The sequence below is a fragment of the Stenotrophomonas sp. IS26 genome (genome assembly GCF_054188265.1).
In genome coordinates this window covers 1-82371 of the sequence record NZ_JBSZJV010000016.1, presented here as the reverse complement: position 1 = coordinate 82371, position 82371 = coordinate 1, and the positions used below count along the sequence as shown (strand labels likewise).

Here is an 82371-nt window from a genome sequence, read left to right as displayed (position 1 = left end):
CGCCACGTCCAGCAGTGACTCGATGGTCAGCGTGCCGCCGGTCTTTACATCGATGCGGTCGGCCGTCGCGGTGGCACCGCGCAAGGTGGTGTCACCCTCGGCCTTGAGCGAGATGTTCTGGCCGGTGAGGGTGGCGTTCTGCCAGGTGGTGCTGTTCGCGTTGGACTTGCTGCTGCCCACGCTCGCTTCGGCGTACACGTACACGCCGGTCTGCGCGCCTACCGCGACACCCACGCCCACTTCAGCACCCGCATTGCTGCTCTTGCTGCGGTCGGCAAGCTGCGCTTTACCGGCTTCCAGCAGGATGTCGCGCGCCGAATCCAGGCTCACCGTGTTGCCCGCGCTCAGGTTGCCCTGCACCACATGGATGTCACCGCTGGTGCTGGTCAGGTTGAGGTTGCCACCTGCCTGAAGCGTGGAGCCCTGCGAGACCACGCTGCTGCTGTCCGCACTGCTGTTGGCGGTCTTGAAGCCGATACCGGCTTCGGCATTGAACAATGCACCGCTGCCACCGGCACCGGTCGCGTTGGCGATCGCGCTGGCCGCCTGGTACGCATTGGCGGCCGCTGCCATGTTCTGCATGGACGACAGGCGACCGTCGGACTGTCTGGCCGCATCCACGTTGTTGATGAGGTCGATGAAGGGCGACTTCACCCGCGCGAACACGCCGATCTTCAGATCGTCATCGCGCTGCGAGGAGTGCCCGACCTCGTCGGCGGTGAGCAGTTCGATCTGCGCGGCGGTGATGTTGATGTCCTTGGCCGACACCACGTTGCTGGCAATCTGGCTGTAGGTGCCGCCGGCGCTCAGGTTGACGTTGCCGCCCAGGCTGCCGATATTGCTGGCCACCTGCGATACCTGCGCACTGTCATCGTCATGCTCCTGACGGTGCCAGCCGGAGAACTTCTCGGTGTCGGAGATCTGCACCGTGCCGATCGCCTTGCTCTGCGAGGTGTTGGTGTTGCCCACCGTGTCCTGGCCACTGCGGATGGTCAGGTCGCCCGCGGCGTGGATGTTCACGTCCTTCTCGGCCACGATGTTGGCGGCTGTGAGACGGATATCCCCCTCACTGGTCGCCATGCGCACCCCACCGCCCACCGACAGCTGGGTACCGGTGATGGTGTCGCTGCTGCCGCTGCCTTCACTGCGCGAATTGTTGGTGCCGAACGGCAGGCCACTGGTGTTGTTGGCGATGCCCCAGCCCTTGCCGCTGCTCTGGCTGGTGCTGGATTCGGTGTTGTGGGCGACATCGAACACGATGTCCTTGGTGGCCAGCAGCAGGGCATCGCCCTCGGCCGCCATCTGCGCGCCCTGGCTGTAGATCGAGCCGCCGTTGGCGATCAGGGTGAGGTCGCCGCCCGCACTGAGCTGGCTTACCCGTGCATCACTGCTGGAGTGACTCTCGTTGCTGTTGGAGCGCTGGCTGCCCGCGGTGATCACCGTGGAGGTGGTGGCCGCCCGCAGGCCGGAGGCGGCGCCTTCGGCATTGCGGGTGATCTTGCCCATGGTGGAGCCACTGTCGGCCATGCCGTCGGTGGTGGAATCGCGGGCGCTGCGGTAGGCCTTGGTGGGATCGTAGGTCACCCCCACCGAGAGGCCACTGGATTTGCTGGAGGCGCTGCTCTGCGTCTCCAGCGTGTCCTGCCGCGCGATCAGGTTGATGTCCTTGCCGGCCAGGGTGAGGTTGTTGCCGGCGGCGACATCGGAGGCGGCGATGGTCAGCTGGTTGCCGGCATTGATCAGCACGTTGCCGTCCATCGAGCCCACGGCCGAGGCCACCTGGGTGGTGGACTGGGTGGCGCTGTCATTGTTGCTGCGCGAGCTGCTGTACCCCACCGACGCCACGCCGTTGCCGAAGCCGCCGGTGATGCCGGATTTCTTCTGGCTGAAGCTGCTGGCCTCGCTGTAGGTGTCCTGCGCCGATTCGATGGTGATGTTGTTGGCCGCGGCGATGCGCAGGTCGTTGTCCGCAAGCACGGTGGAGCCGGTGATGGTCACATCGTTGCCGGCGATCATGTCCACCGTCTTGCCACCGATGGTGCTGCCCACCGCATAGCTGGCCGAGCTCTGGTCATGGGTAGTGGTGGTGGTGCTGGACAGCGTCTTCTTCTTGCGGGTGGTTTCGTCCACCACCAGATCGTGGGTTTCCTGCGCGGTGGTCAGCGCCAGGTTGCGCCCGGCCGAGAGCAGCACGCCGCCGTCGCTGCTGTCCACCGTGGTGGCCTGCAGAGTGAGGTCGCGGCCGGCCTGCAGGGCAACGCCTTCGCCACCGCTGAGCTGGTTGCCCAGCACCCAGCCATCGGCGGCACTGACTTCGCGCGAGCCGTTCTTGCTCTTGGCACCGCTGTCGAAGGTGCGCGTGTCCACCACGGCAACGCTGTTGATATCGCGCCCTGCCTGGGCCACCAGTGCATTGGCGGCCGAGACGTTGGCGGCGGTCAGGTTCAGATCGTTGCCGGCCTTGAGCACCACATCGCCGGCACCGCGGATGGTGGTGCCGATGTTGATCGACTGGCTCTGACTGTTGAAGTTGCGGGCGTCATGGGTGAGCGAAACGCTGCTCTGCTCGGCCACCGAGGTGAGGCTGAGGTCGCCACCGGCCACGATCGCGGTCAGGCCGTCGGTACCGGCGTTGGCCAGCTGTGCGGCCCGCAGCTCCACGTTGCCACCGGCGTTGACGCTGAGCACGCCGGCGCCGTCCTTGTTGGTCACGTACAGCCCGGCTACGCGGTCCAGCGTGGTGGTCTGCTGCACCAGCAGGTCGCCGTTGTCGCGCCACTCGCGCGTGGTCGAGGCCACGGTGATGTTGCCACCGGCCTTGAGCCCCAGTGCATCGGTGGCGGTGACCGTGCTGCCGATGATGTCGATGTCGTGGGTGGCCTGCAGGCCGACCTGCTGGCCGCTGATCTGCCCACCGCTGACGTTGCGGATGTTGCCGGCATCGATGCTCACCAGCTGGCGCCCGGCGATGGCGCCGCTGTTGACCAGGTCGCCGCGCAACTTGATGTCGATGTCGGCACCGGCCAGCAGCGCGCCGTTGGTATCCAGATCGCCCGGCATCACCCGCAGGTACACCTGCGGCACCAGCGCGCGCACGGTGGTGCCGTCGGCCAGGGTGACGTCCTGCTCCACCAGCCAGACGATGTCGCTGGTGAGACGGGCCATCTGCTCGGCGGTCAGCGCCACGCCGGGGCGCAGGCCCCACGCACTGGCGACGGTGGCACCGGCCTCCAGCAGCGCGCGGTACTGGTCTTCGTCGCTGGCATGGCCATCGAGGAAGCGGCGGCCGGTGAGTTCGCCGATCTGTTCGCGCACCAGCTTCTGTTCGTAGAAACCGTCACCCAGGCGCTTCTGCGTCTGCGAGGGCTCATAGCCGGCGCGCTGCAGCAGGTAGTCCGAGCTGAGCCAGCTGCGGTAGCTGGCAAAGCGCGGGTCGGTTTCCACAAGGTAGCTGCCGCGGTTGGCATCCACGTTGAACAGGCTGGCGCTGGGTGCACTGGCATTGGGCGTGGTGGTGACCACCACGTGCGGGTCATTGCCGGCGGCGGCGACGGCCTGCTTGTTGGCCAGTGCGGCATTGCCACCGCTGCCGGCGTGGCTACCGGCCTGCACGGCCCCCGGGCCGGTGGCCGTGGCCTGTGCTGCCTGCCCGGCCACGATGTCCTGCACGGTGCCCGTGCCCGGGCCCGCCGAGCCGACCTGGCTTGGCCCCTGCGCGTTGGCGGCATCGGCCAGCTGGCCGCTGGTACGGTCGGCACCCTGCAGGCCCTGGCCTGCCGCGCCCTGTGCGGCACCGGCCGCAGACGGTCCTTGGGCGTGCGCGCCATCGGCGATATGGCCACCGGCGTGCCCCGGCCCCTGTGCCGCACTGCCGGTTTGACCGTGCGCCGCGCCGGCCGCCGTCGGCCCCTGTGCGTTCACCGGGCCGGCGCCCTGGCCGCTGCTCTGCCCTGGTCCCTGCACCGCGCCTGCGCCCGGGCCGACCGAGCCTGCGCCCGGCCCACCAGTGTTGAGGTTGGCCATGCTGTCGCCATCGCGCACGTTCGGCGCGTCACGGCCGGTGTTCTCGTTGCGCAGGTTGCCGACATCGATGCTCAGCTTGCCGCCGGCGGTGATGCCCGCACCGAGCACGCCGAGCTGCTCGGAGATCGGCGCGGCATTCCACTGGCTGCGCGAGCCGCCATAGGTGATGGAGACATTGCTGAAGCTATGTGTGCGGAACAGCGTCTTGGCGGTGTTGATGATCGAGGATTCACCCACGTTCAACCCGACCACGGCCAGGTTGCCACCGGCGGCGATGCTGGCGTACTCGTTGCGCAATGCATCGGTGGCGATGCGCATGTGGCCACCGGCATTGATCACCGCATCGGCACCGGCGGAGACCACCACGTCTTCGGTGGTGGTACGGGTGGCGACGCGGGTCTTCTCGTTGCCACTGGTGTTGCTGGTGTGGCGCTGCATGTTGATCAGCATCGCCTCCGGATTGTCGTAGTCCGGGTAGGTGATCAACTGCACGCAGGTGGTGGTGCAGGTGCCGTAGGCGTTGTTGTAGGCCAGGGTGTCCGAGTCGTAACGGAACTGCCGGTTTCCCGGCGGCATCAAGGAGAGATCGCGGAACGGATCTTCGGCCCCGGCGCCCAGCTGGTCCGGATTGTTGCGGCTGTCCGCACGGCTGACGTAGTAGATGACCACCGTGCCATCCTGCGCGGGCAGGCGCGAGCGCTCGCCGCGCTCGCCGTCCAGGCCACCGCGCGCGAAGTAGTAGGCGCTGGTGCTGGCCGTCAGCCGGACCACCGCGCGGCGGATCTGCTGGCCGTCGGGCGTGATGTACGCGGTGTCTTCCAGGATGTCGGCCGGATTGAGGTAATAGACCTCGTAGGGCTGGAAGTTGGAGGTGTCGCGCAGATTCCCGGCGGTGTTGTTGCCGTTCTTGAACCAACCCGGCTGGGTGAGCGTGACCGGCCCATGCTGGATGGTCTGCTGCTGCACCACCACGTTTTCGCGGATGTTGTTCACCGCCAGCGCGGACATGTCCAGGTTGCCGGCGATCTCGATGGTGGAGCTGAGGTTGTCGATGCGCTGCGCGCTGCCCACGGCCGTCAGCCCGTTGAGCGCCCCGCCGATGGCCGCATCGCCATCGCTGAAGATGAGGCTTTGGCCGCGGTTGTTCAGCACGCCCACGCCGAGGTCCAGACGCTGGCGTGCGGCGATGGTGGCCGAACGCTGGGCGCCGCCCACGTTTTCGGCCAGGTTGTTGATGGTGCCGGCCTGGATGGCGATGTGGTCGCCGTAGATGCGGCCGGTGCCGATGTTGTTCAGCGTGCCGGCGTCGATGTGGGTGATGCGCCCGTCCAACAGGCCGCGGTTGAGCAGCTCACCGCTGGCCACCAGCCGGGTCAGGCCGACGCTGCTGATCTCGCCGGAAGCGGCGTTGTGGATGTTGCCGGCGCTGATGTTCACCCCGGCGCCCTGCAGCTTGCCCAGGTTGTCCAGGTTGCCCTGGATGGCGAGGGTGAGCGTGCCGTTGGCGGCGAGTTCGCCGGTGTTGGTGTGGCTCTGGCCCAGCTCCAGGGTCATGTCACCTTGCGAGAGCAGCTTGCCGTCACCGGTGATCTCACGCGTGCGCACGATCTGGTTGCTGCCGGCCACCAGGGAACCGCCGGCGTTGGCGATGCTGTCGGCGCGGATGTCAGAGGTTTCAGACGCGGATATCTGGCCGCCGGTGTTGTTCAGCTGCCCGGCCACCTGCACCACCAGGGTGTCGGCCAGGATCTGGCCCTGCTGGTTGTCCAGGCTGCCGGTGCCCAGCTGCAGGTGCTTGCCCTGCAAGCCCAGTGCCGGGCCAGTGGGCGCACTCAGGGTGTATCGGTTATCGATGTTGCCCGCCTGCAGGGCGAGCGTGCCACCGGCGGCCACCAGGCCCCCGCGGTTGTCCAGCGCGCCGGGCAGGACGATGTCCGCATTGCGACCCACCGTGATCTTGCCGCCGGCGTTGGCCACCGATTGCGCACGCAGGGTCAGGTCGGTTGCGCCCACCAGCGCGCCGCCGGCGGTGTTGTCGACGCTGCTGGCATTGACGGTGATCGCGCCCTGGCCGAATACCGCACCGGCGCGGTTGTCGAACGCACCGCTGTGGATCTCCAGCGTACCGCTGCTGTTGATGCCGTTGCCGTTGGCGTTCGCATTGATCAGCGCCTGGCCGGCCGTGTTGATGTGCAGGTTGCCGGCGGACTGCAGCAGCCCACCACTGTTGTCCAGCAGGCCGGTGCGCAGCGCGGCGCCGCCGGTGAGGCTGGCCACGGTGCCTGCGCGGTTATCCAGGGTGTAGCCGCGCGTATCCAGATCCACCGTGCCGGCGATGATCCGGCCGCTGTGGTTGTCGATGCCGTTGCTGGTCGCGCGCAGATCGGTACCGGCCTGGATCAGGCCGGCGGTGTTGCGTACCTGCGTGGCCGACTCGAGCTGCAATGCGGCGCCGGCGGCCAGGGTGCCCGCTTCATTGTTGAGGGACTGCGTGGTGATGTGCGCGTTGCCACCCGACGACACCGTACCCTGCGCGCTGTTGTCGAGCAGGCCATCGACGGTGACCGTCAGGGTGGAGCTGCCATCGCTGTGCAGGGTGCCACCGCGGTTGTCCACGCTGGCCGCGGTGACCGTGGCGTTGCCGGTGGTCAGGATGCGACCGCTGCGGTTCTCCAGTGCACCGCCGAGGGACAGCTGATTGCTCCCCGCCCCGGCCGCCTGCACGGTGCCCTGGTTGTTGAGCAGCTGCGCGGCGCGCAGATCCAGCGTGCCATTGCTGGCGAGGGTGCCGGCGGTGTTGTCCAGCCGGCCGCGCACGTTCAGCGCCAGCACGTCGGTGCCGGTGGCGGTGAGCGTGCCGCCTGCGGTGACCAGTTCCCCGGTCTCGATACGGATGCGCTGCGCGGCGGTAGTGCCATCGCGCAGGTCGGTGTTCTCACCGATCAGCGCCAGGCTGCCATTGCTGAGCAGCTTGCCGCCTTGGCCGTTGAGGGTGTGAGCGTTGATCGCCAGCGTGCCGGTGCCCGCCTGCTGCACGGTGCCGCCGGCATTGCCGAGGGTGGCCGCGGTGATCTGCAGGTCGCCATTGCTGGCCAACGTGCCGCCGTTGCCATTGTCGAGCACGCCGCTGACGTCCAGGCTGCTGGCCTGCCCGCCCGTGGCCAGCACGGTGCCGCCCTGGTTGTTGAAGGACTCGGCCTGGACGGTCAGCTGGGTTGCGTTGAGGGTGGCACCGCGGTGGTCCACCGCACCGGCCTGCAGCGCCAGTGCGCCTGCGCTGACGATGGTGCCCTTCGCGCCGTCGAGCTGGCCGACCGTCAGGGTCAGCGACTGGGTGCCGCCGTGGCTGAGGGTGCCTTCCTCATTGATCAGGCGCGCGGCATCGATCTGCAGCTGGCGGCCATTGCTGGCCACATCGCCGCGGGTGTTGTCGAACGTGCCGAGCACGTTGATGCGGGTATCGCCGGCGCCGGCCGCGCTCAGCGTGCCGTCGATATTGGACAGCGAACCGGCCGTGATCTGCTGGGCGCCATTGGCGGCGATGGTGCCGCCGTTGTTGGTGAGCGCCCTGTCCACCTGCAGGGTCATGGCCTGCGTGCCAGTGGAGGTGAGCGTGCCCTTGCTGGTGTCCAGGCTGCCCGCGGTCACCGTGACCTGACGCGCGCCGGTGGTGGCGCCACTGAGATCGAGCGTATCGCCCTTCAGTTGCAGTGCCCCGTTGCCGACGATGCGGCCACCCGCACCGTGCAGGTCGGTCACCTCGATGGCGAGCGTGCCTTCACCGGCGTGCTCGATGCTGCCGGTCTGGTTGTCCAGGGTGGCGGCGGTGAGGTGCGCATCGCCGCCGCTGGCGATGACACCCTGGCCGCTGTTGTCCAGCCGCCCGTCCACGCCGATGGTCAACGCCCCGCCGGTCTGCAGGGTACCGCCGCGGTTGTCTACGCTGGCCGCACCGATGACGGTCGCGCCGGTGGCGAGAATGCGCCCGCCGCGATTCTCCAGCGCCTGGCCAAGCTGCAGCTGGTTGCTGCCCGCGCCAGCCGCCTGCAGCGTGCCCTGGTTGTTGATGAGGGTGGCCGCGCGCAGATCCACCGTGCCATTGCTGGCCAAGGTGCCGCCGGTGTTGTCCAGGCGGTTGCGCACGTTCAGCGCCAGCGGCCCCGTGCCGGTGGCGACGAGGTTGCCGCCGGCGGTGGTCAGGTCACCGGTGTCGATGCGGATCTGCTGCGCCGAGGTGGTGCCGTTGCGCAGATCGGTGGTGTCGCCGCTGAGCGCCAGCGCGCCATTGCTGACCAGCGTACCGCCGTGGCCATTGAGGGTCGCGGCGGTGATGCTCAGCGTGCCGGTGCCGGCCTGCTGCACGGTGCCGCCGGCGTTGCCGAGGGTGGCCGCGGTGATCTGCAGGTCGCCATTGCTGGCCAGGGTACCGTCGTCGCCGTTGTCCAACGTGCCATCCACCCGCACCGTGTTGGCCTGGGTGCCGGTGGAGAGCACGGTGCCGCCGCGGTTGTCGAGGGCGGTCGCAATGATGTCCAGCTGGCCGGCGCTGAGGGTGGCGTCGCGGTGATCGATCGCGTCCGCGCGCAGGGTCAGTGTGCCGGCGGTGGCGATGCTGCCCTTCTGGCCCTGCAGGCTGCCGGTCTGCAGGGTGAGGCCATTCTGGCCCGCATGGTGGATGCGGCCGGTGTCATTGACCAGGCTGCCGGTCTGCACCGTCAGGGCGCCGCCGTTGCTGGCCAACGTGCCGCGGGTGTTGTCGAACTGGCCGACCACCTCGATGTGGGTATCTGCGGTCCCGGCCGAACTCAGCGTACCGGCAACGTTGGACAGCGTACCGGTGTTGATCTGCTGCGCACCGTTGGCGGCGATGGTGCCGCCATCGTTGCCCAACGCGTCGCGCACCTGCAGGACCATGGTCTGCTCGCCGGTGCTGCTGAGCGTGCCACCGGCGTTGTCCAGGCGGCCGGCGGTCACCGTGACCTGGCGTGCTGCGGTGGTACCACCGCGGATATCCAGTGCTTCGCCCTGCAGGGTCAACGCGCCGTTGCTGATGATGCGGCCACCGGCGCCCTGCAGCGTGCCGGTATCGATCTGCAGCTGGCCCTCGCCGGCCTGTTCGATGCTGCCGCTGCGGTTGTCCAGCGTGCCCGCGCGCAGCTGCGCATCGCCGCCACTGGCGATCAGGCCGGTGTTGCTGTTGTCCAGCAGGCCATCCACGCCCACGCTCAGGTCGGTGGTGCTGTGGACCGTGCCGCCCTGGTTGTCCAGGCTGGCCGCGGTGACGTCGAGATCGCCGCTGGTGAGGATCTTGCCACCGCGGTTCTGCAGCGCCTGGCCGATGCTCAGCTGGCTCGCGGCGGTCCCTGCGGCCTGCAGGTTGCCACCGGTGTTGAGCAGCGTGGAGGCGCGCAGACCCAGCGCACCATTGGTCGCCACGGTGCCGCCGGTGTTGTCCAGCCGGTCGCGGGCCTGCAGTACCAGTGCATCGGTGCTGGTGGCGGTGAGCGTGCCGCCAGCAGTGGTGAGATCGCCGGTGTCGATGCGGATGCGCTGGGCCGAGGTGGTGCCAGCGCGCAGGTCGGTGGTGTCGCCCTGCACGTGCAGCGTGCCGTTGCTGAGCAGGGTGCCGCCCGCACCGTTGAGGGTGGCGGCGTTGATCGCCAGCAGGCCATTGCCGGCCTGCTGCACGGTACCGCCGGCATTGCCGAGCAGGGCTGCGTTGAGGGTCAGGTCGCCATTGCTGGCGATCAGGCCGTCGTCACCGTTGTCCAGGGCGCCGGCCACGTCGATGTGGTTGGCCTGGGTGCCCGTGGCCACGAGTTGCCCGCCGCGGTTGTCGAACGCCTGTGCCGCCAGCGCGATCTGCGTGGCCTGCAGGGTCGCGCCGCGGTGGTCCACCTCGCCCGCGGTGAGCGTGAGGCCGCCGGCGGTGACGATGTGGCCGTCCTGGCCCAGCAACTGCCCGGTGCTCAGGGTCAGCCCCTGGGTGCCGGCATGGCTGAGGGTGCCGTCGATGTTGCGCAGGCTGCCCGATGCCACCTCCAGTGCAGCGGCGTTGCTGGCGATCACGCCCTTGCTGTTGTCCAGCTGACCGGTCACGTGGATCTGGCTGTTGCCGGTGCCAGCCGAGCTCAACGTGCCACCCCGGTTGGACAGCGCGCCGGCCTCGATGCGCTGGGCACCGTTGGCGGCGATCGTGCCGGTATCGTTGGTCAGCTGCTCGCGCACCTGCAGGTGCATGTCCGCCGTGCCGGTGGCGCTGAGCGTGCCACCGGTGTTGTCCAGGCTGCCGGCCTGCACGGTGATCTGCGTGGCGCCCACTGCACCATCGCGCAGGTCCAGCGTTTCGCCCTGCAGGTGCAGCGCATCGGCCGCGACCAGGGTGCCATCGGCATTGCGCAGCACCTCGGCCTCGATCCGCAGATCGCCATTGCCGGAGATCGCGCCGCCGGTATTGTCCAGCAGCTGGGCCACGCGCACCTGCGAGGCGGCCTCGCCAGCGGCGATGAGCTTGCCGTGGTCATTGATGAAGCGGCCGGCGTTGATGTCCACCGCGCCGTTGCTGCCGAGGGTGCCGCCACTGTTGTCCAGCAGGGTGCGTGCCTGCACCTGCAGTGCCTGGGTGCCCAGTGCGCTGAGCTGACCACCGGCGGTGATCAGGCGCTCGCTGTCGATGCGGATCTGCTGTGCCGAGGTGGTGCCATTGCGCAGATCCAGCGTGTCGCCCTGCAGGTCGAGCGCGCCGTTGCTGAGCAGCGTGCCGGCGTGGCCGTTGAGCGTGTCCACCTTGATGGCCAGGGTGCCGGTGCCGGCCTGCTGGATCGTGCCGCCGGCGTTGCCGAGGGTGTTGGCGCTGATGGATAGATCGCCATTGCTGGCCAGGGTGCCGCCATCGCCGTTGTCCAGCGTGCCGGTGACCTGCAGCGTGTTGACGGCGGTGCCGGTGGCGATGATGCTGCCACCGCGGTTGTCCAGCGACTGCGCGGTGATGTCCAGCTGCTCGGCGGCCACGGACGCGCCGCGATGGTCGACGGCTCCGGCGCTGAGCTCCAGCGCACCGGCGGTGCCGATGCGGCCACGCTGACCGTCCAGCCGGCCGGTGGTGATGGACAGCCCGTTCTGACCGGCATGGCTGATCGTGCCATCGGCATTGACCAGGGCACCTGCCTGCAGCTGCAGTGCGCCTGCATTGCTGGCCACGGTGCCACCGGTGTTGTCCAGCGTGCCGGCCACGATCAGGCGGGTATCGGCGGTGCCGGCCGCGTTCAGCGCGCCGGCCCGGTTGGACAGCGCGCCCGCCTCGATCTGCTGCGCGCCGTTGGCGGTCAGGGTGCCGCCGTCATTGACCAGGCTGCCACGGATGCGCAGCTGCATGGCCTGCTCGCCCAGCGAGAGCAGGGTGCCGCCGGTGTTGTCCAGCGCGCCGGCACGGATGTCGACCTCGCGGCCGCGGGTCGTGGCCTTGTGCAGGTCCACTGTCTGCGCCTGCAACTGCAGCAGGCCGTTGCTGGCGATGTTGCCTTCGCCGCCGCTCAGGGTGGCCGTGGTGATCTGCAGCGCGCCGTTGCCGGCATGATCGATGCTGCCGCCGCCATTGAGCAGACGGCCGGCATCAATGCGCAGGTCGCCATTGCTGGAGAGCGTGCCGCCCTGGTTGTGCAGGGCCTCGCTGGCGTGCAGCGTGGTCTGCCCGGTGCCCGCGGCGATCAGCTTGCCGCCGGTGTTGATCAAGGTGGTGCTGTCGATGGCCAGCGCGCCGTTGCTGCCCAGCGTGCCCCCGGTGTTGTCCAGGGTGCGGCCCACCTGCAGGTCCAGTACCTCGGTGCCGGCCGAGGTGAGCGTGCCACCGGCAGTGATCAGATCGCCGGTGGTGATCACGATGCGCTGCGCGGAGGTGGTGCCATCGCGCAGGTTGGTGGTGTCGCCCTGTACCACCAGGCTGCCATTGCTGAGCACGGTGCCGCCCTGGCCCTGCAGGTTGACCGCATCGATACGCAGGCTGCCGGTGCCGGCCTGCTGCACGGTGCCGCCGGCATTGCCCAACTGCGCTGCGGTGATCTGCAGATCGCCATTGCTGGCCAGGGTGCCGCCATCGCCGTTGTCCAGCGTGCCCTGCACGGTGAGCGTGCTGGCCCGCTGCCCGGTGGACAGCACCCGCCCGCCGCGGTTGTCGACGTCGCCGGCGGTCAGGCTCACCTGGTTGGCGATCAACTGCGCCTTGCGGTGGTCGGCACTGCCCAGCTGCAGGGCGATGTCGCCGGCGGTGGCGATGGTGCCCTGCACACCGTCCAGGCGATCAGCGCGCAGCTGCAGCCCGTGGCTGCCCGCATGGCTGAGGCTGCCGCGGGTGTTGATCAGATGGCCCAGGTCCAGGCCGAAGGTGGTGGCGTTGCTGGCCAGGCTGCCGTCGCTGTTGTCCAGCGTGCCGATGGACCAGGTGGTGGCCGCGCTGCCACCGTGCGCGAGGGTGCCGCCGCGGTTGAACAGCGACTGTGCCTGCAGCTGGAAGGTCTGCGCCAGCGCCAGGTGGCCGCCGCTGTTGTCCAGCGTCTGCACCTGGGCCGAGGCCGCTCCCTGCACCTCCAGCCGGCCGTCGACATTGCGCAGCGCTTCGCCCTGCACCTGCAGGGTCTGTACCCCCAGCGTGCCACGGCTGTTGTCCAGGCTGTTGCGGGCGCTCAGCTGGAGGATGCCGGTGGCATCGATGGCACCGCCGTCGTTGTCCAGCGAGGTGGCGATGTTGAGCGTGCCTGCCGCCAGCGGGGCGGTGGGCGTGGGCGGCGTGGTACCGCCGGTGCCGCCCTGGCCCGGCGTGGGCGTGCCGGTGCCGGGCGTACCGCCGCTGCCGGGCTGTCCGGTAGTGCCGCCGCCGGTTTCCTGCCCCGGCGAGGTGCTGGCCACCGTGCCGATCCGGCCCTGCTCGTTGCTGATGTCCGCGCCGCTCAACTGCAGCGTCTGGCTGCCCACCTGCTCGATACTGCCGCCGCGGTTGCGCAGCGCATCGGCGTTCACCTCGATGCGGCGGGCATTGAGGGTGCCGCCGCTGTTGTCCAGATCGGCGGGCGTCTGCACGCGCAGTTCGCGCTCGGCGCTGAGCGTGCCCGCATTGGCCACGCCGCCGGCGGCGGTGATCCGGGTGTCCTGCTGCGCGTGCAGCGCACCGGTGTTCTCCAGCCGGCCATCGGCGGTGACCACCAGTTCGCCGGCCTGCGCGCCGATCTTGCCGGCGTTGCTCATGCCGACGCCATGCTCGTTGCCGACCAGCCAGATGCGGTTGGCATACATGCCCCCGAGCGCGCCGACATCCAGCGCGAAGGCCGGCGCACCGCCGGTGGGGACCTGGGCGGTCACGCTGCTGTGGTCGGCACTGACCACGTTGGTGCCCAGGCTGGCCTGCAGCTGGTTGGCCCAGATACCGGCGTTGACCTGCAGCGAGCGGGTGATGATGTCGGTGTAGTCGGTCAGGCTGGCATCCAGGCCCGCACCGGACACGCGGATCGCGCCGCCCTGGACCCGGTAGCCTTCCAGCGCGCCGTTGTTGAGGATGGGCGTGCCGGTGGTCAGGGTGACCCGGCTCGCATTGAGGAAGCCGGCGCCATCGATCTGGATGCCGGCCGGGTTGGCGATGACCACCTGGGCCCGGGCCCCGGCCACTTCGACATACCCGTTGAGATGGCTGGGGTTGCTGCCGTTGACCTCATTGAGGATGACGCGCGCGGTGCCGGTGGCCAGCCAGGGATTGCCCTGCACCCAGCCACCGATCTGCGTCTGCACGTCCGTGCGCGAATTGTTGAGGATGACGCCCTGGCGGCCGACATCGAGCTGCTGGTACTGGTTGCGCGAGACACCGGCCGCGCTGGGCGTGGTGATGTTGACCTGCGGCGTGCCGTTGGCCGAGGTCACCACCGTGGGCCGCTGCTGGGCCGGTGCGCCGGGGTCGGCGATGATGCGGCCGGCATCGGGCACCTGCTGCGCCGACAGCGGCTGCACCAGGCCCACCCAGCCGAGCACCAGCCACAGCGCGAAGCTCATCGGCCGCAGCGTGGCCATCGTGTTGCCGCCGCGCGCATCGCAGCCCCCGCGGGGTGCGGTCACCAGTTCGGAGGCGACCTGCATGACACCCAGGGTACGGTTGAAAACCAGGCGATAGACTCGATTCACGGCGTTGCTTCCTTTCAATGCGGTGTGGGGTCGCGCGCCGCAGCGGCGCGCAGGGCCGTACAGCTGGCGTCAGAACGAGACGCCGAGGTTCATGCCAAACGTGGTGTAGGCGGTCTGGAAGCCATCGGGCTTGTGCAGCGGGCTGCCGACGAAGCCTTCCCATTGCACGTGTCGCGAGCCGCCACGCAGGCCCAGCGCCATGCCGGTGAGGCGGTCGCCGAGCAGCCACTCGGTCGAGGGGCCGCCCACCTGGCCATGGTCCACGGCCACGAAGCTTTCGACACCGCCGCCCATGGCGACGGCCAGCTCATTGCGCAGCAGCCAGCCGCGCTCACCGGTGAGCGAGAGCTCCCCGTCGAAGCCGCGCACGGTGTAGCGGCCGCCGATGGAGAAGCGGTCCTGCGGCACCAGCCGCGAACGGTTCCACTGCGCGCGCCAGCTGCCGGTGTAGCGCAGTGCCTGGCGGCCCCATTGCATCGGCACGGTGAGCTGCGCATCGGCGGTCACCACCTTGCCGCGCGCGGTGCCTTCGCCAAAGCCCTCTTCTGGTGCCTGCAGCGCGTTGAACGCCCCGGTGCCGCGGCGGTAGGCCAGGTTCGCATCCAGCGTGGCCTTGCCGATGAAGTGGCGGTGCGCCATCCCCAGCTCCCACCCGGCCATGCGCCGGCGCTGCACGAGGATCTCGGTGTCGTCGATGAAGTTGTCCGATTCGCGGTACCAGCCGCGCGCATGCATGCTGGTCTTGGCATGCGCATTGCGGAACAGCATGCGGGTCAGGCGCAGCTCGGCATTGCGGCTGGAGCCGCTGTACTCATAGCTCTCGTAGGCACCGGCCACGGTCTGCTGGTAGTCGTATTCGCTGGCGTTGGCACCCAGCAGCCACCCACCCAGCGGCACGCTGTAGTGCGTGGACCAGCTGTCGGTGCCGCGGTCGCTGCCGTTGAACACGGATTTGCCCGCATTGAAGTAAAACAGGTCGCTCAGCCCGGCCAAGTTGTCCAGCGACAGCGTGGCGCCGGCCTGAAGCTTGCCGGTGGACTGGCTGCCGGCGTCATCCAGGGTCAGGCTCACGCGCACCGGTGTGCGCTGCGCCCAGCTGATGACCAGGTCGCTTTCACCGGGCTTGTCCTGTGCGCCCTCCTTCGGTGGGGCGATCTGGATGTCGACTGCGGCGGTCGGCACGCGCTGCAGGTTCTCCAGCGCCTGTTCGATATCGCGCAGGTTGAGCACATCGCCCGGGCCCACCGCCAACGCATTCCACAGGGCGGGCGTACGCCCTTCCTCGCTGGCGAAGCGGACGGCGTTGATGCGACCCGGCACCACGGTGAGGGTCAGCGTGCCGGTCTTCAGGTCCTGCGGTGCGGCCAGGATGCGGGTGGTCACATAGCCCCGCGCGATGATCGCGTTCTGCATGCGCTTGATCACGATGTCCACGCCGCCGGTGCCCAGGCAACGGCCGGTGGCCGGATCGTCGCTCGGATCAGCCGCGCGCAGTGACCAGCGGAAGCGATCGGCCAGCTCCCCCTCCAGCACGATGCGCTGGATCGGGAAGCACGGCGATTCGGCAGCCGGCAGGCGACCCACCGCCTCTTCCGGCGCGGCCTGGAGGCGCACGTCCGGTGTGGTCTCCTGCTGTTCACGCAGGGCCCGCTCGCGTTCCTGCTGGCGCAGCAGTTCCTGATCCGGTGGGGCAACCTGCGCGCACACGGCGGCCGGCAGGCAGCCCATGGCCACTGCAACACCCACAGTCAGTCGCCAGCGCAGCGCACGGCTGCGTTCATTACGTCCCTGTTGCACGATTACGCTCTTCCTTGGAAAGAATCCGGGCCAGCCGACGCGATGGCCGCTGGCGCGCGCACTGTAAGCCAATCGGGCCGCCGGAAACAGGGTTGGAAATGACCGTTGGTCGGATCGTGTGTGAAAACGCGCGTGTGAAAGCGTGACGCCGGTCAGGGCATGTGGGCTTATGGGCCGCCCACAAAAAAGCCGGCGACCCGAAGGCCGCCGGCGAAGGTGAAGCAGCTCTCTCTCGTTTCTAATGCGGCATCGCGCGGCTCAGGCCTCGTAGGCCGATTCGCCGTGCGAGGTGACGTCCAGGCCGGTGCGCTCGGCTTCTTCGGTGACGCGCAGGCCGAACACCATGCGCACCACCAGCAGGATCAGCACGGTGGCCACGGCACACCAGACGATGGTGAAGCCGACGCTGACCAGCTGCACCCAGACCTGGTGGCCGATGTCCAGATCGGCCTTGGTGCCGCCCAGCGATTGCGCACTGAACACACCGGTGAGCAGTGCCCCGACGATGCCGCCGATGCCGTGCACACCGAACACGTCGGCGGTGTCATCGACCTTGAGCAGGCGCTTGAGACCGGTGACGCCCCAGACGCAGACCACGCCGGCGACCAGGCCGATCACGATCGCGCCCAGCGGGCCCACGGTGCCGCAGGCCGGGGTGATGCCGACCAGGCCGGCCACGGCGCCGGAGGCAGCGCCCAGCGCGGACGGCTTGCCCTTGCTGACTGCTTCGACCAGGGTCCAGCCCAGCACCGCAGCAGCGGTGGCGAGGATGGTGTTGATGAAGGCCAGCGAGGCGACGGTGTCGGCGGCGGCGGCCGAGCCGGCGTTGAAGCCGAACCAGCCCACCCACAGCAGCATCGCGCCGATGTAGGTGAACGGCACGTTGTGCGGCTTCAGTGCGGTCTGGCCGTAGCCGATGCGCTTGCCGACGAAGTACGCGCCCACCAGGCCAGCCACGCCGGCATTGATGTGGACCACGGTGCCACCGGCGAAATCGATCGCGCCCATCTCACCGAGATAGCCGCCGCCCCACACGATGTGCGCCATCGGGATGTAGCTCAGGGTGAACCACAGGGCCGAGAACAGCAGCACGGCCTTGAACTTGATGCGCTCGGCGAACGCACCGACGATCAGGGCGGTGGTGATGCCGGCGAAGGTCGACTGGAAGGCGACGAACAGATAATCCGGCAGGCCGGCGATCGGCGTGTTGCCGACGGTGTCCGGGCCGAAGCCCTTGAGGAAGGCGAACTGGGTGAACGAGCCGAAGAAGGCGTTGCCTTCACTGAACACCGCGCTGTAGCCATAGGCCACCCACAGCATCAGCACCAGCGAGAACACCACCAGGATCTGGCTGAGGATGGACAGCACGTTCTTGGAGCGGACCAGGCCGCCGTAGAACAGGGCCAGGCCCGGCACCACCATCAGCAGCACCAGCAGGGTGGAGGTGAGCATCCAGGCGACATCGCCGTGATCGAACGTGGCGGCGGACGCTTCTGCAACCGGCGCGGCGGTGGCCCCGGGCGTGGCCGGCAGCGGCTCGACCGCGACCGTCTCCGAGGGTACCGGCGTGACCTGCGCCTGGGCGTGCGCGCTGCTGGAGAAGGCACCAACGGCCAACGCGCTGAGCAACATCATCAGGCACACGGCATGGAACCGGGCTTGCCACCCGGTGAACAAAGAGGTCTTCATTGTGGGCTCCGAGTGGGGTTAGAGCGCGTCAGCGCCGATTTCGCCGGTGCGGATGCGGACGACCTGTTCGACCGCGGTGACAAAGATCTTGCCGTCGCCGATCTTGCCGGTGCCGGCTGCGGTCTGGATGGCCTCGACCACGGCCTCCAGGCGATCGTCGGTCACGACGGTCTCGATCTTGATCTTCGGCAGGAAATCCACGACGTACTCCGCGCCGCGATACAACTCGGTGTGGCCCTTCTGGCGCCCGAAGCCTTTGACTTCGGTCACGGTGATGCCCGACACGCCAGCGTCGGAGAGGGCCTCGCGGACCTCGTCGAGCTTGAACGGCCGGATGATGGCGGAGATCAATTTCATGCGCATATCCCGATGGTGGATGGAACCGGCCCGCGTGGGGCCGATGTCAGGTCAACCGGCGGCCACTTGCACATGGCCGCCGGTCGTTGCGCCGAACGTTGCATGGGCCACGCCGATGCCGACGCCCGAAGGGCGACGCCAGCGGTGACGCGGGAGGGAGGAAGGGCCCATGACGCGTCCGGTCTCTCTTGCCCCTGGTGGTGCAGCGGACCAACGGTCCGCTCTACGACGTGCTTTGCCGGCTCCCCAGCCGCCAAGGCGGCGACGATGACGAAGGGTGGGAGGGAAATCCTTCGTCATCGTCACCTGTTGCTCAGTTCGCGTAGTACATCTGGTACTCAAGCGGATGGGTCGCCGCGCGGAACTTGGTGACTTCCTGCATCTTCAGCGCGATGTAGCCATCGATGAAGTCGTCGCTCATCACGCCACCGGCCTTGAGGAACTCGCGGTCCTTGTCCAGCGCTTCCAGGGCCTGGTCCAGCGAGGAGCAGACCTGCGGGATCAGCTTCTCTTCTTCCGGCGGCAGGTCGTACAGATCCTTGTCGCTCGGGGCGCCCGGGTCGATCTGGTTCTTGATGCCGTCCAGGCCGGCCATCATCAGCACGGTGAAGGTCAGGTAGCCGGACTGGATCGGATCGGGGAAGCGCATTTCGATGCGGCGCGCCTTCGGGTTGGACACCCACGGAATGCGGCACGAGGCGGAGCGGTTGCGGGCCGAGTAGGCCAGCATCACCGGGGCTTCAAAGCCCGGCACCAGGCGCTTGTAGCTGTTGGTGCCGGAGTTGGCGAAGGCATTGATCGCCTTGGCGTGCTTGAAGATGCCGCCGATGTACCACAGCGCCAGCTGGCTCAGGCCGCCGTAGCCGTCACCGGAGAACAGGTTGGTGCCGCCCTTGGAGAGCGACTGGTGCACGTGCATGCCGCTGCCGTTGTCGCCGACCAGCGGCTTGGGCATGAAGGTGGCGGTCTTGCCGTTGCGGTGGGCGACGTTCTTGATGACGTGCTTCATGCGCAGCAGTTCATCGGCCTTCTGCACCAGGGTGCTGAACTTGGTGCCGATCTCGCACTGGCCGGCAGTGGCCACTTCATGATGCTGCACTTCCACTTCGATGCCGACCTGTTCCAGCGTCTTGCACATTTCCGCACGCAGGTCGTGCAGCGAATCGGTCGGCGGGACCGGGAAGTAGCCGCCCTTCACGGCAGGACGGTAGCCGCTGTTGGCGCCATCGTACTTGTCACCGGTGCTCCAGGCCGCTTCTTCGGAATCGATCTTGAAGAAGGTGTGGCCCATGTCGTTGGCGAAGCGGACCGAATCGAAGATGAAGAACTCCGGCTCCGGGCCGAAGAAGGCCTGCTCGGCGATGCCGGAGGACTTCAGGTAGGCCTCGGCACGCTTGGCGATGCCGCGCGGGCAGCGGCCGTACGGCTGCATGGTGGCCGGATCGAGGATGTCGCAGCTGATGACCAGGGTCGGGTCGGCGTAGAACGGATCGATGTAGGCGCTGGACGGATCCGGCAGCAGCACCATGTCCGACTCGTTGATGCCCTTCCAGCCGGCGATCGAACTGCCATCGAACATCTTGCCTTCTTCAAACAGCGACGGCTCCACGATGCTGACCGGGAAGGTGACGTGCTGCTCGATACCACGCATATCGACGAAACGCAGGTCGATGAACTCGATCTGGTTGTCCTTGATCAGCTTCTCAACATTTTCCACGGACATCGGTGAAACCTCAGATGGGTGATTGCGTATGTAGATACAGCAAACCCCGTGCCAACTTTTCCGCGTTCACAAATCCTTGATTTCACTGGGCGGGCGCGCCTCGCGGCGCGTGCGCGAACGCACCAAAGCAGTGCAAACGCTGCACCATGCACACCTTTGGTGCGATGCGGGATGCACTATGCTTTACGCCCACGGGCCGTCGACAGGCGACGTTGGCCACAGCGTCCGGCTGTCGCCGCTGCCCGATTCCACCCCTGCGCGAGCTCCAGTACCGCCGATGTCCGACCTGCTCTCCGCCCTCCTTCTGGGCATTCTTGAAGGCCTCACCGAATTCCTGCCGATCTCCAGCACCGGCCACCTGCTGATCGCCCAGCACTGGCTGGGCGCACGCTCAGACTTCTTCAACATCATCATCCAGGCCGGCGCGATCCTGGCGATCACGCTGGTGTTCCGGCAGCGGCTGTGGACCCTGGCCACCGGCCTGCATGAACGCGCCAACCGCGATTACGTGCTCAAGCTGGGGACTGCCTTCCTGGTGACCGCCGTGGTGGGCCTGCCGGTCCGCCTGGCCGGCTGGGAGCTGCCGGAGACGGTCACCCCGGTGGCCTGGGCGCTGATCATCGGTGGCCTCTGGATGCTCCTGGTGGAGGCCTACACCGCGCGCCTGCCCGAGCGCGATGAGGTGACCTGGAAGGTCGCCATCCTGGTGGGCGTGGCGCAGGTGGTGGCCGGTGTGTTCCCGGGCACCTCGCGTTCGGCGGCGGCGATCTTCATCGCGATGCTGTTCGGCCTGAGCCGCCGCGCGAAGGCCACCGAGTTCGTGTTCCTGGTGGGCATCCCGACCATGTTCGCCGCCAGCGGCTATGCCTTCCTGGAACTGGCCAAGGACGGCAAGCTTGCCAGCGAGAACTGGACCGATGTGGGCGTGGCCTTCCTTGCCGCGGTCGTCACCGGCTTCATCGTAGTGAAGTGGTTGCTGGGCTACATCAAGTCGCACCGGTTCACGGCGTTCGCGGTTTACCGCATCGCGCTGGGCGCGGCATTGCTGCTCTGGTTGCCGGCTGGCAACTGAACGGCCCGGCGCCGGCACAACCCCGTTGTGGATGCGCCGGCGTTTTTCCCCAGGTTCCCAAGGAGATGTACATGAAACGCACCCTGATGCTGATGCTGCCGCTGGCCCTGATGGCCGCCTGCAGCAACCCCTCCACCGCCCCGGCCGGCCGCGATGACCTCGCCCCGGCACCGACCGCCGCCGCCGACCAGGCCGCCGTGGCCCGTCTGGACATGCAGCGCCTTCAGGGCAGCCATTGGCGCCTGGATTCGGCCACCGATGCCAGCGGCAAGCGCATCGATGCGCTGTTCGCCCGCGCCGACACGCCGGTCACGCTGGATTTCAAGGATGACCGCATCGCGATCAGCAACACCTGCAACCGCATGGGCGGCGGCTACACGCTGGCCGATGGTTCGCTGACCCTCTCGCCGATGGCCTCGACCATGATGGCCTGCACGGACAAGAACCTGATGGCGCTGGACCAGGCCGTCAGCAGCCGCCTGGAAGGCGCGCTCAAGACCGAACTGGGCGATGCCGGCCAGCTGACCCTGCGCACCACCAAGGGCGATGTGCTGGTGTTCACCCCGGAGCCGACCGCGGAAACCCGCTACGGCGGCGAAGGCGAAACGGTGTTCCTGGAAGTGGCCGCGCAGACCAAGCCGTGCCCGCACCCGATGATCCGCGACAAGCAGTGCCTGCAGACCCGCGAGATCCGCTACGACGCCAACGGCATCAAGCAGGGCGAGCCGGGGGAGTGGCAGAACTTCTACGACGTCATCGAGGGCTACACCCACGAAGACGGCGTGCGCAACGTGGTGCGCGTGAAGCGTTACACGATCGCCAACCCGCCGGCCGATGCCTCGTCCAACACCTACGTGCTGGACATGGTGGTCGAGTCCGCGAACGAGAAGAAATAGGAAAGCAGAAGGGCGGCCACGGGCCGCCCTTCTTCATCATGTCGTGCCGGGCAATGCCCGGTTCCCGATCACGTCGTACCGGTCAGAGGTCGGAATCTACCGGGGCGCGCGCCGACCCATGGTCGGCACCTCACCTCAGGCCAGCGCCGGATTCAACGTGTAGGTGCCATGCAGCGAGGCTTCGGCCAGCACGTGCCCGTGCATCGCATGCAGCACATCCGCGGCGGTGAACGGCGTGGGCAGCGCCAGCTGCGCCACGTCCAGCGCGAACACACGGAAGAAATAGCGGTGCACGCGCTCGTCGTTGAACGGCGGGTAGGGGCCGTCATAACCCAGGTACTGGCCGGCCATGTCCGGAGTGCCGGCAAACCAGCCGGTGAAATCGTTCAGGCCCTGACGGCTGCCTGCCGGGCCCGCCGGCTGGGTCTTGCCCCCCACGGTGAATCCATCGCTGCAGCTGCCCGCGGCGAGCTCGCGCACGTCGGCAGGGATATCGGCCATCGCCCAGTGCGCGAAGTGCGCACGCGGCTGATCGCGTGGCACCGTGCGATCCTGGCGGCCGACCGTCTCCGGCACGGTCGGCACATCCGGGTCGATGCACAACAGCGCGAACGAACGGGTACCGGCCGGCACGTCGTGCCAGGCCAGCTGCGGGTTGCGGTTGGGCGCGAAGCCCTCGGCAGTGCCGGCCGCGAACGTGGCGGCGATCGGCTGGCCGTTGGTGATGCTGTCACTGCTCAGATGCATACCGGTCTCCTCACGCTTCCGGGTAGCCCAGGCGCACTGCGACCGAGGTCAGCAGCGCGAAGGCCGGGCCCATTTCATCGCGGTAATCGCGCCAGTGGCCCGGGGCCATGCGGGCCGGGCCAAGCGTGGGTGCCGGCGGGAAACGCATGCCGAACTGGGCGCCGAGGTACTCGGCCATCGCCTGCGGATCGTTGCCGATGTCGTCGATCTTCAACAGCGCGTGCGGGTACAGGTTCTGCTCGTGCAGGGTGGCAACCTGGGCCAGCGAACGCGCCAGCCATTCGGCCGCTTCGTGCACCGAGGTCACCGCGAGCGGTGCCGGGGCGCTGAAGGCGATCCACTCCAGCAGCATGTCGCGCGGGTCACGCAGCACGATGATCAGGCGGCCCTCCGGCAGCTGCGGGCGCAGCGCCCACAGCAGTGCGTTGTCCCACCACAGCAGCCAGTCGATCACCGCGCCGTCGGCGATGCCTCGGGCCGGCAACTGACTGCGCCATTGCTCCACCAGCGCTTCCGGGGTGAGCTTGCCGGTCGAGAGTTCCTGCAGCGTGTGGTAGCGCTGGAAGGGATCATTGGGCGGCGTGGGCCCGAAACGGTCACCGCGCATCACCGGGCTGGCGGCTGCCATCGCGGCGACCACCCGCTCCACCCCGGCGCCCGGTGCCCCCCAGATGAACAGCGGGGCGACGGCATTGTCCTCAGCCACCGGCGCCAGCTCCGGCCAGCTCAGCGGGGCTTTGGCCTGCGGCGGCAGCGGCAGGCGCTGGGGTGCCTCGGCCGCATGCAGGTCCACCCACGTCCGCAGCGCATCGTGGTACTGGCCGGCACGGTCCTGGACGGACCCCAGCCACGCGCGCAGCCCGGCCTTCGCTTCTTCAGGTGCGTTGTCATGCAGCGCCTGCACGCGCGCAATGGCGGCGGCCGGGTCGCGTGCGAGCAGGCCATCGACCAGTCGCACTTCGCCCGATGCCCGGCCCGGCTCCAGCGCGACGATGCGCTCGGCCACGGCTTCGGCCGCGTCTTCTTCGTTGTTCATGTCGTGCAGGCGCAGGCGCGTCTCCAGCGCCGGCAGATGCTCGGGCATGGCCTGCAGCCAGCGCTCGCCGATGGCGACCGCTTCCGGGCCCCCCACGGGCTCGACCGTGAGGCGCGCCATCCACAGATCATGGATGGCCGGGTGATCAGCCAAGGCCGCATCCAGCGTCTCCCGTGCCTGCTGTTCGCGGCCCAGGCGCTGCCAGGCCATCAGCAGCATCTGCAGCGTGTGGCGATCGGACGGCCACTGCGCCAGCACCGGCAACAGGTGCTCAAGCGCCTGCAACGGCTGACCGGCCTGCAGTTCGAGCTCCCCGGCCAGACGGCGCATGGCCGGGGTGTCGCCACCGGGCGCAGCCAGCACCTGGTGCATCATGTCCGACGCGCTTTCCAGGTTGCCTTGGCGCAGCGCGAGCTGGACCACCAGCCCCTGCAGGGCGGTGGTCGCCGGATTCAGGGCAAGCACACGGCGGAAGGCCTGTTCGGCGAAGGCCAACATGTCTTTGCCAAGGTAGGCGAAGCCGAGCGCATACAACACACGCGCGTCATCGGGCAGCGCCTGGCTGGCTGCCGAGAGCTGGGCCAGCGCGCGATCCACCTCGCCACGGCGCAGCGCGACCATGCCCGACAGCGCGGCCAGTTCCGGATGATCGTCGTCCACGCGCAGCGCCAGCCGGGTCAGTCGATCGGCTTCATCCACGTCGTTGCGGGCCAGCGCCAGATGCGCCTGCATCACGTACGCGGACAGTTCATTGGGGTTGAGTTCGGCCGTGCGGTCCAGCGCCGAGCCGGCCGCATCGAACTGGCGCAGGGCCAGCAGCAGGCCTGCCTGCTGCAGATGCAGGTCGGAATTGTCCGGCGCCAGCGTCAGCGCCTGCTGCAGGCTGGCCAGTGCGTCATCGAACTGGCCCTGCTGCTGCAGCGACAGCGACAACCAGCGGTGCGCCTGCGGCTGCTCCGGCTCGGCCGTGGTCCATTCGCGCGCCAGCTGCACGGCATCGTCCACCGCATTGCGGCGCAGGGCTTGGAGAATCTGGTCTTGCATGACGGTCCGAACTCGAGGGCAAACCCCGATTGTAGCGGGGCCGGACGGCCAGAACGCCCGGTCAGGCGGGCGTATTGGCCTCGATCCGCAACCGCTGGGCTACCCAGCGCTCGGAGAAGCCATCGCCGCGCCAGTTCTCCAGGAAGCCGCAGTGGCCGCCCCAGGGGGCGATTTCCAGGTGGGCATGGGCCGGCAGGCGCCAGCCGTTGAAGGTGGCGAACGGGATCACCGGATCGTCCTGGGCCATCAGGATGTCGGCCGGCACCTGCAACCCGGCCAGGCGATCACCCGCGATGGAGTAGCCATCGAAGTAGGCCTGCAGCGAGCCGAACTCGGTGTGGTGCTCGACCAGCCAGGCGGTCAGCGCGCGGATGTCCAGCTTGAGCACACGGTCGTCCCAGTCGCTCAGCTCGGGAAACAGATCGCGCTTGCGGCGCAGCGAGCCAGCCCATTTACGCCGGAAGTACCAGTCGTACATTGCCGGGCCGTTCTCGATGCTTTCCATCGTGATCGCCGGGTCCAGCACCGGGCAGACCGAGGCCACGCGGCGCAGCGGCACGCCGGCCGAGGGCGCACGCAGTGCCAGGCGGAGCACGAAGTTGCCGCCCAGCGAATAGCCGGCCGCGACCAGGGGCAGCTCGGGCCAGCGCCGGGCGATATCCCCGGCAGCCTGCACCACTTCATCGATGCGGTTGGAGTGGAAGATGCCGGGGTTGAGATGGTGGGTGTTGCCGTGGTCGCGGAAGTTCAGCCGCACCACGTCGTAGCCCTCTTCCAGCAGCCGCGCGGCGGTCATGCGCATGTAGCTGGATTCGGCACTGCCTTCCCAGCCATGCAGCAGCAACGCCATGCCGATCGGCTGGCGCCCCTGGATATAGCTATGCCAGCCCTGCAGGCGGACGCCTTCGCCGCCATCGAGAATGAGTTCGTCGGTGTGCGCGCCGGTGGCCGCAAGCAGTGCAAGGCCGCGCTGCATGCGCATCCGGCTGGAGCTGAGCATCGACTGCAGGTGCGGATTGCGCAGCCAACGCGGGGGATGATAGTCGGCAGCAGTCAACATGGGCGCGAGCCTGCTCCCGGCCGCGACGCTGGCGTGTGAAGGAACACCACCGCTTACTCGGCGGACATGGCCGCCAGGATGCGCGCACGCGAGGTTTCTGCGATGCGGCGACGGCCTTCCAGATCGTGGGTATCAATGGGCGCGAGGAAGTGGACCTCGGCCCGCCGTGCCGGCTCTCCCAGCAGACGCAGGAAGTTGGCGAAGAAACTCTCTTTCGGGCCGAACGCAACAATGGTCTGCGCGTCACCGCGCCAGCCATAGCGCAGCGCGACCGGCTGGATCGGGACCTGGGTCTCGACCGCGGCCTGGAAGATGCGCGCATGGAACGGGCCGACTTCATGGCCACCGCGGGTGCGCCCTTCGGGGAACACGCCGACCGCCTTGCCTTCGCGCAGGCGCACGACCATTTCCTGCATCACGCCACCCAGCGATTCGGTGCTGCCACGCTGGTGGAAAATGGTCTGCCCGCGCGCGGCCAGCCAACCGACCACCGGCCAGCCGGCGATCTCCTGCTTGGCCACGAAGCCCATCATCCGCTGGCTGTGCAGCATCGAGATATCGACCCAGCTGACATGGTTGGCCACGAACAGCACCGCACCCGGCAGCGGCGTGCCGATCCGGTGCAGGCGAAAGCCGAAGATCCACATCAGGCCGGCCGACCAGGCGTTCACCGCCGCATGTTCGAACGTCCGTTCGCCCACGCGCACGCGCCCCCACGGCGGCAGCATGGCGATCAGCAGCATCGGCAGGAACAGCAACAGGTGGACCAGCAGCAGCGGTACGCGGTACAGGTAACGGCACACACGCGCCACGCCGCCACGTGAGGCCGGAGTGGGGGAATTCATCCGCGAACGATACCCGAGCGCCGCAGGCTCTGCCAGCGGAATCCGGACAAATCGATGGCGTGCGCAAGCCAGCCGCCGCAAGCCGTCAAGCCAACGGCCACCGGCGGCACAACGGCCGTCCCCACATGCGCCGGCGCACTGTGGTGGGCCACGCAACACAGCATCCGTGCCATGCGCGCGATCAGCCCGGGCGCACGGCGGGCACCACCGCCAGGGTCAACCGCGAGGTGCAGACCAGCTTGCCGGCCTCGTCCTCGATGCGGATGTCCCAGACCTGGGTGCTGCGCCCGACATGCACCGCACGCGCGGTGCCGGTGACGGTGCCGGCGCGCACGGCGCGGATGTGGTTGGCGTTGATTTCCAGCCCCACGCAGACCTGCTGCGTGGTATCCACGCACAGATTGCCGGCGCTGCTGCCGAGGGTTTCCGCCAGCACCACCGAGGCGCCACCGTGCAGGATGCCGTACGGCTGGCGGGTGCGTTCGTCGACCGGCATGGTCGCGCTGATCCAGTCCTCGCCGGCGGCGGTGAACGCGATGCCCAGGTGCTCGATGAGCGTGTTGCGGCTGAGCGCGTTGAGCGCTTCGATGGACACCGCGTCGCGGAATACCTGGGACATGCAGCTTCTCCGTGGGGTTGCAGACTTACAGGATCGGGACCAGCCCGGCGCCGAAGGCGGTGAGCATGCGCACCAGCAGCCACTTCGGCCCGACATTCACTTCGGGGAAGTCACCGACGGCGACATAACAGGTGTGGAAGGCCGGGTCCTGCCGCTTGAGCGGAGCCGGGCACGCGGGCCCGGGCTGGAATTCGTAATCAGTGGCGTAGCGCCACGGCCAGAAATCGAGCACCGGCAACGCCTCGGAGGCCTTGCCGACGCTGTAGTTCAGGCCGGACAGCACCGGCGGCTTGGCACGCGGCGCGACCACCCAGGAGTTCTGCGGGTGGATGTCGCGCAGGATGCTCTGCGCCAGCGCCTCGGCGAACACCGGGTCATCGATGATCACCGCCCCTTCGGTGTTGTAGTTCTCACTGCGCGGATCGAAGTTGTGCGTGCCGACCACGCCGATGCGGCGGTCCACCACCATCGACTTGGCGTGCAGGCCCATGCGCGCGCCCTTGCGGGTGACCGGCAGCGGCTTGTTGACCGCCTTGGTGCCCAGGAACGAGGGCCGGGTTTCGGCACGCAGCACGCGGCGCTCGACTTCGCTGCCATCGGTACTGCGGCGGCGACCGCTGGCGCTGTTGCGATCGGCACTCCCTCGACGCGGGCCGCTGCTGGCACGGTTGTCGGCGCTGCCGCGCGCATTGCTGCCGGCCGCGCTGCCACCGAGCAGGCTGCTGCGCTTGCCCTGCGACGGCGGCACCTCGCTCCCCAGCGGTGCGGGCAGCAGATTGCGGTAATCCACCGGCGCATCCAGCGGGAATGGCTTGAACTCGTAGATGTTGAAGCCGAGCTCGCGCAGGTTGCGGCGTTTGTACTTGTAGGACAGCGCGTAGACGATCGGGTTGTCGGTGGCGGCCAGGCTGTTGGTCGAGACCACCACCCGCGGCGCCTGCTCGCGCTTGCGCAGGGTGCGGAACAGCTGCTGCGCCGGCTTGGACAGGACCAGATAGGGGGTCTGCAGCAGCACTTCGGACTGCGCGCTGGCGATCAACGCATCCAGTTGCGGCTCGGTCACGTGCTGGCCGTTGGCCGGCTGGCTGGCGCGTTCGCGGCGATGTTTGCGTGGCAGGTCCGCGACGTACTGCACCGAGGCCACCGGCAGGGCGGTGTCCACGAAGGTACGCCGCACGAACTCCGGATCGTTGGCTTCTTCGCTGACCCGCTCGACCCGCTCCGGCCGCCGGAAGTCGGCCGGCGGCATGGCCGGTACGCCCTGGCGGAGCAATGTTCGCCCCACATCGTTGAGACGCTCGGCCGGCACGCTGCGCGGCGCGCGCCAGAAGGCATCGAAGTTGGCGGCCATCTCGCGCACCTCCGGGCCGGCCACGATCACGTCGCGGTCGCGGAAGTTGTATTCACTGTCCCAGTCGTAATAGTCGTCCTGGTAATTGCGCCCACCGACCACGCCCAACGCATCGTCGACCACCAGCAGCTTGTTGTGCATGCGCTGGTTGAAGCGGCGGAAGCAGCAGACCACGCTGGCGGCGTAGTCGAAGTAGTTCAGGCGTGCCTTGCCGAAGGTCGGGTTGTAGACCCGCAGCGAAAAATTTGCATGGCTGCCGGACAGGGCGCCGAGAATCTCCAGATCGGAGATCGCCGAGAGCTGGTCGATCAGCACCCGCACCTTGACCCCGCGGCGGGCGGCCGCCTGCAGTTCGTCCAGCACCAGCCGGGCGCTGTCGTCCTTGTCGAAGATGTAGGTCTGCAGGTCGATGCTGCGGGTGGCGCTGCGGATCAGGTTCAACCGCGCGACCAGCGAGACCTCGCCTTCGTCCAGGAGGGTCGCATAGTGGCGCGGCTGGCCGGCGTGGGATTCGGCGAACGCACGGCCACCGAGGGCGCGAAGCGGCGAATCCAGCGCACAGCGATCCGGCTGGTCGCAGTCGACCACGGTCGAGCGCGCCTGCACGGCGATGCCGGCCGCGCGGTCACGCTCGGCATTGGACAGCGAGGCACAGCCGCTGCCCAGCAACAGCGTTGCCAGCACCAACAGACGCAGCAATGGGTTCACGGTTTCGGCGCCTCGCTCAGACGCGCACGCAATACAAAGGTCACTCGATCACTCAGGGCTAACTGCCAGCTGTCCATTCCATACCGGCCACGTTGGACGGTACCGCGGCTGACCACATCGCAATCATACCCGGCCCGGGCACAGGCCGGCGGCTCGACCCGCAGGATCTCCGGGTGGCTGACCCCGCGCAGGATCAGCCGGCCCTGGATGCTGCCGCCCTTGTCCACCACCTCCGGCCAGTAGGGCAGTGAATCGAACTCGACCACCGGGTAGCGCGCCGAGTCGAAGAACTCCTCGCCGCGCATCCAGCCGGTGTAGCGGGGTTTGCCGGGGATTTCCACGTAACGGGTGAACATCCGCAGGTGCACCTGGTGGCGACCGTCGGAGAGCACCTCGATGTTGCCTTCAAAGCGCGGGAACACGCCTTCGATGCGCTGTCCCAGCCGCGTGCGGATCTCAAACCCGAAGCGCGAGCTGGCCGTATCGAAGGCCAGTGCATGGCTGGTCGGAGCCGGTACCGACGACGGCGGGGCGGCATGCACCGCCCCTGCCATCAACAGCAGCCCGAACCACGTCGCACGGACTGCCCACACTGCTTACGGCCACCAGAAGGCGGTCAGGCTGGCCACGCCAGGCTCGATGGCGGCCTCACGGTCGAAGGCCAGTACCGCGATCCCGCCCGGCGGCATGCCGCGGTAGTCGCTGCTGGTGCCCTCGCTCATCAGGGCCACCAGTTGCTCCAGGCCGGGGTTATGGCCCACCACCAGCAGGCGGTCCACATCGCGGCGCGCATCGATCAACCCCATCAGCGTGCCGGGGGTGGCCTCGTAGACGGCGTCCTCCAGCCGCTTCTCGACGAAGCCGGTGATGCCCAGGACGGCTTCCAGGGTTTCGCGGGTCCGCCGCGACGGCGAGCAGAGCACGCAGTCCGGCAGCAGATTGTTTTCCTTGAGCCAGCGGCCGGCGGCCTCGGCTTCGGCCAGACCGACCGGCGACAGCGGGCGGTCCAGATCGGCCTGGCCGGTGCTGGCGGTTTCAGCATGGGCGTGACGCAGCAGTATCAGTTCTCGCATGGGATCTCTCGTGTCAGGCTTTCTTCAGCCACTTCAACAGCGGCTCCCAGTCATTCTGGTGCTCGCGCACCTGGGCCGAGCGGTAGTCGAACAGACTCCGTCCGAGCCCGACCATCACCACATAGCTTTGGCTGTCGCGCAACTGCGCGACGACCTCATACGGCCAATCGGCCAACATCTGTATCGCCTGTTGCGAGGTCTGCGTCCAGGGTTTGGTGCGGTTGAGCACCAACCCGACCGGCAGGCTGCGGTTGTGGACGCGGGGCACGCGCGACAGGCTGTTGAGGAAGCCGACGATGGCTTCGATATCCAGCGCGGAGGGCAGCACGGGGACCACCACCGCATCGGCAACATCAAGGAAATGCGGAATATCGTCGGCCATCGCACCGGCCGGAGCATCGATGATGACCTCGTCGGTGCCCTCGGGAACCAGTCGTTCCCAGCTCTTTTTGCGATACACGTCGATCGGCAGCACGGCGCTTTCCAGAACCGAGCGGCGTTGCGCCCAGCGGGTGCTGGAGCCCTGGGGATCGGCATCGGCCAGGACGGTCCGTTTGCCTTCCAATGCCGAATGCGCCGCCAGGTGGGTGGCGACGGTGGTCTTGCCCACCCCGCCCTTGGAACCGGCCACCAGGATCGTCTTCATGCAAGCCTCGCTTCCGGGGAACGTTCCCGCAGCCTACACCGGCGCCTGTGACGGAGATAGTCGCAGCGCTGAACCAGAACCGACGGCCACGGCTTTGCTATCGTGGATGGTTCCAATGGACTGACCGCCAGCATGAGCGAACTACAGGACCTGAGCGCGCTGATCCGCGCCAACACCCCGCTGATCATCATCGAGACCCAGGATGAGGGCCGGGTGGTGGAGCTGTTCCGCCAGACCCTGATGCATGTCTGGCGGGCCCTGCACCGCTGGTCGATCACCGAGGGCCTGCGCCGGATCGACATGGACCGCGAGGACGACCCGGTCGGCCCGCCCGATGCCAGTTCGGCCCTGCAGATGATCCGCCAGGCCGAGCAGCGCGGTATCTATCTGCTGCTCGATTTCCACCCCTACCTGGGCTATGCCAGCCACCAGCGCGCCCTGCGCGACCTGATCCAGCGGCGGCACTGCGAGGCCCACGTGCTGGTGCTGGTCGGGGCCAAGGTCGAGCTGCCGGCCGAGCTGGAAGCGCTGGCCACCCGCTTCAACCCGCGCCTGCCCGACCTCAACGCGCTGCTGAAGATGCTGCGCGAGGAAGCCGAAGCCTATGCCCGCGAGAACGGCGGGCGGCGCGTGGAGGTGGACAACGAGGCGGTCCAGAAGATCCTGCACAACCTGCGCGGGCTGAGCCTGGTCGACGCGCGCCGGATCGCCCGGCAGCTGATCTTCGCCGATGGCGCGCTCAGCCAGGACGACCTGCCACAGCTGGCCCGGCTCAAGTTCGAGTTGCTCAACCGCGCCGGCCACCTGCACTACGAGTACGACACCACCCGCTTTGCCGATGTGGCGGGCGCCAACCGGCTCAAGCGCTGGGTCAACCAGCGCCGGCCGGTGTTCCTGGGCGGCGCGGGCCCGGCCGGCCTGGACCCGCCCAAGGGCATGCTGCTGCTCGGCGTGCAGGGCTGCGGCAAATCAATGCTGGCCAAGGCAACGGCGGCCGGTTTCGGCGTACCGCTGCTGCGGTTGGACTTCGGCAGCCTGTACGACAAGTACCACGGCGAGACCGAGAAGAACCTGCGCGACGCGCTCGCCTCGGCCGAGCAGCTGGCCCCCTGCGTGCTGTGGATCGACGAGATCGAGAAAGGCCTGGCCAGTGGCGGCGAAGATGGCGGCGTGTCGCGCCGGGTGCTCGGCCACCTGCTGACCTGGCTGGCCGAGCGCAAGAGCACGGTATTCATCGTCGCCACCGCCAACCAGGTGCATGAACTGCCGGCCGAGCTGCTGCGCAAGGGCCGTTTCGACGAGATCTTCTTCGTCGATCTGCCCGACGCCAACACCCGGGTCGAACTGCTGCGCCTGCATCTGGGCAAGCGCCAGCTCAATGCCGACGACTTCGCACTGCCCGCGCTGGCGGCCGCGGCGGATGGCTTCTCCGGTGCGGAGATCGAACAGGCGGTGGTGTCGGGGCTGTACGCCGCGCATGCCGAATCGCGTGTGCTGGATACCGAACTGTTGATGCAGGAGATCCGCGGCAGCCGGCCGCTATCGGTGCTGATGGCCGAACAGGTCACTGCGCTGCGCGAGTGGGCACGGGGGCGCACCGTCAGCGCGGACGTGTGACGCCGGGGCGCTACGCCGGCAGGTGCTGCAAGACCCACACCCACGCCGGCAGCGTCACCAGCGACAGCAGGATGCCGTAGCCAACCAGCGCGGCGGCCAGGCGCGGGGCCAGGCGATGGGACATCGCCAGTGCGGCGGCGGTGATCATGGTCGGCATCGCCGACTCCAGCACATTGGCCTGCAGCATCGTGCCGTGCAGGCCGAACGCCCAGGAGATCGGCAGCGCCAGTGCCGGCATCACCAGCAGCTTCAGCAGCAACCCGATGCCCAGTGGCCTGAGCTCATCCAGTGGCAGGCGCAGCTGGATGGAGAAACCCACCGCCAGCATCACCAGCGGCAGCATCGCATCGGCCAGCTGCTTCAGCCCGGTGCCGATCCAGCCCGGTGGCTGCTCAGGCATCAGGGTCAACGCGAACAGCAACGCCCACAGCGGCGGGAACTTCGCGATCCGCAGCAGGATCTGTGCGGCGGTAGGCGGGGTGTCGCCGCTGTAGCGCGCGATCACATACAAGCCGAACGTGGACAGCAGCACAAAGGTGCCGAACTGGTCATAGACCACCGCATAGGGCAGCGCGTGATCACCGAGCAGCGCGCGCACCATCGGGTAGCCGATGAAACTGGAATTGGCCAGCGCCACGCAGATCAACAGCACCGCATGCACGTCGCGGGCGAAGCCGAAGACGCGCGTAGCCAGGCTCACCGCGGCGAGCGTACACAGCATCAACAGCCACGGCGTGGCGACCAGCCCGATCAGGCTGATATCCAGATGCAGCCGTGGGACGTAGATCAGCACCGCCGCCGGCAGGCAGACGTACAGCACGATGCGGTTGAGCACATCGGCAGTGTTGTCCGGCAGCGTGCGCAGACGCGAGAACAGCATGCCCAGGCCGAGCATGGTCAGGATGAGAGCGAATGCATCGAACGCCATCGCGACAGCCTAGCCGATCCGGCAGTGGCCGCCGCCCCGACCATGGTCGAAACGGGAGGGTACGGCGGCCCCGCCAAGGGGCAGGCCCGTATGTGCGGGCCCGCCCGACCCGATCACGGCCAGGCGGGCGGCTTCTCCGCCCACGCCCGCTGGATCTCGGCCAGCGTACTGCGTTCGCTGTCGCGCCAGCCCGGCAGCAGTTCGGCATAGCGATCCGTTCCGCTCCACTGCTGTGGCTCGGTGCGCACGGCTGCGGCATACCACTGCACGGCTTCGGCCTTGCGGCCCAGCGTCCACAGGGCCAGTGCGAAGGTGGGCGGCACCCACCCGGGATTCCCACGCAGCGTGTTCTGGGCCGCCGTCCACTGGGCCAGTGCGGCGTCGGTCTCTCCGAGGCGGAACAGGTCCCAGCCATAGTTCCAACGCACGGAACGGCCCAGCACCGAACTGGCCGACGCGGTCGTGGCGGCCTGTTCGTAAAGACTGCGCCCCAGTTCCGGCCGGCCCTGCGCGATCGCTACGCCCGCCAGCTGCACGGTGGCCTCCAGCGTCTTGCGGCCGCGCTCGCGGTGTTTCATCAATTGGTCGACTAGATCCCCACCCTCTCCCTGCACCACCACCATCGGGGCGGCGGCCAGGTCATTGTCGAAGTAGAACTCCTGCACCGCCGGCAGCGATTGCGCCGACACGTTGAACACACAAGCCCCCATGGCCAGCATCACGCCGGCCAGCATCTGTCTTGCAACTGCCATGCAAACTCCCCCAGGTTGTCACAACAACCTCCCCTCCTGATCCTAACCGCAGCGCACGCCCGGCACCAAGCGCGGCCGACCAACGGTCGGATCTACCCGGCGCGCCGCCAGACCCGCAGGCGGTTGTTGGCCGGCATCGCCACGTCCTCGGCCAGCTGCAGGCCCACCCCGGCCGCCAGTGCATCCACCGCTTCGGCATCGCGGATGCCCGAGGCCGGATCGCGCGCCTTCAGCCACGCATCGAACTGGCGATTGCTGTCGCTGCTGTAGGCACCGTGGGCGTTGAACGGGCCGTAGACGCACAGCACGGCGTCCGCGGCCATCACGGCAGGCAACCCGGCGAACAACGCCTGCACGTGCGCCCAGCTCATGATGTGCAGGGTATTGGCGCTGAACACCGCATCGAAGGCCAATGGCGCCGCCGGCAGCGGGCCCAGCCCGGGCGTGGGCGACAGCGCCGCCTGCAGCGGCCACGGCGCCGGCGTATTGGGCAGGCCGGCCGCCTGCAGCCGCTCGGCGATGCCGGGCAGGTGGTCCGGATGGTCGCTGGCCTGCCACTGCAGGTGCGGCAGGGCCGCTGCGAAGTCCTCGGCGTGCTGGCCGGTGCCGCTGCCGATCTCCAGCACCCGGTGGCGGGCGGCGAGGTGGCGCTGCAGCACCGCCAGGATCGGCGCGCGGTTGCGGTCGCAGGCCTCGGACCAGCGTATCTGGCTCATCGGAATGTCACATCGGCAGGGAATCGATGTCCATCCAACCATGACCGCAGTCACTTGTGCCACTACGCGATGCCACCGAAAGTCGAAGACTTGTCCAATGTCGGCGGCCTGCGTGCCGTCGGCCGTCCTTGGGGGATGTGAGCTGTGCAACGTCGTGAGTTTCTAGCGCTGTCTGGAATGGGCCTGGCGGGCCTGGTACTGCCGCATGGCCGGCTGATCGCCGCCGAGCAGCTGCTCGAGCCGGGTGATGTGGGCCGCCGCAAGGCGCTGGCCGAGGCCGCGCTCGCCGCCGCCAAGCGCGCCGGTGCCAGCTACTGCGACGTGCGTATCGGCCGTTACCTCAACCAGGCGGTCATCACCCGCGAGGCCAACGTCCAGAACGTCACCAACAGCGAATCCTCGGGCATCGGCATCCGGGTGATCGTCAACGGTGCCTGGGGCTTTGCCGCCACCCACCAGCAGACCCCGGCCGCGGTGCTGGCCACGGTCGAGCAGGCCGCAGCGATCGCCCGCGCCAACGCCGGCATCCAGACCCGTCCGGTGCAGCTGGCGCCGGTCACCGGCGTGGGTGACGTGAGCTGGAAGACCCCGATCCGCAAGAACGCGATGGCGGTGCCGCTCAAGGACAAGGTCGACATGCTGCTGTCGCTGAACGCGGCTGCGCTCAATGCCGGGGCCGACTTCATCAACTCCACCCTGTTCCTGGTCAACGAGCAGAAGTTCTTCGCCTCCAGCGATGGCTCCTTCATCGACCAGGACGTGCACCGCATCTGGCTGCCCTTCACCGCGACCGCCATCGACAAGACCAGCGGCAAGTTCCGCACCCGCGCCGGGCTGTCCTCGCCGATGGGCATGGGCTACGAGTTCCTCGATGGCGACGCGCGCGGCAAGATCGCGTTGCCGGGCGGCGTGGTCGCCTACCGTGATTCCTACGATCCGGTGGAGGATGCGATCGCCGCGGCCCGCCAGGCGCGGGAGAAGCTCAAAGCGCCGTCGGTCAAGCCGGGCAAGTACGACCTGGTGCTGGATCCATCCAACCTGTTCCTCACCATCCACGAGAACGTCGGCCACCCGCTGGAGCTGGACCGCGTGCTCGGCTACGAGGCCAACTACGCCGGTACCAGCTTCGCCACGCTGGACAAGCGCGATGCGGGCTTCCGCTGGGGCAGCGACATCGTCAACTTCTTCGCCGACAAGACCGCCCCGGGCAGCCTGGGCGCGGTGGGCTACGACGATGAAGGCGTGAAAACCAAGCGCTGGGACCTGGTCAAGGACGGCATCCTGGTGAACTACCAGGCCACCCGCGACGAGGTGCATATTCTTGGCGAGAAGGAGAGCCACGGCTGCAGCTACGCCGATTCGTGGTCCAGCGTGCAGTTCCAGCGCATGGCCAACGTGTCGCTGGCGCCGGGCAAGGCGCCGCTGAGCGTGACCGACATGATCAAGAACGTGGAGAACGGCATCTACATCCACGGCCGTGGCTCCTATTCGATCGACCAGCAGCGCTTCAACGCGCAGTTCGGTGGCCAGCTGTACTACCAGATCAAGAACGGTGAGATCACCGGCATGGTCGAGGACGCCGCCTACCAGATCCGCACGCCGGAGTTCTGGAATGCCTGCAGCGCGATCTGCGACGAGCGCGATTTCCGCTTCGGTGGTTCGTTCTTCGATGGCAAGGGTCAGCCGGGCCAGGTCTCGGCGGTCTCGCATGGCTCATCGACCACGCGCTTCGATGGCATCAACATCATCAATACCGCACGCAGCCTGGGATGAGCCTGTCCCCGCTCCATGCCGAATGTCACTACCGCGGCGCCCGTACGGCCGCAAGAATCGGCTGTGCCGCCGCGGCGGTCGCCCTGATGTCGCTGTTTCCCTGCCACCCCCACACCGACGTGGAGAGCTGCCTTGCAAAGACGTGACTTTCTCGCCCTGACCGGGCTTACCGCTGGCGGACTGATCGTGCCGTCGTTCTTCGGCAAGGTCATTGCCGCCGAGCAACTGCAGAGCGCACTCGATCCGGCGCTGAAAAAGCGCTTGGCCGATGCCGCCCTGGCCGCCGCGCGCCAGGCCGGTGCGACCTACTGCGATGTTCGTATCGGCCGCTACCTGCGCCAGTACGTGATCACCCGCGAGGACAAGGTGCAGAACGTGGTGAACACCGAATCGACCGGTGTGGGCATCCGCGTGATCGTCAACGGCGCCTGGGGCTTTGCCGCCACCAACCAGCTCGGCACCACCGATGTGGCGCGTGCCGCGCAGCAGGCCGCTGCGATCGCCAAGGCCAACGCCGGCGTGCAGACCGCCCCGGTGCAGCTGGCGGCCGCGCCCGGCGTGGGCGAAGTGTCCTGGCGCACCCCGATCCGCAAGAACGCGATGGACGTGCCGATCAAGGAGAAGGTCGAGCTGCTGCTGGACGTCAATGCAGGCGCGATGGGCGCCGGCGCCAGCTTCGTCAACTCGATGCTGTTCCTGGTCAACGAGCAGAAGTACTTCGCCTCCACCGATGGCTCCTACATCGACCAGGATGTGCACCGCATCTGGGCACCGATGACGGTCACCGCGATCGACAAGAGCACCGGCAAGTTCCGCACCCGCTCCGGGCTGTCCTCGCCGATGGGCCTGGGCTACGAGTACCTTGATGGCGTCGGCACCGGCAAGGTGGTCTCGCCCAACGGCGTGGTCAACTACCGCAACTCCTATGACATGAAGGCCGATGCGATCGCCGCGGCCAAGCAGGCGCAGGAAAAGCTCAAGGCACCGTCGGTGAAGCCGGGCAAGTACGACCTGATCCTGGATCCGTCGCACACCTGGCTGACCATCCACGAGTCGGTCGGCCACCCGCTGGAACTGGACCGCGTGCTCGGCTACGAAGCCAACTACGCCGGCACCAGCTTCGCCACGCTGGACAAGCGCGAGCAGCATTTCCAGTACGGCAGCGACAAGGTCAACATCTTCGCCGACAAGACCCAGCCGGGCAGCCTCGGTGCGGTCGGCTACGACGATGAGGGCGTCAAGACCAAGCGCTGGGATCTGATCAGCGAAGGCAAGCTGGTGGATTACCAGACCATCCGCGACCAGGCCCATATCCTGGGCAAGACCGAGTCCGACGGCTGCTGCTATGCCGATTCCTGGTCCAGCGTGCAGTTCCAGCGCATGGCCAATGTCTCGATGGCGCCGGGCAAGACCAAACTGAGCGTGGCCGACATGATCAAGGACGTCGAGAACGGCATCTACATCATCGGCGACGGCTCGTTCTCCATCGATCAGCAGCGCTACAACGCGCAGTTCGGTGGCCAGCTGTTCTATGAAATCAAGAACGGCCAGATCACCCGCATGCTCGAGGACGTGGCCTACCAGATCCGCACGCCGGAGTTCTGGAACGCCTGCACCGCCGTGGCCGATGAAAGCGACTACCGCCTGGGCGGTTCGTTCTTCGACGGCAAGGGCCAGCCCGGCCAGGTCTCGGCGGTCTCGCACGGTTCGTCCACCGCGCGCTTCAACGGCATCAACGTCATCAACACCGCGCGCAGCCTCGGCTGACCGGTCAGGAGCCCCAATCCATGAGTATCTTCACCGAAGCCCAGGCCAAGGCCATCCTCGACAAGGTCATCGCGCTCTCCAAGGCCGATGAGTGCACCGCCGTGCTGGCCGGCTCGATCGACGGCAACATCCGTTTCGCACTGAACAATGTCTCCACCAGCGGCATCGTCGACAACACCGAGCTGGCCGTGACGGTCGCCTTCGGCAAGCGCGTCGGCACCGCCTCGATCAACGAGTTCGACGACGCCGCGCTGGAACGCGTGGTGCGCCGTGCCGAAGATCTGGCCCGCCTGGCCCCGGAGAACCCCGAGTTCATGCCGGCCATCGGCAAGCAGACCTACACTGCCAGCCCGACCTTCAGCGAATCGACCGCGGCCATCGACCCGGCCTTCCGCGCCAAGGTCGCCGCCGACTCGATCGCGCCCTGCCGGGGCAACGGCCTGATCGCCGCCGGCTTCCTGGAAGATGGCCAGAGCTTCTATGCAACGGCCAACAGCAACCGCAACTTCGGCTACCAGCGCGGCACCAATTTCAACTACACCTGCACGGTGCGTACCGAAGACGGGCGTGGCTCGGGCTGGGTGGGGCGCAGCGTGAAGGACGCGGCCGATTTCAAGGCCGACCAGGACATCCGCATCGCCATGCGCAAGGCTACCGAATCGGCCGAAGCCAAGGCCCTGGAGCCGGGCAAGTACACGGTGATCCTGGAGCCGGCGGCGGCGGCCGGCCTGATCAGCTTCATGATGAACTTCTTCGATGCGCGCTCGGCCGATGAAGGCCGCAGCTTCCTCTCCAAGAAGGGCGGCGGCAACAAGCTCGGCGAACAGGTCTACGACCCGCGTGTGACGATGGTGGCCGACCCGTGGCACCCGGACGCGGCGGTGCTGCCGTGGGACAACGAAGGCCAGCCGCGCGAAAAGCTGGACATCATCAAGGACGGCAGGATCGCCAACCTCAACTACTCGCGTTTCTGGGCGCAGAAGCAGGGCAAGACCGCCAACGCGCGGCCGGGCAACCTGCTGATGGCCGGTGGCGACAAGAGCACCGCCGAACTGGTGCGTGGCACCCAGAAGGGCATCCTGGTCACCCGCACCTGGTACATCCGCATGGTCGATCCGCAGACCGTGCTGCTGACCGGCCTGACCCGCGATGGCACCTTCTACATCGAGAACGGCCAGATCAAGCACCCGGTGAAGAACTTCCGGTTCAATGAGTCGCCGGTGATCATGCTCAACAACATCGAAGAGCTGGGCAAGCCGGTGCGTGTGGCCGGTGACGAGTCCAGCCTGGTGATGATGATTCCGCCGATGAAGCTGCGCGATTTCACCTTCACCTCGTTGTCCGACGCGGTCTGATGAACGGTCGTGACGGCCACTGGCCGTCTCTTCGTCTGGCCGGTGACACCCGGGAACGTGCGTGGCGATGAACCGCGCACAGTTCCTGCGCCTGATGCTGGGCAGTGCCGCCTTCGCGGCATTGCCCGCGCCGGCACGCGCCCAGGCCGGGCGTTACGACTTCTGGTTCACCCGCCTCAAGTACGACTCCGGCGACTGGGACGTGGATGCGCGCATGCCGTCCAACGTGATCACCTCGCTGATCGATTACACCTCCCTGCGCGTGGACCCGACCGAGCACGTGATCGCGCTGTCCGATCCGCGCATGCTGGAGGCGCCGTTCTGCTACCTTGCCGGCCACAAGCTGGTCGAGTTCAATGCAGCCGAACGGCAGAACTTCGTACGCTACGTGCGCAATGGCGGCTTCGTGTTCGTCGATGACTGCAACCACGACATCGACGGCCTGTTCGCCACCTCCTTCGAAGCGCAGATGGCCAAGCTGTTCGGGCCCAGGGCGCTGGGCAAGCTCCCGAACAATCATGCGCTGTACCGCAGCTTCTTCCGCTTCCCCGAGGGCCCACCGGCCACCGGGTTCGAGCTCAATGGCTGGGGCGATGATCTGGTCCACGATTACCTCAAAGGCATCCAGATCGATGGTCGATTGGGTGTGCTCTACAGCAACAAGGATTACGGGTGCGAGTGGGACTACGACTGGCGCAACAAGCGCTTCCTGGCCGAAGACAACACCCGCTTCGCCGTCAACATCGTGATGTATGCGTTGAACAGCTGAGCTTCTTCCTGCTTTTTCAGCCACGCATGGCGTGGCTCTACGCCGATCCTGCGAGTGCCTTATGACGACCGACCGCCTTGATGCCCTTCTTCCCAAACTGCAGCAGCTGCGCGGCGCGCTGGCCCAGGCCGTGGTCGGCCAGCACGCGGTGGTGGAGCAGCTGCTGATCGGCCTGCTGGCCGGCGGCCACTGCCTGCTCGAAGGCGCGCCCGGGCTGGGCAAGACCCTGCTGGTGCGCTCGCTCGGGCAGGCGCTTGAGCTGCAGTTCCGGCGCGTGCAGTTCACGCCCGATCTGATGCCCAGCGACATCCTCGGCACCGAGCTGCTGGAAGAAGACCACGGCACCGGGCACCGGCACTTCCGCTTCCAGAAGGGCCCGATCTTCACGAACCTGCTGCTGGCCGACGAGCTCAACCGTACCCCGCCCAAGACCCAGGCCGCGCTGCTGGAGGCGATGCAGGAGCGCACCGTCAGCTACGCCGGCACCACCTATACGCTGCCCGCACCGTTCTTCGTGCTGGCCACGCAGAACCCGATCGAACAGGCGGGCACCTACCCGCTGCCCGAAGCCCAGCTCGACCGCTTCCTGCTGCACGTACGGGTGGACTACCCCACCGAGCAGGAAGAGCGCGACATCCTGCTGCAGACCACCGGCAGCGCCAATGGCAGCGTGCCCAAGGTGATGGACGCCGAGGAGGTACTGGCGCTGCAGGCCGCGGTGCGCCAGGTCCACATCAGCGAAGACGTCCTCACCTGGATCACGCGCCTGGTGCGTGCCAGCCGTCCTGGCCGCGATGCGCCGGCGGCGGTGAACCAGTGGATCAAGTGGGGCGCCGGCCCGCGTGCCGGGCAGTCGCTGGTGCTGGCGGCCAAGGCGCGTGCGTTGCTGCAGGGCCGCTTTGCCGCGACCCGCGAGGACGTGCAGGCGCTGGCCGCGCCGGTGATGCGTCACCGGCTGTTGCTGTCGTTTGCCGCCGAAGCCGAGCAGAAGAGCGCTGACGATGTGGTCGCCGCGCTGCTGCAGGCCGTGCCGTTCCCGGGGTGATCCACACGCCGTGAGCCGCAACGCACCGATCGCGATCCCCGCCGATGTCCGCAGCCGCCTCAAGGCGCTGCGGCTGCTGCCACGCCGTGCGCGCGGTGCGCACGGAATCGGGCAGCACGCCAGCCGCAGCCGCGGTGCCGGGCTGGAGTTCGCGCAGTACCGTGCCTACGAACCCGGTGATGAGCTGCGCCAGATCGACTGGAAGCTCTACGCGCGCTCGGACCGGTTCTTCGTACGCGAATCCGAGCGCGAGAGCCCGATCACGGCTTGGGTGCTGATCGATGCGACCGCCTCGGCGGGGCAGCGTGATCGCGCGCGACCGGACGCGTCGCGGCTGGACCACGCCTGCGCGACCGCCGCCTGCCTGGTGGAACTGGCCCTGCAGCAGGGCGACCGCTTCGGCGCGATCGTGGTCAGCGGCGGCGGCGTGCAGCTGGTGCCCGCCGGGCACGGCCCGCGCCAACGTGACCGCGTGCACCTGCTGCTGCGCCAGCTGCAGGCCAGTGGCAGCTGGCCGCCGGTGACCTCGCTGGCGCCGATCTGGGAGCGCGTGCAGGCCGGCGATCTGCTGGTCGCACTGGGCGATGGTTTCGACGAGGCCGGCATCGTGCTGATGGAACGGCTGGCGGCCGCCCGTCGCGAAGTGCTGCACCTGCAGCTGCTGACCGCCGAAGAGCGCGATTTCCCGTTCACCCAGGGCCACCGCTTCCGCGATCCGGAGACCGGCGAAGAACTGCTGGGGGACGGCCGTGCGATCCGAGAGGACTACCTGGCCCGCTTCGACGCTGCGCAGCGTGCGTTGCAGGCGCGTCTTCAGAGCAGCGGCATCGTGCACGCCACCGGCTATCTCGACCAGCCGCTGGATCAGCCCCTGCGTGTGCTGCTCGGCGCCGGAGGTGGCGCGTGAGCCTGCTGTTCCCGCTCGGCCTGCTCGCACTGGCCGCCTGGCTGGTGCCGCTGTTGATCCACCTGGCGCGGCGCCACCAATATGCGCCGCTGGATTTCGCCGCGTTGCGCTGGCTGCGGGCCCGGATCCGGCCGCGCCAGAACGTCCGTTTCGATGAGTGGCCGCTGCTGTTGGTGCGGTTGCTGTTGCTTGCCGCGCTGGCCCTGCTGCTGGCGCGGCCGGTGCTGCACGGGGGCGCGGCCGATACCCACGCGGTCACGGTGGTCGCCCCCGGTCTGGACGGGGCGGCGCTGCGTGGCCAGGATGCCGAAGGGGACTGGCGATGGCTCGCGCCTGGCTTCCCTGCGCTGGCCGACGGCGCGCCGGCGCCCCATCAACCGCTGGCCAGCCTGCTGCGCGAGCTGGATCAGCGCCTGCCCGCCGGCGCATCGCTGACGGTATACGTGCCTGACCCGATGCCCGGGCTGGATGGCGAGCGCCCGCGCCTGTCGCGTGCCGTGAACTGGCGGCCGATCCTCATGGCACCGACCCGCGCGCGCACGGCGGCACTGCCTGTGCTGCAGGTCGGTGGCGAGATCGCGGAAGGCGAGCAACGCGTGTTGGCCGCGTTCCAGCGCGCATGGTCCAACCAGGGGTTGTCTCCCGCACGCGGTGCCGGTACCGCCCCGGACGCCGGGCAGATCGGCGTGTGGCTCGCCGCTGCGCCGCTGCCTGCCGCCTGGCAAGCGTGGGTGCGCCAGGGCGGCAGCGCGCTGGTCGCGTCGGGTTCTACTGGGGAGGGTTGGACTCCCGCCCTGCGCGATGCGGACGGCACGTTGGTACTGGAACAGCGGCTCGAGGGCAGTGGTCGCCTGCTGCGTTTCACTGCGCCGCTGACGCCGACGGCGCTGCCGGTGCTGCGCGATCCCGGCTTCCCGCGCCAGTTGCTGGCGGTCGTCGCCGCACCCGCCACGCCCACGCTCGCAGCCGCGGCGACACAGCAGCCAGTGCGCGGTGGCGCCACGCCGCGTCCGCTGCCGCGTGAGCTGACCCCCTGGCTGCTGGCGCTGATCGTGTTGCTGTTCGCGCTGGAACGGGTGGTGGCCACCTCGCCGCGCCGTGGAGCAGGGGCATGAACGCCATCATCCAGCGCGGCTGGCAGCGCGCTCGCCGGCGCCAGTGGTGGATCACCGCCGTCGTCGCGGTACCGATCGCGCTGGCACTCAGTGCTGTTGCATGGCGGATCGCGGGGTTCAATGCGTTCACCGTGATCCTGCTGCTGACGTTGCTGGTCGGCGTCGGGCTGGCCACCTGGCGCGCGCGCCGCCTCGATCGCCACTGGCTGGTTCGCCGCCTGGATGAACACGCGGTGGCGCAGGACAGTGCCGACCTGCTGTTCGCGACCCCCGACACCTTGAACCCGTTGCAGCAGCGCCAGCGCTCGCATGTCGAGGCGGCACTGCAGTCGCGCCTGCCCGAGCTGCGGCCCCGCTGGCCGTGGCGCTGGGTACTGGCGTCGGCGGTGATGTCCTTGCTGGCCATGGCCCTGGCCTTCGGCTGGCCGCGCGACCAGAACGCGGCGCCACTGTTCCCAAGCGCCGCGGCACCGCCGGCCACACCGGCGCAACCGCCGCAGCTGCGTTCCACCCGGCTGGAGATCACCGCCCCTTCCTACACCGGGCAGCCCGCGCGCGTGCAGAGCGCGCTGGATGGCAAGGTCGCGCAGGACAGCCGCCTGCAGTGGTCGCTGCGCTTCTCGGCGCAACCGCAGACCGCTGCGCTGCAGTTCCACGATGGCCAGCGCATCGCGCTGCAACGCGACGGCGACCACTGGGCCGCGCAGTGGAGCGTGACACGTCCGGCGTTGTACCGCGTGGTCACCGAGCCTGCCCTGCGCGACACCCGCCTGTATCGACTTGATGTGGTGCCCGATCGCCCCCCGGTGGTGCGTGTGATCGCTCCCGACCGCAGTCTTGTGCTGGGTGCGCCCGGGCAGCGTCAGTGGCCGCTGCAGTTCGAGGCCACCGACGACTACGGCGTGATCGCCACGGCACAGTTGAAGGTCACGTTGGCCCAGGGCAGCGGCGAGAACATCACCTTCCGGGAGCAGACGTTCAGCCTGACCGGCACCGGACCGGCGACGCAGCGGCGTTTCGCGCGCACGCTGGACCTGGCCGCGCTGGGCGCCACCGAAGGCAACGATGTGATCGCGCAGCTGACGGTGCGCGACACCCACACACCCACTGCGCAGAGCGCCCAGAGCAGCAGCGTGATCCTGCGCCTGCCCAGCGCCGCGGAGATCCAGGGCACCGACATGGAAGGCATGGTCAAGAAGACTCTGCCGGCCTACTTCCGCAGCCAGCGTCAGATCATCATCGACGCCGAGGCGCTGATCAAACTGCGCGGCAAGCTCCCCGCCGAGGAGTTCGTCAAACGCGCCGATGCGATCGGCGTGGACCAGCGCATCCTGCGCCTGCGCTATGGCCAGTTCCTTGGCGAGGAAAGCGAAGGCGGGGCCAAGCCGCCGCCGACCAGCGATGCCCTGCCCACCAGCGACACGCCGGCAGCCACGCACGACGACGATCACGGCCACGATGCCGACCCTGCCAAGCCCCAGGCGCAGGGCGGGCACGACGATCACGACCACGGCGCGCCGACCGATGGCACCGCTGCCGTGTTCGGCAGCGCCACCGATGTCCTCTCCGAGTACGGCCATACCCATGACCACGCCGAGGCGGCCACCCTGCTCGATCCGAAGACGCGTGCCACGTTGAAGGCCGCGCTGGACCAGATGTGGTCTTCCGAGGGTGAACTTCGCCAGGGCCAGCCAGAGCGCGCCCTGCCGTACGCCTACAAGGCGCTGGGCTTCATCAAGGAAGTGCAGCAGGCCGAACGCATCTACCTGGCGCGGGTCGGCCCGGAGCTCCCGCCGATCGACGAGGGCCGGCGCATGACCGGCGAGCGCGCCGACCTGGCCAGCCGCACGTTGCCGTTGCGTGCGCTGGAAGCACCCGACCAGGCCATCGTGCAGGTCTGGCAGCAGCTTGCCGATCCCGCCAGCGCGCCGGATCTGGATGCACTGACCCAGTGGCTGCGGCGCAATGAAGCACGCCTGCCAGACCCGCTGGGCCTGGCCGCCGCCATCGAAACACTGCGCATCACCCCGGACTGCGCCGACTGCCATCAGGCCCTGCGTGCGCAGCTGTGGCGTGCGCTGCTGCGGCCGCTGCCGCAGGTCCCTCGTCGCATCGCACCGGATGCCATGGGTCAGCGCTACCTGGATGCCCTGGAGGCCTCACCGTGAGCGAACCGCGCTGGATCCTGATCGCGCTGCTCGCCGTACTGGCGCTGGCCAGTGCGCGTCTGTGCTGGCAGCAGTGGCGTGGACCGGCCCGGGCAAGCGGCGTGTTCGCCACCCTGCTGTTGTTGCAGGCCGTGGTGACCGTACTGCTCTACCTGACCCTGGTGCCACCGATGCAGCGCGTGGCCGGTGGCCAGCTGACCGTGCTGACTGGCGCGGCCGATCAGGTGCGCTGGTCGGCGGCGCCGGGGGAGACCGTGGTCGCGCTGCCGGAAGCGACGAAGGTGGCAGACGCCCTCGCAGCACCCGACCTGGCCACCGTGTTGCGCCAGCATCCGGGTGCCACTTCCCTTCGGCTGATCGGCGATGGCCTGTCGGCCCGCGATCGCGATGTCGCGCTGCCCCGTGGCGTGCGTATCGAATCGCCCAACGCGCCGCAGGGCTGGATCGCGCTGCAGCCGCCGGCGGTCACTGCGCCCGGTGCGGTGTTCACCGTGAGCGCGCGTACGCAGGGCGTGCCAAGCGCGCGCGCCGAACTGGTGGATCCCGCCGGTGTGGTCATCGACAGGGCCACGCCGGATGCCGAAGGGAAGGTGCAACTCAGCGGGGTGGCCCGCGTTGCCGGACAGAGCGTGTTCGGCCTGCGCCTGCTCGACGCCGAACAGCATGTGATCGATACGCTTGCCGTTCCCGTGGACACCGCCGCCGCCGCAACGCCTCGCCTGTTGCTGCTGGCCGGTGCACCCGGCCCGGAGTTCAAGTACCTGCGCCGCTGGGCCACCGATGCCGGGCTGCGGGTGCAGGCGCAGGCCAACGCGGGCGGTGGCGTATCACTTGGCGATGCGCCGATCGCACTTACCGCTGCCACCTTGGCCGAGACCGATGTGGTGCTGCTGGATGAGCGCAGCCTGGCCGGGCTGTCGGCCGCGCAACGCAGCGCACTGCAGCAGGCGATCCGCGCCGGGTTGGGCGTGCTCGTCCGCACCAGTGGCCCCCTCAGCGACAGCGCGCGCCAGGCGCTGCGCGGCTGGGGCCTGCCCGTCAGCGGCAACAACCAGGCCGCCTCCCTGACCCTGCCGGCCGACGCCGATGCCGCCCTGCTGCAGGCACGCCGTGGCCCCCAGCGGCCCGCGTCGGACACCACCGCCTACGTCGATGAAGCCGACACCGCCTCGCATCAGGCTGCGCTGCCAGTGTTGGAGCAGCTGACTCTCAAGGCCACCGATGCAGCCGCCCTGCTGCACGATGACAAGGGCGCTGCCGTCGGCGGCTACCGCGTTCTCGGACGCGGCCGCGTTGCGCTCCTGCCCATCACCGACAGCTATCGACTGGTGCTGGCCGGCCGCGACGATCGCCACGCTGAGGTGTGGAGCAGCGTGCTGGCCAGCGTGGCGCGCCCGCTTCCTGCCGCGGATGTGCCACGCATCGGCACCCACACGCCGTGGGCCGGCGAGCGCATGGCGCTGTGCCAGCTGCAGGTGACTGCACAGGTGCGTGCACCGGATGGCGCGCTCATCCCCCTGCAGCTTGATCCGGCGAGCGGTCCCGAGCGCTGCGCCGGCTACTGGCCGAACCAGCCGGGCTGGCATCAGCTGCAGCAGGGCGAACGCCGCCACGCGTTCTACGTGTTCGATCCGGCCAGCGCGCGACCGCTGTATCGTCAGCAGCTGCGCGACGCGACTGCCCAGCGCTTGGCCACCGGCGCCGCCGCTTCATCGGCTGTCGTGGTCGAGACGCCGGGCGCACGGTGGCCGTGGCTGCTCGCCTTCGTGCTGGCGGCAGGGTTGCTGTGGTGGCTGGAGCGACGACGGGGGGTGACAGCAGGCTGACGCGCGCACAGCGTTGAGTCCCACAGTGCGAGTGGGGTAACCGTCAGGGTGTTCCGCCGGGCTCCGGCAGCGCCGGGCACCCACCCTGCTGCACACACACCTCCTGCGCGCGACGCTGCTCTTCCTCGGTCAGCTCCGGCGGTGGGCGCGCGGTCGCGGACTGGATCTGATCGGGTCCGCCAGTAAGTTTGTTCACGCCCTGGGCGGCGGCGGCCAGCCCCTTGTTGATGCCCATCATCAGATAGCCACCGCTCATGCTGACCTGCTCGGGCGACGGGGGCTCGCTCCAGGTGCGGCTGAAGCGGTTCGGCTGCACCTGCACCGGATTCTTGAAGCGGTACAGATCCAGCGGTTCGTCGTCGGGCTTGAGGGCGCGCACCTCGCCCAGCGTGGTGACATCCCCCTGCGCTGTCGCGGGCGGCGGTTCCACGGGTTCAAGTACGGCGGCCTGCTGGGCCTGCCCGGCAGCGGCCAGCAGCAAACCCGCAAGCACTGCCAAGCCTTGATATTCACGTAATGCCACAGCGACTCCGTCCGTGTTGGTAGCGGGCTGCCACCAAGGATACGGATGCCGGTGTCAGATTTCGTTGCTGGCAGCTGTCCAAGCGACGCCGGCAGGCACTGAACCATTCACCCCGGCGCAGCGCAATGTCTCAGACATTGAGACGCGGTCATGTTTCCATAGCGTCCTTTGCAGACCGTTGTGACCATGGCTTACGAACTCGCCAAGCGCACCGAGGACGCCGAGCGCCGCCTCGCCACCACCGAAGGCCTGCCCTCGCGCGATGGTGCGCTGCTGACCGCGCGCCTGCAGCGCCGCTACCACGACCGCATCACCGGCAGCTTCACGATTCCCGCGCGCGAGGGCCGGTACGCGCCGATCCCGACCGATGTCCCCGATGCCTTGGTCAGCGCACTGAAGGCACGCGGCATCGAGCAGCTGTACAGCCACCAGGCGGAGGCCTGGGAGGCCAGCCAGCGGGGCGAGCACGTGGCCATCGTGACCCCGACCGCCAGCGGGAAATCGCTGTGCTACACCCTGCCGGTGGTCAGCGCCGCCATGCAGGGCAAGGCCAAGGCGTTGTACCTGTTCCCGACCAAGGCGCTGGCCCAGGACCAGGTGGCCGAGCTGCTCGAGCTCAACCGCGCCGGCGACCTGGGGGTCAAAGCCTTCACCTTCGATGGCGATACGCCGGGTGATGCGCGCCAGGCGATCCGCCTGCACGGCGACATCGTGGTCTCCAACCCGGACATGCTGCATCAGGCGATCCTGCCGCATCACACCAAGTGGGCGCAGTTCTTCGAGAACCTGCGCTACGTGGTGATCGATGAGGTGCACACCTACCGCGGCGTGTTCGGCAGCCACGTCACCAACGTGCTGCGCCGGCTCAAGCGGATCTGCGCGTTCTACGGGGTGGAGCCGCAGTTCATCCTGTGCTCGGCCACCATCGGCAACCCGCAGGCGCATGCCGAGGCGCTGATCGAAGCGCCGGTCACCGCGATCACTGAATCCGGCGCGCCGACCGGGCCCAAGCACGTGCTGCTGTGGAACCCGCCGGTGGTCAATGCCGATCTCGGCCTGCGGGCCTCGGCCCGCTCGCAGAGCAACCGCATCGCCCGCATCGCGATCAAATCCGGGCTGAAGACCCTGATCTTCGCGCAGAGCCGGTTGATGGTCGAAGTACTGACCAAGTACCTCAAGGACATCTTCGACCACGACCCGCGCAAGCCGGCCCGCATCCGCGCCTACCGGGGCGGTTACCTGCCCACGGAGCGGCGGGAGACCGAGCGGGCGATGCGCGCCGGGCAGATCGACGGCATCGTCAGCACCTCGGCACTGGAGCTGGGCGTGGATATCGGCAGCCTTGACGTGGTCATCCTCAACGGCTACCCGGGCAGCGTCGCCGCGACCTGGCAGCGTTTCGGCCGCGCCGGCCGCCGCCAGCAGCCCGCACTGGGCGTGATGGTGGCCAGCTCGCAGCCGCTGGACCAATACGTGGTGCGGCATCCAGACTTTTTCGCCGAAGCCTCGCCCGAGCATGCGCGCATCGCGCCGGACCAGCCGTTGATCCTGTTCGATCACATCCGCTGTGCCGCCTTCGAGCTGCCGTTCCTGGCCGGCGATCCGTTCGGCCCGATCGACCCGCTGGTGTTCCTGGAAGCTCTGGCCGAGACCGAGGTGGTGCATCGCGAAGGCGACCGCTGGGAATGGATCGCCGACAGCTACCCGGCCAACGCCGTCAGCCTGCGCTCGGTGGCCGATGGCAACTTCGTGGTGGTGGACCGCAGCGACGGCAAGCAGCAGATCATCGCCGAGGTGGATTACTCCGCCGCCGCGCTGACGCTGTATGAAGGCGCCATCCACATGGTGCAGTCCACCCCCTACCAGGTGGAGCGGCTGGATTGGGAAGGCCGCAAGGCCTACGTCACCCGCACCCACGTGGACTACTACACCGACAGCATCGACTTCACCAAACTCAAGGTGCTGGACCGCTTCGACGGCTGCATCGCCGGGCGCGGCGATTCACACCACGGCGAAGTGCACGTGGTGCGCCGCGTGGCCGGCTACAAGAAGATCCGCTATTACACGCACGAAAACATCGGCTATGGCCCGGTCAACCTGCCCGACCAGGAGCTGCACACCACGGCGGTGTGGTGGCAGTTGCCGCAGGCGCTGCTGCTGACCGCGTTCGACAGCAAGCAGGAAGCACTGGACGGTTTCCTCGGCGCGGCCTACGCGCTGCACATCGTCGCCACGGTGGCGGTGATGGCCGATGCGCGCGATCTGCAGAAGGCCGTCGGCAATGGCGATGGCGCGTGGTTCGCGGTGGCCGACCAGAGTGGGCGCGGGCAACTGCGTGGCGCCGAGTTCGATGCCAGCGCGATCGAGTTGCAGCAGCAGTTCGTGCCGACGGTGTATCTGTACGACAACTTCCCCGGCGGTGTGGGCCTGAGCGAGCCGCTGTGGGTGCGCCAGGCCGAGCTGCTGCTGCGCGCGCGCGAGCTGGTGCAGGGCTGCGACTGCAAGGCCGGCTGCCCGGCCTGCGTCGGCCCGGTGCTGGCCGGTCAGGAGGACGATGCCACCACGCCCAAGGCGCTGGCGTTGAAGGTGCTGGCTCTGTTCGACAGCGCCGCGCTGCCGTCTGCTGAAGAGCAGGAGCACCGTAGCGCCGAGGTGGTGACCCCGTGAGCCTGAGCCTGGACAAGCTGCGCCTGCTGCGCCGGCAGACCGGTGATGCGACGGCGGCGCCTGCCTCTGGTCCGGCCATCGCCCCTGGGCGCGGATCCGCTGCCGCTGACACGGGCGCTCCCGGCGGCACGGGCAGCGCCCCGCTTCCGGCCGCCGCCAACGATGCGCGTGCGCGTACGCCCACACCGGCCTCCGTCTTCGGCTGGGTCGAGCAGGAGATCCGCCACAAGCCAACCGGCGCGGCCGCACGCGAGACCGCACCGGCAGTTCCCGCTGTTCCTCCTGTTCCTGTTCCCGCGCTGCGCAAGCCGGAGATCGGTGGCCTGCGCCGTCTGCTCGGCCTTCGCGATCGCGGCCTCAGCACCGCCACCCCGCGCGAGAACGCCAAGGATCGGCATGTGCCCGGTGAGGAAATCGCGCCGGGCCTGTTCCTGATCGAATCGTTCGTTACCCAAGCCATTCCGACCGAGCCGTTGTCGCTGGCCTTCGCCAAGCGCGAAGGCGAGCAGGTGCAGCCGCAGGACCTGCTGTTCTTCGATACCGAAACCACCGGCCTGGCCGGCGGCACCGGTACCCGCGCCTTCATGATCGGTGCGGCGGACTGGCACACGCATCCCGACCGCGGCGACGGCCTGCGCATCCGCCAGCTGCTGATGACGACGATGGCCGCGGAAACCGCGATGCTGCGCGAGTTCGCCGGCTGGCTGCAGCCGAGCACGGTGTTCTCCAGTTACAACGGGCGCTGCTACGACGCGCCGTTGCTCAAGACGCGCTATCGGCTGGCCCGGCAGCGCTGCCCGATCACGCCACTGGATCACGTCGATCTGCTGTTCCCGACGCGCCGCCGCTATCGCGGCACCTGGGAAAACTGCCGGCTGGCCACGATCGAGCGCCAGCTGCTGCAGATCGTGCGCGAAGACGATCTGCCCGGCTCGGAGGCCCCGGCTGCGTGGCTGAATTACCTGCGCGGCGGCAGTGCGGTGAACCTGCGCCGGGTAGCCGAGCACAACCACCAGGACGTGGTGACCCTGGCGCTTCTGATGCGGCGGCTGGTGGCCGAGGAACAGCGCGACCGGGAGACGTTGGCGCTGCAGGCCATTGACGCGGTGTAAAGGCCGGCCCACGGACACTGCGGGTACTTACCGTGGGAGGACCACCACATGCGCCTGAACCTTCTGTTCGCCCTGGGCTGTGCCCTGCCGCTGGCCGCCTGCAGTCCTCCGGCCAAGACCGCCGCGACGCCGCCTGACAGCCCGACCTCGACCGCCCCACCCGCAGTAGCCGGCAGTGGCGGCCAGTGCGATCCGGAAAAGCTCACCGGCCTGGCCGGGCAGGCCGCCACCGAGGGGGTCATCCAGAAGGCGGTGAAGGACAGCGGTGCCCGCAACGCCCGCGTGCTCAAGCCGGGCATGGCGATGACCATGGATTACCGCGAAGACCGCCTCAGCATCGAAGTGGACGAACAGAACAGGATCGTGCGCGCCAACTGCGGGTGATCGGTTGCAACCGGCGGCCTGGCATGCAGGCCGCCGTGGCTGGCGTGTGCCGATCAGTTGCGTACGCGCTGCGCTTTTCCGTTGGCCAGCGCCTGATCGATCGCGGCCCGCACGTCGCGCACCGCACGCGCCGAGGCCACACTCTGCTGCTGTGCCAGGCGCGCCTGTTCCTTGCCGAGTTCAGCCTGCTCACGCGCCACCAGCGCAATCTGTCGGGCGTCTACGGCCCTGGCCGAGGCGGTACGTGCCTCGCGTGCGGTCTGGCTGGCAGCGGAGGCAGCGGCGCGTGACTGGCGGGCACCCTGGCGTGCCGCCCGGTCGGCTTCGACAGCGGCGTCGAGGCCAGCCTCGCGGATAGCGTTGTTGACCACCGCGCTGACATCCACCGAGGCCATTGCATCGGCCGTGATCTGCATCGATGCCGCCGCGATCTGTTGGCCGACCACCGCTTGGCGGTTGCCCAGCTCGGCCTGTGCCGTTCCCAGCGCGGCGACCTGCGTCTGGGCCTGCCCCAGCGCCTTGAGTACTGCGGGATCGCGGATCAGATAGCGATCCTGACCTCGGCGCACCCACAGGGCCGGTTGATCGTTGCCGGCATCGCGTCGGGCCTGTTTCAGATCAGCGACGGAGGCGTCGACGAAATTGCTCTCGCCGCCGATCAACACGAAGGCCTGCGCGGGTTGCCGGCTGATGTCGAGTTTACCGTGGGTCACGAAGGACATCCCGTCATCCAGGTCCTTCGGCGGTTCCGGCGCAGCGGGCGCGGCGGGCGGTTCCGGAGCAGGCAACGGTTCTGGTGCCGGCATCGGCTCGGGCGCGCGGACCGGCGCAGGTGCCGGCCGGGCCACAGGTGCGGGCAGGGGTGTCGGCGCGGTCGGTGCGACCGGAGCCTGGGGTGCGGCCGGCGGCGGCGGTGCAGCCACCAGACGCAACGGTGCAATACCGATCACCACGAACAACGCGGTGATTGCCAGCGAGGCCACGCGCGGGACGCTGCGGGTCTGCTGCAGCGTCAGCAGCCGGCGCTTGAGACTGCGCAGGTTCGGCGAAGCGCTGGCCACGCCGACGGCGGGACGGGGCGCCACACCCAACTGCACCAGCAGGCGACCGTAGTCATGGCGGCAGTGATCATGTCCGGCCACCACCGCACCATCGCAGGCTTCTTCGCGCGCCAACGCATATTCGCGGGCCGCCACGTGGACCAGCGGGTGGAAGAAGAACAGGTGCTGGGACAGCGCCGGCAGCAGGCCCCACCACAGGTCGCGACGCTGCAGATGGATCAGCTCGTGGGTCAGCGCCATGTCCAGATCGTCCGCCGACATGGTCGGCAGCTCGCGCGCCGGCAGCAGCAGCACCGGCCGCCACGGGCCGATCAACTGCGGCGACCGGATCTGCGCGGAGAGTTTCAGCTGCGGCGAGCGCCGCAGGCCATGCGCTTCGGCGGCCAACTGCAGCGCCTGCTGCAGGCCGGCGTCCGTGCACTCTGTGGCGCTGCGCACCAGCGCGCGGCTGGCGCGGTAGCCGCGCAGGCTGTGCACCAGCATCAGCAGCACACCGGCAGCCCACACGGCCAGCAGCAGCAAGGGCCAGGACGCTGGCATTGTCGCCGTCTCGACCGCATTGGCGGCGTAGGTGACCGGCGCAGCCTGCACGGCGGCATCGAACGCGGGCAGCGCCATCGCCGGTGCCGTCACGGCCGCCGGGGCCGGCAACACGGCCAGTTCCAGCGGGCTGCTCCAGACCAGGCCCAGCACGGCCTGCGCGGCCACCAGCCACCATAACCGGCAGCGGGTGGCCGCCGGCAGCTGCGGCACCAGCCGGCACACGCCCCACACCAGCGCCGCCAGTACCGCGCTCTGCACGCTGGTCCAGCCCAGCCGCATCAGCACTTCACTCATCATCATGTCCATCGCTCAGCCCTCCCGCTTGCGTGACTGCAACTGTGCGACCAGCGCTTCCAGCTCGGCCAGTTCCTGATCGCTGACATCCACCTTGTGCGACATGAACGCCACGAACGGCGACACCGAGCCCTGCAGCGTCTTCTCCACGAAGCTGGCCACGGCGCCCTGCACCACGCTGTCCTGGCCGCTGGTGGTGGCATAGCGGTAGACGCCGTCCACCTGCTTCCGGCTCAGGTACGACTTGGCGCGCAGGCGCTCCATCATGGTCAGCACGGTCGAGCGTGCCAGCCCGCGCGGCTCCCCGAAGCCGGTGGCGACCTCCCCGACACTGGGGCGGTCCTGTTCCGCGATGTACTGCAGCAGGGCCAGTTCCTGGTCCCCGATGGTCTTGCCGCGCATGGCGCACTCCCTATGACTACACGTGTCGCTACCGTGCCAGTGACTACAGGTGTCGTCAAGTGCCGGACGGACCGTGCCGACGAACGGTAGGCGCTGCGCGATGGGCATGCCGTGGGCCTTAAACCTTTTCGCCCCGGCCCGCATCCAAGCCTTCGAGCTGGGGCATTCCGCCCTGGCATCGCGCCCTCTTCGCCAAGGACCCGCCGCATGCGTTCCACCCATCGCGTGATCATGATCGTCGCCCTGTTGTTCCCGCTGGGCGTGCACGCGCACGCCGGCAGCGTAGAGACCGCCAACCAGCAGACCCGGCAGTTCATCGGCCAGACCATGGACGCGCTGCGTATTCCCGGGTTGCAGATCGCCGTGGTCAAGGACGGGAAGGTGGTGCTGTCCGATAGCCACGGGCTGGCCAATGTCGAGAACGCGCTGCCGGCCACGCGCGCCACGCGTTTCCCGCTCAACTCGGCCACGAAGTCATTCACCGCGGTGGCGATGATGCAGCTGGCCGAAGCAGGCAAGGTGAACCTGGATGCGCCGATCTCGGCCTATCTCGCCGACCTGCCCGACGCGTGGCGCAGCGTGCGGGTGCGCCAGTTGCTGGCGCATACCTCGGGACTGCCGGACATTCTGGATGCACAGGGCCTGCTCGGCGGCGGGACCGAGGCGGCCGCCTGGACCGCCGTGACGCAACGCCCGGTAGACGCTGCGCCCGGCACGCGCTTCACCTACAACCAGACCAACTACGTGCTGCTGGCACGAATCATCGCCGCACAGGCCGCGATGCCGTACGACCGGTACGTGGCCACGCGCCAGTTCGATGTGGCCAGGATGCCGTCATCCACGTTCGGCGACAGCTACGATCTGATCGCCAACAACGCCACCATCTACAGTTGGTTCCCGCGCCGCACCGATGCGCCGGACGCCCCGCCACGGCTCTCGCACTGGTTCTACGACATGACTCCCGGGCTGTGGGCTGGCGGCGGCATGCTGACCACTGCCGACGACGTGGCCAAGTGGCTGGTCGCATTGACCGGCAACCGCTTGGTCAACGCCGCCAGCACCCGCCGGATGTGGACCCCGGAACGGCTCAATGACGGCAGCGACGGCGCATGGGGCGCCGGCTGGGCGGTGCTGCAACGCGCACCACAGCGTCAGGTGGCCGGCATGGGCGGTGCACGCTCGGCGTTCATCGTGTACCCCGACCAGGGGCTGGCCATCGTGGTGCTGACCAACCTGGTCGGGGCCAACCCGCAGACCTTCATTCCGCAGATCGCCGCGTTCTATGGTGCCGGTACGCAGGCGCCGGCGGTCAGCCGCGCGGCCCACCCATCACCGGCAGGATCACGCCGCTGATGTAACTGGCGGTGATCGGCGAGGCGAGGAAGACGTACGCCGGCGACAGTTCTTCCGGCTGCGCCGGGCGACCCATGTCGCTGTCCTGGCCGAACTCGGCGACATCCGGCGCCTTCTTGTCGGCCGGATTGAGCGGGGTCCAGACCGGGCCCGGCGCCACCGCATTGACCCGGATGCCGCGCGGCAGCAACTGGCTGGCCAGCGCCTTGGTGAAGGCATGGATCGCGCCCTTGGTGGCCGAGTAGTCCAGCAACGATTTGCTGCCGAACAGGCCCGTCTCCGAGCCGGTATTGATGATGCTCGCGCCTTCGCCCAGGTGGGGCAGCACCGCGCGCGCCATCTGGATGTAGCCGCCGATGTTGGTCTGCAGGGTTTCCTGCAGGTGCTCGTCCTCGAGGTCTTCCAGACGATCGCAATGCAGCTGGAAGGCCGCGTTGTTGACCAGGATGTCGACCCCGCCGAATGCCTTGACGACCTGCTTCACCGCCTTGTTGCAGAACGCCGGATCGCGCACGTCGCCGGCGATCACCACACAGCGGCCGCCTTCTTTCTCGACGTGCTCGCGGGTGATCTTCGCGTCCTTCTTTTCATCCAGGTGGAGCACCGCCACATCCGCCCCTTCGCGGGCAAACAGCACGGCCACCGCGCGGCCGATGCCGGAGTCGGCGCCGGTGATGATCGCGCGCTTGCCCTTGAGCTTGCCGCTGCCCTGGTAGTCCGGCGCGAGGAAGCGTGGGGCCAGCTGCATCTCGTGTTCGTAGCCGGGTTTGGCCAGCTGCTCGGCCGGCATTTTCTCAGGCTGGCGACGCATGCCGGCCTGGGTGGCCTTCTTGGCGGCCTTCGTGGGGGTCGCCTTCGCGGCCTTCTTCGCCGCACGCGCGTCCTTGGCCTTTTCCTGGTCCTGCAGACGGCGCTGGCGGGCCGCCACGCGCGCAGCGCGCGGATCGGTGGCGGCGGCCTTGCGGGTCGCGGTTTTGACGACCGGGGTACGGATGCGCGGTTCGGCCGCCGCAGCAGCCGCCTCCGCCGGACGCGCACGCTTGCGGGAGGTGGGGGTCTTGGTGGTCTTACGGGTTTTGGCCGTGGCCATGCTCGACTCCTGTTGCCGGATCAGATGCGTGGAACAAACTCGAATGCGCGCCGTGTCGGGAATCCCGGGTCGGCCGTGCGCACCTCCACTATGGTCATCCATGCGGCCAGGCACGGTGAATGGAGCGTGCCCATACCGTGTAGAGGATTCATGCGCCGCATACGGCCACCGATGCACCCTGAGCGCAATTCCCATGGAGTGCGTCGCATGCTTCGTTACCTGTCCGCGGCTGTGGCCGTCCTTGCTCTTTCCGCCTGCAGCAGCACCCCCATCGCGCAGGTCCAGCCGATCGACGGCGTCATTTCCGGCCAGTGCCACGTGGATAAGGTCCGCGGCGCCGTGGGCCTGGCGGCATCGCAAGCCACGGTCGAACGTGCCCGCGTGGACAGCGACAGCTTGCAGGTCCTCGTCGTGCGCAGCGAGCGTGCCGCAAGTGGCGCCACTGCCAGTGGCGCGGCCAATCCCACCCCGGGTGCAGAGCAGGGCGGCGAACGGCTGACCATCGAAACCGGTCGTACCAACAACATCACCGCCCTCTACTGCGGCTGATCGCTGCGCTCATCCCGCGCGGGCACGCCGGACGCTGCGCCGCGCGGCTTTGAGTACTTTCAGCGTGGCCAGTTCCCACTGGCGCTCGCCACGCAGGCCGGCAAGGGCCTTCAATGAGCCGGCCCGCCAGCCATCGAATACGCACGGATCGATATAGGCCTTGCGGCACACCGACGGTGTGTTGCCCAGCAGGTTCGCGACCTCGCATACCACCTGTTTCTGCAACGCCGCCAGCGCGCGCTCACTGGAAGGTTCGGGCAGCTCGGTCACGGCAAGCTGACGGATCGCCTCCAGCGTGCCGCCCCAGGTGCGGAAGTCCTTGGCGCTGAAATCCTCGCCCATCGCATCGTGCAGATAGTCGTTGACCATGCCCGAATCCACCGGTTGGACCGCGCCATCGTCATCGCGGTACTGGAACAGCGCCTGCCCGGGCAGCTGCTGGCAGCCCCGGATCAGCTTGACCAGTTCGCGGTCATCCACATCCACCTCATGCGCCTGCCCGGACTTGCCCCGGAAGCGCATCTGCGCCCGGCCGCCCTTGACCAGCGCGAGGTGGCGGTTGCGTAGCGTGGTCAGCCCGTAAGAGCGGTTGTCACGTGCATAGACTTCGTTGCCAACGCGCACCAGCGTCTGTGCCAGCAGCGCCACCACGATCGCCAGCACCTTGTCGCGCGGGAAGCCGGGCAGCTTCAGATCGCGGCGCAGGCGCCGGCGCAGCGTGGGCAGGGCGGTACCAAAGGCAATGATGCGATCGAACTTGCCATCGCCCCTCACCCGCGCCCAGTCAGCGTGGTAGCGGTACTGCTTGCGCCCGCGCGCGTCCCGGCCGGTTGCCTGCAGATGGCCGTTGGGCAGTGCGCAGATCCACACATCGGTGTAGGCCGGCGGGATCGCCAGCGCGCGGATCCGGGCCAGGGTGGCGGCATCGCGGACCGCCGCACCATCGGCATCGCGGTAGGCAAAGCCCTTGCCGGCCTTGCGGCGGGCAATGCCGGGCAGTTCATCGCTGACATAGCGCAGGCCGGCCTGGCGGGCGGCGGCGACTTCGGGGGTGGCGGTGCGGCTCGGGCTCATGGAGGCGACGCGGATCAGGGAAGCGCAGTGTTACCGGTCCCGGTGCGGCACCGCGTCAATAACGCAACACAAACACCTCACACCGCGCTTGGCGATATCCTCCAGCGTTTACTGGCTCGCTCTCTGGAGTACTGATGTCGTCCCTGTCGTTCCGCCGCGCGCGGCGTTCTTTCGGGCTCATTGCCCTGTTCCCCGCCCTGTTGGTCCTCGGTGCGTGCAGCGCTCCGCCCATGGACGAGCAGGAAGCGGTTGCCACCCATGCACAGAAGGCGGCCGAAGCAGCTGCCGCACCGACCGACGAGGCCGGCAAGGCAATGGAAGCACCGCCCGTAGGCAGCTGCGATGCGACCCAGGTGCAGAGCCTGGTCGGTCAGCCCTACACCGACCAGATCGGCAGCCAGGCCCAGCAGGATGCCGGCGCCACCACCCTGCGCGTGCTCAAGCCGAATGACATGACCACGATGGAGTTCATCGGCGAGCGTCTGAACGTTGAAGTGGATGCCAAGAACGTGGTCGCCGGCGTCCGCTGCGGCTGAACAGGCGGCGGGGAAACCCCTGAAACACAAGGGTTTGGTTGCGGCTGCAACCGTGTATTGCGGCGTTGCAACAACTGTGATCTAGTCGGGTCATCCGGTGCTTCGACCCGCGCTGCAAGGACTGAGCGGGGACGAGTGTCGCCGCTCACCTGACATCGCATCGAGGCACAGATGGCCCCCCGCAACCGCCAAGGGCTTTACGACCCGCAAGATGAGCGAGATGCCTGTGGTTTCGGCATGGTCGCCCAGCTCGACGACCAGCCGTCACGGCTGCTGGTCGACACGGCCATTGCCGCACTCTCGCGCATGACCCACCGCGGTGGCGTCGCCGCCGACGGTATCACTGGTGACGGCTGCGGCCTGTTGCTGCGCCGCCCCGATGTGTTCCTCAAGGCGCTTGCCGCCGAGGCGGGCCTCACGCTTGGCGCGCGTTTCGCTGCCGGCGTGGTGTTCCTGCCGCATGACGTCGCCGCCGCACAGGCCTGCCGCGACACGCTGGAACAGCAACTGCGCAACGCCGGCTGCCAGCCGGTCGGCTGGCGCGTGGTGCCGACCGACCCCAGCGTCTGTGGTCAACTCGCCCGCGACACCCTGCCGCACATCGAGCAGCTGTTCGTCGATGCCGGCGCCGCGCAGGACGAGGCCGCCTTCACCCTGGCCCTGTTCCTGGCCCGGCGCCGCAGCGAACAGCTGCTGCGCGAGCACGCCGATTACTACGTCACCACGCTCAGCCCGAATGCGATCAGCTACAAGGGCATGGTGCTGCCGGACAAGCTGAGCCGCTTCTACGTGGATCTGCAGCGCAACGATCTGGCCTCCAGCGCGATCGTGTTCCATCAGCGCTTCTCCACCAACACGCTGCCGCGCTGGCCGCTGGCGCACCCGTTCCGGATGCTCGCCCACAACGGCGAGATCAACACCATCGAGGGCAACCGCCGCTGGGCGCAGGCGCGCAGCAAGGTGTGGAAGACCCCGCGCTTCGACATCGGCGAGTTCGATCCGGTGATCTCCATGCATGGCTCGGACTCGCAGAGCCTGGACAACATGCTCGAGCTGATGGTCAGCGCCGGCATGGACCTGATCCAGGCGCTGCGCATCCTGGTGCCGCCGGCGACCCAGTCGCTGGAGTTCAAGGATCCGGACCTGGCCGCGTTCTACGAGTTCTACGGCCTCAACAGCGAGCCGTGGGACGGCCCGGCCGGGATCGTGGCCTGCGATGGGCGCTATGCCGCCTGCACGCTGGACCGCAACGGCCTGCGCCCGGCGCGCTGGATGCTGACCTCCGACCGCCACTTCCTGGTCGCCTCCGAAGCCGGCGTGTGGGAAGTGCCGGCCGAGCGCGTGGTGCGCAAGGGCAAGCTCGGCCCGGGCGAGATGATGGCCATCGACCTCAAGCGTGGCGACCTGCTCGATTCGGACGCCATCGACCGCATCAACCGCGGCCGGGCGCCGTACAAGCAGTGGCTGCAGCAGGGCGTGACCTACCTGCAGACCGAGCTGATCGATCCGTCGCTGGTCGAGGAGCCCTTCGACGAGCGCACCCTGCGCAGCTACCACAAGCTGTTCCAGCTCAGCACCGAGGAAGTGGAGCAGATCCTGCGCCCGCTGGCCGAGACCGAGCAGGAAGCCACCGGCTCGATGGGCGATGACACCCCGATGGCGGTGCTCAGCCAGCACAGCCGTCCGCTCTACGATTACTTCCGCCAGGCGTTCGCGCAGGTCACCAACCCACCGATCGATCCGCTGCGCGAAGACTGCGTCATGTCGCTGTCCACCCAGCTCGGCAAGGAGACCAACATCTTCCATGCCGGCGCGGAAACGGTGAACCACGTCATCCTCAACTCGCCGGTGCTCAGCCAGCGCAAGCTGCGCCAGCTGATCAAGATGGAGCAGTACGCCGACAAGAACCGGCTGATCGATCTGTCCTACAGCCTGGACGAAGGCCTGAAGGCCGGCATACAGCGCATCTGCGCCGAGGCCGAAGCCGCTGCGCTCGAAGGCATCGTCATGCTGCTGCTGAGCGACCGTTACCCGGTCGCCGACCGGCCGATGGTGCATGCGCTGCTGGCCACCAGCGCGGTGCATCACCACCTGTCCAACGCCGGGCTGCGCTGCGACGTCAACCTGATCCTGGAAACCGGTACCGCGCGCGACGCGCACCACATGGCCTGCCTGCTCGGTTTCGGCGCCACCGCGGTGTACCCGTACCTGGCCTACCAGACCCTGTTCGATCTGGGCCGGCGCGGCATCCTGCAGCTGAGCAAGGGCGGCGAGCAGTCGCAGATCGGCCGCCGCTACCGCAAGGGCATCTACAAGGGCCTGTCCAAGATCATCTCCAAGATGGGCATCTGTACGGTGGCCAGTTACCGCGGCGCGCAGCTGTTCGAGATCGTCGGGCTGGATGACGAGGTGGTCGACCTGTGCTTCCCGGACACCGCCTCGCGCGTGGCCGGTGTCGGCTTCGCGCGTCTGGACGACGAGGCCCGCGAACTCACCGTGCGCGCCTGGAACGACCTGCTGCGCCCGGATGTGGGCGGCGTGCTCAAGTACGTGCACGGCGGCGAATACCACATGTACAACCCGGACGTGGTCATGACCCTGCAGCGCGCCGCGCGCAGTGGCGATGCCGCGGACTGGCAGCGCTACTGCGAGGCCGTGCACGGCCGCCCGGTGTCGGCGCTGCGCGACCTGCTGCAGCTCAAGGCCGCGCCCACGCCGACCCCGTTGGACGAGGTGGCTCCGGCCGAAGACCTGTTCCGCCGCTTCGATACGGCGGCGATCAGCCTCGGTGCGCTGTCACCCGAAGCGCATGAAGCGCTGGCCATCGCCATGAACCGGCTCGGCGGGCGCAGCAACTCCGGCGAAGGCGGTGAAGACCCGGTGCGCTACGGCACCGAGAAGCGCAGCAAGATCAAGCAGGTGGCCTCGGGCCGCTTCGGCGTTACCGCCGAGTACCTAGTCAATGCCGAAGTGCTGCAGATCAAGGTCGCGCAGGGCGCCAAGCCCGGCGAAGGCGGCCAGCTGCCCGGGCACAAGGTCAACGAACTGATCGCGCGGCTGCGTTATGCCAAGCCGGGCATCGGCCTGATCTCACCGCCGCCGCACCACGACATCTACTCCATCGAAGACCTGGCCCAGCTGATCTATGACCTCAAGCAGGTCAACCCGACCGCGCTGGTCTCGGTGAAGTTGGTCAGCCATGCCGGTGTCGGCACCATCGCCGCGGGCGTGGTGAAGGCCGGTGCCGATCTGATCACCGTCTCCGGCCATGACGGCGGCACCGGGGCCAGCCCGGTCAGCTCGATCCGCTATGCGGGCGTGCCGTGGGAGCTGGGCGTGGCCGAATCGCACCAGGCACTGGTGGCCAACGACCTGCGCGGGCGCACCCTGCTGCAGACCGATGGCGGCCTGAAGACCGGCCTGGACGTGATCAAGGCCGCACTGCTGGGTGCGGACAGTTTCGGCTTCGGCACCGCGCCGATGATCGTGCTCGGCTGCAAGTACCTGCGCATCTGCCACCTCAACAACTGTGCCACCGGCGTGGCCACCCAGGACGAGCGCCTGCGCGCGCAGTACTTCACCGGCCTGCCCGAGCGCGTGGAGAATTTCTTCCGGCTGCTGGCCGAGGAAGTGCGTGGCTGGCTGTCCTACCTGGGCGTGCGCTCGCTGGACGAGATCGTCGGCCGCACCGACCTGCTGCAGCAGCTGGAGGTCTCCCCGCGCCCGGGCGTCAAGGTGGATCTGTCGCGCCTGCTCAACCCGGCCGAGTACGCCGGCAGCCACTGCGCCGCGCAGCGTCTGTACGAATCGCCGGACAGCCTGGCCACGCAGATGGACGGCCTGCTGGCCCCGGCGATCGCCGGCAAGCTCGGCGGCGAACACCGCTTCCTGATCCACAACACGGACCGCTCGATCGGCACCCGCCTCTCCGGCGAGATCGCGCGCACGCACGGCAACCAGGGCATGAGTGATGCGCCGCTGACCTTGCGCTTCCGCGGCACCGCCGGTCAGAGTTTCGGCGCGTTCAACGTGGGCGGCCTGCAGCTGGAGGTCGAAGGCGAGGCCAACGACTACGTCGGCAAGGGCATGGCCGGCGGCCGGCTGGTCGTGCGCCCGCCGCGTGGCGCGCGTTTCGAGGCGCGCAACACCGCGATCATCGGCAACACCTGCCTGTACGGCGCCACCGGTGGCGAGCTGTTCGCCGCCGGCCGTGCCGGCGAGCGCTTCGGCGTGCGCAACTCCGGCGCGCTGGCGGTGATCGAAGGCGCCGGTGACCACTGCTGCGAGTACATGACCGACGGCATCGTGCTGGTGCTGGGCAAGGTCGGGCTGAACTTCGGCGCCGGCTTCACCGGCGGCCTGGCCTACGTGCTGGATATCGACCGTGATTTCGTGGACCGCTACAACCACGAACTGATCGACATCCACCGCATCTCGGCCGAAGGCTTCGAGAACCATCGCCAGCACCTGCATACGCTGATCAGCCGCCACCGCGAACTGACCGGCAGCATCTGGGCGCAGCAGATTCTTGATGAGTTCCGCGATTACGTCGGCAAGTTCTGGCTGGTCAAACCCAAGGCCGCCAGCATCGAATCGCTGACCGACTCACTGCGCCGCGCTGCGTAAGCGCGGAGAAGCGCCGGTATCGACCGGCGCCTCGTGTTCCCACCGTTGTAGTGCCGGCCGCTGGCCGGCAACCTCACATTGTAGTGCCGGCCGTTGGCCGGCAACTCACCACCGCAGGTCCCACCCATGAGCCGCAAGCAAGCTTTCCAGTTCCTCGATCTGCCCCGGACGATGCCGCAGCGCATCCCGGTCGAACTGCGCACCTCCGGCGACTGGGGCGAGCTGTACGGCAAGTTCGGCAAGGAAGACGCGCAGTTCCAGGCCGGTCGCTGCCTGGATTGCGGCAATCCGTACTGCAGCTGGAAGTGCCCGGTGCACAACGCGATCCCGCAATGGCTGCAGCTGGTGCAGGAAAACCGCATCCATGAAGCGGCCACGCTGTGCCATTCGACCAACCCGCTGCCGGAAGTGTGTGGCCGGGTGTGCCCGCAGGACCGGCTGTGCGAAGGCAGCTGCACGCTGGAGGAATTCGGCGCGGTCACCATCGGCGCCGTGGAGAAGTACATCGTCGATACCGCGCTGGCCACCGGCTGGCGACCGGACATGAGCGCGGTGGAAGCCACCGGCAAGCGCGTGGCGGTGATCGGCGCCGGCCCGGCCGGGCTGTCTTGCGCCGACAAGCTGGCGCATGCCGGCATCCAAGCCGTGGTGTATGACCGCTACGAACAGATCGGTGGGCTGCTGCAGTTCGGCATCCCCAGTTTCAAGCTGGACAAATCGGTGATCAGCCGCCGCCGCAACGTGCTGGAGGGCATGGGCGTGCAGTTCCGCCTCGGCGTGGAGATCGGCCGCGATGTGAGTATCGATGCGCTGCTGGCCGAGTACGACGCGGTGTTCGTGGGCACCGGCGCATACCGCTATACCGATGGCGGCCTGCTCGGCCAGGACCTCAAGGGCGTGCTGCCGGCGCTGCCGTTCCTGGTGCAGAACAGCCGCATCGTCAGTGGCAGCGATGCCCATGGCCGGCCGATCGCTGGCTGGGAGGACCAGATCGCCCTGCCCGATCTGGAGGGCAAGCGCGTGGTGGTGCTGGGCGGTGGCGATACCGGCATGGACTGCGTGCGCAGCGCGATCCGGCTCGGCGCGGCCAAGGTGACCTGCGCCTACCGCCGTGACGAAGCCAACATGCCCGGCTCGGCACGCGAAGTGGCCAACGCCCGCGAGGAAGGCGTGCGCTTCCTGTTCAACCGCCAGCCGTTGTCGATCGAGGCGGGTGCCGATGACGAAGTGATCGGGGTGATGGTGGTCGAGACGACCCTGTCCGATCCGGATGCCCAGGGCCGCCGCAGCGCGGTGCCTATCGAAGGCAGTGAATCGCTGCTGGAAGCGGACGTGGTGATCATCGCCTTCGGCTTCTCGCCGAGCGCACCGGGCTGGCTGACTGACCACGGCGTAGAGGCCGGCAACAACGGTCGCATCGTGGCCGGCGGCAGTGGCCGCCTGCCGTTCCAGACCGCGCACCCGCGCCTGTTCGCCGGTGGCGATGCGGTCCGCGGCGCGGATCTGGTGGTGACGGCGGTGGCCGAGGGCCGCGATGCGGCCGGCAGCATCGTGCAGCTGCTTTCGGCGTAACGGCGGGCCCTACCCAGGCGCGCCTCTCAAGCGGCGCGCGCTACCGCGGGTACCGGCGTGTGACGCACGCCGGCCCGCTCGATCTCCAGCGCCATCAGCAGCTCGATGTTGTCGAGCTGGTCGCGGATGCAGCGGTTGCTGACCACATCATCGTGGCCGCGCCCGATATGCGCATCCAGCATGCGCGCCAGCCCGGCCAGCAGCATCTCGGCATCGGCCTGGGGTGCCTCGCGCAGCACGGCGGCCAACGCGCGGATGCGGCGGCCCGTCTCCGAGGCAGCGGGCGGGGATGAGGTGGTGACGGGGGAAGGGAAGAGAGTCATGGCAGGGGTTTCCTGATTGACGGGCGACCACCACTGTCGGATACGGCCCCTGCCGACACCATGCAACAAGTACGAAAATGCGTGAAGGCGCGTGAGCCGCATCACGTTTGGCAGCTTGCATCGGTGCAACCTGAACGGCTTACACTGGCGACGACTCCCTTTGGACTGCCCCCATGCGCATTGGCCTGGCCGCGAACCGCCTGCATCACCACGACAAGCACGCCGCGCTGTTCCGCTGGCTGCGCGCCAGCGACACCGGCCTGCGCGAACTGGGCGTCGAACTGCATGCGGTCGGGCGCACCTTCGATGCGATCCAGCGGCTGGGCTTCCTGCAGGACTTCGCCCCGCTGCGGCGCTACCCGAACGGCCGCGAGGGCGGCCTGATGAAGCTGGTGGCCGAGGTGGTCGGGATGGGCACGCCGGAGCGCACGCTGGACGGCGCGATCTACCTGATGGACCCGGTCGATCCTTCCTCGGTCTTTCCGGAAGCGACCGCGCTCAAGCGCCAGTGCGTGATCCACGGCAAGCCCTTCATCTCCACCGTCGCCACCGCGCGCGACTGGGTCGAGGTGGAGCGCCTGCACGCCGGCCTGGCACCGGACCCGGGTGCCGATGACCTGCATGCCTTCGAGCAGCACACGCTGGCCCTGATCGCGCATGACGCGATGAAGCCGGCGATGCTGGCCTTCGCCGATGAACACTTCGCGGTGCTGTCGCGCTTCCGCAGCCGGGTCGGCACCGGCACCACCGGCCAGCGCCTCAACGAGCTGGCCTGGAGCCGCGGCTGGCCGCAGGGCGAGGAATGGGTGACGCGCTACCAGAGTGGCCCGATGGGCGGCGATGCGCAGATCGCCGACCGCGTGCTGGAAGGCCATTGCCAGCGCGCGATCTTCTTCGAAGACCCGCACGTCGCCCGCCAGCACGAAGCCGACATCCAGCTGCTGGAGCGCGCGGTCACTACCGTGACCGATCAGGCCGTGTGCATCACCGCGCCACGCGTGGCCGCGCGCTGGGCGCAGGCGGCCGCGGTGCGGATGGGTAACTGACGGCACACCGCTCCGGTAGTGCCGGCCGCTGGCCGGCTCCTCATCAACTCACCCTCGCGTGATTGCCGGCCAGCGGCCGGCACTACCGATCAGGAGCGAGCGTTGCCGCCGCCGTTACGGTGCCGGGGTCAGCAGCTGCCGCAGCATCGCCTTGAGCCGCCGCCCTTCGAGCTGGAAATAGTCCCGCTCGGCATGCCACGCCGGGAAGCGCTTTTCCACCTCCGCCCAGAACGCCGGCGAGTGATTGGCCTGGATCAGATGGCAGAGCTCGTGCACCAGCACGTACTCGAACGCCGAAGGCCGCCCCAGCACCAGGGCCAGATCGAGCGCCATGCTGCCATCCGGCGCCAGCGAGCCCCATTGCGAGGACATCACCTTCAGCCGCAGCCGCGCTGGTGCACGCGGCAGACCAGGCAGGTAACGCGGCAGCCACTGGCCGACATCGGCACGGGTCTGGGCTTCGTAGAACTCGCGCAGGGTGCGGCGCAGCGTGGCATCGGTGCCACGGGTGGGCCAGTGCAGGCAGGCGCCCTGCTCATCCACGTGCATGTGCGCGTAGCGGCCGGCTTCCCAGCGCAGCGGCAGCAGCGCACCGCGCAGCGGCAGCACCCCCGGCTCGCCGATCACCAGCGGTGGCGGCAGGTTGGTGGCCTGGTAGCTGCGCAGTTGTTCGGACAACCAGCCGCGATGCTGGTCGAGAAAACGCTCGCCCATCACCAGGCTGGCGCGCGGTGGCAGGGTCAGGCGTACGCCGCGCTCATCGACGCTGAGCTTGATCCGGCGCGCACGCGGATCGCGCACACGCAGGACATCGATCTCGGCATCCTCCAGGCGCAGCCGTACCGTATCGCGCTGCAGCGTGCTGACAGCCGGCGAAATCAGGCGGCGGAGGAATCCGGACATGGGTACAGCATAGCGCCGGCCGTGACCGGCGCATGACTGGGGACTGATCGGAACCGGTCAGTCCGCCTTGCTCAGCTTGAAGGCCTCTTCCAGCAGCAGGAACAGGCGGCGCACTTCGCCGCTCTGCAGGGCGAAACGGGCGTCCAGTTCGGCGCGGCGGCCGTCATCGTCGGCGTGCTCGAGCTGGTCCAGCGCGCCGTCCAGGAACTTCAGCTTGCGCACGATCAGGTCGTCGCCCAGCACGAAGGACAGGTTGTCCTCGAAGACCAGGGCCAGCTTGGTCACCTGCTTGCCGGCGTCCAGGTGCTTGTCGATCTCGTCGCAGCGCAGTTCCTGGTGCTGGCACTTGACCACCGCACCGCCCTCGGCCGGATCCTTCATCTCGCACTCTTCGCCCAGGCTCAGCCCGGTCGGCAGGGTTTCCCCGGCGATCCAGCCGGTCAGGATCGAGCGCGGCGCCACTTCGGCATTCAACGGCATCGCCGGGAAGCTGCCGAGCAGGCCACGGATGTCGGACATCATGTTCTCGCCCTTCTTGCTGCTCGAGCAGTCCACGGCGACGTACCCGTGGGTCAGGTCGATCAGCGCGTCGGTACGCGAGCTCTTCACGAAGGCGCGCGGCATCAGTTCGTGCAGCAGATCGTCCTTCATGCGCTTGCGCTCGCGGCCACCGGGCTTGCGGCCTTCCTTCTCTTCGATCTCCTCGAGCTTGCGCGCGAGCAGATCGTTGACCACCGCGCCCGGCAGGATCTTGTCCTCACCGCCCACGGTCAGCCACAGCGCATCGCCCACGCGGTGCGAGAACACGGCCTTTTCTTCACGGCCGAACGGCGAGATGAAGCCGCGCGAATTCATTTCAAGCGGACCGACCGGCTTGAGCAGCACCTGCGGCAGCAGGGTGTCTACGTCGGAGAAATCGGTGGCGGTCGGGAAGCGGAACAGCGTCAGGTTGCGAAAGAACATGGACGTCCAGAGTAAGAGCGTGAAAGGGAGGGCGGGCGCGCCGGCGTGGCTCAGGCCGGGCCGGGGGCGTGGCCGGGGTCGTGGGCAGTGCCGGCCCAGGCCGGCGGGTCGGGCAGCGGGGCCGCAGTGGCGCGCCCCAGTGCCATGAAATCAAACAGGGCCGGATCGGCCAGCTGCGAGGGATGGATGTTGCCCAGCGCGCGTGCGATCTGGTCGATGCGGCCGGGCTGCTCGCGTTCCCACTGCTGCAGCATCTGTTCCACCTGGCGGCGCTGCAGGGTGTCCTGGCTGCCACACAGCGTGCAGGGAATGATCGGGAAAGCGCGCGCCTGCGCGTAGGCGCTGATGTCTGCCTCGCTCACGTAGGCCAGCGGGCGGATCACGATATGCTGGCCGTCGTCGCTGCGCAGCTTGGGCGGCATCGCCGAGAGCTTGGCGTGGTGGAACAGATTGAGGAAGAACGTGGCCACGCTGTCATCGCGGTGGTGGCCCAGCGCGATCCTGGTGAAGCCGTGTTCGGCCGCATGCCGGTACAGCGCGCCACGGCGCAGACGCGAGCACAGCGAACACATCGTGCGGCCTTCGGGAATCACCCGGCTGACCACCGAATAGGTGTCCTGCTCGATGATCTGGAACGGCACACCGATCGAGGCCAGGTAGGTCGGCAGCACGTGCTCGGGAAAACCCGGCTGCTTCTGGTCCAGGTTCACCGCGACCAGCTCGAACGGTACCGGCGCTTTTTTCTGCAGCTGCAACAGGATGTCGAGCAGGGTGTAGCTGTCCTTGCCACCGGACAGGCACACCATCACTTTGTCGCCGGCCTCGATCATGCCGAAGTCCGCGATGGCCTGACCGACCTGGCGGCGCAGTTGCCGCGCCAGCCGGTCCTGCACGCCGCCGGGCGCGCGCGGATCGCGGGCGCGCGGGACGGGATCGGGCAGGCGGATGACAGCAGCGCTCATGCACGCATTCTACCGGCTGCAACGCGCCCTCACAGGGGCCGGGAAGTGACTGCGTTCACTCCCGGCGGTCATCGGGGATGTGTATGCTCGGAGCCTGTGGACACCATGACACCCGCCGATATCACTGCCCGCCTTGCCCTCCTTCGGCAGGAGCATCGTGCGCTGGATGATCAGATCCTGCGCATGGCCGCCAACGGCGACGATGAGCTTGAAGCCAAGCGCCTGAAGCGGCGCAAGCTGCAGTTGAAGGACTGCATCGCCAAGCTGGAAGACATGCTGATTCCGGACGAGCCGGCCTGAGCCAGCCACGCATCGCGTGGCTCTACCCGTAGGCAAGGACGGTGCGTCCGGATTGACGACGTGCCGTCGTCAATCCGTGGCGACCGGCTCTTCCGGCTTTGCCGCTTCCGGGCTGACACGCTCGATGGTATGGCGCAGCTCGCGGCCGAGGATGAACTTCGCATCCTTCGCCCACGCGTCCAGGCGCGCATCGAACAGCAGCTTGCTGTTTTCATCCGGCCACACCAGGCGCAGTTCGCGCAGCTTCTGGATGAAGCCGCGGAACAGCGTGCGGTCGAAGAACTCCGGCGCGGCCGGCGCATAGAGCAGGCTCAGGCGCTGCGCAGCCTGCTGGCACAGGCTTTCCAGCTCGGCCGCGCCCAACGTGCCGGGGCCGTTCTTCACCAGCACCGAGATCGCGATGTAATAGCGCTCGAACGCCTGCTGCAGCGAATGGCCGATCGCGCGCAGGCGGAAGACTTCGTCGGTCTGCCCGGTGTTGCGCGCCAGGATCCCGCCGTCGTCATCATTGATGTTCTGCAGCAGCCCTTCGCGCACGAACACGTTGATGGTCTGCTCGATGCGCTGGGCGAACTCGTCTTCGGTCCACGGCAGGAACAGCTCGGCCTGCAGGAACGGATACACCGTGCGGCCCAGCTGGACCAGCCCGGTGCGGCTCATGCGGCGGTTGTTCTGGAAGCAGCAGGCCACCCACGACGAGGCGGTGAACAGGTGGATGACGTTGTTGCGGAAGTAGCTCAGCAGCACCGCGGTGTCGCCACTGACGCTGAGCACGTCGCCCAGCGGGTGCTTGATGCGGGTGAGGACGTTGATTTCCTCGGCGTGGGCGATGATCCGCTCCGGCGAGTGCGGTGTCACCGTCACCCGGTCCGAGTAGGGCATCTCGACCAGCAGGGTCTTGCACAGTTCGATCTGCGCGATCAGGTCCGCCTCGCCCATCGCATGCTTGGGCGTGGACAGCAGCGCCAGCGCGAGCAGGTTGATCGGATTGACGTCGGCAGCACCGTTGATATGCACCTGGATGCGTTCGGCCAGGTGATCCACCGTGCCGGACAACCACGAGGGCTTCTCGTCTTCGCCCACCGGCTGGCCATTCCAGTCCGGTGCACGCTGGGCGAGCACGTCGTTGAGCGCGATCGGCTCACCGAAGTTCACCACGACCTGGCCGTAGTTCTGCTTGAGCACCTTCGGGATCGACCACAGCAGCGACCAGATCGATTCCTTTTCCTTCGGCCGGCCGGACAGTTCGTCCAGGTAGCTGCCGCCCTCCATCAGCTTTTCATAGCCGATGTAGACCGGCTGGAACAGCACCGGCTTGCGCGGCTGGCGCAGGAAGGCGCGCAGCGTCATCGAGATCATGCCGCCCTTGGGCTGCAGCAGGCGCCCGGTGCGCGAGCGGCCACCTTCGACGAAATACTCGATCGAGTAGCCGCCGGCGACCAGCTGCGCCACGTATTCGCTGAGCACCGCCGAGTACAGCGCGTTGCCGCGGATCGAGCGGCGGATGAAGAACGCACCGCCCTTGCGCAGCAGCGTGCCGACCACCGGCAGGTTGAGATTGATGCCGGCCACGATGTGCGGCGGCACGATGCCGCGGTCGTACAGCAGGTAGGACAGCAGCAGGTAATCCATGTGGCTGCGGTGGCTGGGCACATAGACCACTTCATGCCCGGGCGCGGCGGCCTTGAACTTGTCCAGGTGGTGGACCAGCACGCCGGCGTAGATGCGGTTCCAGACATGGCTGAGCATGAAGCTGGCCGAGCGCACCACCGGACTGGAGTAATCCGCGGCGATTTCCCACGCGTAGGCGTGGGCTTTTTTCCAGGCATCGGCCGGCTTGGAGTTGTCGCGCTTGGCCTGCGAGGCGATCGCTTCGCGCACGGTGTCCGCGTCGAGCACCTTGTCCACCAGCAGGCGGCGGGTCGACAGATCCGGCCCGATCACCGATTCGCGGATGCGGCGGAAATGGGTGCGCAGCACGCGCTGCAGCTTGCGCACGGTGCGTTCGGGGTCCAGCCCCTCATCGACCGTGGTGCGCAGCGAGATCGGCGGGGCGAAGCGCACGATGGTGCTGCGGCCGTTGAGCAGCACCGCCAGCAGGCGACGGAAACGACCCACCAGGGCCCAGTTTTCCGAGAACAGCACCGCGAACCAGCCGCTCTGCTTGTCCGGCGCGCGGCCGACGAAGATCGACACCGGCACCAGGTGCACGTCCAGCTCGCCGCGGGCGCGGTGCGCCTGCAGCACCTTGGCCAGCGAGTCCGAGTGGGTCTTGGCGCCACGCTGCTCGGGGATCAGCGAGTTGCTGCTGCTCCGGCGCGACAGGGCCAGGTAGGCGCGCCTGCGCCCGGTCGGGTCACCGGCGATCGGCACCAGCGGCGAGGGCAGGCCGGCTTCGCGGCAGGCCTTGTCCAGGATCAGCGCGTTGGACAGACCGTAGTCCTCCAGCACGTAGACCACCGGGCGGCCATCGTTGTACTGGCCGGGGTGTTCGGGTTCGATCTTCAGCGACAGCCACGGCTCGACCAGGCGGCCAAGCAGGCGCGCCCACCACGGCGGGCGACCGCTGGGGGGGCGGGTGCCGGGCACGATCGCGGACGGCACGACGGTGGACGGCTCCGCATCGACGGCAACGGCCTCCACGGGCGCGCCAGCGGCCGGTGGAACCGGGGCGGCAGCACCGTCGGACGGCACGGTAGCGGGCGACGAGGACATGGCGTCCGGCGTCTTGGGCGGCTCTTCACCGGGGAAAGGCAGGGGATTCTGGTTCGGCATCGGCTTCATTATGGCTTAGCCGATGCAGAAGCACCGTCCTTGACCGCCGCCGCCGCCTCTGCGTCGGTCGCTTGGCGGGCGTCATGTTCAGCTTGTGCGGCGTCGGCGGCCTGCAGCAGCGCATCGGTGTCTTCCAGCGTGCGGGTCACGTACCAATGCCCGTCGCGCCGTGTCATCCGCACCTGGGCGTCGATCTGTTCGCCGGCCAGCGTGTACTGGATCCGCACCACCGCGTCGTCGCCCAGCGCGGACGTCAGCTCGCCGCGCAGCTCGGTCAACGCCGCGTCCAGCGACAGCCCGTAACTGGCCAGGGCCGTCTTGAAGGCTTTGATGAAGGGCCCGAGCCGGCGCAGGCTCTCTTCCATGCCCGCGGCCTGCAGTTCGGCATCCGTGGACAGCCCGGCAGTGCGCGCGGTAGCGGTGAGCAGGGTGATGGTCGTCTTCGCCCGCTGCTTGTCCGTCAGTGGCGCCGCGGCGGCCCAGCGGCTGAGCGCGTTCACCACCTGGGTGTAGTGGGCGCGCTCGCTGTCGCTGTACTCGCTCTGGTTGCGCAGGTACTGCTCGCCGAACAATCCCATCGAATGGGCCGCCTGGCGGACCTGCGTGGCCTGGCCGGCGATCTGGGTATCGAACGAGCGTTGCAGCCGCTGCGGCGCGTCCGGCCGCGACAGCGCAGTGAGCATCGGCAGCAACTGCCCATCCAGCGGCAGCTCGGTCAGCGGCCAACGGCTGTGGCCCTGGCTCCAGGCGCCCTGCAGGCGCGCGTACTGGGCCGGCGGCACCGCTGCCTTCGCGTAGCCGACCAGATCGTTGTCGGCGACCCGCTGCGCCAGCTGCTGCAGGGCCGCGACCGGCTCGGACGCCGGTGCATCGGGGTCGATCTGCTTGTCCTTGCAGGCACTGAGCAGCACCAACCCGCACAGGGCCAGCGCCAACGCCTGCCCTCGGTACTGCCACGGCTTCAACGACATGGACATGAATTCGGACTCCCCGGACCGGTCCGCATCTTGCGGCCTGTTCGGTGACAGCGGCAAGCCGGCAGACCTACCGACCCTGCGCTCCTTGCGCAAGCCCTTGAATGTACAGAAAAACCAGGTGTGACGGGGCGGTGCCGCCCCGTCACCGCCTCAGCGCGCGGCGAGCGCCTGGGCGATCTCGGCCTGGATGGCGCGGGCGGCGGCCTGCGGGTCGCTGGCGAGCCGGATCGGGCGACCGACCACGATCGCATCGGCGCCATCGGCGAACGCCTGGGCCACGCCCACGGTGCGCTTCTGGTCATCCCCGACCGGCCCGCCGGGGCGGATGCCCGGGCAGACGATCGAGAAGCCGGCGCCGGTGGCGGCGCGGATCGGCCCAGCCTCCTGGCCGGAGGCAATGACGCCATCGATGCCGACGGCCTGGGCGGCCAGCGCGCGTTCGACCACCACCTCGACCGGCTCGCGGTCGATGCCCATCTGGGCCAGGTCGCTGCGCCCCATCGAGGTCAGCACGGTCACCGCCAGCAGGCGCATGTCGCTGCCGTTGGCGGCCGCGCAGGCCTCCATCATCGCCGGGTGCCAGCCATGGATGGTGGCGTAGCTCACCGGCCACTGCGAGAGGCGCTTGATCACCGCCGCGGCGGTGGCCGGGATGTCGAAGAACTTCAGATCGACGAACACCCGCTTGTCGCGTGCGGCCAGCGCCTCGAGCACCTCGAAGTACTCGCCGGAGGCCAGCAGTTCCATGCCGATCTTGTAGAACGACACGGCATCACCGAGGCGATCGACCCAGGCCAGCGCGTCGGCGCGGCCGGGCACGTCGAGCGCGAAGATCAGGCGCTCCTCGTCCCGCAGCGGCAGCGGCGCGCGGCTCACGGTGCGTAATCCAGCGCGGCGCGCTTGGCGTCGTGGCGGGCCTGGCGCGACTGGCTGTAATCGTTGTTGAACTGTGCCGGCTCGAAGCCGCCGTAGGTCGGGTTGGGCAGCATCCACCAGCGCTCGCCGAACCAGTCGTGGTACTGCTGCAGCAGCGCATCGCGGCCATCGTTGGTGTTGGCGGTGACTTCCACGAAGTCGCCCAGCTGGTCGCCGAACTGCATCAGCACGCGGTAGTTCTGGCCGGCCAGGCGGCGGCGGCAGTTCTTCTCGCTGCCGGCCTGCTCGCAGCCGTCCACCACGGTGCCCAGGCCGAGGAACACGCTGTCGTCGGCCACCGGCAGGCCCTGCTCGCGCAGGTTGGCCAGGGTGGCGTCCTTGAGATGCACGGCGCGGTTGGAGATGTACAGCAGGGTCACGCCCTTGGCGTTGGCGGCCTTGGCGAAATCGACCACGCCCGGAATCGCCTTGGCCTTCTTTTCGGCCACCCACTGGTCCCAGCTCAGCTCGTCGTATTCCTTGCCATCGCGCACCAGGCGCGCCTGGTAGGGCGAGTTGTCCAGCACGGTTTCGTCCACATCCAGCACCACGGCCGGCTTCAGGCCCTTGGCGGCATTGCCGCGTTCTTCAGGCACCAGCGCGTCCCAGTTGGGTTCCTTGAGGGCCTTGTCCAGGTGATCGGCGGCCGAACGGTAGGTCTGCTCGGTGATCGCCCGGTACTCCTGCGAACGCTGCATCCACAGCACGGCATTGAGGTTGTCGTTGGCGGCCACGGCGGCATCGCCGGTGGCGGCCGGTGCACTGGCCGCGGCAGCGGCGGCTGGCGGGGCGGCATCGGCCGGGGTTTCAGTGCGCTTGCAGGCACTCAGCGCCATCACGGCGCAGGCAAGCACGGACAGGGAAACAGCACTACGACGCATGGCATTCACCGGCAACAGATTCGCGCCAGTTTACCGGCTTGTCCCGCGGCATTCATGCCGCAGGCGGGGCTCGGCTATGCTGCACGCCCCTGAAACACCCCGGAGCGCCCCATGACCGACGACACCCAGACCCCTGCCCTGCCCGTGCTCAGCGCGGCCCAGGCCCGCGCGTTGGGCTGCCTGATCGAGAAGGAGGCGACCACCCCGGACGCCTACCCGCTGACGGTCAACGCCGCCCAGGTGGCGGCCAACCAGAAGACCGCCCGCGAGCCGGTCATGGCCCTGTCGGCCGGCGATGTGCACCACGCGCTGCGCCAGCTGGAGACCCTGGGCCTGGCGCGCCAGCAGTACTCCTCGCGCGCCGAGCGCTACGAACACCGCGCCGGTGCCGCGCTGGACCTGACCCGCCAGCAGCTGGCGATCCTGGGCCTGTTGCTGCTGCGCGGCCCGCAGACCCTCAATGAACTGCTGACCCGCAGCGAGCGCCTGGTCCGCTTCCAGGACGTGGACGAACTGCGCCACCACCTGGAGCGCATGATCCAGCGCGGCATGGCGGTCCAGCTGCCACGCGCCAGCGGCCAGCGCGAAGACCGCTACATGCACCTGCTGGCCGGCCCGGTGGACGTGCAGGCCTTGGCCGAGCAGTACCGGTCGGCGCCGTCCGGTGCCGGCGGCGGCGGTGCCACTCCGGTACTGGAGTCCCGCGTGCAGCAGTTGGAGGCCACCGTGGCCGAGCTGCAGGAACAGCTGGCAGAGCTGCGCGCACAGTTGGGCGGGTGAGAGCAGCCGACCAACGGTCGGCTCTACCCAGTGGTGCTGATTGGCTGGCTTGCGGAGCGCAGCCGAGCGACGGTCGGCTTTACCGTTGGGGGGCCGGCGCGCCCGGCGTGGCAAACAGCAGCACCACTTCTTCGTGTGGCGGCGGCAGCAGCAAGTCGCCGCGATCCTCCATGCCCAGCTTGCGCAGCAGCGCGGCGGAGCGCACGTTGTCCGGCGAGACGATGCCGTACAGATCGGCATGGCCGAGCACATCGCGCGCGTAATGCATCACCCCGCGCGCGGCCTCGAACGCGTAGCCGTGGCCTTCGTACTGCGACAGCAGTGCATAGCCGATATCCGGCGCCGGCAACCCGGCACGGCGGACCAGACCGGCGTTGCCCAGCCATGCGCCGTCCTCGCGGCGGATCACGGCGTACATGCCAAAGCCATTGAGGGTGTAGCTGCCGAGCACGCGCTCGGCGGTGTAGTCACGCGCCTGCGCCAGGGTGCGTACGCCGCGGTCGGCGATGTTGCGGATGAAACCCGGCTCGTTGAGCAGGGCCAGCATGTCGGCCGCGTCATGGTCGGGGTCGATCAGGCGCAGGTGCAGGCGGTCGGTCTGGATCACGGCGGACATGCGGGTACCGGTGAAGGGTGATAGGCCGATTGTGCCGTAGAGCCACCCCATGGGTGGCTGTACCCGACGCTGCTCAGTCGAACAGTGCCTGGATCGCCGCCAGGCCCGCGCTGGCACGCTCTTTCTTGCGCGCGGCATCGGCCACCGGGTCGGCACCGTCGCGCTGCATTTCCTCGGCCGGTATCTCATCGAAGAAACGGCTGGGCTTGAGCCGCACGTGCTCGCCGAACTTGCGGGTGAGCTTGCTGTAACTCATCCACAGCTGCACCTTGGCGCGGGTGATGCCCACGTACAGCAGGCGCCGCTCTTCCTGCAGGTTGCCTTCGTCCAGGCTGACCTGGTGCGGCAGTACGCCGTCCTCGCAGCCGATGATGAACACGTATGGGAATTCCAGGCCCTTGGAGGCGTGCATGGTCATCATCCGCACCTGGTTGCCGCCGTCGTCCTTGTCGTTGCGTGAAAGCAACGCCAGCTGCGCGGCCAGATCCGCCGTGGAGGCACCCCGCGGGCCGCCTTCGAACCATTGCGCCAGTTCTTCCAGGTTGCCAAGGCGGCGCTGGTAGACGGACTCTTCCTTGCACGCACTGCGCAGGTCCGAGACCAGCCCGGAATCCTTCACCAGCTTGCGCACCAGATCACCGGAGCTGAGCTTGGGCATCTCCGCGCGCAGGTCGCGCAGGATGTCGGTGAAGCGGCTCAGGCCGTTGGCCGCGCGCGGCGGCAACTGCGAGAGCGCACCGATCGTTTCGGCGGCATGCGCCATCGGCAGATCTTTTTCCGAGGCCAGCTCGGCCAGCTTGGCCAGCGTACCGGCGCCCACTTCGCGCTTGGGCGACTGCACCGCGCGCATGAACGCCGTATCGTCATCCGGGTTCACCAGCAGGCGCAGCCAGGACAGCGTGTCCTTGACCTCCTGCCGTTCCAGGAACGCGGTGCCGCCGGTGATGTGGTACGGCGCACGCACCAGCTGCAGCGCTTTTTCCAGCGGCCGCGACTGGAAATTGCCGCGGAACAGGATGCAGAAATCGCTCCACGGAATCTTCTTGGAGGTGGCCAGGAAGGCGATTTCCGCCGCGACCTTTTCCGCTTCGTGCTCGCTGTTGCGGCACTCCCACACACGGATGCGCTCGCCGTCGGCCTGGTCGCTCCACAGCTTCTTCAGATGCTCGTGCGGGTTGTTGGCGATCAGCGCGTTGGCCGCGCGCAGCACGCGGTTGGAGCAGCGGTAGTTCTGCTCCAGCTTGATGATTTCCAGCGCAGGATAATCGCGCGCCATCTGCTGCAGGTTTTCCGGGTTCGCACCGCGCCAGGCGTAGATCGACTGATCGTCATCGCCCACGCAGGTGAAGTTGCCCTTGCTGCCGGCCAGCTGCTTGAGCAGCCGGTACTGCGCATCGTTGGTGTCCTGGCATTCGTCGACCAGCAGGTAGCCGATGCGTTCGCGCCAGGCGATGGCGATCTCCGGATTCTCTTCCAGCACCTGCACCGGCAGCCGGATCAGGTCATCGAAATCGACCGCGTTGAACGCGGTCAGGCGCAGCTGGTACCGCTCGTAGACGCTGGCCGCTTCCTTCTCGCGCGTGCTGCGCGCCGCGGCCATCGCCTGCTCGGGTGAAAGGCCGGCGTTCTTGGCGCGCGAGATCAGGTTCTTCACGTCCTCGATGTCGTCCGGCTTGGCCCCGTACATCAGGTCCTTGACCTGCGCGGTCGAATCGTCGGCATCGAAGATCGAGAACCCGCGCTTGAGCCCGACGGCCGCATGTTCAATCTGCAGGAACTTCAGCCCCAGCGCGTGGAACGTACAGATCGTCACTTCATCGGCGTCGCCACCGCGCAGGCGCTTGGCCACGCGCTCGCGCATTTCCTTGGCCGATTTGTTGGTGAAGGTGATCGCCGCGATCCGCCGCGCCGGGTAGCGCTTGCTGGCGATCAGCTGGCCGATCTTCTCCACGATCACGCGCGTCTTGCCGCTGCCCGCGCCCGCAAGCACCAGCAGAGGACCTTCGCAGTGCATCACTGCGGCGTGTTGGGGAGGATTGAGACCGTGCATGCCATCTCCAGGGGAGGGGCATTGTACCGGCCTTGCTCGGCCTGCATCGACGCGCGACCGCGCGGAGTTGACGCCTTCACATCAGTGGATCGAACATGGCGCCCATCGACGCAACGGAGGCGACGTGACGTGACTATCAGGAAGGCGTGGCAGATGGGGGGCATGATCGCCGTACTCGTGACCGTTCCGGCATGGGCGCAGTCCAGCCAACCGGATCTGCGCGCCCAGGACGCACAGGAGACCGATGCGTTCCTGGTCAGCCACCCCGACCTGCGCTACCGCAAGCACGGCAAGGAGGCCCAGGCCCGCGGCCGCTTCGAAGACGCACGGCGCTACTACCGCCTCGGTGCCCGCTACGCCGACAAGTTGTCCCAGGCCGCGCTCGCCGAGATGTGGTGGAACGGCCAGGGCGGCGCCCAGGACCGGGCCGTGGCCTATGCGTGGATGGACCTCGCCGCTGAACGCGGGACCGGATTTCTGCTTGGGCTGCGCGAACGCTACTGGGCCGGGCTGGAGCCGGCCGAACAGGCCCGTGCTCTGCAGGTGGGCCCGGCGGTGTACGCCGAGTTCGGGGACAAGGCGGCCCAGCCGCGGCTGGAGCGCGAGTTGCGTCGTGGTCTGCTCAACGTCACCGGCAGCCACACCGGCGCGGTCGGCGGCATGCGCATGGTGGCCCGGGATGCGCGCGGCCTGCGGTACCTGGAGCCGGATGTGTTCTACCGCGACGAATACTGGCAGCCAGCCCAGTACTGGCAATGGCAGGACCGGCAGTTGGAGGCGGCTGGCCGTGCCATCGGCACCGGTTCGGTCGAAGTTGGCCTGCCGGCCACGGTGCCGGGCCATCAGGACTGAGGCGACAAGGTCATGCCGGGACCGCCGAAGGGATAAAATCCCGGCATGGCCAAGCTCTATTTCTATTATTCGGCGATGAACGCCGGCAAGACCACGACCCTGCTGCAGTCGGCGCACAACTACCGCGAGCGGGGCATGCGCGTGGCCATCCTGACCCCGCGGCTGGACGACCGCGCCGGGCGCGGCGTGGTCGCCTCGCGGATCGGCCTGAAGGCCGACGGGATCGCGTTCCAGCAGGACACCGACCTGCAGCAGCTGATCGCCGAGGACATCGACACGCACGGTCCGCTGGGCTGCGTACTGGTCGATGAAGCGCAGTTCCTGACCCGCAGCCAGGTCTGGCAGCTGAGCGAGGTGGTCGACCAGATGCGCATCCCGGTGCTCTGCTACGGCCTGCGCACCGATTTCCGCGGTGAGCTGTTCGAAGGCAGCCAGTACCTGCTGGCCTGGGCCGATGAGATGCAGGAGATCAAGACGATCTGCCACAGCGGCAAGAAGGCCACGATGACCGTGCGCGTGGACGAGCACGGCCACGCGGTGCAGGACGGCCCGCAGGTGGAGATCGGCGGCAACGAGCGCTACGTGTCGGTGAGCCGCGCGGAGTTCAAGAAGATCACGCGCGGCGAGGGAAGAATCGACCCGGCACAGGTCCCATTGCCGCTTTGATCAATACAACGTGCGCTCCGGCGCACCCTTCGGCGGCGGGCTGTACTGATACAGCCAGGTTTCGGTCAGGGTCTTGCCGCCGCTGCGCAGGTACAGGCGGATATCGATCTGCTCGGTGGTGTCCTCCGGCGGTACCACATCGAACATCGCGCGGTAGCCCTTGATCTCGCGCAGCGGGCGCGCCGAGACGATCTCGGTGCGGCCACGGCTGACCTGGACCACGGCCTCCACTTCACCCTTGTCGATCAACGCGGCCAGCTCGCCGCCTTCGAAATCGACCGCGAAGCGCCACGAGAAGTACTCGCGCTTCTTGCCGATCACCCCACCCAGGCCGGTGCGGCTGGCCACGCAGTGCGCCAGTGGCGTACGCGCCGGCGGCTGCGCGCCCCAGTACAGGCGGTAGCCGAGCAGCAGCTCCTGGCCGGGCTGCGGCTTGGCCTCGGGATTCCAGAACGCCACGATGTTGTCGAAGGTCTCATCCACGGTCGGGATTTCGACCAGCTGCACCGAGCCCTTGCCCCACTGCCCCTTCGGTTCCACCCACAGGCACGGGCGCTTCTCGTAGAAGACGCCGTCGTCCTGGTAGTGATCGAAGTTGCGGTCGCGCTGGAGCAGGCCGAAGCCGCGCGGGTTGTTGTCCACGAACATGTTGAAGCGCAGGTGGTACGGGTTGCACAGCGGGCGCCAGATCCATTCACCGGCCCCGGTCCACATCGACAGGCCGTCGGTATCGTGGATCTCCGGGCGCCAGTCCCAGGCCATGCGGCGGTCGTTCTCGCCCACCTGGTACATGCTGGTGCACGGGGCGATGCCGAGCCGCTCGATCGCCTTGCGCGGGTACAGCGCGCAATCGATGTCCATCAGCAGCACGTCACCGTTGGTGATCGCGAAGCGGTAGGCGCCGGTGGTGCTCGGCGAATCCAGCAGGGCGTACACCACCAGGGTGTTGGAGTCGGCCGCCGGCTGCTCCAGGTAGTAGGCGATGAAATCCGGGAATTCCTCGGGTTTGCCCATGCCGGTATCGATCGCCAGGCCGCGCGCGGACTGGCCGTACTGGCCCTCCTTGCCGACCGCGCGGAAATAGCTGGCACCGAGGAACGCGGCGAAGTCGCGGTCGGTGTCCTTGCGGGTGTTGAGACGGAAGCCGGCAAAGCCCAGGTCAGCCGGCAGATGGCTGCCCTTCAGGCCACTCTTGCCGTAGTCGAACGCCGCGCCGTCGTAGGCCAGTTCCTGCGCCTTGCCGTCGGTCACGTCGAACATCCGCACCGGCGAATGGAAGTACAGGCCGAGGTGGAAGAACTTGGCCTGGTAGCGGCCGGGCTGGTCAGCCCACAAGGCATGGTCCTGGCGGTACTGGATGGACTGGTACTGGTCCCAGTCCAACGCTTCGACCGGACCCGGCAGGGTCCGCTTGTGGCTCTGGTAGGCGGCTTGGGACAGCGCGCGGGCCTGCCCTTTCAGCGAGGCGAAATCGAACGGCTGCGGCGCGCCCAGCCGGCGCAGGCCGACCTGGTTGCCCTGCGCGGCACAGGCCGGCAGTGCAGGCAGGCCGAAGGCGGCCAGGGCCACGGAGGCATTGCGGAGGAAGTCGCGTCGTTGCATGCAGGCAGCGATGGCAAGGGAGGGCCGGCCATCATAGGCACGCAGACGTTAATTCGCCGAGGTGAATGCGGGGCGGCGTTCAGCCAGCGTGCTCACGGGCTGGCCGCGATCTGCGCCGGTGCGCACGCCTCCCGCACCCGGTTCACCTCCTGCAGCAGCTGCCCACCCTGCGGCCACTGCGCCTGCAGTTCCTGCTGCAGGTGCACCAGCGCCTCACGCGCACGCGCCGGTGCGCTCGTGCAGTCCAGCTGCGCCATCGCGGCACGCGCGCGCCAGCGCAGGACGCGGCTGCCCTGATCCGCGGCGTCGCCCACCAGCAACGGGGCCAGCGCGCGGCGTGCTTCCACCGCCTGGCCCATGCGGCCCAGGTTCCGGCCCCAGGCCAGTTG

The 82371-nt window shown here is 68.3% G+C and carries 59 protein-coding genes; 25 read left to right on the top strand and 34 right to left on the bottom strand.

The window, feature by feature from the left end; genetic code table 11:
• The 5 genes from ACW6W5_RS13920 to glnA form a co-directional block, all read right to left on the bottom strand.
• On the bottom strand, positions 1-14184 hold a 14184-nt coding region (locus ACW6W5_RS13920), incomplete at its 3' end, for a hemagglutinin repeat-containing protein (RefSeq protein WP_152153821.1).
• Positions 14185-14253: 69 nt separating this feature from the next.
• The gene (locus tag ACW6W5_RS13915) at positions 14254-15912 is read right to left on the bottom strand and encodes a ShlB/FhaC/HecB family hemolysin secretion/activation protein (protein ID WP_193222851.1); all 1659 of its coding nucleotides are present in this window, start codon (positions 15910-15912) and stop codon (positions 14254-14256) included.
• A gap of 327 nt (positions 15913-16239) precedes the next feature.
• A complete protein-coding gene (locus tag ACW6W5_RS13910; protein WP_152153825.1) occupies positions 16240-17670 on the bottom strand; it encodes an ammonium transporter in 1431 nt (476 codons plus the stop codon).
• Positions 17671-17688: 18 nt separating this feature from the next.
• The gene (locus tag ACW6W5_RS13905) at positions 17689-18027 is read right to left on the bottom strand and encodes a P-II family nitrogen regulator (protein ID WP_019184907.1); all 339 of its coding nucleotides are present in this window, start codon (positions 18025-18027) and stop codon (positions 17689-17691) included.
• A gap of 313 nt (positions 18028-18340) precedes the next feature.
• Complete coding sequence (glnA, locus tag ACW6W5_RS13900) at positions 18341-19750, bottom strand: type I glutamate--ammonia ligase (RefSeq protein ID WP_121044004.1); 1410 nt, start codon at positions 19748-19750, stop codon at positions 18341-18343.
• A gap of 277 nt (positions 19751-20027) precedes the next feature.
• Here glnA and ACW6W5_RS13895 point away from each other — a divergent pair, with 277 nt between their 5' ends.
• Entirely contained in the window at positions 20028-20822 is a 795-nt protein-coding gene (locus ACW6W5_RS13895) for an undecaprenyl-diphosphate phosphatase (RefSeq protein ID WP_121044001.1), read from the top strand.
• Positions 20823-20893: 71 nt separating this feature from the next.
• Complete coding sequence (locus ACW6W5_RS13890) at positions 20894-21718, top strand: META and DUF4377 domain-containing protein (protein WP_152153827.1); 825 nt, start codon at positions 20894-20896, stop codon at positions 21716-21718.
• A 135-nt stretch (positions 21719-21853) separates the two neighbouring features.
• Here the strand turns inward: ACW6W5_RS13890 and ACW6W5_RS13885 are convergent, their stop codons facing one another.
• The 9 genes from ACW6W5_RS13885 to ACW6W5_RS13845 form a co-directional block, all read right to left on the bottom strand.
• Positions 21854-22465 (bottom strand): YbhB/YbcL family Raf kinase inhibitor-like protein, encoded by a 612-nt coding sequence (locus ACW6W5_RS13885; RefSeq protein ID WP_121043995.1) that lies wholly within the window; start codon positions 22463-22465, stop codon positions 21854-21856.
• 10 nt (positions 22466-22475) lie between these two features.
• Positions 22476-24545 carry a tetratricopeptide repeat protein gene (locus tag ACW6W5_RS13880; RefSeq protein ID WP_152153829.1) on the bottom strand — a complete coding sequence of 690 codons (2070 nt, stop codon included), beginning with the start codon at positions 24543-24545 and terminating at the stop codon, positions 22476-22478.
• Between the two features lie 61 nt (positions 24546-24606).
• The gene (locus ACW6W5_RS13875) at positions 24607-25602 is read right to left on the bottom strand and encodes a YheT family hydrolase (protein WP_183073831.1); all 996 of its coding nucleotides are present in this window, start codon (positions 25600-25602) and stop codon (positions 24607-24609) included.
• Positions 25603-25658: 56 nt separating this feature from the next.
• The gene (locus ACW6W5_RS13870) at positions 25659-26450 is read right to left on the bottom strand and encodes a lysophospholipid acyltransferase family protein (protein WP_121043987.1); all 792 of its coding nucleotides are present in this window, start codon (positions 26448-26450) and stop codon (positions 25659-25661) included.
• Positions 26451-26631: 181 nt separating this feature from the next.
• Positions 26632-27069: a hotdog fold thioesterase gene (locus ACW6W5_RS13865; RefSeq protein WP_121043984.1), complete on the bottom strand. Its 438-nt coding sequence runs from the start codon at positions 27067-27069 to the stop codon at positions 26632-26634.
• A gap of 25 nt (positions 27070-27094) precedes the next feature.
• Positions 27095-29128 carry a phospholipase D family protein gene (locus tag ACW6W5_RS13860; RefSeq protein ID WP_121043982.1) on the bottom strand — a complete coding sequence of 678 codons (2034 nt, stop codon included), beginning with the start codon at positions 29126-29128 and terminating at the stop codon, positions 27095-27097.
• Positions 29125-29682, bottom strand: a complete 558-nt coding sequence (locus ACW6W5_RS13855) for a YceI family protein (RefSeq protein ID WP_226956693.1) — start codon at positions 29680-29682, stop codon at positions 29125-29127. Before ACW6W5_RS13855 ends, ACW6W5_RS13860 begins: the two co-directional genes overlap by 4 nt.
• 42 nt (positions 29683-29724) lie before the next feature.
• Positions 29725-30201 carry a SixA phosphatase family protein gene (locus ACW6W5_RS13850; RefSeq protein WP_121043976.1) on the bottom strand — a complete coding sequence of 159 codons (477 nt, stop codon included), beginning with the start codon at positions 30199-30201 and terminating at the stop codon, positions 29725-29727.
• 13 nt (positions 30202-30214) lie between these two features.
• Positions 30215-30847 carry a ParA family protein gene (locus tag ACW6W5_RS13845; protein WP_121043973.1) on the bottom strand — a complete coding sequence of 211 codons (633 nt, stop codon included), beginning with the start codon at positions 30845-30847 and terminating at the stop codon, positions 30215-30217.
• A 132-nt stretch (positions 30848-30979) separates the two neighbouring features.
• On the opposite strand from ACW6W5_RS13845, the gene ACW6W5_RS13840 reads away from it, so the two are divergent.
• Positions 30980-32464: an AAA family ATPase gene (locus ACW6W5_RS13840; RefSeq protein WP_152153833.1), complete on the top strand. Its 1485-nt coding sequence runs from the start codon at positions 30980-30982 to the stop codon at positions 32462-32464.
• A gap of 10 nt (positions 32465-32474) precedes the next feature.
• Here ACW6W5_RS13840 and ACW6W5_RS13835 read toward each other — a convergent pair whose 3' ends face one another.
• The 3 genes from ACW6W5_RS13835 to ACW6W5_RS13825 all read right to left on the bottom strand — a co-directional run bounded on the left by ACW6W5_RS13835 (position 32475) and on the right by ACW6W5_RS13825 (position 34860).
• Positions 32475-33392: an AEC family transporter gene (locus ACW6W5_RS13835; protein ID WP_152153835.1), complete on the bottom strand. Its 918-nt coding sequence runs from the start codon at positions 33390-33392 to the stop codon at positions 32475-32477.
• Between the two features lie 113 nt (positions 33393-33505).
• Positions 33506-34144: a tetratricopeptide repeat protein gene (locus ACW6W5_RS13830; protein ID WP_121043964.1), complete on the bottom strand. Its 639-nt coding sequence runs from the start codon at positions 34142-34144 to the stop codon at positions 33506-33508.
• Positions 34145-34236: 92 nt separating this feature from the next.
• Positions 34237-34860, bottom strand: a complete 624-nt coding sequence (locus ACW6W5_RS13825) for a DUF938 domain-containing protein (protein WP_152153837.1) — start codon at positions 34858-34860, stop codon at positions 34237-34239.
• A 144-nt stretch (positions 34861-35004) separates the two neighbouring features.
• On the opposite strand from ACW6W5_RS13825, the gene ACW6W5_RS13820 reads away from it, so the two are divergent.
• From ACW6W5_RS13820 to ACW6W5_RS13780, 9 genes are all read left to right on the top strand, one after another.
• Positions 35005-36633 (top strand): TldD/PmbA family protein, encoded by a 1629-nt coding sequence (locus tag ACW6W5_RS13820; RefSeq protein WP_193222849.1) that lies wholly within the window; start codon positions 35005-35007, stop codon positions 36631-36633.
• Between the two features lie 132 nt (positions 36634-36765).
• Positions 36766-38400 (top strand): TldD/PmbA family protein, encoded by a 1635-nt coding sequence (locus tag ACW6W5_RS13815; protein ID WP_152153839.1) that lies wholly within the window; start codon positions 36766-36768, stop codon positions 38398-38400.
• A gap of 20 nt (positions 38401-38420) precedes the next feature.
• On the top strand, positions 38421-39755 hold the full coding sequence (locus tag ACW6W5_RS13810; RefSeq protein ID WP_121043955.1) for a TldD/PmbA family protein: 1335 nt from the start codon (positions 38421-38423) through the stop codon (positions 39753-39755).
• Positions 39756-39822: 67 nt separating this feature from the next.
• Entirely contained in the window at positions 39823-40524 is a 702-nt protein-coding gene (locus ACW6W5_RS13805) for a DUF4159 domain-containing protein (RefSeq protein ID WP_121043952.1), read from the top strand.
• Between the two features lie 61 nt (positions 40525-40585).
• Entirely contained in the window at positions 40586-41569 is a 984-nt protein-coding gene (locus ACW6W5_RS13800; protein ID WP_121043949.1) for an AAA family ATPase, read from the top strand.
• A gap of 10 nt (positions 41570-41579) precedes the next feature.
• Positions 41580-42476 carry a DUF58 domain-containing protein gene (locus ACW6W5_RS13795; RefSeq protein WP_152153841.1) on the top strand — a complete coding sequence of 299 codons (897 nt, stop codon included), beginning with the start codon at positions 41580-41582 and terminating at the stop codon, positions 42474-42476.
• Positions 42473-43591, top strand: a complete 1119-nt coding sequence (locus ACW6W5_RS13790; protein ID WP_152153843.1) for a BatA domain-containing protein — start codon at positions 42473-42475, stop codon at positions 43589-43591. The genes ACW6W5_RS13795 and ACW6W5_RS13790 overlap by 4 nt, the downstream gene beginning before the upstream one ends.
• Positions 43588-45759 carry a hypothetical protein gene (locus ACW6W5_RS13785; RefSeq protein ID WP_152153845.1) on the top strand — a complete coding sequence of 724 codons (2172 nt, stop codon included), beginning with the start codon at positions 43588-43590 and terminating at the stop codon, positions 45757-45759. Before ACW6W5_RS13790 ends, ACW6W5_RS13785 begins: the two co-directional genes overlap by 4 nt.
• Positions 45756-47585, top strand: coding sequence for a hypothetical protein (locus ACW6W5_RS13780; RefSeq protein WP_152153847.1), 1830 nt, complete (start codon positions 45756-45758; stop codon positions 47583-47585). The genes ACW6W5_RS13785 and ACW6W5_RS13780 overlap by 4 nt, the downstream gene beginning before the upstream one ends.
• Before the next feature lie 43 nt (positions 47586-47628).
• Here the strand turns inward: ACW6W5_RS13780 and ACW6W5_RS13775 are convergent, their stop codons facing one another.
• Positions 47629-48066 (bottom strand): hypothetical protein, encoded by a 438-nt coding sequence (locus ACW6W5_RS13775; protein ID WP_152153877.1) that lies wholly within the window; start codon positions 48064-48066, stop codon positions 47629-47631.
• A 228-nt stretch (positions 48067-48294) separates the two neighbouring features.
• Between ACW6W5_RS13775 and ACW6W5_RS13770 the strand changes: the two genes are divergently transcribed.
• The 3 genes from ACW6W5_RS13770 to ACW6W5_RS13760 are packed head-to-tail and all read left to right on the top strand — an operon-like array spanning position 48295 to position 52271.
• Positions 48295-50775: a DEAD/DEAH box helicase gene (locus ACW6W5_RS13770; RefSeq protein ID WP_152153849.1), complete on the top strand. Its 2481-nt coding sequence runs from the start codon at positions 48295-48297 to the stop codon at positions 50773-50775.
• A complete protein-coding gene (locus ACW6W5_RS13765) occupies positions 50772-51887 on the top strand; it encodes a ribonuclease H-like domain-containing protein (protein ID WP_152153851.1) in 1116 nt (371 codons plus the stop codon). The genes ACW6W5_RS13770 and ACW6W5_RS13765 overlap by 4 nt, the downstream gene beginning before the upstream one ends.
• 48 nt (positions 51888-51935) lie before the next feature.
• On the top strand, positions 51936-52271 hold the full coding sequence (locus ACW6W5_RS13760; protein ID WP_152153853.1) for an I78 family peptidase inhibitor: 336 nt from the start codon (positions 51936-51938) through the stop codon (positions 52269-52271).
• A gap of 53 nt (positions 52272-52324) precedes the next feature.
• On the opposite strand, the gene ACW6W5_RS13755 is transcribed toward ACW6W5_RS13760, so the two are convergent.
• Positions 52325-54169, bottom strand: coding sequence for a M56 family metallopeptidase (locus tag ACW6W5_RS13755; protein ID WP_319020625.1), 1845 nt, complete (start codon positions 54167-54169; stop codon positions 52325-52327).
• A 15-nt stretch (positions 54170-54184) separates the two neighbouring features.
• Positions 54185-54571, bottom strand: coding sequence for a BlaI/MecI/CopY family transcriptional regulator (locus ACW6W5_RS13750; RefSeq protein ID WP_019184134.1), 387 nt, complete (start codon positions 54569-54571; stop codon positions 54185-54187).
• Between the two features lie 207 nt (positions 54572-54778).
• Here ACW6W5_RS13750 and ACW6W5_RS13745 point away from each other — a divergent pair, with 207 nt between their 5' ends.
• A complete protein-coding gene (locus ACW6W5_RS13745; RefSeq protein ID WP_226956692.1) occupies positions 54779-55924 on the top strand; it encodes a serine hydrolase domain-containing protein in 1146 nt (381 codons plus the stop codon).
• Here ACW6W5_RS13745 and ACW6W5_RS13740 read toward each other — a convergent pair.
• Entirely contained in the window at positions 55881-57014 is a 1134-nt protein-coding gene (locus ACW6W5_RS13740; protein WP_152153857.1) for an SDR family oxidoreductase, read from the bottom strand. The genes ACW6W5_RS13745 and ACW6W5_RS13740 overlap by 44 nt on opposite strands.
• A gap of 207 nt (positions 57015-57221) precedes the next feature.
• Between ACW6W5_RS13740 and ACW6W5_RS13735 the strand changes: the two genes are divergently transcribed.
• The gene (locus ACW6W5_RS13735) at positions 57222-57563 is read left to right on the top strand and encodes a hypothetical protein (RefSeq protein ID WP_121043923.1); all 342 of its coding nucleotides are present in this window, start codon (positions 57222-57224) and stop codon (positions 57561-57563) included.
• 9 nt (positions 57564-57572) lie between these two features.
• On the opposite strand, the gene ACW6W5_RS13730 is transcribed toward ACW6W5_RS13735, so the two are convergent.
• On the bottom strand, positions 57573-58637 hold the full coding sequence (locus ACW6W5_RS13730) for a DNA topoisomerase IB (protein WP_121043920.1): 1065 nt from the start codon (positions 58635-58637) through the stop codon (positions 57573-57575).
• Between the two features lie 134 nt (positions 58638-58771).
• On the opposite strand from ACW6W5_RS13730, the gene ACW6W5_RS13725 reads away from it, so the two are divergent.
• From ACW6W5_RS13725 to ACW6W5_RS13715, 3 genes are all read left to right on the top strand, one after another.
• The gene (locus tag ACW6W5_RS13725) at positions 58772-59173 is read left to right on the top strand and encodes an I78 family peptidase inhibitor (protein ID WP_121043917.1); all 402 of its coding nucleotides are present in this window, start codon (positions 58772-58774) and stop codon (positions 59171-59173) included.
• Positions 59174-59344: 171 nt separating this feature from the next.
• Entirely contained in the window at positions 59345-63799 is a 4455-nt protein-coding gene (gltB, locus tag ACW6W5_RS13720) for a glutamate synthase large subunit (RefSeq protein WP_152153859.1), read from the top strand.
• A 126-nt stretch (positions 63800-63925) separates the two neighbouring features.
• Positions 63926-65371, top strand: coding sequence for an FAD-dependent oxidoreductase (locus tag ACW6W5_RS13715; RefSeq protein WP_121043910.1), 1446 nt, complete (start codon positions 63926-63928; stop codon positions 65369-65371).
• A gap of 26 nt (positions 65372-65397) precedes the next feature.
• On the opposite strand, the gene ACW6W5_RS13710 is transcribed toward ACW6W5_RS13715, so the two are convergent.
• Positions 65398-65694, bottom strand: a complete 297-nt coding sequence (locus ACW6W5_RS13710) for a hypothetical protein (protein WP_121043907.1) — start codon at positions 65692-65694, stop codon at positions 65398-65400.
• 173 nt (positions 65695-65867) lie between these two features.
• Here ACW6W5_RS13710 and ACW6W5_RS13705 point away from each other — a divergent pair, with 173 nt between their 5' ends.
• On the top strand, positions 65868-66740 hold the full coding sequence (locus ACW6W5_RS13705; protein ID WP_152153861.1) for a methylglyoxal synthase: 873 nt from the start codon (positions 65868-65870) through the stop codon (positions 66738-66740).
• Between the two features lie 114 nt (positions 66741-66854).
• Here ACW6W5_RS13705 and ACW6W5_RS13700 read toward each other — a convergent pair whose 3' ends face one another.
• Genes ACW6W5_RS13700 through ttcA form a run of 3 tightly spaced genes read right to left on the bottom strand, consistent with a single transcriptional unit; the run spans position 66855 to position 69568 of the window.
• Positions 66855-67643 carry a M48 family metallopeptidase gene (locus ACW6W5_RS13700; protein ID WP_152153863.1) on the bottom strand — a complete coding sequence of 263 codons (789 nt, stop codon included), beginning with the start codon at positions 67641-67643 and terminating at the stop codon, positions 66855-66857.
• 57 nt (positions 67644-67700) lie between these two features.
• Complete coding sequence (locus ACW6W5_RS13695) at positions 67701-68606, bottom strand: recombination-associated protein RdgC (RefSeq protein ID WP_121043899.1); 906 nt, start codon at positions 68604-68606, stop codon at positions 67701-67703.
• A gap of 50 nt (positions 68607-68656) precedes the next feature.
• On the bottom strand, positions 68657-69568 hold the full coding sequence (gene ttcA, locus ACW6W5_RS13690; protein ID WP_121043896.1) for a tRNA 2-thiocytidine(32) synthetase TtcA: 912 nt from the start codon (positions 69566-69568) through the stop codon (positions 68657-68659).
• A 96-nt stretch (positions 69569-69664) separates the two neighbouring features.
• Here ttcA and ACW6W5_RS13685 point away from each other — a divergent pair, with 96 nt between their 5' ends.
• The gene (locus ACW6W5_RS13685; protein ID WP_121043893.1) at positions 69665-69868 is read left to right on the top strand and encodes a YdcH family protein; all 204 of its coding nucleotides are present in this window, start codon (positions 69665-69667) and stop codon (positions 69866-69868) included.
• Between the two features lie 69 nt (positions 69869-69937).
• Here the strand turns inward: ACW6W5_RS13685 and plsB are convergent, their stop codons facing one another.
• From plsB to ACW6W5_RS13665, 4 genes are all read right to left on the bottom strand, one after another.
• A complete protein-coding gene (gene plsB, locus ACW6W5_RS13680; RefSeq protein WP_121043889.1) occupies positions 69938-72652 on the bottom strand; it encodes a glycerol-3-phosphate 1-O-acyltransferase PlsB in 2715 nt (904 codons plus the stop codon).
• Positions 72652-73620 (bottom strand): hypothetical protein, encoded by a 969-nt coding sequence (locus ACW6W5_RS13675; protein ID WP_152153865.1) that lies wholly within the window; start codon positions 73618-73620, stop codon positions 72652-72654. Before ACW6W5_RS13675 ends, plsB begins: the two co-directional genes overlap by 1 nt.
• Positions 73621-73770: 150 nt before the next feature.
• Positions 73771-74496, bottom strand: coding sequence for an orotidine-5'-phosphate decarboxylase (pyrF, locus tag ACW6W5_RS13670; protein ID WP_121043884.1), 726 nt, complete (start codon positions 74494-74496; stop codon positions 73771-73773).
• Entirely contained in the window at positions 74493-75416 is a 924-nt protein-coding gene (locus ACW6W5_RS13665; RefSeq protein ID WP_183073827.1) for a 5'-nucleotidase, lipoprotein e(P4) family, read from the bottom strand. The genes pyrF and ACW6W5_RS13665 overlap by 4 nt, the downstream gene beginning before the upstream one ends.
• A 111-nt stretch (positions 75417-75527) precedes the next feature.
• Between ACW6W5_RS13665 and ACW6W5_RS13660 the strand changes: the two genes are divergently transcribed.
• The gene (locus ACW6W5_RS13660) at positions 75528-76196 is read left to right on the top strand and encodes a YceH family protein (RefSeq protein ID WP_121043881.1); all 669 of its coding nucleotides are present in this window, start codon (positions 75528-75530) and stop codon (positions 76194-76196) included.
• A 79-nt stretch (positions 76197-76275) separates the two neighbouring features.
• Here ACW6W5_RS13660 and ACW6W5_RS13655 read toward each other — a convergent pair whose 3' ends face one another.
• A complete protein-coding gene (locus ACW6W5_RS13655) occupies positions 76276-76812 on the bottom strand; it encodes a GNAT family N-acetyltransferase (protein ID WP_152153867.1) in 537 nt (178 codons plus the stop codon).
• A gap of 73 nt (positions 76813-76885) precedes the next feature.
• Entirely contained in the window at positions 76886-78862 is a 1977-nt protein-coding gene (locus ACW6W5_RS13650; protein WP_152153869.1) for a UvrD-helicase domain-containing protein, read from the bottom strand.
• 162 nt (positions 78863-79024) lie between these two features.
• On the opposite strand from ACW6W5_RS13650, the gene ACW6W5_RS13645 reads away from it, so the two are divergent.
• Positions 79025-79714, top strand: coding sequence for an SEL1-like repeat protein (locus ACW6W5_RS13645; RefSeq protein WP_152153871.1), 690 nt, complete (start codon positions 79025-79027; stop codon positions 79712-79714).
• Between the two features lie 45 nt (positions 79715-79759).
• Positions 79760-80380 carry a thymidine kinase gene (locus tag ACW6W5_RS13640; protein ID WP_121043872.1) on the top strand — a complete coding sequence of 207 codons (621 nt, stop codon included), beginning with the start codon at positions 79760-79762 and terminating at the stop codon, positions 80378-80380.
• Here ACW6W5_RS13640 and ACW6W5_RS13635 read toward each other — a convergent pair whose 3' ends face one another.
• Both ACW6W5_RS13635 and ACW6W5_RS13630 read right to left on the bottom strand, forming a co-directional pair.
• Entirely contained in the window at positions 80381-81982 is a 1602-nt protein-coding gene (locus tag ACW6W5_RS13635) for a glucan biosynthesis protein (protein WP_152153873.1), read from the bottom strand.
• A 92-nt stretch (positions 81983-82074) separates the two neighbouring features.
• On the bottom strand, positions 82075-82371 hold a 297-nt coding region (locus tag ACW6W5_RS13630), incomplete at its 5' end, for a hypothetical protein (protein ID WP_193222850.1).

Excerpts from the sequence above, each read along its gene's own strand:
- ACW6W5_RS13915 (WP_193222851.1), bottom strand. The coding sequence starts at position 15,912 with ATGGGCTGCCTGCCGGCCGCCGTGTGCGCGCAGGTTGCCCCACCGGAT.
- ACW6W5_RS13910 (WP_152153825.1), bottom strand. The coding sequence starts at position 17,670 with ATGAAGACCTCTTTGTTCACCGGGTGGCAAGCCCGGTTCCATGCCGTG.
- ACW6W5_RS13905 (WP_019184907.1), bottom strand. The coding sequence starts at position 18,027 with ATGAAATTGATCTCCGCCATCATCCGGCCGTTCAAGCTCGACGAGGTC.
- glnA (WP_121044004.1), bottom strand. The coding sequence starts at position 19,750 with ATGTCCGTGGAAAATGTTGAGAAGCTGATCAAGGACAACCAGATCGAG.
- ACW6W5_RS13895 (WP_121044001.1), top strand. The coding sequence starts at position 20,028 with ATGTCCGACCTGCTCTCCGCCCTCCTTCTGGGCATTCTTGAAGGCCTC.
- ACW6W5_RS13890 (WP_152153827.1), top strand. The coding sequence starts at position 20,894 with ATGAAACGCACCCTGATGCTGATGCTGCCGCTGGCCCTGATGGCCGCC.
- ACW6W5_RS13885 (WP_121043995.1), bottom strand. The coding sequence starts at position 22,465 with ATGCATCTGAGCAGTGACAGCATCACCAACGGCCAGCCGATCGCCGCC.
- ACW6W5_RS13880 (WP_152153829.1), bottom strand. The coding sequence starts at position 24,545 with ATGCAAGACCAGATTCTCCAAGCCCTGCGCCGCAATGCGGTGGACGAT.
- ACW6W5_RS13870 (WP_121043987.1), bottom strand. The coding sequence starts at position 26,450 with ATGAATTCCCCCACTCCGGCCTCACGTGGCGGCGTGGCGCGTGTGTGC.
- ACW6W5_RS13865 (WP_121043984.1), bottom strand. The coding sequence starts at position 27,069 with ATGTCCCAGGTATTCCGCGACGCGGTGTCCATCGAAGCGCTCAACGCG.
- ACW6W5_RS13855 (WP_226956693.1), bottom strand. The coding sequence starts at position 29,682 with ATGGCAGGGGCGGTGCATGCCGCCCCGCCGTCGTCGGTACCGGCTCCG.
- ACW6W5_RS13850 (WP_121043976.1), bottom strand. The coding sequence starts at position 30,201 with ATGCGAGAACTGATACTGCTGCGTCACGCCCATGCTGAAACCGCCAGC.
- ACW6W5_RS13845 (WP_121043973.1), bottom strand. The coding sequence starts at position 30,847 with ATGAAGACGATCCTGGTGGCCGGTTCCAAGGGCGGGGTGGGCAAGACC.
- ACW6W5_RS13840 (WP_152153833.1), top strand. The coding sequence starts at position 30,980 with ATGAGCGAACTACAGGACCTGAGCGCGCTGATCCGCGCCAACACCCCG.
- ACW6W5_RS13835 (WP_152153835.1), bottom strand. The coding sequence starts at position 33,392 with ATGGCGTTCGATGCATTCGCTCTCATCCTGACCATGCTCGGCCTGGGC.
- ACW6W5_RS13830 (WP_121043964.1), bottom strand. The coding sequence starts at position 34,144 with ATGGCAGTTGCAAGACAGATGCTGGCCGGCGTGATGCTGGCCATGGGG.
- ACW6W5_RS13825 (WP_152153837.1), bottom strand. The coding sequence starts at position 34,860 with ATGAGCCAGATACGCTGGTCCGAGGCCTGCGACCGCAACCGCGCGCCG.
- ACW6W5_RS13810 (WP_121043955.1), top strand. The coding sequence starts at position 38,421 with ATGAGTATCTTCACCGAAGCCCAGGCCAAGGCCATCCTCGACAAGGTC.
- ACW6W5_RS13805 (WP_121043952.1), top strand. The coding sequence starts at position 39,823 with ATGAACCGCGCACAGTTCCTGCGCCTGATGCTGGGCAGTGCCGCCTTC.
- ACW6W5_RS13800 (WP_121043949.1), top strand. The coding sequence starts at position 40,586 with ATGACGACCGACCGCCTTGATGCCCTTCTTCCCAAACTGCAGCAGCTG.
- ACW6W5_RS13785 (WP_152153845.1), top strand. The coding sequence starts at position 43,588 with ATGAACGCCATCATCCAGCGCGGCTGGCAGCGCGCTCGCCGGCGCCAG.
- ACW6W5_RS13770 (WP_152153849.1), top strand. The coding sequence starts at position 48,295 with ATGGCTTACGAACTCGCCAAGCGCACCGAGGACGCCGAGCGCCGCCTC.
- ACW6W5_RS13760 (WP_152153853.1), top strand. The coding sequence starts at position 51,936 with ATGCGCCTGAACCTTCTGTTCGCCCTGGGCTGTGCCCTGCCGCTGGCC.
- ACW6W5_RS13755 (WP_319020625.1), bottom strand. The coding sequence starts at position 54,169 with ATGAGTGAAGTGCTGATGCGGCTGGGCTGGACCAGCGTGCAGAGCGCG.
- ACW6W5_RS13750 (WP_019184134.1), bottom strand. The coding sequence starts at position 54,571 with ATGCGCGGCAAGACCATCGGGGACCAGGAACTGGCCCTGCTGCAGTAC.
- ACW6W5_RS13745 (WP_226956692.1), top strand. The coding sequence starts at position 54,779 with ATGCGTTCCACCCATCGCGTGATCATGATCGTCGCCCTGTTGTTCCCG.
- ACW6W5_RS13740 (WP_152153857.1), bottom strand. The coding sequence starts at position 57,014 with ATGGCCACGGCCAAAACCCGTAAGACCACCAAGACCCCCACCTCCCGC.
- ACW6W5_RS13735 (WP_121043923.1), top strand. The coding sequence starts at position 57,222 with ATGCTTCGTTACCTGTCCGCGGCTGTGGCCGTCCTTGCTCTTTCCGCC.
- ACW6W5_RS13730 (WP_121043920.1), bottom strand. The coding sequence starts at position 58,637 with ATGAGCCCGAGCCGCACCGCCACCCCCGAAGTCGCCGCCGCCCGCCAG.
- ACW6W5_RS13725 (WP_121043917.1), top strand. The coding sequence starts at position 58,772 with ATGTCGTCCCTGTCGTTCCGCCGCGCGCGGCGTTCTTTCGGGCTCATT.
- gltB (WP_152153859.1), top strand. The coding sequence starts at position 59,345 with ATGGCCCCCCGCAACCGCCAAGGGCTTTACGACCCGCAAGATGAGCGA.
- ACW6W5_RS13715 (WP_121043910.1), top strand. The coding sequence starts at position 63,926 with ATGAGCCGCAAGCAAGCTTTCCAGTTCCTCGATCTGCCCCGGACGATG.
- ACW6W5_RS13710 (WP_121043907.1), bottom strand. The coding sequence starts at position 65,694 with ATGACTCTCTTCCCTTCCCCCGTCACCACCTCATCCCCGCCCGCTGCC.
- ACW6W5_RS13705 (WP_152153861.1), top strand. The coding sequence starts at position 65,868 with ATGCGCATTGGCCTGGCCGCGAACCGCCTGCATCACCACGACAAGCAC.
- ACW6W5_RS13700 (WP_152153863.1), bottom strand. The coding sequence starts at position 67,643 with ATGTCCGGATTCCTCCGCCGCCTGATTTCGCCGGCTGTCAGCACGCTG.
- ACW6W5_RS13695 (WP_121043899.1), bottom strand. The coding sequence starts at position 68,606 with ATGTTCTTTCGCAACCTGACGCTGTTCCGCTTCCCGACCGCCACCGAT.
- ttcA (WP_121043896.1), bottom strand. The coding sequence starts at position 69,568 with ATGAGCGCTGCTGTCATCCGCCTGCCCGATCCCGTCCCGCGCGCCCGC.
- plsB (WP_121043889.1), bottom strand. The coding sequence starts at position 72,652 with ATGAAGCCGATGCCGAACCAGAATCCCCTGCCTTTCCCCGGTGAAGAG.
- ACW6W5_RS13675 (WP_152153865.1), bottom strand. The coding sequence starts at position 73,620 with ATGTCCATGTCGTTGAAGCCGTGGCAGTACCGAGGGCAGGCGTTGGCG.
- ACW6W5_RS13665 (WP_183073827.1), bottom strand. The coding sequence starts at position 75,416 with ATGCGTCGTAGTGCTGTTTCCCTGTCCGTGCTTGCCTGCGCCGTGATG.
- ACW6W5_RS13660 (WP_121043881.1), top strand. The coding sequence starts at position 75,528 with ATGACCGACGACACCCAGACCCCTGCCCTGCCCGTGCTCAGCGCGGCC.
- ACW6W5_RS13655 (WP_152153867.1), bottom strand. The coding sequence starts at position 76,812 with ATGTCCGCCGTGATCCAGACCGACCGCCTGCACCTGCGCCTGATCGAC.
- ACW6W5_RS13650 (WP_152153869.1), bottom strand. The coding sequence starts at position 78,862 with ATGCACGGTCTCAATCCTCCCCAACACGCCGCAGTGATGCACTGCGAA.
- ACW6W5_RS13645 (WP_152153871.1), top strand. The coding sequence starts at position 79,025 with ATGATCGCCGTACTCGTGACCGTTCCGGCATGGGCGCAGTCCAGCCAA.
- ACW6W5_RS13640 (WP_121043872.1), top strand. The coding sequence starts at position 79,760 with ATGGCCAAGCTCTATTTCTATTATTCGGCGATGAACGCCGGCAAGACC.
- ACW6W5_RS13635 (WP_152153873.1), bottom strand. The coding sequence starts at position 81,982 with ATGCAACGACGCGACTTCCTCCGCAATGCCTCCGTGGCCCTGGCCGCC.